The organism is Streptomyces sp. NPDC016562 (assembly GCF_043076955.1).
GTDB lineage: Bacteria > Actinomycetota > Actinomycetes > Streptomycetales > Streptomycetaceae > Streptomyces.
Window position 1 is genome coordinate 56,693 of record NZ_JBIBRZ010000002.1, and the last position, 115,343, is coordinate 172,035.

Annotated in this window: 85 protein-coding genes and 1 riboswitch (2 of these 86 running past the window's edge); of the genes, 64 read left to right on the plus strand and 21 right to left on the minus strand. The window is 72.3% G+C overall.

Annotated features, from left to right (window positions below; translation table 11 throughout):
• The 6 genes from miaA to hflX form a co-directional block, all read left to right on the plus strand.
• Window positions 1-500, plus strand: partial view of a tRNA (adenosine(37)-N6)-dimethylallyltransferase MiaA gene (miaA, locus tag ACF059_RS08330; protein ID WP_366867871.1) — the 3' portion only. It extends 439 nt beyond the left edge of the window; the window shows 500 of its 939 coding nt (coding positions 440-939); its start codon lies off the left edge, out of view; its stop codon occupies window positions 498-500.
• Between the two features lie 132 nt (window positions 501-632).
• Entirely contained in the window at window positions 633-1,145 is a 513-nt protein-coding gene (locus ACF059_RS08335) for a hypothetical protein (RefSeq protein WP_392056520.1), read from the plus strand.
• A gap of 53 nt (window positions 1,146-1,198) precedes the next feature.
• Window positions 1,199-2,074, plus strand: a complete 876-nt coding sequence (dapF, locus tag ACF059_RS08340) for a diaminopimelate epimerase (protein WP_392053258.1) — start codon at window positions 1,199-1,201, stop codon at window positions 2,072-2,074.
• Window positions 2,075-2,214: 140 nt separating this feature from the next.
• The gene (locus ACF059_RS08345) at window positions 2,215-4,296 is read left to right on the plus strand and encodes a RelA/SpoT family protein (protein WP_392053261.1); all 2,082 of its coding nucleotides are present in this window, start codon (window positions 2,215-2,217) and stop codon (window positions 4,294-4,296) included.
• A 116-nt stretch (window positions 4,297-4,412) separates the two neighbouring features.
• Entirely contained in the window at window positions 4,413-5,858 is a 1,446-nt protein-coding gene (locus ACF059_RS08350) for a M1 family metallopeptidase (protein ID WP_392053264.1), read from the plus strand.
• Window positions 5,859-5,984: 126 nt separating this feature from the next.
• Window positions 5,985-7,499 (plus strand): GTPase HflX, encoded by a 1,515-nt coding sequence (gene hflX, locus ACF059_RS08355; RefSeq protein ID WP_392053267.1) that lies wholly within the window; start codon window positions 5,985-5,987, stop codon window positions 7,497-7,499.
• Window positions 7,500-7,584: 85 nt separating this feature from the next.
• On the opposite strand, the gene ACF059_RS08360 is transcribed toward hflX, so the two are convergent.
• A complete protein-coding gene (locus ACF059_RS08360) occupies window positions 7,585-8,754 on the minus strand; it encodes a trypsin-like serine peptidase (RefSeq protein ID WP_392053270.1) in 1,170 nt (389 codons plus the stop codon).
• Window positions 8,755-8,993: 239 nt separating this feature from the next.
• Here ACF059_RS08360 and ACF059_RS08365 point away from each other — a divergent pair, with 239 nt between their 5' ends.
• The 5 genes from ACF059_RS08365 (at window position 8,994) to ACF059_RS08385 (ending at window position 17,922) form a co-directional block, all read left to right on the plus strand.
• Window positions 8,994-10,379, plus strand: coding sequence for a diaminobutyrate--2-oxoglutarate transaminase family protein (locus tag ACF059_RS08365; RefSeq protein WP_392053273.1), 1,386 nt, complete (start codon window positions 8,994-8,996; stop codon window positions 10,377-10,379).
• A gap of 766 nt (window positions 10,380-11,145) precedes the next feature.
• The gene (locus tag ACF059_RS08370) at window positions 11,146-13,206 is read left to right on the plus strand and encodes an IucA/IucC family protein (protein ID WP_392053275.1); all 2,061 of its coding nucleotides are present in this window, start codon (window positions 11,146-11,148) and stop codon (window positions 13,204-13,206) included.
• Between the two features lie 31 nt (window positions 13,207-13,237).
• Window positions 13,238-13,867: a GNAT family N-acetyltransferase gene (locus tag ACF059_RS08375; RefSeq protein ID WP_392053277.1), complete on the plus strand. Its 630-nt coding sequence runs from the start codon at window positions 13,238-13,240 to the stop codon at window positions 13,865-13,867.
• A gap of 97 nt (window positions 13,868-13,964) precedes the next feature.
• On the plus strand, window positions 13,965-15,899 hold the full coding sequence (locus tag ACF059_RS08380) for an IucA/IucC family protein (protein WP_392053280.1): 1,935 nt from the start codon (window positions 13,965-13,967) through the stop codon (window positions 15,897-15,899).
• A gap of 52 nt (window positions 15,900-15,951) precedes the next feature.
• The gene (locus ACF059_RS08385; protein WP_361946566.1) at window positions 15,952-17,922 is read left to right on the plus strand and encodes an ATP-dependent DNA helicase; all 1,971 of its coding nucleotides are present in this window, start codon (window positions 15,952-15,954) and stop codon (window positions 17,920-17,922) included.
• A 126-nt stretch (window positions 17,923-18,048) separates the two neighbouring features.
• Here ACF059_RS08385 and lexA read toward each other — a convergent pair whose 3' ends face one another.
• Window positions 18,049-18,843 carry a transcriptional repressor LexA gene (gene lexA / locus ACF059_RS08390; RefSeq protein ID WP_360892508.1) on the minus strand — a complete coding sequence of 265 codons (795 nt, stop codon included), beginning with the start codon at window positions 18,841-18,843 and terminating at the stop codon, window positions 18,049-18,051.
• 469 nt (window positions 18,844-19,312) lie between these two features.
• Between lexA and nrdR the strand changes: the two genes are divergently transcribed.
• From nrdR to ACF059_RS08420, 6 genes are all read left to right on the plus strand, one after another.
• Complete coding sequence (nrdR, locus tag ACF059_RS08395; RefSeq protein ID WP_361946572.1) at window positions 19,313-19,825, plus strand: transcriptional regulator NrdR; 513 nt, start codon at window positions 19,313-19,315, stop codon at window positions 19,823-19,825.
• Between the two features lie 144 nt (window positions 19,826-19,969).
• Window positions 19,970-22,867, plus strand: a complete 2,898-nt coding sequence (locus ACF059_RS08400; protein WP_392053283.1) for a vitamin B12-dependent ribonucleotide reductase — start codon at window positions 19,970-19,972, stop codon at window positions 22,865-22,867.
• A gap of 283 nt (window positions 22,868-23,150) precedes the next feature.
• The gene (locus ACF059_RS08405) at window positions 23,151-23,756 is read left to right on the plus strand and encodes a YdbC family protein (RefSeq protein WP_030709623.1); all 606 of its coding nucleotides are present in this window, start codon (window positions 23,151-23,153) and stop codon (window positions 23,754-23,756) included.
• Between the two features lie 72 nt (window positions 23,757-23,828).
• Complete coding sequence (locus ACF059_RS08410) at window positions 23,829-24,488, plus strand: histidine phosphatase family protein (RefSeq protein WP_392053286.1); 660 nt, start codon at window positions 23,829-23,831, stop codon at window positions 24,486-24,488.
• An 11-nt stretch (window positions 24,489-24,499) separates the two neighbouring features.
• A complete protein-coding gene (locus tag ACF059_RS08415; RefSeq protein ID WP_392053289.1) occupies window positions 24,500-25,417 on the plus strand; it encodes an ADP-ribosylglycohydrolase family protein in 918 nt (305 codons plus the stop codon).
• 175 nt (window positions 25,418-25,592) lie between these two features.
• Window positions 25,593-27,302, plus strand: coding sequence for a DUF4173 domain-containing protein (locus ACF059_RS08420; RefSeq protein WP_392053292.1), 1,710 nt, complete (start codon window positions 25,593-25,595; stop codon window positions 27,300-27,302).
• A 76-nt stretch (window positions 27,303-27,378) separates the two neighbouring features.
• Here the strand turns inward: ACF059_RS08420 and ACF059_RS08425 are convergent, their stop codons facing one another.
• Window positions 27,379-28,932: an MFS transporter gene (locus ACF059_RS08425; RefSeq protein WP_392053295.1), complete on the minus strand. Its 1,554-nt coding sequence runs from the start codon at window positions 28,930-28,932 to the stop codon at window positions 27,379-27,381.
• Between the two features lie 142 nt (window positions 28,933-29,074).
• On the opposite strand from ACF059_RS08425, the gene ACF059_RS08430 reads away from it, so the two are divergent.
• The 3 genes from ACF059_RS08430 (at window position 29,075) to ACF059_RS08440 (ending at window position 31,203) form a co-directional block, all read left to right on the plus strand.
• On the plus strand, window positions 29,075-29,677 hold the full coding sequence (locus ACF059_RS08430) for a TetR/AcrR family transcriptional regulator (RefSeq protein ID WP_392056523.1): 603 nt from the start codon (window positions 29,075-29,077) through the stop codon (window positions 29,675-29,677).
• A 115-nt stretch (window positions 29,678-29,792) separates the two neighbouring features.
• Window positions 29,793-30,503, plus strand: coding sequence for a ribonuclease HII (locus tag ACF059_RS08435; RefSeq protein ID WP_392053298.1), 711 nt, complete (start codon window positions 29,793-29,795; stop codon window positions 30,501-30,503).
• A 37-nt stretch (window positions 30,504-30,540) separates the two neighbouring features.
• Window positions 30,541-31,203 (plus strand): hypothetical protein, encoded by a 663-nt coding sequence (locus ACF059_RS08440; protein WP_392053301.1) that lies wholly within the window; start codon window positions 30,541-30,543, stop codon window positions 31,201-31,203.
• A gap of 137 nt (window positions 31,204-31,340) precedes the next feature.
• Here the strand turns inward: ACF059_RS08440 and ACF059_RS08445 are convergent, their stop codons facing one another.
• Window positions 31,341-31,970: a hypothetical protein gene (locus ACF059_RS08445; RefSeq protein WP_392053303.1), complete on the minus strand. Its 630-nt coding sequence runs from the start codon at window positions 31,968-31,970 to the stop codon at window positions 31,341-31,343.
• A gap of 381 nt (window positions 31,971-32,351) precedes the next feature.
• Here ACF059_RS08445 and ACF059_RS08450 point away from each other — a divergent pair, with 381 nt between their 5' ends.
• The 8 genes from ACF059_RS08450 (at window position 32,352) to ACF059_RS08485 (ending at window position 45,004) form a co-directional block, all read left to right on the plus strand.
• Entirely contained in the window at window positions 32,352-34,511 is a 2,160-nt protein-coding gene (locus ACF059_RS08450) for a DEAD/DEAH box helicase (protein ID WP_392053306.1), read from the plus strand.
• A gap of 125 nt (window positions 34,512-34,636) precedes the next feature.
• Window positions 34,637-35,902 carry a DUF4192 domain-containing protein gene (locus ACF059_RS08455; RefSeq protein ID WP_392053309.1) on the plus strand — a complete coding sequence of 422 codons (1,266 nt, stop codon included), beginning with the start codon at window positions 34,637-34,639 and terminating at the stop codon, window positions 35,900-35,902.
• 155 nt (window positions 35,903-36,057) lie between these two features.
• Complete coding sequence (locus tag ACF059_RS08460) at window positions 36,058-38,046, plus strand: glycogen debranching N-terminal domain-containing protein (RefSeq protein ID WP_392053312.1); 1,989 nt, start codon at window positions 36,058-36,060, stop codon at window positions 38,044-38,046.
• Window positions 38,047-38,235: 189 nt separating this feature from the next.
• The gene (locus tag ACF059_RS08465) at window positions 38,236-38,982 is read left to right on the plus strand and encodes an NUDIX domain-containing protein (RefSeq protein ID WP_392053315.1); all 747 of its coding nucleotides are present in this window, start codon (window positions 38,236-38,238) and stop codon (window positions 38,980-38,982) included.
• Between the two features lie 170 nt (window positions 38,983-39,152).
• Window positions 39,153-40,931 (plus strand): ATP-binding cassette domain-containing protein, encoded by a 1,779-nt coding sequence (locus ACF059_RS08470; protein WP_392053318.1) that lies wholly within the window; start codon window positions 39,153-39,155, stop codon window positions 40,929-40,931.
• A gap of 191 nt (window positions 40,932-41,122) precedes the next feature.
• Window positions 41,123-42,010 carry a FadR/GntR family transcriptional regulator gene (locus ACF059_RS08475; protein ID WP_361943090.1) on the plus strand — a complete coding sequence of 296 codons (888 nt, stop codon included), beginning with the start codon at window positions 41,123-41,125 and terminating at the stop codon, window positions 42,008-42,010.
• 365 nt (window positions 42,011-42,375) lie between these two features.
• Window positions 42,376-43,971, plus strand: a complete 1,596-nt coding sequence (locus tag ACF059_RS08480) for an RNA polymerase sigma factor (protein WP_392053321.1) — start codon at window positions 42,376-42,378, stop codon at window positions 43,969-43,971.
• A 106-nt stretch (window positions 43,972-44,077) separates the two neighbouring features.
• A complete protein-coding gene (locus ACF059_RS08485; protein ID WP_392053324.1) occupies window positions 44,078-45,004 on the plus strand; it encodes a serine protease in 927 nt (308 codons plus the stop codon).
• A 110-nt stretch (window positions 45,005-45,114) separates the two neighbouring features.
• Here ACF059_RS08485 and ACF059_RS08490 read toward each other — a convergent pair whose 3' ends face one another.
• The gene (locus ACF059_RS08490; RefSeq protein ID WP_030028922.1) at window positions 45,115-45,348 is read right to left on the minus strand and encodes a hypothetical protein; all 234 of its coding nucleotides are present in this window, start codon (window positions 45,346-45,348) and stop codon (window positions 45,115-45,117) included.
• Window positions 45,349-45,796: 448 nt separating this feature from the next.
• On the opposite strand from ACF059_RS08490, the gene ACF059_RS08495 reads away from it, so the two are divergent.
• The 3 genes from ACF059_RS08495 to ACF059_RS08505 all read left to right on the plus strand — a co-directional run bounded on the left by ACF059_RS08495 (window position 45,797) and on the right by ACF059_RS08505 (window position 50,179).
• The gene (locus ACF059_RS08495; protein WP_360892456.1) at window positions 45,797-47,917 is read left to right on the plus strand and encodes a DNA topoisomerase IV subunit B; all 2,121 of its coding nucleotides are present in this window, start codon (window positions 45,797-45,799) and stop codon (window positions 47,915-47,917) included.
• Between the two features lie 187 nt (window positions 47,918-48,104).
• The gene (locus tag ACF059_RS08500) at window positions 48,105-48,590 is read left to right on the plus strand and encodes a DUF485 domain-containing protein (protein ID WP_392053327.1); all 486 of its coding nucleotides are present in this window, start codon (window positions 48,105-48,107) and stop codon (window positions 48,588-48,590) included.
• A complete protein-coding gene (locus tag ACF059_RS08505; protein WP_392053329.1) occupies window positions 48,587-50,179 on the plus strand; it encodes a cation acetate symporter in 1,593 nt (530 codons plus the stop codon). Before ACF059_RS08500 ends, ACF059_RS08505 begins: the two co-directional genes overlap by 4 nt.
• A 21-nt stretch (window positions 50,180-50,200) precedes the next feature.
• On the opposite strand, the gene ACF059_RS08510 is transcribed toward ACF059_RS08505, so the two are convergent.
• The 3 genes from ACF059_RS08510 to ACF059_RS08520 form a co-directional block, all read right to left on the minus strand.
• Window positions 50,201-50,911, minus strand: coding sequence for a response regulator (locus ACF059_RS08510; RefSeq protein ID WP_392053331.1), 711 nt, complete (start codon window positions 50,909-50,911; stop codon window positions 50,201-50,203).
• Window positions 50,908-52,509, minus strand: coding sequence for an ATP-binding protein (locus ACF059_RS08515; protein ID WP_392053334.1), 1,602 nt, complete (start codon window positions 52,507-52,509; stop codon window positions 50,908-50,910). Before ACF059_RS08515 ends, ACF059_RS08510 begins: the two co-directional genes overlap by 4 nt.
• Window positions 52,510-52,663: 154 nt before the next feature.
• The gene (locus ACF059_RS08520; RefSeq protein ID WP_392053336.1) at window positions 52,664-53,902 is read right to left on the minus strand and encodes a citrate synthase; all 1,239 of its coding nucleotides are present in this window, start codon (window positions 53,900-53,902) and stop codon (window positions 52,664-52,666) included.
• Window positions 53,903-53,967: 65 nt separating this feature from the next.
• Between ACF059_RS08520 and ACF059_RS08525 the strand changes: the two genes are divergently transcribed.
• Both ACF059_RS08525 and ACF059_RS08530 read left to right on the plus strand, forming a co-directional pair.
• Window positions 53,968-55,134: a citrate synthase gene (locus ACF059_RS08525; protein WP_392053339.1), complete on the plus strand. Its 1,167-nt coding sequence runs from the start codon at window positions 53,968-53,970 to the stop codon at window positions 55,132-55,134.
• Window positions 55,135-55,160: 26 nt separating this feature from the next.
• Window positions 55,161-56,252 (plus strand): CobW family GTP-binding protein, encoded by a 1,092-nt coding sequence (locus ACF059_RS08530; RefSeq protein WP_392053342.1) that lies wholly within the window; start codon window positions 55,161-55,163, stop codon window positions 56,250-56,252.
• On the opposite strand, the gene ACF059_RS08535 is transcribed toward ACF059_RS08530, so the two are convergent.
• Window positions 56,249-58,342 (minus strand): restriction endonuclease, encoded by a 2,094-nt coding sequence (locus ACF059_RS08535; protein WP_392053345.1) that lies wholly within the window; start codon window positions 58,340-58,342, stop codon window positions 56,249-56,251. The two genes, ACF059_RS08530 and ACF059_RS08535, sit on opposite strands and share 4 nt — an antisense overlap.
• A 108-nt stretch (window positions 58,343-58,450) precedes the next feature.
• Window positions 58,451-60,907, minus strand: a complete 2,457-nt coding sequence (locus ACF059_RS08540; RefSeq protein WP_366868022.1) for a DNA topoisomerase IV subunit A — start codon at window positions 60,905-60,907, stop codon at window positions 58,451-58,453.
• 269 nt (window positions 60,908-61,176) lie between these two features.
• On the opposite strand from ACF059_RS08540, the gene ACF059_RS08545 reads away from it, so the two are divergent.
• The 4 genes from ACF059_RS08545 (at window position 61,177) to ACF059_RS08560 (ending at window position 66,051) form a co-directional block, all read left to right on the plus strand.
• Window positions 61,177-62,556, plus strand: coding sequence for a M16 family metallopeptidase (locus ACF059_RS08545; RefSeq protein WP_392056526.1), 1,380 nt, complete (start codon window positions 61,177-61,179; stop codon window positions 62,554-62,556).
• Window positions 62,557-62,576: 20 nt separating this feature from the next.
• Window positions 62,577-63,944, plus strand: coding sequence for a M16 family metallopeptidase (locus ACF059_RS08550; protein WP_392056529.1), 1,368 nt, complete (start codon window positions 62,577-62,579; stop codon window positions 63,942-63,944).
• A 261-nt stretch (window positions 63,945-64,205) separates the two neighbouring features.
• Window positions 64,206-64,365: riboswitch (cyclic di-AMP (ydaO/yuaA leader) on the plus strand.
• Window positions 64,366-64,377: 12 nt separating this feature from the next.
• On the plus strand, window positions 64,378-65,178 hold the full coding sequence (locus ACF059_RS08555; RefSeq protein ID WP_392053348.1) for a M23 family metallopeptidase: 801 nt from the start codon (window positions 64,378-64,380) through the stop codon (window positions 65,176-65,178).
• A gap of 195 nt (window positions 65,179-65,373) precedes the next feature.
• Complete coding sequence (locus ACF059_RS08560; RefSeq protein WP_361943042.1) at window positions 65,374-66,051, plus strand: GntR family transcriptional regulator; 678 nt, start codon at window positions 65,374-65,376, stop codon at window positions 66,049-66,051.
• Window positions 66,052-66,323: 272 nt separating this feature from the next.
• Here the strand turns inward: ACF059_RS08560 and ACF059_RS08565 are convergent, their stop codons facing one another.
• Entirely contained in the window at window positions 66,324-66,605 is a 282-nt protein-coding gene (locus ACF059_RS08565) for an HPr family phosphocarrier protein (RefSeq protein ID WP_360892417.1), read from the minus strand.
• Window positions 66,606-66,788: 183 nt separating this feature from the next.
• Here ACF059_RS08565 and ACF059_RS08570 point away from each other — a divergent pair, with 183 nt between their 5' ends.
• From ACF059_RS08570 to ACF059_RS08600, 7 genes are all read left to right on the plus strand, one after another.
• A complete protein-coding gene (locus tag ACF059_RS08570; RefSeq protein WP_392053351.1) occupies window positions 66,789-69,548 on the plus strand; it encodes a GNAT family N-acetyltransferase in 2,760 nt (919 codons plus the stop codon).
• Between the two features lie 65 nt (window positions 69,549-69,613).
• The gene (locus ACF059_RS08575) at window positions 69,614-70,210 is read left to right on the plus strand and encodes a DUF5998 family protein (RefSeq protein WP_361943035.1); all 597 of its coding nucleotides are present in this window, start codon (window positions 69,614-69,616) and stop codon (window positions 70,208-70,210) included.
• Window positions 70,210-71,412, plus strand: coding sequence for an alkaline phosphatase family protein (locus tag ACF059_RS08580; RefSeq protein WP_392053354.1), 1,203 nt, complete (start codon window positions 70,210-70,212; stop codon window positions 71,410-71,412). Before ACF059_RS08575 ends, ACF059_RS08580 begins: the two co-directional genes overlap by 1 nt.
• 63 nt (window positions 71,413-71,475) lie before the next feature.
• Window positions 71,476-72,126, plus strand: coding sequence for a thymidine kinase (locus ACF059_RS08585; protein ID WP_361943029.1), 651 nt, complete (start codon window positions 71,476-71,478; stop codon window positions 72,124-72,126).
• A 67-nt stretch (window positions 72,127-72,193) separates the two neighbouring features.
• Window positions 72,194-72,706 carry a hypothetical protein gene (locus ACF059_RS08590; RefSeq protein WP_392053357.1) on the plus strand — a complete coding sequence of 171 codons (513 nt, stop codon included), beginning with the start codon at window positions 72,194-72,196 and terminating at the stop codon, window positions 72,704-72,706.
• A gap of 201 nt (window positions 72,707-72,907) precedes the next feature.
• On the plus strand, window positions 72,908-73,456 hold the full coding sequence (locus ACF059_RS08595; RefSeq protein ID WP_366868029.1) for a DM13 domain-containing protein: 549 nt from the start codon (window positions 72,908-72,910) through the stop codon (window positions 73,454-73,456).
• 315 nt (window positions 73,457-73,771) lie between these two features.
• Window positions 73,772-74,359: a hypothetical protein gene (locus tag ACF059_RS08600; RefSeq protein ID WP_392053360.1), complete on the plus strand. Its 588-nt coding sequence runs from the start codon at window positions 73,772-73,774 to the stop codon at window positions 74,357-74,359.
• Between the two features lie 37 nt (window positions 74,360-74,396).
• Here ACF059_RS08600 and ACF059_RS08605 read toward each other — a convergent pair whose 3' ends face one another.
• Complete coding sequence (locus ACF059_RS08605; protein WP_366868031.1) at window positions 74,397-75,182, minus strand: VOC family protein; 786 nt, start codon at window positions 75,180-75,182, stop codon at window positions 74,397-74,399.
• 176 nt (window positions 75,183-75,358) lie between these two features.
• On the opposite strand from ACF059_RS08605, the gene ACF059_RS08610 reads away from it, so the two are divergent.
• A complete protein-coding gene (locus tag ACF059_RS08610; protein ID WP_392053363.1) occupies window positions 75,359-76,204 on the plus strand; it encodes a sulfurtransferase in 846 nt (281 codons plus the stop codon).
• 117 nt (window positions 76,205-76,321) lie between these two features.
• Here ACF059_RS08610 and sepH read toward each other — a convergent pair whose 3' ends face one another.
• The 3 genes from sepH to ACF059_RS08625 form a co-directional block, all read right to left on the minus strand.
• Entirely contained in the window at window positions 76,322-77,398 is a 1,077-nt protein-coding gene (gene sepH / locus ACF059_RS08615; protein ID WP_392053366.1) for a septation protein SepH, read from the minus strand.
• A 452-nt stretch (window positions 77,399-77,850) separates the two neighbouring features.
• Window positions 77,851-79,182: a D-arabinono-1,4-lactone oxidase gene (locus ACF059_RS08620; protein WP_392053369.1), complete on the minus strand. Its 1,332-nt coding sequence runs from the start codon at window positions 79,180-79,182 to the stop codon at window positions 77,851-77,853.
• Complete coding sequence (locus ACF059_RS08625; protein WP_392053372.1) at window positions 79,130-80,389, minus strand: MFS transporter; 1,260 nt, start codon at window positions 80,387-80,389, stop codon at window positions 79,130-79,132. The genes ACF059_RS08620 and ACF059_RS08625 overlap by 53 nt, the downstream gene beginning before the upstream one ends.
• 179 nt (window positions 80,390-80,568) lie before the next feature.
• Here ACF059_RS08625 and ACF059_RS08630 point away from each other — a divergent pair, with 179 nt between their 5' ends.
• Window positions 80,569-81,723 carry a ferrochelatase gene (locus ACF059_RS08630; RefSeq protein WP_392053375.1) on the plus strand — a complete coding sequence of 385 codons (1,155 nt, stop codon included), beginning with the start codon at window positions 80,569-80,571 and terminating at the stop codon, window positions 81,721-81,723.
• Window positions 81,724-81,734: 11 nt separating this feature from the next.
• Window positions 81,735-82,538, plus strand: coding sequence for an inositol monophosphatase family protein (locus tag ACF059_RS08635; protein ID WP_392053377.1), 804 nt, complete (start codon window positions 81,735-81,737; stop codon window positions 82,536-82,538).
• A gap of 94 nt (window positions 82,539-82,632) precedes the next feature.
• Here ACF059_RS08635 and ACF059_RS08640 read toward each other — a convergent pair whose 3' ends face one another.
• Window positions 82,633-82,812, minus strand: a complete 180-nt coding sequence (locus ACF059_RS08640) for a hypothetical protein (protein WP_392053380.1) — start codon at window positions 82,810-82,812, stop codon at window positions 82,633-82,635.
• A gap of 248 nt (window positions 82,813-83,060) precedes the next feature.
• Here ACF059_RS08640 and ACF059_RS08645 point away from each other — a divergent pair, with 248 nt between their 5' ends.
• The 4 genes from ACF059_RS08645 (at window position 83,061) to ACF059_RS08660 (ending at window position 86,508) form a co-directional block, all read left to right on the plus strand.
• The gene (locus ACF059_RS08645; protein WP_360892379.1) at window positions 83,061-83,714 is read left to right on the plus strand and encodes a response regulator transcription factor; all 654 of its coding nucleotides are present in this window, start codon (window positions 83,061-83,063) and stop codon (window positions 83,712-83,714) included.
• Between the two features lie 5 nt (window positions 83,715-83,719).
• On the plus strand, window positions 83,720-84,967 hold the full coding sequence (locus tag ACF059_RS08650) for a sensor histidine kinase (RefSeq protein ID WP_392053383.1): 1,248 nt from the start codon (window positions 83,720-83,722) through the stop codon (window positions 84,965-84,967).
• Between the two features lie 382 nt (window positions 84,968-85,349).
• Window positions 85,350-85,646 (plus strand): DUF4193 domain-containing protein, encoded by a 297-nt coding sequence (locus ACF059_RS08655; protein ID WP_030036261.1) that lies wholly within the window; start codon window positions 85,350-85,352, stop codon window positions 85,644-85,646.
• 10 nt (window positions 85,647-85,656) lie between these two features.
• Window positions 85,657-86,508, plus strand: a complete 852-nt coding sequence (locus tag ACF059_RS08660; protein WP_392053386.1) for a hypothetical protein — start codon at window positions 85,657-85,659, stop codon at window positions 86,506-86,508.
• 54 nt (window positions 86,509-86,562) lie between these two features.
• On the opposite strand, the gene ACF059_RS08665 is transcribed toward ACF059_RS08660, so the two are convergent.
• Window positions 86,563-87,042, minus strand: a complete 480-nt coding sequence (locus ACF059_RS08665) for a DUF3093 domain-containing protein (protein ID WP_392053388.1) — start codon at window positions 87,040-87,042, stop codon at window positions 86,563-86,565.
• A gap of 58 nt (window positions 87,043-87,100) precedes the next feature.
• Between ACF059_RS08665 and ACF059_RS08670 the strand changes: the two genes are divergently transcribed.
• The 7 genes from ACF059_RS08670 (at window position 87,101) to ACF059_RS08700 (ending at window position 93,764) form a co-directional block, all read left to right on the plus strand.
• Window positions 87,101-87,685: a PaaI family thioesterase gene (locus ACF059_RS08670; protein ID WP_366868039.1), complete on the plus strand. Its 585-nt coding sequence runs from the start codon at window positions 87,101-87,103 to the stop codon at window positions 87,683-87,685.
• A complete protein-coding gene (gene dut, locus ACF059_RS08675) occupies window positions 87,685-88,221 on the plus strand; it encodes a dUTP diphosphatase (protein ID WP_392053391.1) in 537 nt (178 codons plus the stop codon). Before ACF059_RS08670 ends, dut begins: the two co-directional genes overlap by 1 nt.
• Before the next feature lies 1 nt (window position 88,222).
• On the plus strand, window positions 88,223-89,008 hold the full coding sequence (locus ACF059_RS08680; protein ID WP_392053394.1) for a DUF3710 domain-containing protein: 786 nt from the start codon (window positions 88,223-88,225) through the stop codon (window positions 89,006-89,008).
• A gap of 206 nt (window positions 89,009-89,214) precedes the next feature.
• Window positions 89,215-91,836: a DUF4118 domain-containing protein gene (locus tag ACF059_RS08685; RefSeq protein WP_392053396.1), complete on the plus strand. Its 2,622-nt coding sequence runs from the start codon at window positions 89,215-89,217 to the stop codon at window positions 91,834-91,836.
• The gene (locus tag ACF059_RS08690; protein WP_392053399.1) at window positions 91,833-92,519 is read left to right on the plus strand and encodes a response regulator; all 687 of its coding nucleotides are present in this window, start codon (window positions 91,833-91,835) and stop codon (window positions 92,517-92,519) included. The genes ACF059_RS08685 and ACF059_RS08690 overlap by 4 nt, the downstream gene beginning before the upstream one ends.
• A gap of 25 nt (window positions 92,520-92,544) precedes the next feature.
• Complete coding sequence (locus ACF059_RS08695; RefSeq protein ID WP_361943110.1) at window positions 92,545-92,964, plus strand: OB-fold nucleic acid binding domain-containing protein; 420 nt, start codon at window positions 92,545-92,547, stop codon at window positions 92,962-92,964.
• Between the two features lie 2 nt (window positions 92,965-92,966).
• Entirely contained in the window at window positions 92,967-93,764 is a 798-nt protein-coding gene (locus tag ACF059_RS08700) for a DUF3159 domain-containing protein (protein ID WP_392053402.1), read from the plus strand.
• A 96-nt stretch (window positions 93,765-93,860) separates the two neighbouring features.
• On the opposite strand, the gene ACF059_RS08705 is transcribed toward ACF059_RS08700, so the two are convergent.
• Both ACF059_RS08705 and ACF059_RS08710 read right to left on the minus strand, forming a co-directional pair.
• Window positions 93,861-94,523, minus strand: coding sequence for a TrkA family potassium uptake protein (locus ACF059_RS08705; RefSeq protein WP_360892350.1), 663 nt, complete (start codon window positions 94,521-94,523; stop codon window positions 93,861-93,863).
• Complete coding sequence (locus ACF059_RS08710; protein WP_360892347.1) at window positions 94,520-95,188, minus strand: TrkA family potassium uptake protein; 669 nt, start codon at window positions 95,186-95,188, stop codon at window positions 94,520-94,522. Before ACF059_RS08710 ends, ACF059_RS08705 begins: the two co-directional genes overlap by 4 nt.
• A gap of 222 nt (window positions 95,189-95,410) precedes the next feature.
• On the opposite strand from ACF059_RS08710, the gene ACF059_RS08715 reads away from it, so the two are divergent.
• Window positions 95,411-97,465 carry an APC family permease gene (locus ACF059_RS08715; protein WP_360892344.1) on the plus strand — a complete coding sequence of 685 codons (2,055 nt, stop codon included), beginning with the start codon at window positions 95,411-95,413 and terminating at the stop codon, window positions 97,463-97,465.
• 92 nt (window positions 97,466-97,557) lie between these two features.
• Complete coding sequence (locus tag ACF059_RS08720; protein ID WP_392053406.1) at window positions 97,558-98,895, plus strand: class I SAM-dependent RNA methyltransferase; 1,338 nt, start codon at window positions 97,558-97,560, stop codon at window positions 98,893-98,895.
• A gap of 283 nt (window positions 98,896-99,178) precedes the next feature.
• On the opposite strand, the gene ACF059_RS08725 is transcribed toward ACF059_RS08720, so the two are convergent.
• Both ACF059_RS08725 and ACF059_RS08730 read right to left on the minus strand, forming a co-directional pair.
• Window positions 99,179-100,261 (minus strand): hypothetical protein, encoded by a 1,083-nt coding sequence (locus ACF059_RS08725; RefSeq protein WP_392053409.1) that lies wholly within the window; start codon window positions 100,259-100,261, stop codon window positions 99,179-99,181.
• Between the two features lie 819 nt (window positions 100,262-101,080).
• Window positions 101,081-101,752: a hypothetical protein gene (locus ACF059_RS08730; RefSeq protein WP_056557577.1), complete on the minus strand. Its 672-nt coding sequence runs from the start codon at window positions 101,750-101,752 to the stop codon at window positions 101,081-101,083.
• Window positions 101,753-102,033: 281 nt separating this feature from the next.
• Between ACF059_RS08730 and ACF059_RS08735 the strand changes: the two genes are divergently transcribed.
• The 4 genes from ACF059_RS08735 to ACF059_RS08750 all read left to right on the plus strand — a co-directional run.
• Window positions 102,034-103,707 (plus strand): SWIM zinc finger domain-containing protein, encoded by a 1,674-nt coding sequence (locus ACF059_RS08735; protein ID WP_392053412.1) that lies wholly within the window; start codon window positions 102,034-102,036, stop codon window positions 103,705-103,707.
• Window positions 103,708-103,887: 180 nt separating this feature from the next.
• Window positions 103,888-110,187, plus strand: a complete 6,300-nt coding sequence (locus ACF059_RS08740; protein ID WP_392056532.1) for a protein kinase — start codon at window positions 103,888-103,890, stop codon at window positions 110,185-110,187.
• A 44-nt stretch (window positions 110,188-110,231) separates the two neighbouring features.
• Complete coding sequence (locus ACF059_RS08745; protein ID WP_392053415.1) at window positions 110,232-113,141, plus strand: DEAD/DEAH box helicase; 2,910 nt, start codon at window positions 110,232-110,234, stop codon at window positions 113,139-113,141.
• Window positions 113,141-115,343, plus strand: partial view of an Eco57I restriction-modification methylase domain-containing protein gene (locus ACF059_RS08750; RefSeq protein WP_392053418.1) — the 5' portion only. 1,856 nt of this gene lie beyond the right edge of the window; only the first 2,203 of its 4,059 coding nucleotides appear in the window; it begins with the start codon at window positions 113,141-113,143; the stop codon falls past the right edge of the window. Before ACF059_RS08745 ends, ACF059_RS08750 begins: the two co-directional genes overlap by 1 nt.

Sequence of the window (115,343 nt, forward strand, 5' to 3'; positions counted from 1 at the left end):
CCGCCGCCGACCCGGCCGCCGCCCGGGCGATCCTGCCCAGCAACGGCCGCCGCATCGTCCGCGCGCTGGAGGTCATCGAGATCACCGGCCGCCCCTTCACCGCCAACCTCCCCGGCCACGAGTCCGTCTACGACACCGTCCAGATCGGCGTCGACGTCGCCCGGCCGGAGCTCGACGAGCGGATCGCGCTGCGGGTGGACCGGATGTGGGAGGACGGGCTGGTGGACGAGGTCCGCGCGCTGGAGGCCCGGGGGCTGCGGGACGGAATCACCGCCTCCAGGGCGCTCGGCTACCAGCAGGTGCTGGCCGCCCTCGCCGGGGAGTGCACCGAGGACGAGGCCCGGGCGGAGACGGTCCGCGCGACCAAGAGGTTCGCCCGCCGCCAGGACTCCTGGTTCCGCCGCGATCCGCGCGTGCACTGGCTCAGCGGGGGCGTCGCCGACCGGGGGGAACTCCCCGGACTCGCGCAGTCGTTGGTCGAACGAGCGGTCACAGCCTGATCACGTGATGGCATCGGGACGCCCCGGGCGCCCGTAGTGGGGCCGGGGGCGTGCCATCATCAAACTCAGGCAGGTGCGGTCACCTGCGGTGAACGGCGGCGTACTGAGTCCGAGTGGGGAGGGCGCGTGGCGATGGAGGCCGGCCCTCGCGACACCGGGCGGGACGAGACCCGGCGGGAAGCGGACCCGACGCTGCTCGACGGGACCGACGGACCCGCAGGTCTCGGGCTGCCCGCCGACCCCGCGCGCCTGACCACCGACGGCCCGGACACGCCGGACTCGGCCGAGGCCGAGGCCGCCGCGGGTCCCGAGTTCGAGGTCGAGCTGCGCCCGCAGCGCCGCCTGCGGCTGTGGCAGATCGCCCCCATCGTGATGCTCGCGGCCGCCGGTTCGCTGATGTTCGCCTTCCCCCTCGCCTTCGAGTTCGGCGACGGCGGAGCCGTGGTCGCCATGCTCGGCTTCCTCATCAGCAGCTGCGCCGGGGGCTGGGGCATGATGGCCGCCCGCCGCGTGGGCTACACGTGGCCGGGGCTCCCGGCCCGGGGGAGCGGCCGCCGCCCCGACTGGCGCCTGGCCGCGCTGTACGCCGTGGTGGTGCTGACCGTCGTCGCGCTCGCCGTGTACCGGGTCGCCCGGCTCCGCTGACCGCCCACCGGACGGTTCCGCGCCCGTGAGCAGGGGCTCGGTACCATGAACCGGTGACGCAGACCAGCCTCTCCTTCCTCAAGGGCCACGGCACCGAGAACGACTTCGTGATCGTCCCGGACCCCGACAACGCCATCGAGCTGCCCCCGACGGCCGTCGCGAAGCTCTGCGACCGCCGTGCGGGGATCGGCGCGGACGGCGTCCTGCACGTCGTCCGGTCCGCCGCGCACCCGGAGGCGGCGCACCTGGCCGAGGAAGCCGAGTGGTTCATGGACTACCGCAACAGCGACGGCTCCGTCGCCGAGATGTGCGGCAACGGCGTGCGCGTCTTCGCCCGCTACCTCCAGTACGCCGGCCACGTCGAGCCCGGAGACCTCGCGGTCGCGACCCGCGGCGGCGTCAAGCGGGTCCACCTCGACAAGAGCGGCGACGTCACCGTCTCCATGGGCCGGGCCGAGTTCCCCGAGGGCGAGGTCACGGTCGGCGTCGGCTCCCGCACCTGGCCCGCGCGCAACGTGAACATGGGGAACCCGCACGCGGTGGCGTTCGTTGAAAGCCTCGACGACGCCGGGACTCTGTACACCGCCCCCGAGTTCAGCCCGGCGTCCGCCTACCCGACCGGGGTCAATGTCGAGTTCGTCGTCGACCGCGGCCCGCGTCACGTCGCCATGCGCGTCCACGAGCGCGGCTCCGGCGAGACCCGCTCCTGCGGCACCGGCGCGTGCGCCGTCGCCGTGGCCGCCATCCGCCGCGACGGCGCGGACCCGGCCACCACCGGCGAACCGGTGACCTACACCGTCGACCTGCCCGGCGGCACCCTGGTCATCACCGAACACCCCGACGGGCGGATCGACATGACCGGACCGGCCGTGATCGTGGCCACGGGGGAGTTCGACGAAGCCTGGCTCACCGAAACGGCTTTCGGCTGAAGCTTCCCTCTAATGGGTGATCCGTTTCACGCTGAGCGAGAGGTGGACTGCGCCACGTGGTGGGGTCGGTAACATCAGGCACCGGCCCTGAGGGCTCACCCCATGCCCGCCACCGCCGGTCGAAGCCGCCGGAGGTGCCCATGAGTGCAGAGGCCACGAACCCCGAAGCACACCCCGAAGCGCCCCCTGAGCTCCGCAGACGTGGCCGGACCAGGCTCGATCTGCGCCGGCTCGGGCGCGCGGCCCTGCTCGGGCCCACGTCCCGCGACCGGCTCCCGGACGCGATCGGCCATGTCGCGGAAGCGCATCGCGCCCACTATCCGGACGCCGATATGTCCGTTCTGCGGCGCGCCTATCTGCTCGCGGAGACCTCGCACCGCGGTCAGATGCGAAAAAGTGGTGAGCCGTACATCACACATCCCCTCGCCGTCACCCTGATCCTTGCCGAACTCGGCGCCGAGACCACGACGTTGACGGCGTCTCTGCTCCACGACACCGTCGAGGACACCGATGTGACCCTCGATCAGGTCCGTGCGGAGTTCGGTGACGAGGTCTGCTTCATCGTCGACGGCGTCACCAAGGTGGAGAAGATCGACTACGGCGCCGGCGCCGAGCCGGAGACCTTCCGCAAGATGCTCGTCGCCACCGGCAACGACGTCCGCGTGATGTCCATCAAACTCGCCGACCGGCTGCACAACATGCGCACCCTGGGCGTGATGCGCCCCGAGAAACAGGCCCGCATCGCCAAGGTCACCCGGGACGTCCTCATCCCGCTCGCCGAACGGCTCGGCGTCCAGGCGCTCAAGACCGAACTGGAAGACCTCGTCTTCGCGATCCTGCACCCCGAGGAGTACGAGAGCACCCGCGCGCTCATCGCAGCGCACACCGGCGAACGCGACCCGCTGCCCGCCATCGCCGACTCCGTACGGGCCGTCCTGCGCGAGGCCGGCATCGCCGCCGAAGTACGGGTCCGGCCCCGGCACTTCGTCTCCGTGCACCGGATCGCCCGGACGCGCGGCGAACTGCGCGGCTCCGACTTCGGCCGCATCCTCGTCCTCGTCGGCGAGAACGCCGACTGCTACGGGGTCCTGGGCGAGCTGCACACCTGCTTCACCCCGGTGGTCTCCGAGTTCAAGGACTTCATCGCCACCCCGAAGTTCAACCTCTACCAGTCCCTGCACACCGCCGTCGCCACGCCCGAGGGCCACGTCGCCGAGGTCATCGTGCGGACCCGGCAGATGCACCGCGTCGCGGAGGCCGGGGTGGTCGCCCTCGGCAACCCGTACGCCACGGGAATGCCCGACCCCGCCGCCGACCCGGACGAGGAGCGGGTGGACCCCACCCGGCCCGGCTGGCTGAACCGGCTGCTCGACTGGCAGCAGTCCGCGCCCGACCCCGACACCTTCTGGAGCGTGCTGCGCGCGGAGCTGGCACAGGACCGGGAGATCACCGTCTTCCGGGCGGACGGGGGCACCCTGGGCCTGCCCGCCGGAGCCAGCTGCATCGACGCCGCCTACGCGCAGCACGGCGAGGCGGCCCACGGCTGTATCGGCGCCCGGGTCAACGGGCGCCTGACCTCCCTGTCCTGCGTACTGTCCGACGGGGACACCGTGCAACTGCTCCTCGCGCACGACGCCACCTCGGGACCGGCCGCCGAATGGCTGGACCACGCGCGGACCCCCGCCGCCCGGCTCGCCATCAGCACCTGGCTCGAAGCCCACCCCGGCCGGGCGATGTCCACCACCACCGCCGCACGGGCGCCGCTCTCGGTGATCGGGGCCCGCGGCGGCGGGGCCAACGCCGTCGCCGACCTGCCCGGCGCGCCCGTGCGGCTGGCCGGCTGCTGCACGCCGGTGCCGCCGGACGCCGTCGCCGGATTCGTGGTCCGGGGCGGCGCCGTCACCGTGCACCGCATCCACTGCGCGGCGGTGGCGCAGATGCGCGCGGTGGGCCGCACCTCCGTCGCCGTCCACTGGCGGGCCACGGCGGACTGCCGGGTCACCCTGCTCGCTGAATCGTTCGGCCGCCCGCACCTGCTGGCCGACCTGACCGAGGCCATCGCCCGGGAGGGGGTCGAGGTCGTCTCCGCGACCGTGGAACCCCCCGTCGAGCAGCGGGTCCGGCACAGCTACACCCTCCAGCTGCCCGACGCGGCCGGGCTGCCCGCGCTGATGCGGGCGATGCGGGACGTGCCGGGCGTGTACGACGTCAGCCGGGTCTAGTGCTGTGACCGAAAAGGGCCTCCGCGTGTCACCGGGCGGCGCCGGAAGGTCCCGTTCGGGTGGACCCGTCGCGCGCCGTGCGCGGCCGTGCGGCGGGCGCTGGTAAGCGGTGGGGGATGCAGCTCTCCTCCGCGCGCCTGCGCGCCGCCCTGCTCGCCGCGGCCTCCCTGACCCTCGTAGCCGCCGTACTGCCCCCGCCGAAGCCGCTGGGCATCGGCGACCGGCTCTTCCCCGAGCTCGGGAACCCGGGCTACGACGTCCTCTCGTACGACCTGTCCTTCACCTACAAGGACAACCGGACCCCGCTCGACGCGGTCACCGTGATCGACGCCCGGGCGCTGGAGCCGCTGGAGCGCATCAATCTGGACTTCACCCACGGCGCCGTCGCGTCCGCCGAGGTCAACGGGAAGCCGGCACGGTTCGAGAGCGCGGGGGAGGACCTCGTACTGACCCCCGCGCAGCCGGTCCTGCACGGCATGCCGCTGCACATCACCGTCCGGCACACCAGCGACCCGCGCGGGCGCGGGGACGGCGGCTGGGTGCCCACCGAGGACGGCCTGGCCATGGCCAACCAGGCGGACGCCGCCCACCGGGTCTTCCCCTGTAACGACCACCCCGCCGACAAGGCGTTCTTCACCTTCCGCATCACCGCCCCGGCCGGGCTCACGGCCGTCGCCAACGGGACGCCCGCGCTCCCCGCCCTGCGCTTCGGTCCCTCGACGACCTGGACGTACAAGACCCGGCACCCCATGGCCACCGAGCTGGCCCAGGTCTCCGTCGGCCGCTCCGCCGTGGTCCACAGCACCGGACCGCACGGGCTGCCCCTGCGGGACGTGGTGCCCGCCGTCGACCGCGAGAAGCTGGAGCCGTGGCTGAAGAAGACCGCGGGCCACGTGGCGTGGATGGAGGAGCGCGTCGGCCGCTACCCCTTCGAGAACTACGGCGTACTGATCGCCCGCGCGTCCACCGGCTTCGAGCTGGAGACGCAGACCCTCTCCCTCTTCGAGCGGAGCCTGTTCGCGGGCGAGGGCTACCCCGAGTGGTACGTCGAAGCCGTGATGGTCCACGAGCTCGCCCACCAGTGGTTCGGCGACAGCGTCACCCCGCGGACCTGGTCCGACCTGTGGCTCAACGAAGGACACGCCACCTGGTACGAGGCCCTGTACGCGGACGGGCTCGGCAAGTACTCCCTGGAGCGGCGCATGCGCGAGGCGTACCAGCGCTCCGACCAGTGGCGCGCGGCGGGCGGGCCCCCGGCCGCCCCCAAGGCCGCCGCACCCGGCGAGAAGATCGGGCTGTTCCGGCCGGTCGTCTACGACGGAGCCGCACTGATCCTCTACGCGCTGCGCCAGGAGATCGGCGTCCAGGCCTTCGACCGCGTCGAGCGGCGCTGGGTCACCGAACACCGGGACGGCGTCGCCGGCACCGACGACTTCGTACGTCTGGCCTCGCAGGAGGCGGGCCGCGACCTGACGGCCTTCCTCACGCCCTGGCTGTACGGGAAGACGACCCCCGCGATGCCGGGGCACCCGGAGTGGAGCGGGACCGGACCCGCCCGATAAAGCGTGTGACCGGCGGGCAGCGGGCATGTCACCATCGACGGGCCGTTCGGGGAATCCCCGGACGATGTGACACGTTGGACAGGACAGTCAATGTGACACTGCTATTCGAATCGACGTAAGGATCCAATGACCTCCTCTTCTTCCCCTTCCCAGGACGCGCGGGACGCACAGGACACCCAGGACGTGCGCGACGCGCAGAGCTTCACCGAGAGCCTTCGGGCCGATGCCCTGATGGAAGAGGACGTCGCCTGGAGCCACGAGATCGACGGAGACCGGGACGGCGAGCAGTTCGAACGCTCGGAGCGCGCGGCCCTGCGCCGCGTGGCCGGCCTCTCCACCGAGCTCGAAGACGTCACCGAGGTCGAGTACCGCCAGCTGCGCCTGGAGCGGGTCGTGCTCGTCGGTGTCTGGACCTCGGGCACGGTGACCGACGCGGAGAACTCCCTCGCGGAGCTCGCCGCACTCGCCGAGACGGCGGGCGCCCTCGTGCTCGACGGTGTGATCCAGCGCCGCGACAAGCCCGACCCGGCCACCTTCATCGGCTCCGGCAAGGCGCGCGAGCTGCGTGACATCGTCATGGAGAGCGGCGCCGACACCGTCGTGTGCGACGGCGAGCTCAGCCCCGGCCAGCTCATCGCCCTCGAAGACGTCGTCAAGGTCAAGGTGGTCGACCGCACCGCCCTGATCCTCGACATCTTCGCCCAGCACGCCAAGTCCCGAGAGGGCAAGGCGCAGGTCGCGCTGGCGCAGATGCAGTACATGCTGCCGCGCCTGCGAGGCTGGGGTGCCTCGCTGTCCCGTCAGATGGGTGGCGGCGGCGGTGGCGGCATGGCCACCCGAGGCCCCGGTGAGACCAAGATCGAGACGGACCGGCGACGGATCCGCGAGAAGATGGCGAAGATGCGCCGGGAGATCGCGGAGATGAAGACCGGCCGCGACATCAAGCGGCAGGAACGGCGCCGCAACAAGGTGCCCTCGGTCGCCATCGCCGGCTACACCAACGCGGGCAAGTCCTCGCTGCTCAACCGCCTCACGGGCGCGGGCGTGCTGGTGGAGAACGCGCTGTTCGCCACCCTCGACCCGACCGTGCGCCGGGCCGAGACGCCGAGCGGCCGGGTCTACACCCTGGCCGACACGGTCGGCTTCGTCCGGCACCTGCCGCACCACCTGGTCGAGGCGTTCCGCTCCACCATGGAGGAGGTCGGCGACTCCGACCTCATCCTGCACATCGTGGACGGCTCGCACCCCGCGCCGGAGGAGCAGCTGGCAGCGGTGCGCGAGGTGATCCGCGAGGTCGGTGCGGTGAACGTGCCGGAGATCGTGGTGATCAACAAGGCGGACGCGGCTGATCCGCTCGTCCTGCAGCGGCTGCTGCGGATCGAGCGGCACTCCATCGCCGTCTCGGCGCGGACGGGCCAGGGCATCGAGGAACTCCTCGCGCTCATCGACTCCGAGCTGCCGCGGCCCGAGGTCGAGGTGGAGGCCATGGTCCCGTACACGCGGGGCTCGCTGGTGGCCAAGGCGCACGCCGAGGGCGAGGTGATCTCCGAGGAGCACACCCCGGACGGCACCCTGCTCAAGGCCCGGGTCCACCAGGAGCTGGCGGCGGACCTGGCTCCGTACGCGCTCGCCAAGCGGTGAGTCCGACCCAGCGGTGACGACGGAGGCCCCCTGCGCTGCGCAGGGGGCCTCCGTCGTCGTCAGTACTGCCTGCCGTGAGAGTCAGCTACTTGAACTTGCGGCTGACGGCGTCGAAGACGCCCTTCGCCTCCGGACCCAGCCGGGGTCCAGCCAGCCACCCCGCCTTGGCCGGGCCGATCGAGGTGTTCGACACCAGCGCCGGCTTGCCGTCGGCGCCCGCCGCGACCCAGCCGCCACCGGAGGAACCGCCGGTCATGGTGCAGCCGATGCGGTACATCGCCGGGTCGGTCGCGTTCAGGGACAGACGGCCCGGCTTGTCCGTGCACTGGAAGGCCTTCTGGCCGTCGAACGGAGCCGCGGCCGGGTAGCCCGTCGCCGTAATGCTCGCGATCTTCGCCGCGGCCGGAGCGGCGAACTCCACCGGAAGCGCCGAACCGACCGTCTCCTCCAGGGACTTCCCACTGCCCTTCTCGGGCGTCACGTGCAGCACGGCGAAGTCGTACGGGGCGCCCGCGCCGCCGGTCGGACCGCCCGTCGCGATCCACTGGTCGGAGGTCTGCGCCCAGTCGCTCCACCAGACGCCGTACGGAGCCACCTGCTCGCGGGGCGCGCCCTTGAGCTGCGCCGACGGCTTGCCCGCGTTGTTGTAGGACGGGACGAAGGCGATGTTGCGGTACCAGCCGCCGGACTTGCCCGCGTGCACGCAGTGGCCGGCCGTCCAGACCATGTTGGACTTGCCGGGGTGCGCCGGGTCCTTGACCACGGTCGCCGAACAGACCATCGACCCCTCGGGACCGTCGAAGAACACCTTGCCGGACTCGGGCACGCTCTGGTGGTAGGGCGGGTTCGCCGCCTTGGCCGTCACCGGCGCCGGGGTCGGGTCGGAGGCGCCCTGGTCCTTGCCCGCGTCCGGGTCGACGGCCGGGCGCTGCGGCTGCTCGGCGTCACGCATGCGGTCCGGGTCCCACAGGTCCTCGATGATCGGGTTGATGTAGTCGCCCGCCTCGCGCAGCCAGTCCTCCTTCTTCCAGTTCTTCCACGCACCCCCCTTCCACTTCTCCAGGTCGATGCCGTGGGCCTTGAGCTTGTCCCTGAGCTGGTCCGGGATCTTGATCCCGTCCGTGCCCGGACTGGTCGCCGCCACGGTCGGCTTGGCGTCGCCGCCGGCCTCCCCGTCGCCGGGGCCGCAGGCCGCTGCGGTCAGCGCGAGCGCGGCCGCGCACAGGATCGCGGTGACCGGTCGGATCGGTCGCATGTCGTTCGTCCCCCTGGTGGTGTCAAGGCGTGGAGTGCAGCCCCCCACTATGCCGCTGCCGCCCAGGACGACACAGGCCGGGGGCGCGGTTCCTCGCTCCCCGCCCTTACGGGGCAAGGATCTTGGCCCCACCCGTGATCCGTCGCCGTCACCGTCGTTGGTACGTACGGGGGACGGGGGCAGCGTTCGTGTTCGAGGCGCAATCCGGAAGAGCAATCAGTGCGGGAGGACCGACACTCGTGGCGTTGACCGAGCCGGCCGCGGCGGTGGCCGCGACACAGACCCCGCCGCACGTACCGCCGCAGGCAGGCCGGGTGGCAGCTCCCGGCGGTGGTGGCGCCGACGGGATCCTGCGCAGGCAGTCCCAACGGGAGTCCGCCGCGCGGACGTACGCGCGGTCCCTGCCCATCGTCCCGGTCCGGGCCCGCGGGTTGACCATCGAGGGAGCCGACGGGCGCCGCTACCTCGACTGCCTCAGCGGCGCCGGCACCCTCGCCCTGGGGCACAACCACCCCGTGGTGCTCGAAGCCATCCGCGGCGTACTGGACTCGGGGGCGCCGCTGCACGTGCTGGACCTGGCGACCCCGGTCAAGGACGCCTTCACCACCGAGCTGTTCGCCAACCTGCCGCCCGCGCTGGCCGACGACGCGCGCATCCAGTTCTGCGGGCCGGCCGGCACGGACGCCGTGGAGGCCGCGCTCACCCTGGTCCGCGCCGCGACCGGGCGCCGCGGGCTGCTCGCCTTCACCGGGGCCTACCACGGGATGACCGCCGGGGCCCTGGGCGCCTCGGGGGGCGCCCCGGACGTACGGGTGACCCGGCTGCCGTACCCGCAGGACCTGCGCTGCCCGTTCGGCGTCGGCGGACCCGAGGGCGCCGAACTGGCCGCGCGCTGGACGCAGAACCTGCTGGACGACCCGAAGGGCGGGGTGCCCGCTCCCGCCGCCATGATCGTCGAACCCGTGCAGGGCGAGGGCGGGGTCATCCCCGCCCCGGACGCCTGGCTGCGCCGAATGCGGGAGATCACCGAGGCGCGGGGGATCCCGCTGATCGCCGACGAGGTGCAGACCGGGGTGGGCCGGACCGGCGCCTTCTGGGGGGTCGACCACGCGGGGGTGGTGCCGGACGTCATGGTCCTGTCCAAGGCGATCGGCGGCAGCCTGCCGCTCGCGGTGATCGTGTACCGGTCGGGCCTGGACGTCTGGGGCCCCGGGGCGCATGCGGGCACCTTCCGCGGCAACCAGCTGGCCATGGCCGCCGGTACCGCGACGCTGGCCTTCGTGCGCGAGAACCGGCTCGCCGAGCGGGCCGCCGCCCTGGGCGAGCGGATGCTGACGGCCCTGCGGGACCTGGCCTCCCACCACCCCTGCATGGGCGAGGTCCGGGGGCGGGGCCTGATGCTCGGCGTCGAACTCGTCGATCCCGACACCGGGGCCGCCGCCCCGGCCCTCGCCACGGCCGTCCGCCAGGAGTGCCTGGACCGCGGCCTGATCGTCGAACTCGGCGGCCGCCACGGCGCCGTCGTCCGCCTGCTCCCCCCGCTGACCCTGACCGACGAGCAGGCCGCGGCGGTCCTCGACCGCCTGGCCGACGCCATCCCGGCCGCCGCCGCCCGGACCCACTGACCCGCCACCCCGAGGACCCGCGATGTCAGACCCCCACCAGCCCACCCCCCTCCCAACCCCCCCGACCCCACCCCAGCCCGCGGCGCCCCCCGAGTCCGCGCCGCCCCCCGCCGGGCCGCAGCCCCCGGCGCCCCCGCACCTCGCGCCGAACCCCGCCGGGCCGCCGCCCGCGGCGCGCCCCGAGTCCGCGCCGCCCCCCGCCGGGCCGCAGCCCCCGGCGCCCCCGCACCTCGCGCCGCCCCCCGCCGGGCCGCAGCCCCCGGCGCCCCCGCACCTCGCGCCGCCCCCCGCCGGGCCGCAGCCCCCGGCGCCCCCGCAGGCCGCGCCGGCCCCCGCCCGACCGCAGGCACCGGACCACCCGGAGGCCCTCCCTGAGGCCGCCGGGCAGCCGACGCCCCCGCCCGCCGCCACACCACCCCCCGCCCCGCCCCAGCCCCCGCACCTCGCGCCTGAGTTCGCCGAGCCGCAGGCAGCGCCGGAGTCCGCCGAGCCGCAGGCAGCCGCGTACCCGCAGCCCGCGCCGGCCTCCGTCCGGCCGCGTACAGCGGCGCACCCGGAGGCCCTCCCCGACCCCGCCGGGCAGCCGACGCCCCCGCCCGCCGCCGCACCAGCCCCCGCCCCCGGGCAGCCCTCAGCACCGCCGGCCGCGGCGCCCGCGTCCGCTCTTGCGTGGCAGGCCCCGAGCCCGGCCACGTCGTCACCGGCCGCGCCCCCGAGTACGCCTCGGGCCGACACCCCTCCCGCTGGGGGAGCCGGGCGGGCGCCCGTGTCGGCGGCCGGTGCCCGGGATGCGCGCGGCGCCGCTGCGGACGCGGTTTCCGGGCGGGCGGAGGCTTCGGCGGCCGGTGCCTGCGATGCGCGCGGCGCCGCTGCGGAGTCGGTTACCGAGCCGCGCTCCGTCGCGCCGGCCCCGCACGCCGCGGCCACGCCGGAGCCGACACCGGCCGCGGCGAGCGCGCTCGGCGCACCGCTCCAGCAGGGCCCGGCCGTCGGCGCCGAAGCGGCGGCCACCGTGCCGCGGCAGAAGGACGGCACCCCCAGACCCCAGACCGGCTGGAAGAGCCCCGCCCGGCCGGCTCCGGCCGCGCTGCCCGACCCCCTGAACCACCCCGACCCGGCCATCGCCGCCGAGGCGGCGGCGGTGGAGAACCTCCTGCGGTGCTGGGTCCGCGAAGCCGGACTGGGCCGCCCCGACGGCCCGGCCGAAACCCCGCTGCGCATCCCCCTCCCCGCCTCCGGCACCGCCCTGCGCGTCGCCGTCCGCCACTGGTCCCACACCGGCTGGCACCGCTTCGGCCCGGCCCGGCTCGAAGACGCACCCGCCACCGCACCCGACCTGGACGCCGTCACCCTCGCCGCGCTCATCTCCCGCGAGGGCGCCGGCGGTGGCCGAGGCAACGCCGACCTCGTTGGCCGGGTCGCCGACTCGGTGCGCCGTACCACCGAGTTCATCGCCCACCGCCGAGAACGCCCCACCGCCCCGGCCCCCGTGGACGGGGACCTCTTCCTCACCGCCGAACAGTCACTCCTTCTCGGTCACCCCTTCCAACCGGACCCGAAGAGCCGCGAAGGACTCTCCGAGACCGAAGTCCGCCACTACTCACCCGAACTCCACGGCTCCTTCCCCCTGCACTGGGTCGCGGTCGAACCCGCCGCGCTCGCCACCGAATCGGCCTGGACCGAGCGCGGCCGCCCCGTCCGCGCCGCACAGCTCCTCGGCCGCCTCGCCCCCGGACTGCCGGTACCCGACGGCGCCACCCCCCTTCCTCTGCACCCCTGGCAGGCCCGCGACCTGCTCCAGCGCCCTGCCGTCACCGCCCTGCGCGACGCCGGACTCCTGCACGACCTGGGCCCGTACGGCGCGCCCTGGTACCCCACCTCCTCCGTTCGCACCGTCCACCGACCCGGTGCACCCGCGATGCTCAAGCTCTCCCTGGGCCTGCGCATCACCAACTCCCGCCGGGAGAACCTCCGCAAGGAACTCCACCGCGGTGTGGAGGTCCACCGGCTGCTCCGCACCGGTCTCGCCGAGCAGTGGCAGACGGCCCACCCCGGCTTCGACATCGTCCGCGACCCCGCCTGGGTCGCCGTGGACGCCCCGGACGGCACCCCGGTCCCCGGCCTCGACGTCCTCTTGCGCCACAACCCCTTCCGCTCGGGCGACGACACCGTCTGCATCGCCGCGCTGACCTCTCCCCGCCCGTGGCCCGGCCGGGCCACCATGAGCTCCCGCCTCGCCGAGATCGTCTCCGGCCTCGCCGCCGCCACCGGACACACCACGTCCGCCGTCGCCGCCGAGTGGTTCCTGCGCTACCTGGACCACGTGGTCCTGCCGGTCCTCGCCTTCGACGCGCTCGCCGGCATCGCCCTGGAAGCGCACCAGCAGAACACCCTGGTCCTCCTCGACCCGGCCGGCTGGCCGATCGGCGGCCGCTACCGCGACAACCAGGGGTACTACTTCCGCGCGTCCCGCCGCGCGGAGCTGGAGCGCCGGCTTCCCGGCATCGGCCGACGCAGCGACACCTTCGTCTCCGACGACGTCACCGACGAACGCTTCGCCTACTACCTCGGCATCAACAACGTGCTCGGGCTCATCGGTGCCTTCGGATCCCAGCGCCTCGCCGACGAACGCGTCCTGCTCGCCGCCACCCGCCGCTTCCTCGCCAAGGCCGCGAACCTCGGCCCGCTGCCCACGCGGCTGCTCGACTCGCCGACCCTGCGCTGCAAGGCGAACCTGCTCACCCGCCTGGGCGGTCTCGACGAGCTGGTCGGCCCCGTCGACACCCAGTCCGTCTACGTCACCCTCACCAACCCCCTTCACCATTGACGCGTCGGAGCCGACGCGGAGAAGAGCCCCGATGCGCTCCACCGACGAAACACGCCTCAACGCCGGCCTGTTGCCCCTGCTCGCCGAGGCGGACCTGCTCGACTCCCCGGCCACCTGGGGCGGCGTCCCCACGCACGCCGGAGCCTTCCGCCTCGAACCGGTGCGACCGGAATACGACCTGGAGCTCCTCACCCGCTGGATGAACGACCCACAGGTGGCCGCCTATTGGGAGCTCGCCGGCCCCGCCGCCGTCACCGCCGCCCACCTGCGGGCCCAGCTCGACGGAGACGGCCGCAGCATCCCCTGCCTCGGCCTCCTCGACGGCACGCCGATGAGCTACTGGGAGATCTACCGGGCCGACCTCGACCCGCTCTCCCGGCACTACCCGGCGCGCCCCCACGACACCGGTATCCACCTGCTCATCGGAGACGGCACGAACCGCGGGCGCGGTCTGGGCACGACCCTGCTGCGAGCCGTCGCCGACCTGATCCTCGGCAACCGCCCCCGCTGCACACGCGTCATCGCGGAACCGGACATCCGCAACACCCCCTCCGTATCAGCCTTCCTGAGCTCCGGCTTCCGCTGTTACGCGGAAATCGACCTACCCGAGAAGCGCGCCGCCCTGATGGTCCGGGAGCGGGCGCTGCGCAATCTCCTCTGAGTGCCGCCCCGCATGCCCTGCCGTCGTCGCCGCTTCGCACCTCTCCCTTCGAAAACTCTGCGTCGCGCAGCAAAGTTCCCGATCTTCGAGGAGTCCCGTGCCGAACGTCCCCTCCGCCCCTCATTCGGCGGAACCCGCCGTGCCGCAGTCGCCCCAGGACCCCCGCACCCCGCCCGAGCTCACCCGTGCGACCTGGGACCGCGCCGCGCGCCGCCTGCTCGCCAAGATGCTGGCCGAGTTCGCCTACGAGGAGATCATCCGCCCCGTCCCCGCGCGGGCCGCCGCCGGTGACGCCTGGACCCTGACCCTCGACGACGGCAGCAGTCTCGGCTTCCGGGCGCGCCGCCGCTCGTACGGCAGCTGGGACGTCGCCCCGGACACCATCACCCTCACGCCCCTACGGTCCCCGGCCCCGCCGCCCTCCCCAGCCACATCCGCCAGCCCGACCGTCCCCGCCAGCCCGACCGTCCCCGCCAGCCCGACCGCCCTCGCCGGCCCCACCGCCTTCGGCGACCCGTACGCCTTCCTCATTCGCGCCCGCACCCTCCTCGGCGTCGACGGACCCACGCTCGGCCACCTCGTCCGCGAGCTCAGCGCCACCCTCGCCGCCGACGCCCGGATCGAGCACACCGCCCTCACCGCCGACGTCCTCGCCGACCTCGACTACGCGGCGCTGGAAGGCCACCAGAGCGGCCATCCCTGGCTCGTCCTGAACAAGGGCCGTATCGGACTCTCCGCCTCCGATACCGCCGCCTGGGCCCCCGAGGCCCGCGCCCGCCAACGCCTGCCCTGGCTCGCCGCCCACACCTCCCTCGCCGCCTACCGCGGCACCGGCGGCCTGGAAGATCCGGCCCGCCTCTACTCCGCCGAGCTCGACCCCCTCACCCGCACAGCCTTCGACCAGGCCCTGCGCGACCGCGGTCTCGATCCGCTGCGGTACCTCTACTTCCCGGTGCACCCCTGGCAGTGGGACGAGGTGGTCCTGCCCCTCTTCGCGCCCGCCCTCGCCTCCGGAGCCCTCGTACCGCTCCCCGCGGACCCCGACCAACGGCTGCCCCAGCAGTCCATCCGCACCTTCCTCAACCTCAGCCGCCCGGACCGGCACAGCGTCAAGCTGCCGCTCTCCGTCTTCAACACCATGGTCTGGCGCGGTCTGCCCTCCGACCTCGCGCTCGCCGCGCCCGCCGTCACCGCCTGGATCCACTCGCTCCGCGACGCCGACCCCTTCCTCCGCGACGAATGCCGCGTCGTCCTGCTCGGCGAGGTCGCCTCCGTCACCGTCCGCCACCCCGTCTACGACGAGCTCCCCGAGGTCCCGTACCAGTACAAGGAGCTCCTCGGCGCGATCTGGCGCGAGCCCCTCACCGGCCTCCTCGCACCGGGCGAGCGCGCCCGCACGCTCGCGTCCCTCCTCCACACCGATCCGCGCGGCCGGTCCTTCACCGCCGAGCTCGTCGCGCGATCCGGGCTGGCGCCCGCCGTCTGGCTGCAGCGGCTCTTCGCCGCCCTGCTGCCCCCGCTCCTGCACTTCCTCTACCGCTACGGCACCGTCTTCTCCCCGCACGGCGAGAACGCCATCGTGATCTTCGACGAGCACGACGTCCCGGTGCGGCTCGCGGTCAAGGACTTCGTGGACGACATCAACATCAGCGACGAGCCGCTGCCCGAGCTGGACTCCCTGCCCGACGAGGTCCGGGCCGTGCTGCTCACCGAGCCGGCCGACTTCCTGCCCCAGTTCATCCACTCCGGGCTGTTCGTCGGCGTATTCCGCTACCTCGCGGCCCTGTGCGAAGACCGCCTCGGCGTCCCGGAGGACGACTTCTGGTCCCTGGTGCGAGCGGAGATCCTGCGCCACCAGGCGCGCTTCCCCGAGCTCAAGGACCGCTACGAGCTCTTCGACCTGCTCGCAGAACGCATCGGCCGGCTCTGCCTCAACCGGAACCGGCTCTACGAGGACGGCTACCGCGACCGCCCCGACCGCCCCCATGCGGTGCAGTACGGCACCGTGCCCAACCCCTTGTACCGGCCATGAGCCCTCGGGAGTGTGCTCACTGTCGGTGGCGCCCCGTAGGGTTGGCAGTGCTATGACGAAGCCCTCCCTCCCCGACCTGCTGCACGCCGCCGTCTCCGCCGTCGGCGGCACGGAGCGTCCCGGCCAGGTGGCCATGGCCGAAGCCGTCGCCGAAGCGATCGACGACAGCTCCCACCGGCTCATCCAGGCCGGCACCGGCACCGGCAAGTCCCTCGGCTACCTGGTGCCGGCCCTCGCCCACGGCGAGCGCGTGGTCGTGGCCACCGCGACCCTCGCCCTCCAGCGCCAGCTCGTCGAGCGCGACCTGCCCCGGACGGTGGACGCACTGCATCCGCAGCTGCGCCGCCGCCCGCAGTTCGCCATGCTCAAGGGCCGGTCGAACTACCTGTGCCTGCACCGCCTGCACGAGGGCGCTCCGCAGGACGAGGAGGAGGGCCTCTTCGACCAGTTCGAAGCGGCCACCCCCACCAGCAAGCTCGGCAAGGACCTGCTGCGCCTGCGCGACTGGGCCGACGAGACGGAGACCGGCGACCGCGACGATCTGACCCCGGGCGTCTCGGACAAGGCCTGGTCGCAGATCTCCGTCTCCTCCCGTGAGTGCCTGGGCGCGACGAAGTGCGCGTACGGGGCCGAGTGCTTCGCGGAGGCCGCCCGCGAGCGCGCCAAGCTCGCGGACGTGGTCGTCACCAACCACGCGCTCCTGGCCATCGATGCCATCGAGGGCGCCCCGGTGCTGCCCCAGCACGAGGTGCTGATCGTGGACGAGGCCCACGAGCTGGTCTCCCGCGTGACCGGGGTCGCCACCGGCGAGCTCACCCCCGGGCAGGTCAACCGGGCCGTGAAGCGTGCGGCCAAGCTGGTGGACGAGAAGACCGCCGACGCCCTGCAGACCGCCTCGGAGTCCTTCGAGCGGGTCATGGAGCTGGCGCTCCCGGGCCGTCTGGAGGAAATCCCCGAGGACCTCGGCTACGCGCTGATGGCGCTGCGCGACGCCGCGCGCAACGTCATCTCGGCGATCGGTTCGACCCGCGACAAGTCCGTCCAGGACGAGGACGCGGTCCGCAAGCAGGCCCTGGCCGCGGTGGAAGGCGTCCACGGGGTGGCGGAGCGGATCACGAACGGATCCGAGTTCGACGTCGTCTGGTACGAGCGCCACGACCGCTTCGGCGCCACCCTGCGGGTCGCCCCCCTGTCCGTCTCCGGCCTGCTGCGGGAGAAGCTGTTCGCGGACCGCTCGGTGGTCCTGACCTCGGCCACCCTCAAGCTCGGCGGCGACTTCAACGGGGTCGCGGCCTCCCTCGGCCTGTCGCCCGAGGGGGTCGAGGGGGACGACGTACCGGTCTGGAGGGGCCTGGACGTCGGCTCGCCCTTCGACTACCCGAAGCAGGGCATCCTCTACGTCGCCAAGCACCTGGCCACACCGGGCCGCGAGGGGACCCGCGGCGACATGATGGACGAGCTCGCCGAGCTGATCGAGGCGGCCGGCGGGCGCACCCTCGGGCTCTTCTCCTCCATGCGCGGCGCCAAGGCGGCCGCCGAGGAGCTGCGCGGGCGGCTCGACCACCCGATCCTGCTCCAGGGCGAGGAGACGCTGGGCGAGCTGATCAAGGCGTTCGCGGCCGATCCGAAGACCTGCCTGTTCGGGACGCTCTCGCTCTGGCAGGGCGTGGACGTGCCCGGGCCCAGCTGTCAGCTCGTGGTCATGGACAGGATCCCGTTCCCGCGCCCCGACGACCCGCTGATGAGCGCGCGGCAGAAGTCGGTGGAGGAGCACGGCGGCAACGGCTTCATGGCCGTCGCGGCAACGCACGCCGCTCTGCTGATGGCCCAGGGCGCGGGCCGTCTCGTACGGGCCACCGGCGACAAGGGCGTCGTCGCGGTCCTGGACCCGCGGCTGGCGACGGCCCGGTACGGGAGCTTCCTGCGGGCCACGCTGCCGGACTTCTGGTACACCACGGACCGCAACCAGGTCCGTCGCTCCCTCGCCGCGATCGACGCGAAGGCCCAGGCCGACGGGAAGTAGCCGACGGGGTAGCCGACGCGAAGAAGCCTCCGGGAGAGACCCGGCGGTGGCCCGAACGGTCCCGGGCACACAACAACCCCCGGGACCGGCGCAGTGGATCCCGGGGGCTGACTGGAGGCGGCGGGGTCAGACCCGACGCAGTACCGCGACGACCTTGCCGAGGATGGTCGCCTCGTCACCGGGGATCGGCTGGTAGGCGGCGTTGTGCGGGAGGAGCCAGACGTGGCCGTCCTCGCGCTTGAAGCGCTTGACGGTGGCCTCGCCGTCCAGCATCGCGGCGACGATGTCCCCGTTCTCCGCGACCGGCTGGCGACGGACGGTGACCCAGTCGCCGTCACAGATGGCGGCCTCGATCATCGAGTCCCCGACGACCTTGAGGACGAAGAGCTCGCCGTCGCCGACGAGCTGGCGGGGGAGCGGGAACACGTCCTCGACCGACTCCTCGGCGAGGATCGGGCCGCCGGCCGCGATCCGGCCGACCAGGGGAACGTAGGAGGCGGCGGGCTTGCCGGTGGTGTCCGTGGGCTGCGAGCTCGGCTGGTCCGAACCGCGCACCTCGTAGGCGCGGGGGCGGTGCGGGTCGCGGCGCAGGAAGCCCTTGCGCTCCAGGGCCATCAGCTGGTGCGCGACCGACGACGTGCTGGACAGGCCGACCGCCTGACCGATCTCCCGCATCGACGGCGGGTAACCCCGGCGCTGCACGGAGTCCCGGATGACCTCGATGACCCTCCGCTGCCGGTCCGTGAGCCCGGAGCTGTCGGCGCGGATGCCTGGAGGTCGACCTGGCAGCGAGCGTGCGGGGCGTACTACGGGCTCCGCATCCGGATTCAGGTGTGCGTCGTTCATGGCATGCACCGGCTCAAGTCGGCTCTGGGAGCGGTTCTGGGCAGTGATGGCGGCACTGTCTGCGGTCGTGGTCACGGCGGCCCCTCTCGAAATGTTCTCCCTAGCTGGACAACGGTAGTAGCTTTCGAAAGGTTGCGCCAAACACACGTTCGAGTGAAAAATCGCAGATCGCCCTGCGTGGGCATATCGCGGAGTGTATGGACGATCGGTTCGTCGAACGCCGGTTCGGCTCGGCTCCTGCCGCTTACGGTACCCTTCCCGGTCGGATCGCGACCGGCCGGGGCCGCGTCCAGTGTGACACCGCAGGGGCTCGTATCCGGCTATCGGACGCCGCGACACGCGCAGCCGCGCAAATGCACCACAACCCAAGATCTAGTGGTTGGATGAGCGCGGCCGCCCAGAACTTGTGGTCCCCGGGTCTGCTGAGGCTCCTGGGATCGCATATGCTGGTGGCTGCTTCACGAGCCCCAGGCAGGGCGTTTCCCTGTCGTTCAGGGGCCCCGTGAGGTGATTCAGTCGTGCCAAGAGGGAGGGTGAGGGAACCATGCACTGCCCCTTCTGCAGGCACCCCGACAGCCGCGTCGTCGACAGCCGCACCACGGACGACGGCACGTCGATCCGCCGGCGCCGTCAGTGCCCCGACTGCTCCCGTCGCTTCACGACGGTGGAGACGGCCTCGCTGATGGTGATCAAGCGCAGCGGGGTGACCGAACCCTTCAGCCGTACCAAGGTCATCTCCGGCGTGCGCAAGGCGTGCCAGGGGCGGCCGGTCACCGAGGACGCCCTCGCCAAGCTCGGCCAGCGGGTCGAGGAGGCGGTGCGCGCCACCGGGAGCGCCGAGCTGACCACCCACGACGTGGGTCTGGCCATACTCGGCCCGTTGCAGGAGCTCGACCTGGTCGCGTACCTGCGCTTCGCGTCCGTCTACAAAGCGTTCGACACCCTTGAAGACTTCGAGACCGCCATCGTGGAACTGCGCGAGCGGCGGCCTCACCCTGATGAGCGCGAGCTCGGCGGGACCGCTCCGGTCCCCGTGCCCGCCTCCGCCGCCGACTGACCGGACGGCCCGTGTCGCACCGCATGCGCGGTGCGACACGGCCGGTCAGTCAGGCGAAGAAGCGTAGAAACAGAATCACAGCACCGTGCCGCGGAATAGCGCTGGCACTTTAGGGCGTTTTTGCCCGCATATGGGAGGCCTGGCATGACAGAGACGGCGAGCAGCTCGGCACGTGGTTCCCGCGCCAAGGGAACCAAGGCTGCCAAGGGCGGCCTGCGTATCGAGCGCATCCACACCACCCCCGGCGTGCACCCCTACGACGAGGTGAGCTGGGAGCGCCGTGACGTCGTCATGACCAACTGGCGCGACGGTTCGGTCAACTTCGAGCAGCGCGGCGTCGAGTTCCCCGACTTCTGGTCGGTGAACGCGGTCAACATCGTCACCAGCAAGTACTTCCGCGGCGCGGTCGGCACCCCGCAGCGCGAGACCGGTCTGAAGCAGCTCATCGACCGGATCGTGAAGACGTACACGAAGGCCGGCGAGGACTACGACTACTTCGCGTCGCCCGCCGACGCGGAGATCTTCGAGCACGAGCTGACCTACGCCCTCCTGCACCAGATCTTCAGCTTCAACTCCCCGGTGTGGTTCAACGTCGGCACCCCCCAGCCGCAGCAGGTCTCCGCCTGCTTCATCCTGGCCGTCGACGACTCCATGGAGTCGATCCTCGACTGGTACAAGGAAGAGGGAATGATCTTCAAGGGCGGCTCCGGCGCCGGCCTGAACCTCTCCCGCATCCGCTCCTCCAAGGAGCTCCTCTCCTCCGGCGGCAACGCCTCCGGCCCCGTCTCCTTCATGCGCGGCGCCGACGCGTCCGCCGGAACGATCAAGTCGGGCGGCGCCACCCGCCGCGCGGCCAAGATGGTCGTCCTGGACGTGGACCACCCGGACGTCGAGGCCTTCATCGAGACCAAGGTGAAGGAGGAGGAGAAGATCCGCGCCCTGCGCGACGCGGGCTTCGACATGGACCTGGGCGGCGACGACATCACGTCCGTCCAGTACCAGAACGCCAACAACTCCGTCCGCGTGAACGACGAGTTCATGACGGCCGTCGAGAACGGCACCAAGTTCGGCCTGCGCGCCCGCATGACCGGTGAGGTCATCGAGGAGGTCGACGCCAAGGCGCTCTTCCGCAAGCTCGCCGAGGCCGCGTGGGCCTGCGCCGACCCGGGCATCCAGTACGACGGTGTGATCAACAACTGGCACACCTGCCCCGAGTCCGGCCGCATCACCGCGTCCAACCCGTGCAGCGAGTACATGCACCTGGACAACACGTCCTGCAACCTCGCCTCGCTCAACCTGATGAAGTTCCTCAACGACGACGGCAAGGGCAACCAGTCCTTCGACGCCGAGCGCTTCTCCAAGGTCGTCGAGCTCGTCATCACCGCGATGGACATCTCCATCTGCTTCGCGGACTTCCCGACGCAGAAGATCGGCGAGAACACCCGCGCCTTCCGCCAGCTGGGCATCGGCTACGCCAACCTCGGCGCCCTGCTGATGGCCACCGGCCACGCGTACGACTCGGACGGCGGCCGCACCCTCGCCGCGTCGATCACCTCGCTGATGACCGGTACCGCCTACAAGCGCTCCGCCGAGCTGGCCGCGATCGTCGGCCCGTACGACGGCTACGCCCGCAACGCCGAGTCGCACAAGCGCGTCATGAAGCAGCACGCCGACGCCAACGCCGTCGCGCCGCGCACCGAGGACCTGGACAAGACGATCTGGGCCGCGGCTACCGAGGCCTGGCAGGACGTCCTGCGCCTCGGCGAGAAGAACGGCTTCCGCAACTCCCAGGCCTCCGTCCTCGCGCCGACCGGCACCATCGGTCTCGCCATGTCCTGCGACACCACCGGTGTCGAGCCGGACCTGGCCCTGGTCAAGTTCAAGAAGCTCGTCGGCGGCGGTTCGATGCAGATCGTCAACGGCACGGTCCCGCAGGCCCTGCGCCGCATGGGATACCAGGAAGAGCAGATCGAGGCGATCGTCTCCCACATCGCCGAGCACGGCGTGGTCGTCGACGCCCCGGGCCTCAAGCCCGAGCACTACTCGGTGTTCGACTGCGCCATGGGTGAGCGTTCCATCTCCGCGATGGGTCACGTCCGCATGATGGCCGCGATCCAGCCCTGGATCTCCGGCGCGATCTCCAAGACGGTCAACATGCCGGAGACGGCGACCGTCGAGGAGATCGAGGAGATCTACTTCGAGGCCTGGAAGCTGGGCGTCAAGGCGCTCGCGATCTACCGCGACAACTGCAAGGTCGGCCAGCCCCTCTCCGCCAAGAAGAAGGAGGAGGAGAAGGAGGAGGTTACCGCCAAGACGGAGGAGACCATCCGCGCCGCCGTCGAGAAGGTCATCGAGTACCGCCCCGTCCGCAAGCGCCTCCCCAAGGGCCGCCCGGGCATCACCACCTCCTTCACGGTGGGTGGCGCCGAGGGCTACATGACCGCCAACTCCTACCCGGACGACGGTCTGGGCGAGGTCTTCCTGAAGATGTCCAAGCAGGGCTCGACCCTCGCGGGCATGATGGACGCCTTCTCGATCGCCGTCTCGGTCGGCCTGCAGTACGGCGTGCCGCTGGAGACCTACGTCTCGAAGTTCACCAACATGCGCTTCGAGCCGGCCGGCATGACGGACGACCCGGACGTGCGGATGGCGCAGTCGATCGTCGACTACATCTTCCGCCGCCTGGCGCTGGACTTCCTGCCCTTCGAGACCCGCTCCGCCCTCGGCATCCACACCGCCGAGGAGCGCCAGCGCCACCTGGAGACCGGCTCCTACGAGCCCCTCGAGGACGAGCTGGACACCGAGTCGCTGGCGCAGTCGGCCCCGCTCGCCGCGGTGCCCTCGGCCCCGCAGCCGGTCGCGGCCGCCCCGGCGACCCCGGTCCCGGCCCCGAAGACGGCGCACAGCAACGCCGAACTGGCCGAGATGCAGCTCGGCGTCTCCGCCGACGCCCCGCTCTGCTTCTCCTGCGGTACGAAGATGCAGCGCGCCGGCTCCTGCTACATCTGCGAGGGCTGCGGCTCCACCAGCGGATGCAGCTGACACGGGCCCAGGCGCTCGCCCCGGTCGCAGTGTCCGGCGTAGCCGACTGACCAGCAGCGCACGGAGGGGGCCGGCCGAGAGGCCGGCCCCCTTTGCCGTGCCGCGCCACCGCCGTGGCGGCCCGCGGTTTCGACGAATCCGGTCCGGGCGAAGGGCTCGGCCCGGTCGCCTCGCTCGCCCGGGCGTTCGGGCTTCGGTCGCCCGAGCGGGATGCGGCGGAACTGGTGCGGATCCACAGCGCCGGGGACTGACCGGGGCCGCGCCGGGCCCGTACGATGGCGCAGTGCTGGTCAAGTGGATTCGCTGCACGGTGACGGACCGACGCGGGTTCGAGCGCGGACAGCGAAAATGGGCGGGGCTGCCGGGCGAGCCGGGCTTCCGGGGGCAGGGCGGCGGCTGGAGCCGGGGCCGGCAGGGGGTCGCGCACGTCTTCGCGTTCTGGGAGAGCCGCTCCTTCTACGACTCCTTCATGGCGCGCTCGCACGACCGGCTGGCCGCCGCTCAGAACGGCACCTACACCGACCTGCGGGTGACGCTCTTCGATCACCGCTTCGACGTGAAGACCGGCTTCGAGCCGCGCTTCACGGATGCCGACGTCGTGCGGGTCGCGCACACCCGGGTCCGCGAGGGCCGGGTCGACCACTTCGCGCTCATGCAGGAGAAGGTGTGGAATCCGGCCATGGCGGGCTCGCCCGGCATGGTCCGCGGGCTCTTCGGGGAGGCGCCCGGCCGGGAGTTCCTGGTGCTGTCGATGTGGCACGCGGCGGCCGAGCACGGCAAGTACCGGCAGGAGCGGGTCGAGCGGCTCTCCCTGCGGGCGCAGATCCAGGCCGACGTGGAGGCGCTCACGGGGGACGTCGTCGACCTCGAACCCTCCTGGACGGTATGACCGTACGACGACCGCCAGGCGGACCGGCGTGCCCGGTCGGCCGTCCGGCCGATGGCCGAATAGGGTCGTGAGATGGTTCGACCACGGCGCATCGTCCTTGTCCGGCACGGGGAATCGGAGGGAAACGCCGATGACTCGGTGTACGAGCGGGAGCCCGACCACGCCCTGCGGCTGACCCCGAAGGGGCGCGAGCAGGCCGCGGCGGTCGGTGAGCGGCTGCGCGAGCTCTTCGGCGACGAGACCATCAGCGCCTACGTCTCCCCCTACCGCCGGACCCTGCAGACCTTCCGGGAGCTGCGCCTGGACCCCAGGCGCGTCCGGATGCGCGAGGAGCCCCGGCTGCGCGAGCAGGATTGGGGGAACTGGCAGGACCGGGAGGACGTACGGCTGCAGAAGGCCTACCGGGACGCCTACGGGCACTTCTTCTACCGGTTCGCGCAGGGCGAGTCGGGGGCCGACGTGTACGACCGGGTCGGCTCCTTCCTGGAGAGCCTCTACCGCAGTTTCGAGGCCCCGGACCACCCCGAGAACGTGCTCCTGGTGACGCACGGGCTGACGATGCGGCTGTTCTGCATGCGCTGGTTCCACTGGTCGGTGGCCGAGTTCGAGTCCCTGTCCAATCCCGGGAACGGAGAATTCCGGGTGCTCATGCTGGGGCCGGACGGCCGGTACCGGCTGGACCGCCCATTCGAACGCTGGACCACACCCGAGCCCTACGACCTGGACGGCTAGAGTGGCCCGCGATGACCCCTCATTCCACTCCCGAACGGCGCTACGCACGCGCCATGTCCAGCCTCCGCGGGCTGGCGCTGGGTGACGCCCTGGGCTCCCAGTACTTCGTCCCCGCCAACTACCCGCTCCTCAAGCGACGCGAACTGCCCTCCGGCACCCAGACCTGGCAGTGGACCGACGACACCGAGATGGCCTGCTCGGTGGTGGCCGTGCTGGCCGAGCACGGCCGCATCGACCAGGACGCGCTCGCGCTCTCCTTCGCCCACCACCACGACTTCGACCGGGGCTACGGGCCCGCGGTGAACCGGATGCTGCGGCTGGTGCGCAACGGGGAGGACTGGCGGACCCTGGCCGCCGAGCTGTTCAACGGGCAGGGTTCCTGGGGCAACGGCGCCGCCATGCGCATCGCGCCGCTGGGCGCCTGGTACGCCGACGACCCCGAGCAGGCCACGCACCAGGCGGAGATCTCCGCCTACACCACCCACCAGCACCGCGAGGCCGTGTGCGGGGCGATGGCCGTCGCCGCGGCCGCCGCGCTGGCGGCGTCCGGGGACCGTCCGCCCCAGGCGGCCGACCTGCTGGACGGCGTGATCGCGCTGGTGCCGCGCAGCGCGGTGGGGGCCGGGCTGCGGCGGGCGCGCGACATGCTGGACTACGACGACGCGACCACGGTCGCGGCGGTCCTGGGCTGCGGGCGCCGCACGAGCGCCCACGACACGGTGCCCTTCGCGCTGTGGTCGGCGGCGCGTTCGCTGGAGGACTACGAGCGGGCGTTCTGGACGACCGCACAGGTGGGCGGCGACGTCGACACGACCTGCGCGATCGTCGGAGGGGTGCTGGGCGCGCGCGGGGACGCGGTGCTTCCGGCAGCGTGGCTGGCGCGCACGGAGGCCCTGCCGGCCTGGCTGCCGGAGGCGGCGGCCGCGTAAGGCCCGTCAAGGCGCCCGATGAGTGGGGCGCCGTGGGGGAAATGGTCCGTTCCGATTGTCACGGTCCTGCCACAGACGGATTTTGAGCCTGTTCAAAACTGCATCGCACCCGCCTACTCTGTCGCTGCGCCGCCCCCACCCGAACGACGGGGCGGCCGACAGGGGAGGGGAACCGATGTCAGACAACACAGGTGGGCCGGACGAGGCGCAGCAGCCCGAGTCCGCCGCCAAGCCCGAAGCCACGGCCAAGCCCGAGGCGGCTGCCAAGCCCGAGGCGCAGCAGCCCGGGGCCGCCGCCCAGGCTCCCATGGACGCCGCCGCGTGGCAGGCCTGGCAGGCGCAGCAGCAGTGGCAGCGCACCGCCGCCGGGGCGAGGGCCGGCGCACGCCCCGCCGGCTCGCCCGGGTGGGCCACGCTGGTGCGCCCCGCCGAGGCCGCGCCCGTGCCGACCGCGACCCTGGTCGCCGCCCTCGTGGCCGGACTTGCCGCCGCACTGCTCCTCGGTGACGGGCTGGGAATCGGCCTCCTGCTCGCGGTGGTGCCCGCGGTCGCCGCGGCCTACGCCGCCGCCCGCGCGGCCCGCCGTACGGCCCGCCCGTGGACGGTGGTCTGGGCGATCGGCTGCCTGGCGCTGCTCGCCGTGCCCGCGCTGCGCGACTCCGCGTGGCCCTCGACGCTCGCGATCCTGTCGGCCGTCCTGCTGGGCGCGCTGGCCCTGCACGGCAGCCGCACCTGGCCCGGCGTCCTGCTCAGCCCGCTCGGATTCTTCGACTCCGCCGTGTCCGGGCTGGCCTGGGCCCTGGTCGGACTGCGGTCGCGCGGCGGGGTCAGCAAGGAGCGCTGGCTCCCCGTGGCCAAGGCGGGCGTCGTGGCGGTGGTCCTGCTGGTGCTCTTCGGCGCGCTGTTCGCCTCCGCCGACGCCGCCTTCGCCGATCTCCTCGGCGGCCTGATGCCCGACGTGTCGGTCGAGGACGGGCCCATCCGGTTCCTGCTGTTCGCCCTCGGCGCCCTCCTCGCGCTCGCCGCCGCCCGCACCGCCGCGGCCCCGGTGCGCTGGGACCGGATCAAGGTGGCCCCGGGCAAGCCGCGCTCCCGCGTCGAATGGGCGCTTCCGCTCGTCGTGCTCAACCTGCTCTTCGCCGGTTTCAACGCCGTCCAGCTGGCCGTCCTGTTCGGCGGCTACGACAAGGTCCTGGAGAGCACGGGCCAGACCTACGCCGAATACGCCCGCCAGGGCTTCTGGCAGCTGCTCTGGGCCACCCTGCTCACCCTCGCCGTGATCGCGCTCGCCCTGCGCTGGGCTCCGCGCGAGGGAGCCGGCGACCGCCGGTTCGTCCGCGTCGTGCTGGGCGTGCTGTGCGCGCTGACCCTGGTCGTGGTCGCCGCCGCGCTGCGCCGCATGGACCTCTACGTGGACGCGTACGGGCTGACCAGGCTGCGCGTGTCGGTGGCGGCGATGGAGCTGTGGCTCGGGCTGGTCATCGTACTGATCATGGCGGCCGGGGTGTTCGGCGCGCGCTGGCTGCCGCGCGCGTTCGCGGGCAGCGCGGCGGTCGCGGTCCTGGTCTTCGGCCTGCTGTCCCCGGACGGGATGGTGGCCGAGCGCAACGTGGCCCGCTTCGAGAAGGACGCGAAGATCGACCTGGCCTACTTCCAGTCCCTGTCGGCGGACGCCGTGCCCGCCCTGGACCGGCTGCCCGAGCCCCAGCGGTCCTGCGCCCTGCGCGGGATCAACGACGAGATGTCCCGGGCCGGGGACGTCCCCTGGTACGCGATGAGCCTGGGCGAGTACCGCGCCCGGCAGATCCTGCGCGAGCGCCCGGTCACGGCCTCGTACGACACCTGTTCGCGCCTGGGCGCCTTCGGCAGCCGCACCGAGTACTAGGCGCGTACGAGGGCCCGGGCGCGGGGAAGGTTCTCCCGCGCCCGGGCCTGCGTACGCGCGCTGCTGCGGGCCGTCCTCAGGCGGCCGGACCGGCCTTCGCGGCGGCTCCGGCCAGGGACTCCAGGTCGCTCTTGCGCACCCGGATCACCAGCACGGCGGTGGCCAGGGCGAGTCCGGCCATGGCGACGGCGGCGAGGAACGCGGTGGAGATGCCCTGCGCGAGCACCAGATCCCCCCACGGGTCGGGCAGCTGCCTGGTCTGCTGGAAGGCGGCCAGCTGGTCCGGATCCGCCTGCGCCATGAAGGCCGGGACCTGCTTTTCGGCCTCGGTGCGGCTGGCGGTGCCGAAGACGGTGACCAGGATGGACAGGCCGAGCGAGCCGCCGACCTGCTGGCTGGCGTTGAGCAGGCCGGAGGCCGCGCCGGCCTCGTGCGGCGCCACTCCGGAGACGGCCGTGAGGGTGAGGGTGACGAAGTTGAGGCCCATGCCGAAGCCGAACAGCAGCATCGGCCCGAGCACCCCGGAGAGGTAGGAGCTGTCGGTCTGGAGGAAGGTCAGCCAGATGAGCCCGGTTCCGGTGAGCGAGGAGCCGAGGATCATGAAGGGCTTGGGGCCGAAGCGCGGCAGGAAGCGCTGCGAGAGACCGGCGGCGGTGACGATGGCGACCGTCACGGGCAGGAAGCCCAGTCCGGCCTGGATGGGGGAGAAGCCCAGGACGTTCTCCACGAACTGCACGATGAAGAAGAACATGCCGAACATCGCGGCGGCGAGGCCGAGCATGATCACGTAGGTGCCGGTGCGGTTGCGTTCGGCGAACATGCGCAAGGGGACGATCGGCTCGGGGGCCCGCGACTCGATGAGGACGAAGAGCCCGAGCAGGACCAGCGCCGCGGCGAACGAGCCGAGCGTGACCGCGTCGCGCCAGCCCTCCTCCGACGCACTGATGAACCCGTAGACGAGCGAGGCCATGCCGCCGGTGGACGTGACGGCTCCGGCGATGTCGAAGCGGCCGGGGTGGCGCTCGGACTCGCTGATGTAGAGCGGGGTCAGGACCGCGATCAGCACGCCGATCGGCACGTTGACGAAGAGGACCCAGCGCCAGTCCAGCCACTCGGTGAGCATCCCGCCGGCCAGGAGGCCGATCGCGCCGCCGCCCGCGGAGACGGCGGCGAAGACCCCGAAGGCGCGGTTACGCTCGGGTCCTTCGGCGAAGGTCGTGGTGATCAGGGCGAGCGAGGTCGGGGACGCGATGGCGCCGCCGACCCCTTGCAGGGCGCGGGCGGCGAGCAGCTGCCAGGGCTCCTGGGCGAAGCCGCCGAGGAGGGAGGCGAGGGTGAAGATCAGGATGCCGGTCAGGAACACCCGGCGTCGGCCGAGGATGTCACCGGCGCGCGCGCCCAGCAGCAGCAGCCCGCCGAAGGTCAGTGTGTAGGCGCTGAGCACCCAGGAGAGGTCCGTGGTGCTGAAGCTGAGGGCGCTCTGGATGTGCGGAAGGGCGATGTTCACGATCGTCGCGTCGAGGACGACCATGAGCTGGCATGCGGCGATGACGGTGAGCGCCACTCCGGGGCGCCCCTCCCGGCGTGCCGCCCCCGGTATCCGGGGTGTGGAGAGTTGAGAAGTCGTCACTGAGGATCCCCCCCCAAAGTGAAATAGTGAACGTGTTCGTTCACTACGGGCTACCGTAGGAGCCGGACGTTAGGGAACGCAAGCGTTCTCTAACGTCGACATCATGAGTTTTCGGCGCGGGGGCCGGGCGGGAGAGGGGGAGATGGTGGATTCACGCTGGTCGGCGGGGTCGTCGGTGCGCAGGCGGGGTCCCGAGCTCGAACGGGCGATCCTGGACGCCGCGTTGGAACAGTTGAGCACCGTCGGCTGGAACGCGCTGACGATGGAGGGCGTGGCGGCCGGCGCGCAGACCGGCAAGGCCTCGCTCTACCGCCGGTGGGCGTCGAAGGCGGACCTGGTGGACGAGGCGCTGCGGACCGGGCTGCCGCAGATCGGTGAGATCGGCGACCGGGGATCGATCCGCGAGGACCTGCGGCTGCTGTGCGTGCGGATGCGGGACGTCATGCACTCGCGAGCCGGGCAGGCCCTGCGGTCAGTGCTTCACGAATGCGATCCCGTGCACGCGGAGCGGTTCCACGGGGTCATCCTGTCCGGGGTGCACGAGCCGGCCCAGGTGTTGATCAGAGAGCTTCTCTTGCGCGGAATCGAGCGGGGTGACGTGCGGCCGGACGCGACGGGTCCGTTCGTCGTGGACGTGATTCCGGCGATGCTGATGTACCGCGCGAAGGTGTGCGGTAGCGAATGGGTGGACGCCGAGATCGCCGAGCTGATCGACGGGGTGATGGTGCCGCTGCTCAGGGTGTGAGCCGCGCCGGTCCCGCCGCGGGGTGCTTGGAGCGCGCCGCGCCCCCGGGCGGACGCGGGCGCGGCCCGGGCCGGGGTGTGCAGTCGGCCCGGGGCGGCGTAACCTTGCTCGCGCCATGCCGTACGAAGCACCCACCCACACCGTCGAACGCTCCCTCCGTGCAACCACCGGCGCCAAGGTCATCGCCGGGGTCGACGAAGTCGGACGAGGGGCCTGGGCCGGTCCCGTCACCGTGTGCGCGGCGATCACCGGCCTGCGTCGGCCGCCCGAGGGACTCACCGACTCCAAACTGCTCACCCCCAAGCGCCGTGACGCCCTGCTCGACGTCCTGGAGGGCTGGGTCACCGCGTACGCCCTCGGGCACGCCTCGCCCGAGGAGATCGACGAACTGGGGATGACGGCCGCCCTGCGGCTCGCGGCGGAGCGGGCGCTGCATGCCCTTCCGGTGCGGCCCGACGCGGTGATCCTCGACGGCAAGCACGACTACCTCGGCCCGCCCTGGCAGGTCCGTACGGTGATCAAGGGCGACCAGTCCTGCATCGCCGTCGCGGCGGCCTCGGTCATCGCCAAGGTCCGGCGCGACCGCATGATGGCCGAACTCGCCGAACAGGGCGCCGGGCTCGCCGACTTCGCCTTCGCCGCCAACGCCGGGTATCCCTCGCCCGTGCACCGGGCGGCGCTGGAGGAACTGGGGCCCACCCCCTACCACCGGCTCTCGTGGGCGTACCTCGACGCGCTGCCCCGCTGGCGCCACCTCAAGAAGGTGCGCCGCAGCGAGGAGTTGACGGAGCTGGAAAACGGAGGCCAACTCGGCTTCGATTTCTGATCGCACCCCTGTGCCACCGCCGGTACGTTTCGTACCGTTGTTTGATAGATATCACGTCACGCCTCTCACACCCGCCATCGAGGAGCCTCAGATTCACGAGAGTGCCCAGGGTCCCCGCGTCACGCCGGCCGCGAGCCGCACCGCGCAGACCCCCCGCCCCGTACCTGGTCCGCGTCCCGCAGCCGTCCCGCGGCCCGGACGCCCCGGACCGGCCCGGCCCGCACCGCCCGCACCGCGTGTGCAGCAGGCCGCCGCCGGATCCGTTCCCGCAGCCCCGGCTGCCCCCACCGCGCCGTCCGTCTCCGCGGCGGTGCCGCAGATCCAGCTGATCCCGGCCTCCGCCGAGGGTGCGCTGGACGCGGCCGAAGAGGCCGTCGACCTGCTGCTCGACACCGGGCGCGCGCCCGGCGACATCCTGGTGCTCACCACCGGCGACCCGCACCCGTGGGCCGCGCACGAGCTGTCCTTCGGCGAGGCCGCGTACTGGGGCCTGCACGACGCCGGGGACGACGTCTTCTACGCGGACGCGGCGCAGGTCCAGCGTGCCGCCGGCCGTCCCGTCGTGGTCTTCGCGGCCAACGGCGGAGCGGCCGACACGGTCGCGGGCAGCCTGCCGGTCGCGCTCACCCGGGCGGGTGCGCTGCTGATCGTGTGCGGCGACCCGCAGCAGATCAACTCCGTGCTGGGTGCGGGCGTCTGACGCCCTGTACGCCAGTACGGGGGAGGGGCGGGGCGGGCCTTGAGCCGGCCCCGCTGAAGCCCCGTATCTGATCCGCCGGACGCGCGTCCGTGCCCGTCTGCTCCCTTACGCATGCCGCTCGGGCGGCGGTACGAGGGTCAGCGCGCGGCGGTCCGGCGCAGGGCCTCGACCGAGCCGCCGCCGGTGTGCAGGGCGAGCGGGGAGAACTCGGCCACGGTGTCGCCGAGGCGCTGCGGACGGGAGTCCGAGCCCGGCCGCCGGCCGCCGCGGCCCTCGCCCAGCACCTGCCAGCCGCCGCGGGTCAGCGTGATGTACGCGCCGCAGCGCAGCCCGTGCAGGGTGCAGGCGTCCCGCAGCCCCCACATCCACGCCCCGTCCTCCTCGGTCCACCGCTCGTCGCCCTCGCGGCAGTAGAGCAGCACCGCCGTCCGTACCGGGGTGCGGCGCCGCAGGTCGTGCGGCAGGACGCGGCGCAGCCGGGACAGCAGGGCGTTGCGGTAGTCCCAGCCGTCGGCCGAGACCGACCGCTGCACGAAGGAGGCGCTCGCCACGAGCTGCTCCTCCGGGCCGAGCACGGCGATCACCGCGGTCGAGGGCACCGGGCTGTGCCGGGAATGCAGGCCGCTGACGATCTCGCGGGGATTGCGGAGCAGCGGAATGCCCGCGGCCGTCCACTCGGCCGGTTCCAGCAGCCGGCCGTGCCGGCTGCTGGAACCGGTGGTCGTCGCCAGGGACGTGGTCGAGGGCGGCGCATATCCGAAGGTCACGGTCCTCCCTTCGGGTACACGCCCGTCGACGGGCACGGCTGGAGTTGGGCGCGCCGCAGCGCGGCCCAGGAGAGTGCCGAGGAGCCGAGCGGGAGCACTCCAATTCTCGCGTGGCAGGCGAGCGTGCGGCAACGAGCAATTGATGGCGCCGACCGGAATTCGCCGGTATGCCGTTCATATCCTTGCCCCGCCACGCCGGTGACGACGCGCACGCGGCCGGTCCCGGGTGGAAGCCGTCCTCCGCCGTGCCCTGCTTCTCCCGCCGTCCCCTCCCGTCCCCGCCGTCCCCCGGGCCCGCCGGGCCGCTGGGGCACCGTAGGGCAGCGGTCGTCACGCAGGGTGAATTGGCCGATTGTCCGTGCCATCGGGTTGCATGGGGGCATGGACAACCTGGAGCTCCGCGCCGAAGCCGATGCCATCCTCGCTGAGCTGGTCGGTGCCCCGCGGGGCTCGGCGCGGTTGCGGGAGGACCAGTGGCAGGCGGTGGCCGCCCTGGTGGAGGACCACCGGCGCGCGCTGGTGGTGCAGCGCACCGGCTGGGGAAAGTCGGCGGTGTACTTCGTCGCGACCGCGCTGCTGCGCCGGCGGGGCGCGGGCCCGACGGTGATCGTCTCCCCGCTGCTGGCGCTGATGCGCAACCAGGTCGACGCGGCGGCGCGTGCCGGTATCCAGGCGCGCACGATCAACTCCGCCAACCCCGAGGAGTGGGACACCATCTACGGGGAGGTCGAGCGCGGCGAGACCGATGTCCTCCTCGTGAGCCCCGAGCGCCTCAACTCGGTGGACTTCCGCGAGCAGGTGCTGCCCAAGCTCGCGGCCACGACCGGCCTGCTGGTGGTCGACGAGGCGCACTGCATCTCCGACTGGGGCCACGACTTCCGCCCGGACTACCGCCGGCTGCGCTCGATGCTCGCCGATCTCGCCCCCGGAGTGCCGGTCCTGGCCACGACCGCGACGGCCAACGCGCGGGTCACGGCGGACGTGGCCGAGCAGCTGGGGACCGGGAGCGGGGGCGCGCTGGTGCTGCGCGGCCCGCTGGACCGGGAGAGCCTGCGGCTGGGCGTGCTCGTCCTGCCGGACGCCGCGCACCGGCTGGCCTGGCTGGGCGAACGGCTCGGGGACCTGCCCGGCTCGGGGATCATCTACACGCTGACGGTGGCGGCGGCCGAGGAGGTCGCGGCGTTCCTGCGCCAGCGCGGCTATCCGGTGGCGTCGTACACCGGGAAGACCGAGAACGCCGACCGGTTGCGGGCGGAGGAGGACCTGCTGGCGAACCGGGTGAAGGCGCTGGTGGCGACCTCCGCGCTGGGCATGGGCTTCGACAAGCCCGACCTCGGCTTCGTGGTGCACCTGGGGTCGCCCTCCTCCCCGATCGCCTACTACCAGCAGGTGGGGCGAGCCGGGCGCGGCGTGGACCACGCCGATGTGCTGCTGCTGCCGGGGCGGGAGGACGAGGCGATCTGGGCGTACTTCGCGTCGGTGGGCTTCCCGCCCGAGGAGCAGGTGCGGCGCACGCTGGCGGTGCTGGAACAGGCGGGGCGTCCGCTGTCGCTGCCCGCGCTGGAGCCGTTGGTGGACCTGCGGCGCTCGCGCCTGGAGACGATGCTGAAGGTCCTGGACGTGGACGGGGCGGTCAAACGCGTCAAGGGCGGCTGGACCGCCACCGGTCAGCCGTGGGAGTACGACGCCGAGCGGTACGCGTGGGTGGCCCGGCAGCGGGCGGCGGAGCAGCAGGCGATGCGGGACTACGTGGCGACCACGGGGTGCCGGATGGAGTTCCTGCAGCGGCAGCTCGACGACGAGAAGGCGGCCCCGTGCGGCCGCTGCGACTCCTGCGCCGGGCCCTGGCTGGATCCCGCCGTCTCGCCCGGCGCCCTCGCGGGCGCGGCGGGCGAGCTGGACCGGCCGGGCGTCGAGGTCGAGCCGCGCCGGATGTGGCCGACGGGGATGTCCGCGGTGGGGATCGACCTCAAGGGCCGCATCCCCGAGGGCCAGCAGGCGGCCGCCGGGCGCGCGCTGGGAAGGCTGTCGGACATCGGCTGGGGCAACCGGCTGCGCCCGCTGCTGTCGGAGCAGGCCGCGGACGGCCCGGTTCCGGAGGACGTCCTGGCCGCGGTGGTGACGGTCGTGGCCGACTGGGCACGCTCGCCGGGCGGCTGGTCCGCGGGCGGCCCCGACGCGATGGCCCGCCCGGTGGGAGTCGTCGCCATGCCCTCGCGCAGCCGCCCGCAGCTGGTGGCCTCCCTGGCCGGGGGGCTGGCCCGGATCGGCAGGCTGCCGCTGCTGGGCAGCCTGGCCTACACCGAGCAGGCCGGCGACCACGCGCCGCACCGCAGCAACTCCGCGCAGCGGCTGCGGGCCCTGGCCGCTTCCTTCACGGTGCCCGAGGAGCTCGCCGTCGCCCTGGCCGCCACCCCCGGTCCCGTCCTGCTCGTCGACGACTACACCGACTCGGGATGGACCCTGGCCGTGGGCGCACGCCTCCTCCGCGCGGCCGGAGCCGACCGGGTGCTGCCCCTGGTCCTCGCCCAGGCCGGCTAGGCCGTCTCTCATATAACCCAGTTCTCCTGACAGCGCGTTGCTGCCCTCTCGGCCTGTGGATGTTGAAGCGTCAATGGTTATCCACAGGGCTTTCGGGATGTGAACCTCCGCGGGACCGTCGTCTCATGACGAACGATCACACCTCACGCACCCCGTCCGACCGGCCTTCCCTCAGCCCGGCCGGGGCCGCCACCGACCCACAGATCACCCTGCGCAGCCCGGCCGAACTGGCCGACGCGCTGCCCTACATGCTCGGCTTCCACCCGACCGACTCCCTCGTCATGGTCGCGGTGCACGGCGAGGGCGGGCGCTTCGGCGGCCGCCTGCGCGTCGGCATTCCCGCCACCCCCGCCGAGTGGGAGGACACCGCCCGGCAGGTCGCCGACTGCCTCATCCGAGGCAGCGAACGACGCGAGGGCAAGCCCGACGGCATCGTCGTCTTCCTCTGCCAGGAGCCGCGCGGCGAGGAGAGCGGTCAGCGGGTGATGACCCGCCTGCGGCCGCTCGCCCAGCGGATCCGGCTGGCCTGCGGCGCACTGGACGTCCCCGTACTGGAGGCCCTGTGCCTGTCGGCGGGACGGTTCTGGTCCTACGTCTGCCCCGACGAGCGGTGCTGTCCGGCCGAGGGCAGCCGGCTGGCCGCCGTCGGCACCTCGGTGATGGCCGCGGCGGCCACCTTCGCCGGGCTCCAGGTCCGGGGCTCCCTCAAGGAGATCGAGAACAGGCTGGCGCCGCTGCGCGGGCCCGTGGCCGAGGAGGCGGAACGGGCCCTGGACCGGGCCGCCAACGCCCTGATGCCGAGGATCCTCGACGGGGCCACCCGCGAGGAGGTCGGCGCCGAGACCATCGCCCTGGCGCAGGCGCTGCTGAGGCGCCTGACCCTGGCCCCGCCCGTGGAAGGCGGTCCCCTCGCCGACGACTGGGACGACGCCCTCCTCGGCCACGACGAGGCGGCCTCGCTGATCCTCGGCCTCCAGGACCGCGAGATCCGGGACATCGCGGCCGAGTGGATGGAGGACGAGGAGGCGGCCCCCGCCCTGCGGCTCTGGCGGGCCCTCGCCCGGCGCTGTGTCGGGGCCTACGGCGAGCACGCCGCGGCCCCCCTCACCCTCGCCGGCTGGGTCTCCTGGTCCACCGGGGACGAGCCGACCGCCCGGATCGCCCTGGGCCTGGCCCTGCGGGCGGACGCCGACTACCGCTTCGCGCAGCTGCTCCACCACGCGTGCAACGAGGGGATCGACCCCGAGGGGCTGCGGCAGTGCCTGCGCGAGGAGCGGGCGCGCCGCCGGCCCCGGCGCGCGCGCTCCTCGGACGGCACCCGCCCGCCCGGCCGACGGGCCCGGACGGCGCCCCGCCGCGGGCCCCGCCGCACCGCGGGGAGCGAGCAGTGAACGCCCGCCGGCTCACGCACCGCACCCCGCGGCGGCCGCACTGCGGCGTCCCGGGCGTGACCCGGGCGGGGGTGGAGGCGTTCAGCTGGGGGGCGGTGGGTGCCCGGCCACGCCGCCGCCCCGCTGAACCGACCGGAGCGCAGACAAGGCGACGCATGTCTCACCCCGCACCTCCCCGCCCACCCGGCGTGCCCCACGCCCGCAGGACCGAACTGCCGCCCGTGCACGGAGCCGTCATCTGCGTCGCCGCGCCCTGCCTGGTCATCTCGCCGGAGCACGGCCAGTTGACGGGGCGGGGGATCGACGGGATCTACCGCTCCGGGCGCCGGCTGCTGTCGCGCTGCGTGCTGCGCGTCGGCGGCCGGGACCCGGTCTCCGTCCAGGGACGCAGCCTCGGCGCGGACCGGGCCGCCTTCACCGCGACGGTACGCACCGGTGCGGACCCCGGCCCCGACCCCGACATCGGTGTGGAACGCGTCCGCCACGCAGACGGCACCGAGCGGATCACCCTGCGCAGTTTCACGTCCCGGCCGGTACGCCTCCCGGTCGAGGTCCTCCTCGGCACCGACCTGGCCGAACTGGCCGCCGTGGCCGCCGGCCGGGCCGGGCCGGAGCTGCCCGCCGGGGTGCACGCCGCCGGACTGCGCTGGAGCACCGGCGAGGCCCAGGCCGTCACCGCCGCCGATCCGCCGCCGGACGACGCGCTCGCCTCGGCCGGGCTGCTGCGCTGGCAGCTCGAACTGGGCCCCGGCGAATCCCGCACCATCGAGCTGCGCACCACCCACGACCGCCCGGTGCGTGCCTTCGCCGGGCAGGCGGCGAACCCGCTGGCCGGCGCCCGGGCCGAGGGGGACGACCCGAGGGCCGAGGCGTGGTTCCGGACCAGTGTCGAGGACCTGGGCGCGCTGCTCCTGCGAGATCCGGAGCAGCCGGGCGACTCCTTCGCGGCGGCGGGGGCGCCCTGGCGCCTGGGCCTGGCCCCGGCCGAGTCGCTGTGGGCGGCCAGGATGGCGCTGCCGCTCGGCACCGCTCTCGCCGCGGCCACCCTGCGCGTCCTGGCCCGGACCCAGACCGGCGGGGGCGGGCCCGACACCGGGAAGATCCCCGGCCCGCTGCGCGGAGCGGGCCCGCAGCTCCCGCCGGGATGCACCGGCACCGAGGCGACCCTGGCCTTCCCGGCGGTGCTCGCCGAAGCCCGGCTCTGGGGGATGCCGGAAGAGGAGGTGGCCCTTCTGCTCCCGGCCGCCGAGCGGTGCCTCGACTGGCTGCGGGGCGCTTGGGGCGAGGACGGCTTCCTGGCCGACCCCGTCCCGGGTCCGCGGCGCTGCGAGACCCAGGCCCACGCCCACCGGGCCGCCGTCCTCGGCGCGGACCTCCTCGCCGCCTGCGGGCGGCCCGGCGCCGCCGAGTGGCGGGAGCGGGCGGCCGCGCTGCGGGAGCGGTTCCGGGCCCGCTTCTGGATCGACGGCCCGGACGGCGGCCGTCCCGCCGCGGCCCTGCACCCCGACGGACGGCCGCTGCCGCGGTTGACCGGCGCCGCCGCCCACCTGCTCGACACGGGACTGCTCGGAGGCGGCCGGCTCGCGCCGGGACTCCTGGACCGGGCCCGCACCGAGCAGCTGGCGAGGCTGCTCGGAGCCCCCGCCATGGATTGCGGATGGGGGCTGCGGAGCATGGCCGTCAAGGAGCCGGGACACAACCCGTACGGCCACCGCTCGGGCGCGGTGCGGGCGTACGAGAGCGCGGTGGCCGTGGCGGGCCTCGCGCAGGCGGGATTCGAGAAGGAGGCCGCGGGTCTGCTGCGGGGCCTGCTGGACGCGGCGGAGGCCTTCGGGTACCGGCTGCCGGAGATGTTCGCGGCCGAGCAGCGCACCGCCGGCAGCGCCCCGATCCCGCACCCGGCGGCCTGCCGCCCGGCCGCGGTGGCAGCGGTGGCCGGGGTCCACGCCCTGACCGCCCTCGCCGGGATCCGCCCCGACGCCCCCGCCGGCACGGTGGCCCTCGCCCCCCTCCCCGGCGCCCCCCTCGGCGCGCTGCGGCTCTCGGGGCTGCGCGTCTCGGGAGAGTCCTTCGCCGTCCGGATCAGCCGGCTCGGCCTCGGCATGGTGGAGGAGGCCGCGGATGCGCTCCAACTGGGCGGCTGACGGGTGCCTTGTGGATCAGGCCGGGCCGAGGCGCGGTGTCGGGCGCCGCGAGCCCGGCGCGATCACCGGGGCGACCCCTGGCGCCGTGACCGGACATGCTGGTCGGCGAGGGGGTGCCAGGCCGTGGAACGGTGTCTTCAAGGTCACCAAAGCGCTGTTTATCGTCAGGCAGACGACTATGATCGCGGCATGTCGCCCTACGACCCGTCGGCCTTCCCGCCCTTTGCCGTCACCGTCGACCTGGTCGCGCTCACCGTACGGCGCCACGCGCTCTGCGCGCTGGTCGTCAGACGGGGTGAGCAGCCGTTCCAGGGCCGCTGGGCGCTGCCCGGTGGATTCGTCCGCGGGGACGAGGACCTGGCGGCGGCCGCCGCCAGGGAGCTCGCCGAGGAGACCGGGCTGTGCGCCCACGACCCCGCCCTGCCGGGCGCGGGCACCGGGGCCCACCTCGAACAGCTGGCGACCTACGGCGATCCCCAGCGCGATCCGCGGATGCGTGTCGTCAGCGTGGCGCATCTGGTGCTGGCTCCGGACCTGCCGGCGCCGCGGGCCGGGGGAGACGCCAACAGTGCGCGCTGGGCCCCCGTCGACGAGCTGCTGGCCGCCGCCGACGAGGGCGCCGCGGGACTCGCCTTCGACCACGCGCAGATCCTCGCCGATGGCGTCGAGCGGGCCCGCTCGAAGATCGAGTACTCCTCACTGGCCACGGCCTTCTGCCCGCCCGAGTTCACCGTCGGCGAGCTGCGCCGGGTCTACGAGGCCGTCTGGGGAGTGGCCCTGGACCCGCGGAACTTCCACCGCAAGGTCACCGGCACCCCCGGGTTCCTGGTGCCGGCCGGGGGGACGACGACCCGTCAGGGCGGGCGTCCGGCCCAGCTGTTCCGCGCGGGCGGGGCGACCCTGCTCAATCCGCCGATGCTGCGTCCGGAAGTCTGACACCGCGCCACGCGCGCCCGCGCCGCACCCGGACCCGCCCCCGCCGCCGGACGTGACGGCGCGGTCGGTCTCCTGTCGGACCGGTTGCGCCGAAAATCGGACATATCGCGTTATCTTGCTTGCGGTACTCACCCTGCCGCAGAGCGGTCTCACCCCCCGCGAGAGAAGCGATGCTCCAGGCCATCGGAATCACCAGCAACCCCCGTCCCGACGCCCCGCCCGTGGTGGACGACCTCACCTTCGAGGCCCGCCCGGGCACCGTGACCGCCCTGCTCGGCGAGCCGGGATCGGGCAAGACCACCGCACTGCGGCTCATGCTCGAACTCGAACCGGGCCGAGGCGTCACCTACTTCCGCGGCCGCCCGCTGCACCGGATCCCGCACCCCGGCCGTGAGGTCGGCGTGGTCCTCGGCGACGTCCCCGGCAATCCGTCGCGAACCGTCCGCAACCAGCTGCGGATGCTCTGCGCCGCCGCCGGAGTGCCGGCCTCCCGGGCCGACACGATGATGGACGTCGTCGGCATCGGCGGCCTGCGGGACCAGCGGCTCGGCTCGCTGTCGCTCGGCATGGAACGCCGGGTCGCGCTCGCCTCCGCGCTGCTCGCCGATCCGTGCACCCTGCTCCTGGACGAGCCCGGCGCCGGACTGTCCCCGCGCGAACGGGCCTGGCTGCACGGGCTCCTGCGCGGCCACGCCTCCCTCGGCGGAGCGGTGCTGTTCACCACCGACGACGCCAAGGAGGCCGCCCGCAGCGCCGACCGCGTCATCAGCATCGAGGCGGGCCGGCTCGTCGCCGACCAGGACGCCGCGGAGTTCGCCCGGACCAGACTGCGGCCGCGGGTCGCGGTGCGCACCCCGCACGCGGCCCGGCTGGCCGACGTACTGGGCCGCGAGGCCCGCGCGGCGCAGCGCTCGGTGGAGATCGTCGAGGAGAGCGGCAGCCGCCTGTCGGTGTACGGCAGCAACTGCGCCGAGGTCGGCGAGGCGGCGTTCCGCCACGGCGTGCTGGTCCACCAGCTCGCCGACGAGACGGGTGACGCGGGCGCCCCGTCCGCGCCCGTCCCGCAGGCACGCGCTGCCGGGGGCCCGCCGGAGCGCGGCGAGGCCTCCGCCGGGGCCTCCGGCAGCCGCGCCCGCCGCGCCCGCTCCCGGCAGCCGGCCTCCGCCGTGCGCCGGGTGGGCGGGCCGCTCAGGCCGCTGCGCTACGAGCTGCTGCGGGTCTTCGGCACGGCCACCCCCGTCCTCACCGCCGCCCTCGTCGTCGCCGTCTCGGTCCTCACCGCCCTGGTGCTGGCCCGGGTGGGGCAGACCCCGCAGAACCGGCTGCTCGCCGCCTGGCCGCAGCTGCTGCCGCTGCCGCCCGCAGCCCTCGGCGCGGGACTGCTCGGCGCCCTGGCCTTCGGCGAGGAGTACCGCTACCCCGCGCTCGCCGCCGACCGCGGCACCGTGCCCCGCCGGATGGGGCTGCTCACCGCCAAGCTCGTCGTCTGCGCCGCCCTCGCCCTGCTGATGGGGGCCCTGGTCGTGGCGTCCGACGCCGCCGCGCTCGCCCTCGTCTTCGACAGCGGTCCGCTGCGCACCCCGGCGCAGTGGCTGGCGCCCGCCGTGAGCTGGGCCGGGCTGCTGATCGGCTGCGCCTGGGCCGGAGTCCTGGCCTCCGGGGTCTTCCGGTCCGCCACCGCGGGACTGGCCGCCGTGCTCGCCGTACCGGTGGCGGTGGTTCCGCTGGTGCGGCGGGTGCTGGAGGGCTCGTCCGCGTACCCGGTGACCGGTCTCGCGGCCCGGCTGCGCGGCCTGACCTGGGGGCAGTGGCCGCCGGAGGCGGACCGTCTGCTCGTGGGGGCGCTGCGGGTGATGGCCCAACCCGTCGGCACCGCACTGGTGTTGTCGCTGATGGTCCTGTTGTGCGCCTATGGGTTCACCGGACTGCGCAGCAGGGTCCGTTGGTGATCGTTCCGGTGCGGGAGTGGTCCCGGACGGGACCGTTGCGGTCCGTGTCGCGTGAAGCGGACCGCAACTCCCCGCAATAGGCCCGGTTCTTTACGATAAGTCGTCAATTGCGTAGGTGGCACCGATCACCCTTTCGTGTGCTTTTCACCAAAGACCTCAAGGGTCATCGAGGCACGGCCGACAAAGGATTCGTGAGTACCCTTGCGCACACCATGATGACCGCCGCCCGCCACGCCGACTCCGGCCTCGCCGGCCCGGGCGAACTCGACCGCTACCCCTACGCGGAGACCCCGGGGTCCGACCGCGTCGGAGCGCCCCGCTGGGACGGCGCCGACGTCGAGTTGAGCCGCGTCGGCCGCCGCGCGGCTGGCAGCCGCGGACGCGGACTGCACGGCCAACTCGTCCAGCAGCTCGGCCAGATGATCGTCTCCGGCGACCTCGGAGCGGACCGCCCGCTGGTCCCCGAGGAGATCGGCCAGCGCTTCGAGGTCTCCCGTACGGTCGTCCGCGAATCGCTGCGGGTCCTGGAGGCCAAGGGCCTCGTCAGCGCCCGCCCCAACGTCGGCACCCGCGTCCGCCCGGTCGCCGACTGGAACCTGCTCGATCCCGACATCATCGAGTGGCGCGCCTTCGGCCCCCAGCGCGACGACCAGCGCCGCGAGCTCGGCGAGCTCCGCTGGACCATCGAACCCCTCGCCGCCCGCCTCGCCGCCGGCCACGGCCGGCCGGACATCCAGCAGCGCCTCGCCGACATGGTCGAGATCATGGGCCACGCCCTCGGTCAGGGCGACTCGATCACCTTCGCCCGCGCCGACAACGAGTTCCACGCGCTCCTCATCCAGGTCGCCGGCAACCGCATGCTGGAGCACCTCTCCGGCATCGTCTCCGCCGCCCTCCAGGTCTCCGGCAGCCCGATCACGGCCTGCGACCGCCCGAGCGAGACCTGCGTCGCGCACCACGCGCGGATGGTCGAGGCCATCGCCGCGGGTGACGCGGTGGGCGCCGAGAACGCGATGCGTCAGCTCCTGACCGTTCATCCGGAGGTCGAGCGCGTGGTTCCCGCCCCGCGCGAGCACTGACGGTCGGATGCGCGGGGGAGTGGGGGTGTACGACGTGTCGCCGGGCCCGGTCGGGTCCGGCGACACCCGTATGGAGGCCCCAGCAGACCCTGGGGAGGGCTCGGACGCCCGCATATGACCCTATGAGCGGCGTTCGTGCATACGGGGTGTGACTCGGGACACCAAGATTGGGCGTAACGCTACGCGAGGTCACGCGATGACCTAAGAGGTGATGGCCGACGGAGGGAAGACAGCAGCCCTTGGGGATGCTGTGCAGCTCCCCGGCCCCTGCCCGCGCCGCCGGCCCATCCCCGGTCGGAGGTCGTCGGCTCCGGTCCAGCACCACCAGGCCCGGGGTCGGAAGCCGTTTCCATCGTTCCGAGAGGTTGTTCGTGTCGGCCAGCACATCCCGTACGCTCCCGCCGGAGATCGCCGATTCCGAGTCTGTGATGGCGCTCATCGAGCGGGGCAAGGCCGAGGGGCAGATCGCCGGCGATGACGTGCGTCGGGCCTTCGAGGCTGACCAGATTCCTGCGACCCAGTGGAAGAATGTTCTGCGCAGCCTCAACCAGATCCTCGAGGAAGAGGGTGTGACGCTGATGGTCAGTGCCGCGGAGTCGCCCAAGCGCACCCCCCGCAAGAGCGTCGCAGCGAAGAGCCCGGCCAAGCGGACGGCCACCGAGCCCGTCGCCAAGAAGACGGCGGCGAAGACGACGGCAGCGAGCACCCCGGCCGCCCCCGCGGCCCCGGCGGCCGAGACGGCGGACGCGCAGACCCCGGACGCCCTGGCGCAGGATCCCGGAACCGAGCCCCCGGCCAAGAAGGCGGCGGCGAAGAAGACCGCTGCCAAGAAGGCCGCGCCCGCCAAGAAGGCGGCTGCCAAGAAGACCGCCGCCAAGAAGACCGCCGCCAAGAAGGACGCCGACGAGGCAGGGGACGACGAGACCCGCGACGAGGGTCCCGACGCCGTCAAGGCCGAGGCCGACGAAGAGGAGGAGGGCGGCGAGAACAAGGGCTTCGTCATCTCCGACGACGAGGACGACGCCCCCGCCCAGCAGGTCGTGGTGGCCGGAGCCACGGCCGACCCGGTCAAGGACTACCTCAAGCAGATCGGCAAGGTCCCCCTCCTCAACGCGGAGCAGGAGGTCGAGCTCGCCAAGCGCATCGAGGCGGGTCTGTTCGGCGAGGACAAGCTGGCGAACTCCGACAAGCTGGCGCCCAAGCTCAAGCGCGAGCTGGAGATCATTGCCGAGGACGGCCGCCGCGCGAAGAACCACCTGCTGGAGGCCAACCTCCGCCTCGTGGTCTCCCTCGCCAAGCGCTACACCGGCCGCGGCATGCTCTTCCTGGACCTGATCCAGGAGGGCAACCTGGGCCTGATCCGCGCGGTCGAGAAGTTCGACTACACCAAGGGCTACAAGTTCTCCACGTACGCGACGTGGTGGATCCGCCAGGCGATCACCCGCGCGATGGCCGACCAGGCCCGCACGATCCGCATCCCGGTGCACATGGTCGAGGTCATCAACAAGCTCGCCCGCGTGCAGCGCCAGATGCTCCAGGACCTGGGCCGCGAGCCCACCCCGGAGGAGCTGGCCAAGGAACTGGACATGACCCCCGAGAAGGTCATCGAGGTCCAGAAGTACGGCCGCGAGCCGATCTCCCTGCACACGCCGCTCGGCGAGGACGGCGACAGCGAGTTCGGCGACCTCATCGAGGACTCCGAGGCCGTCGTCCCGGCCGACGCCGTGAGCTTCACGCTCCTGCAGGAGCAGCTCCACTCGGTGCTCGACACTCTGAGCGAGCGCGAGGCCGGCGTGGTCTCCATGCGCTTCGGCCTCACGGACGGCCAGCCCAAGACCCTCGACGAGATCGGCAAGGTCTACGGGGTCACGCGCGAGCGGATCCGCCAGATCGAGTCGAAGACGATGTCGAAGCTGCGCCACCCCTCCCGCTCCCAGGTGCTGCGCGACTACCTGGACTGACCGGGAGGGCGGCCGGGGGCCGCACGCCGGTGGCCGCGCGGGTGCGCTCGGCCACCGGGCATCCCACTCTGGGTGGAGTCATGCACACTCGGAGTCAGGAGGCCTCATGCGTCGTCCCTTTGCCCGTGCCCTGGCGGGCGCGCTGACCGTGGCGGCGGGAGCGGCCGCGGCCCCGCTCGCCCAGGTGCCGCAGGCGGCCGCGGACAGCGTGGTGATCGGCGGGAAGCCGGTCCAGGTGGCCGACAGTCCCTGGGTCGTGGCACTGGCCAGCCGTGACCGGTTCGGGGGTACGCGGGCCGGGCAGTTCTGCGGGGGCGTGATCGTCGCCCCGACCAAGGTCCTGACCGCGGCGCACTGCCTGGGCCGCGAGGTGCTGGGCGGCCCGGTCGAGTCCGTGAGCGACTTCCGGGTGATCGCAGGCCGTACGGAGCTGCATACGACCGAGGGCCAGGAGATCGCGGTGCGCGGGGCCCGGGTGAACCCGGCGTACGACCCGCAGAGCAACGCCGGGGACCTCGCCGTACTGGAGCTGGCCGAGCCCGTGCCCGCCCACTACGTGCTGCCCCTCGCGCAAACGGGGCACCCCGCCTACGAGGTGGGGACCGAGGGGGCCGTATACGGCTGGGGCGACACCAGCGGCTTCGGCGACTACGCGTACGGCCTGCGCGCCGCGCGGGTGACGCTCCTGGCGGACGAGGTCTGCGCGCGCGCCTACCCGGGGGACTCCGACGGACAGTACCGGGCCGATTCCATGGTGTGCGCGGGGGACGCCGCAGGCGGCAGGGACGCCTGCCAGGGCGACAGCGGAGGGCCGCTGGTGGCCCAGGGGCGGCTCATCGGGCTGGTCTCGTGGGGGCGGGGCTGCGGGCGCGCCGACAGCCCCGGTGTGTACACGCGCATCGCCCCGCTGACCGACTTCGTGACGGCCCCGGAGAGGGACGCGCGCTCGGGCGGGGTTCAGGAGGCCGCATCGGAGGCCCCGAGGGCCTCCGGGTCCGGTACAGGGCCCTTGGAGGGGCATCTCTCGGAATAGATCGGGATGCAGCGGATGTGAGGACGGGCGGCACCCCTGGGTCTCAGGGGTGCCGCCCGTCGACCGGCCTGGCCGGTCCTGGCTCGTCGGATGCGAGGTGCAGGCCTGTGTCAGCGGTCCTCGGGTTCGGCATGGGCAGCCGGAGCGGACGTGAGCCGCTCGGTCTCATCCTGTATTTCCGCGGCGATCTTCTTGAGTTCCGGCTCGAACTTGCGTCCGTGGTGGGCGCAGAAGAGCAGTTCACCGCCGCTCAGCAGGACGACGCGCAGATATGCCTGGGCGCCGCAACGGTCGCATCGGTCAGCGGCCGTCAGCGGGGTCGCGGGTGTCAGAACAGTAGTCACGTCGCCTCTTCTCTAGCTCGACGAGCTGTCGTACCAGGGTCAACATCCAACCAGGCCGAAAACGTTCCCGCTCGCGGCTTTTCCTCGAAACTTCCTTCCGAAGCTGGCCGGCTGTTGCCGGTTGGCGGCGAAGGAGCCGTATTGCGTTGCTTTACGGTTTCGCGTTGTCAGTCCGTGTGCTTGTTGCAGTTCCATCCTCCCCGGCGAGAGTGCCAGGTTGTTCATGAGGACGTGCCCGAACCCTAAATGGTTCATGCGCGGAAGGGAACGTGATGTTTCCTTCACTCCTCCGGGGGATCGAACACCCGTACGGATCTGGTCTAGGCTGAGGATCACGCGAGGGTGGCGTTGCATGGGCTCTACCTGGCCTCGGTACCCTTCGAGCGGCAGCCGAGCCACCCCTGCGCCCCAGCGGGCCAGAAAAGAAATTCAGCGAGGAGCGAACTGCGTGACCGCCGACACGTCCGTGCCTTCCAGCGCGCTGCTGTCCGGAGCAGACCGGGACGGTTCCAACTACACCGCGCGGCACCTGCTCGTCCTCGAAGGGCTGGAGGCCGTCCGCAAGCGCCCCGGCATGTATATCGGCTCCACCGACAGCCGGGGCCTGATGCACTGCCTCTGGGAGATCATCGACAATTCCGTCGACGAGGCCCTGGGCGGCTACTGCGACCACATCGAGGTGATCCTCCACGAGGACGCCTCGGTCGAGGTCCGGGACAACGGCCGCGGCATCCCCGTGGACGTCGAGCCCAAGACCGGCCTGTCCGGCGTCGAGGTCGTCATGACCAAGCTCCACGCCGGCGGAAAGTTCGGCGGTGGCTCCTACGCGGCCTCCGGCGGCCTGCACGGCGTCGGCGCCTCCGTGGTCAATGCCCTCTCCGCCCGTCTCGATGTCGAGGTCGACCGGGGCAGCTCCACCCACGCGATCAGCTTCCGCCGCGGCACCCCCGGCATGTTCACCGAACAGGGCCCCGACAGCCCCTTCGACCCCGCCAACGGCCTGCGCAAGATCAAGCGGGTCCCCAAGGGCCGCACCGGCACCCGCATCCGCTACTGGGCGGACCGCCAGATCTTCCTCAAGGACGCCCGGCTCAATCTGGAGACGCTCTACCAGCGCGCCCGCCAGACCGCCTTCCTCGTCCCCGGGCTGACCCTGGTCGTCCGCGACGAGCGGGGCATCGACGGGGCCGGCAAGACGGAGGAGCTCTTCCGCTTCGACGGCGGCATCAGCGAGTTCTGCGAGTACCTCGCCCAGGACAAGGCCGTCTGCGACGTGCTGCGCCTGACCGGCACGGGCACCTTCAAGGAGACCGTCCCGGTCCTCGACGACCGCGGCCACATGACCCCCACCGAGGTCACCCGTGAGCTCGGCGTGGACATCGCCCTGCGCTGGGGCACGGGCTACGAGACCAACGTCAAGTCCTTCGTGAACATCATCGCCACCCCCAAGGGCGGCACCCACGTCTCCGGCTTCGAGCGCTCGATCACCAAGACCGTGAACGAGGCGCTGCGCTCGGCGAAGCTGCTGCGCGTCGCCGAGGACGACGTGGTCAAGGACGACGCGATGGAGGGCCTGACCGCCGTCGTCACGGTCCGCCTCGCGGAGCCGCAGTTCGAGGGTCAGACCAAGGAGGTCCTCGGCACCTCCGCGGCCAACCGGATCGTCGCCGCCGTGGTCGCCAAGGAGCTCAAGGCCTTCCTGACCTCTACCAAGCGCGACGACAAGCAGCAGGCCCGCGCCGTGATGGAGAAGGTCGTCGCGGCCGCCCGGACCAGGATCGCCGCCCGTCAGCACAAGGAGGCGCAGCGCCGCAAGACTGCGCTGGAGACCTCCTCGCTCCCCGCCAAGCTGGCCGACTGCCGCAGCGACGACGTGGACCGCAGCGAGCTCTTCATCGTCGAGGGTGACTCCGCCCTCGGCACCGCGAAGCTCGCCCGCAATTCGGAGTTCCAGGCGCTCCTGCCCATCCGCGGCAAGATCCTCAACGTCCAGAAGTCCTCCATCTCGGACATGCTCAAGAACGCCGAGTGCGGGGCGATCATCCAGGTCATAGGAGCCGGCTCGGGCCGGACCTTCGACATCGACGCCGCCCGGTACGGCAAGATCGTGCTCCTCGTCGACGCCGACGTCGACGGCGCGCACATCCGCTGCCTGCTGCTCACCCTCTTCCAGCGGTACATGCGGCCGATGGTCGAGGCCGGCCGGGTCTTCGCGGCCGTACCGCCGCTGCACCGGATCGAGCTGGTCCAGCCCAAGAAGGGCCAGGACAAGTACGTGTACACGTATTCGGACAACGAGCTGCGCCAGACCCTGTTGGAGTACCAGCGCAAGAACATCCGGTACAAGGACGCGATCCAGCGCTACAAGGGCCTCGGCGAGATGGACGCGGACCAGCTGGCGGAGACCACCATGGACCCCCGCTTCCGTACGCTGCGCCGGATCAACATCGGCGACCTGGAGTCGGCCGAGCAGGTCTTCGACCTGCTCATGGGCAATGAGGTGGCCCCGCGCAAGGAGTTCATCACGAGCTCCGCGGCGACCTTGGACCGCTCGCGCATCGACGCCTGACACCGGGCGGTGCCGGCGGGCACGGCCGGCGGCCCTCGGCGGCCGCCCGGCCGCCGCCAGGGCACACCGGTGCGCTCCGCTCCCTCACCTGTTGGAGTGAAGCGCACCGGTCCACCAGTCCGGAAACAGTCATTCCGCACATCCTTGTGGGCACGCGGCCAATGCGGCAGCGGACAAGGAGAGTTCGGTGGACAAGCACGAAGGTCGTGATGCCGGAACGATCCGGCTGGACGATCCCTGGTACGACGCGCTGGCCGTCGGCTGGGGGGAGGGCGAGGAGCAGTCCCCGCCGCCCCCGGCCCCCGGCGGCCGCCCCGCGTCCGGCGCATCCGACATCTACCTCGAAGTGCAGCGCAGCGCCGCCTTCCAGGAGGTCCGTAGCCGCTACCGCAGGTTCGTGGTCCCGGCGACCGCCGGATTCTTCCTCTGGTACGTCGCCTACGTGCTCGCCGCGACCACCGCGCCCGGCCTGATGGCCCGGCCCGTCGCCGGGGCGGTCAACGTGGCCATGCTGGCGGGGCTCGGCCAGTTCCTCAGTACCTTCCTGCTGACCTGGGCCTATGCCCGGCACGCGCGGCTGCGCCGGGACCGGGCCGCGCTCGACCTGCGCTGGACCGTCTTCGAGCAGGAGCGCGACCAGGAGCGTACCCGGGCGAGGGGAGCCGGCCGGTGACCACCGAACACCAGACCCTCGCGCTGATCCTGTTCAGCGCCTTCATCGCGGTGACGCTGGGCATCACCACCTGGGTCAGCCGCAACCGGCACGGGTCGGCGGAGGAGTTCTACGCGGGCGGCAGACTGTTCTCGCCCATGGAGAACGGCTTCGCCATCGCGGGCGACTACATGTCCGCCGCCTCCTTCCTCGGCATCTCCGGTCTGATCGCCCTCTTCGGCTACGACGGCATGCTCTACTCGGTCGGCTTCCTCGTCGCCTGGCTGGTCGTGCTGTTCCTGGTCGCCGAACTGGTCCGCAACTGCGGCCGGTTCACCCTCGCCGACGTGGTCGCCGCCCGGATGAGCGAGCGGCCGGTGCGGATCGCGGCCGGCACCTCCTCGGTCGTCGTCTCCGTCCTCTACCTCGTCGCGCAGATGGTCGGCGCGGGCAGCCTGGTCGGCCTGCTGCTGGGCAATTCCAACGCCCTGGCGCGGACCCTCGCCGTGGTCGGCGTCGGCGCCCTGATGGTCGTCTACGTGTCCTTCGGCGGGATGCGGGCCACCACCTGGATCCAGATCGTCAAGGCCGTCCTGCTGATGGGCGGGGCGATCACCCTGACCGGGCTCGTGCTCCTGCGCTTCCACGGCGACGCCGGCGAGCTGCTCGCCGGCGCCGCCGAGCGCAGCGGGCACGGGAACCGGTTCCTGGCCCCCGGCCTCAAGTACGGCGGGGACTGGACCGCCCGCGTCGACTTCATGAGCCTGGGCCTCGCGCTGGTCCTCGGGACCGCCGGACTCCCGCACATCCTGTCGCGCTTCTACACCGTGCCCACCGCGCGGGCGGCGCGCCGCTCGGTGGTGTGGGCGATCGGCCTCATCGGCGGCTTCTACCTGATGACCATCGTGCTGGGCTTCGGGGCGGCCGCGCTGGTGGGCCCGGACGAGGTGCGGGCGTCCAACGCCTCCGGGAACACGGCCGTTCCGCTGCTCGCGGCCTTCCTCGGCGGGGGCGCCGGAACCACCGGCGGGGCGGTGCTGTTTGCCTTCGTCGCCGCCATCGCCTTCGCGACCATCCTGGCCGTCGTGGCCGGCATCACCCTGGCCTCGTCGGCCTCCGTGGCCCACGACCTGTACGCCTCCCTCAAGCGCCGCCACGCCAGGCAGCGCAGCGAGGTCGCGGTGGCCCGGGCCGCGGCCGTCGGGATCGGCGCGGTGGCGATCGCCCTCGGACTGCTCGCCCAGAACCTCAACGTGGCGTTCCTGGTGGGGCTGGCGTTCGCCGTGGCGGCCTCGGCCAACCTGCCCGTGCTGCTGTACTCGCTCTTCTGGCGCGGCTTCACCACGCGGGGAGCCGTCTGGTCGGTGTACGGCGGCCTGGTACCGGCGGTGCTGCTGGTGCTGGTCTCGCCGGTGGTGTCGGGCAGCGCGGAATCCCTCTTCCCCGGCGTGGACTTCCAGCTCTTCCCCCTCCAGAACCCGGGGATCGTCTCCATCCCGCTGGGCTTCCTGGCCGGCTGGCTGGGCACGGTCACCTCGGGCGAGGAACCGGACGAGGCCAAGCACGCCGAGACGGAGGTCCGCTCCCTGACCGGCGCCGGAGCGGTCTGAGCCGCTCGGGGCGCCGGTGGATCAGACCGGCCCCTCGGAGGGGAGCCAGGTGTAGCGGTGCTCCGGGCGGCCGGTCTCGCCGTAGCGCAGGGCCAGGGTGACGCGGCCGGTGCGCTCCAGGAGCTTCAGGTAGCGCTGGGCGGTCTGACGGCTGATGCCGGCGCGGTCGGCGATCTGCTGGGTGGACAGGGGGCCGTCGGCGCAGCGCAGGACCTGACGGACCAGCTCCGCCGTGGTGGGGGAGTGGCCCTTGGGCAGCTCGTTCGCGGACCCCGCGGCGGAGAGGGTGCCGAAGATCCGGTCGACCTCGGCCTGTTCGGCCTCGCCGCCCGTGTCCAGGGTGCGGCGCAGGGCTCCGTACGCCTCCAGCCGGGTGCGCAGTCCCGCGAACGTGAAGGGCTTGACCAGGTACTGGAGGGCGCCCAGGCGCATGGCGACCTGCACGGTGGCGAGGTCGCGGGCGGCGGTCACCATGATCACGTCGGTGCGGTGGCCCAGCTGGCGCAGGCGCCGGACGAGGTCCAGGCCGTTCTCGTCGGGCAGGTAGTGGTCCAGGAGGACCAGCTCCACCGGATGCGTGCTGAGGAACTCCAGGGCCTCGGCCGCCGAATGCGCCTGCCCCGTCACCCGGAAACCGGGAACCTTCGCCACGTACGCTGCGTTGATCCGGGCAACACGCATGTCGTCGTCGACGACGAGGACGGCGTGAACTCTGCTCGGGGTCTCGTTCATCGCAGGGCCTCCGGGAGTACGACGGAGAATTCCGCCCCTCCGTCCGCTGCTTCACAGGCCCGGGCGCTGCCGCCCTGCCGCTCCGCGAGGCGGCGTACGAGGGCGAGGCCGAGCCCGCGCTCGCGGTGGGCCCGGGGCTGCTTGGTCGACCAGCCCTCCGTGAAGATCTCCTCGCGCCGCGCGGCCGGGACCCCGGGGCCGCTGTCGCGCACGTGCAGCACGGCGGTACGGCCTTCGGCGCGCAGTTCCACCTCGACCAGGGGCGCCGTCGAACCGGCGGCGGCGTCCAGGGCGTTGTCCACCAGGTTGCCGAGGATCGTGACGAGGCCGCCGGGGTCCACCAGGCGGTCGGGGAGGAGGGAGGTCGCGGCCAGCCGCAGGGGGACGCCCCGTTCGGCCGCCACGGTCGCCTTGCCCACCAGAAGGGCGGCGAGCAGGGGGTCGTGGACCTTCTCCGTCACCTGCTCGGCGGTCGTGCGGTGCACCCCGGCGACCTCCGTCACGAACTCCACCGCCTCCTCGTGCAGGCCCAGTTCCAGCAGGCCGAGGAGGGTGTGGAGGCGGTTGGCGTGCTCGTGGTCCTGGGCGCGCAGGGCCTCGATCAGCCCCCGGGTGGAGTCGAGCTCGCGGCCCAGGCGTTCCAGTTCGGTGCGGTCGCGCAGGGTGGCGACGGCGCCGCCGTCCTCGGTGGGCATGCGGTTGGCCACCAGGACCCGGGGGCCCTGCACGGTGAGCAGGTCCCGGCCGGTGACGCGGCCCGAGAGGACGTCGGCGGTGCGGCCGGCAGGGAGCACCTCGTCCAGCGGGCGGCCGGCGAAGGTGGCGGTGGAGTCCGGGGTGAGGCCCAGGAGCCGGGCGGCTTCGTCGTTGACCAGCCGGACCCGGCCGTCCGGGGCGAGGGCGATGACGCCTTCGCGGATCGAGTGGAGCATCGCCTCGCGCTCGGCGAGGAGGCCGGCGATGTCGGAGAAGGCCAGGTCCCGGGTCTGGCGCTGGATCCTGCGCGAGAGCAGCCACGCGGCGAGGGCGCCCGCCGCGAGGGCGCCGCCCGCGTAGGCGAGCAGGCCGGGGATGGCGCCGAGCAGCCGGTCGCGGACGCTGTCGTAGGCGATGCCGACGGAGACGGCCCCGATGATCTCGCCGTCGGCCGACAGGAGCGGAACCTTGCCGCGCGCGGACCGGCCCAGGGTCCCCTCGTCGATCTCCATGACCTCGCGGCCCGCCAGGACCTCGCTCGGGTCGGTCGAGACGGGCAGCCCGATCCGGTCGGAGCTGGGGTGCGAGCGGCGGATGCCGTCGAGGTCGAGGACGACCACGTACTCGGCGCCGGTGGCGCGGCGGATCCGCTCGGCCGAGGCCTGTACCGGGTTGTCCGGCGAGGTCCCGGAGTCCAGCAGGTCCGCGGCCAGGGAGGGGTCGGCCGCGGCGCTCTGCGCGATGGCCAGGGCGCGGCGCATGGCCTGGTCGTCGAGCTGGGCGCTGAGCGGCGCCAGGAACAGGCCGGTCGCCAGGAGGAGGACCCCGGCGGCGATGGCCAGCTGGGTCAGCAGGATCTGGGAGACGGCCCGTCTGGGCAGCCCGAGGCGCCGAGCGCTCATGAGGGGGAACCGCATGGGGAGCTACGTTAGGCCGGTCGGCGCGGGAGCGGAATCTCCAGACCGCAGCGCTCGCTGCTCCGGTGCCCGTGGAAGTGCTGGTGAAGGTGCTGGCCCGCACGGCCACCGGGCCGCCCTGTGGGGCGCCCGGACCCCGTCAGGGCATTGGCTGGGGCGGGCGAGGCCCGTGGTACTGCCCGCTCGGCCGCATCCGCAGCGGCCGCTCCTGGTACTCCTCCAGGGCGTGGGCGATCCAGCCCGCCGTCCGGGCCACCGCGAAGACCGTCTCCCCGGCCTCGGCCGCCATCCCGCACGACACCGTCAGCACGGCCAGCGCCAGGTCCACGTTCGGGTGCAGCCCGCGGCCCTGCCGCGCCATCACCGCGGCCACACCGCGCGCCGCGTCCAGCGCCGGACCGGCCTGCTCCAGCCCCTCCAGCCGGGCGAAGAGCGCCGCCGCGCGCGGGTCCTCGCCCTGGTACAGCCGGTGGCCGAGGCCGGGGACCCGGCGCCCCGCCCGCAGGTACTCCGCCACCACGGGCGCGGCCCCGCCCTGGTCCAGCACCTCCACCAGCATCCGGTGCGCGAGCCGCCCGGCCGCGCCGTGCAGCGGCCCTTCGAGCGCGCCGAGCCCGGCCGACACCGCCGCGTACGGATGGGCCCGCGCGGAGGCCGCCACCCGTACGGCCAGGGTCGAGGCCGCCAGGTCGTGGTCGACGAGCAGCGCCAGCGCGAGGTCCAGCACGGCCAGTGCGTCCGGGTCCGGCTCCCGTGCCGTCAGTCGCGGCCACAGCTCCCGGGCGATCCGGCCGTCGCCCGCCCACTGGGCGCTGCCCCGCACCGGCAGCGCGCCGACCAGAGTCGGGATCAGCGAGCGCGCGGACCCGAGCACGGCCTCCTCGGACAGGTCGAAGCGCAGCGGGTCGGCGACCGCGGCGGCGGCGACCGCCACGCGCAGCCGGTCGAGGGGGCCGCCGTGCTCCGGCAGTGCGGCCACCGCCCGGCGGGCCGCCGCCAGGGGCTCCGGGGGAGCGGTGAACCGCGCACCGCGGGTGAGCGCCCCCGTCCAGAGCCACTCGGCGATCTCCTCGAAGCGGTAGCGCGAGGCCAGGGCCACGGCGTCGACGCCCCGGAAGTAGTACCGGTCGGATTCGATGAGCGTGAGGCCGGTGCGCACGGAGAGGTCCCCGGCGGGGGCGGCCGCCTCGCGGCGGCTGCGCCGGGCCAGCTCCTCCACCTCGGCCGCGTCGAAGCTGCTGCCCCGCCCGGCCGGATCACGGCGGCTGGTGAGCTGGCCGCGGCTGACGTAGGCGTACACCGTCGCCGGTTTCACCCCGAGCAGCCGGGCCGCCTCCTGCGTGCTGAGCCTGCGCCCGCCGTCCCTCTCGTCGCTCATGACGCCCACCCTACAGATGGAGAGTCGTATTGATTCAATCAACATTGACAAGGATTCAATCCATCATGGATGGTCGATGCATGAACACCGCCGTAGAAGTACCCCGCGGTCTCGCGGGAGTCGTGGTCACCGAAACCGAGCTGGGCGACGTCCGAGGCCGCCAGGGCTTCTACCACTACCGCCAGTACTCGGCCGTCGAACTCGCCGCCGGCCGCAGCTTCGAGGACGTCTGGCACCTGATGTTCCGCGGCGCCCTGCCCGCGGACCGTGCCGAGCGGGCCGCGTTCGCCGCCGAGACCGCCCCGCTGCGCCGGCTGCCCGAGGAGGTGCGCGCCGCCCTGCCGGGACTGGCCCGGGCCGGCTCGCCCTCCGGCCCGCTCGCCGGGCTGCGCACCGCGCTGTCGCTCCTCGGGGCCGCGGCCGGCTTCCGGCCCGTGTACGACCTCGACCCCGGCCGCCGGGCCGCCGACGCGCTGGCCGCCTGCGCCGCCGTACCGACCCTGCTGACCGCCCTGTACCGGCTGGGCCGGGGCCTGGAGCCGGTGGATCCGCGCGACGACCTCCCGTACGCCGCCAACTACCTCTACATGCTGACCGGTCAGGAGCCCGACCCGGTCAAGGCCCGCGCGGTCGAGCGGTACCTGATCTCCACGATCGACCACGGTTTCAACGCCTCGACCTTCACCGCCCGCGTGATCGCCTCCACCGGCGCCGACATCGCGGCCTGTCTGACCGGGGCCATCGGCGCGCTCTCCGGCCCGCTGCACGGCGGCGCCCCGAGCCGGGCCCTGGACACCCTCGACGCCATCGGCACCGCCGACCGGATCGGGCCCTGGATCCGCGAGCGGGTCCTGGCGGGCGACCGGATCATGGGCTTCGGCCACCCCGTCTACCGCACCGAGGACCCCCGCTCCCGCATGCTGCGTGACATCGCCCGCCAGTTCGGCGGCCCCCTCGTGGGCTTCGCCGTCGAGGTCGAGAGCCAGGTCGAGGAGATACTCGCCGAGCTCAAGCCGGGTCGCGAACTGCACACCAACGTGGAGTTCTACGCGGGCGTGGTCATGGAGCTGTGCGGGCTGCCGCGCGAGATGTTCACCCCGACCTTCTGCGCGGCCCGCGTGGTCGGCTGGAGCGCGAACATCCTCGAACAGGCCGCCGACCCGAAGATCATCCGTCCGGCCGCCCGGTACACCGGTCCCACCCCGCCCCAGCCGGTGCCGCCGCTCGGCTGACACGCCGCCTGACTACCATCGGCCGGGTGAACAGCAGGCAGCCCATCCCCGTCGTCGTCCTCGCCGGTTTCCTCGGATCCGGCAAGACCACCGTGCTGAACCACCTCCTCGCAGGCCGCGGGGGCACCCGGATCGGGGTCGTCGTCAACGACTTCGGATCGATCGAGGTCGACGCCATGTCGGTGGCCGGCCAGCTGGGGGACTCCATGGTCTCCCTCGGCGGCGGCTGCCTGTGCTGCGCCGTCGACGGCAGCGAGCTGGACGCGTACCTGGAGAAGCTGTCCGCTCCCGTCCACCGCATCGACGTGATCGTCATCGAGGCGAGCGGGCTGGCCGAGCCGCAGGAGATGATCCGGATGCTCATGGCCAGTGAGAACCCCGCCGTCCGGTACGGCGGGATGGTGGAGGTCGTGGACGCGGCCGAATTCGACACGACCAGGGCCAAGCACCCGGAGACCGACCGCCACCTCGCGGTCGCGGACCTGGTCGTGCTCAACAAGATCGACCGGGTGGACGCCCGCGAACGGGCCCGGATCGAGAGGGAACTCGCCGCGCTCTGCGCCCCGGGCACCCCGGTCGTGGCCGCCGACCACGGACGCATCGACCCGGAACTGCTCTTCGACCGCAGGCCCTGGACCGAGACCCGGGGCCAGCTCTCCTTCGAGGACCTGCTGGCGCAGGCCGACGGCCACGACCACTGCACCCACGCGCACGCCGCCTACGAGAGCACGGAGTTCACCGCCGAACAGGCCCTGTCCCCGCGCCGGTTCATCGACTTCCTCGACCGGCGCCCGGCCGGGCTCTACCGGGTCAAGGGCTTCGTGTGGTTCGGGGTCCCCGGCCACGAGGAGAAGTACGAGGTCCACGCGGTCGGCCGCTTCCTGCGCTTCGCCCCGCAGCCGTGGGGCCGGGGAGAGGTGCGCCGGACCCAACTGGTCATGATCGGCGCGGGCACCGACGGCGCGGGGCTGCTGTGCGAGCTGGAGGCCTGCCGCGAGGAAGCGCCGCAGGAGGCGCGCCCCGAGAGCATGTGGGGAGTCCTGCGGTACGTCGCGCAGCCGGCGGAGCCGGGGGCTGACACCTCCGAGGCCGACTCCCACGCGGCCGACGGCTTCTAGGCGACGTCGACGCCGTACTCGCGCAGCAGGTCCTCCAGGCCGCCCCGGTAGCCCTTGCCGCCGATCACGAAGTCCCAGTCGCCGTTGGCCCGGCGCCTGAACGAGCCCAGCACCAGCGCGGTCTCCCCGGCCCGCCCGTCGGAGACCTCCAGCTGCCCGGCCTCCGCGCCCTCCGGATCGAGGAGCCGGATCCGGGCGTCGGTGAAGCCGGCCAGGTCGGCGTGCGGATTGACCTCCGGGTCGATCGCGGCCGCGAGGACCAGCCGGTCGGCCTGCGCGGGCAGCGCGTCGAAGGAGACTTCGAGCGCTGCCTTGTCGGGCGCCGCGTGCGCGCGGGCCCGTACCGAACCGTCCGGTGTGCGCGGGTTGTTGAAGAAGACGAAGTGGTCCTCGCTCAGCACCCGGCTGCCCGCGCAGACCAGGGCGCACACGTCCAGGGCGACCGAGCCCGACCAGGACATGCCGAGGACGTTGTGGTCGGCGGAAGGGGCGGCCGGCTCGGAGTCCCGCTGCGCCGGGAGGCTCGCGACGGCGCCGCCCAGGCGGCCCCGCAGCCCGTACTGGTGCAGGAGCTCCACGAGCCTGTCCCCGGGAACCAACTCCAGCGGCTTGCCGTTGGAGAAGGTGTACGACCCCGGGCCGAAGGACGCGGTGGTGACCAGCACCCCCTTGTTCGCCCCCTTGTCCTGGACCGTGCCGTACAAGTCCCGTACCGCCGTGGGCGACACGGTGTTGCGGTAGCGCTTGACCTGTACCACGATCCGCCCGCCCGTGATCGGGGACGGGTCGTTCGCCTCGATGTCCACCCCGCCGTCGCCCGACCGCTGGGTGGTCACCGCCTCCATGCCCATCGCCCGGAAGAGCTCCGCCACCAGGTTCTCGAAGGCGATGGGGTCCATGGCGAAGAGGTCCGGCTCCTCCTCGCCGTCGCCCGCGTGCCCGCCGTGGCGGACGACCTCGCCGCCGACCTCGTGCGGCCTGCGCCCGGGGCGTACGGCGGCGAGCTGGTCGGGCCGTGCCGAGAGCTGCCCGCCCAGCCCCTCCACCAGGCAGTCCACCGCGCTCACCTGCTCCAGCCGCAGCCCCACGAACGCGGACCGGTCCGCCGACACCGAGGCGAGCACGAGCTGCGCCTCCTGCCCGGTCACCGGATCGTGGGCGTCCACGAAGCCGTTGACCACGACCGACTCCAGCGCGCCGAACTCGTCCGCCGCGTACAGGTCGCGCACCACCAGCAGCACGCACTGCGCCAACAGGTCGCGGTAGACCGCACGCCGCTGCGTGGCCGGGCGGGCCGTCTCCTTGTCCTGGTCCGTACTCGGCACGTAGCGCACGGACTTGGCCTGCGGGACCACCTCGTAGCGGGGCAGTTCCCAGTCCAGCACCAGCTGGCGCCGCGCCGGGTCGTAGGCGGCCGACACCTGCCTGGGCAGCTCCTCCGGCCACGCCGCCGAGGCGTACAGGGCCGCCGAGAAGTACTCCACCGCGGCCTCCGCGTCACCGGCGCGCAGCGCCCCCGCCAGCTCGGTGAGCCCGCTGTTGTGCCCGCGGATCTGGGCGAGCTGCTCCGCCGCCCACCGGTCGTACTGCTGCCGGTACGCCGCCAGCTGCTGCTGGCGCTGGGTCTCCGCGGCGTGCGCCGCCTGCCAGGCCTGGGTGTACCGGGCGTGGGCCTCGCGCTCGGCCTGCGCCCGCCGGTTCGAGCCGAGCGTCCAGCCCGCGCTCTGCTGCTGGAACTGGTGCAGCTGCGGCATCGGAACCGGGTGCGCCAGGGTGCCCGGGTTGAAGGGCTCCAGCTGCTCGGGCCGGACCAGGGCGGCCATCCGGAACGCTGGCGCCCGGCAGCCCGCGGCCAACAGGCCCTGCAGGGCGGCCACCTCGGCTTCGAGCCGCTCGGTCGCCCGCCGCGCCTGCGCATCGCGGTGCTGTCTGTAGGCCGCCTGCTGCTCGCGCTGCCCCCGGGCCACGTCCCGTTCGTACGCCCGCTGCCTGCGCTCGGCCTCGCGCTGCTGGATCAGCTGCGTGCGCTGCTGCCGGCGCTGTGCCTCCGCCCAGGTCCCGATCAGTCCGCTGCTCGATCGACGGCTCATCAGCTCTGTTCTCCCCGCCCCACCCACCAGTGCCAAGGGGGAAAACACTAGTCGCCGTTCGGGTGGTACGTCCCCCCTTGGGCGTACCACCCGAACGGTGAGGTCGTCCTACAGGGCGGGCCCCGCCAGCGCCGCCACGCTCGACGGGAGCGCCGTGCCCGAGCCGTCGCGGCGCGGGTCGACCGCCGGCAGCTCGGCCGGAGCGCCGTTGGCCGTGGCCGCGCGGACGGGGGAGCCGCCCGCCCAGGCCAGGACCAGCACGTCCTCGCCCTTCAGGAACCGCTGGCAGCGCACACCGCCGGTGGCCCGGCCCTTGCGCGGGTACTGGTCGAAGGGGGTCAGCTTCCCGGACAGCACCGAGTCGTCCAGGGTCCCGTGCGAGCCCGCCACCGTGAACACCATGGCGTCCCGGCCCGGGTCCACGGCCGAGAAGTGGATCACCTTCGCGTTGTCGGCGAGCTTGATGCCCGCCATACCGCCCGCCGGGCGGCCCTGCGGACGGACCTGGCTCGCCGGGTAGCGCAGGAGCTGGGCGTCGTCGGTGATGAAGACCAGGTCCTCCTCGCCCGTGCGCAGCTCGACCGCGCCCACGATCCGGTCACCGTCCTTGAGGGTGATGACCTCCAGCTCGTCCTTGTTGGCCGGGTAGTCGGGCACGACGCGCTTGACCACGCCCTGCTCGGTGCCCAGCGCCAGTCCCTGCGAGGACTCGTCCAGCGAGAGCAGGCAGATCACCTTCTCGTCCGCCTCCAGCCCCGAGAGGAACTCCGAGACCGGGGCGCCGCCGGCCAGGTTCGGGGCGGCGTGGGTGTCCGGCAGCTGCGGCAGGTCGATCACCGACAGCCGCAGCAGCCGCCCGTACGAGGTGACCGCGCCGACCTCGGCCCGGGCCGTCGCGGCGACCTGCGAGACGATCAGGTCGTGCTTGGCGCGGGCGCCGCCCTCCGCCTCCGGCAGCGGTTCGCCCGTGACGGTGCGGGCCAGGAGGCCCGTCGAGGACAGCAGCACCCGGCACGGGTCGTCGGCGACCTCCAGCGGAACCGCGCCGACCGCCGTGCCCGCCGACTCCAGCAGGACCGTGCGCCGCTCGGTGCCGAACTTCTTCGCGACCGCCGCCAGCTCCGTGGAGACCAGCTTGCGCAGCTCGGTGTCGGAGTCCAGGATCCCGGTCAGCTCGTCGATCTCGCCGGTCAGCCGGTCGCGCTCGGACTCCAGCTCCAGGCGGTCGAACTTGGTGAGCCGGCGCAGCGGGGTGTCCAGGATGTACTGGGTCTGGATCTCGCTGAGCGAGAACCGCTCCATGAGCCGCGCCTTGGCCTGCGCGGAGTTCTCGCTGTCGCGGATGAGCCGGATGACCTCGTCGATGTCGATGAGCGCCACCAGCAGGCCCTCGACGAGATGGAGGCGGTCGCGGCGCTTGGTGCGGCGGAATTCGCTGCGCCGCCGGACGACCTCGAAGCGGTGGTCGAGGTAGACCTCCAGGAGCTCCTTGAGGCCCAGCGTCAGCGGCTGCCCGTCCACCAGCGCCACGTTGTTGATGCCGAAGGACTCCTCCATCGGCGTCAGCTTGTAGAGCTGCTCCAGCACGGCCTCGGGGTGGAAGCCGTTCTTGATCTCGATGACCAGGCGCAGACCGTGCGAGCGGTCGGTGAGGTCCTTGACGTCGGCGATGCCCTGGAGCTTCTTCGAGCCGACCAGGTCCTTGATCTTCGCGATGACCTTCTCGGGGCCGACCGTGAAGGGCAGTTCGGTGACGACCAGGCCCTTGCGGCGCGCCGTCACGTTCTCCACGGCCACGGTCGCGCGGATCTTGAAGGTGCCGCGGCCGTTCTCGTAGGCGTCCTTGATGCCCGCGAGCCCGACGATCCGGCCGCCCGTGGGCAGGTCGGGACCCGGGACGAAGCGCATCAGCGCCTCCAGGTCCGCCTGGGGGTGGCGGATCAGGTGGCGGGCGGCCGCGATGACCTCGCCGAGGTTGTGCGGGGGCATGTTGGTGGCCATGCCGACCGCGATCCCCGAAGCGCCGTTGACCAGCAGGTTCGGGTAGGCGGCGGGCAGCGCGACCGGCTCGCGCTCCTGGCCGTCGTAGTTGGCGGTGAAGTCGACGGTGTCCTCGTCGATCGACTCCGTCATCAGTGACGTGGCGTCGGCCATCTTGCACTCGGTGTAACGCATCGCGGCCGGAGGGTCGTCGTTGCCGAGCGAACCGAAGTTGCCGTGGCCGTCGACCAGCGGCAGCCGCATCGAGAAGGGCTGGGCCATGCGCACGAGGGCGTCGTAGATCGACGCGTCGCCGTGCGGGTGGAGCTTGCCCATGACCTCGCCCACGACGCGGGCGCACTTCACGTAGCCGCGGTCGGGGCGCAGACCCATCTCGTTCATCTGGTACACGATCCGGCGGTGCACCGGCTTCATGCCGTCCCGGGCGTCGGGCAGGGCACGGGAGTAGATCACCGAGTACGCGTACTCGAGGAAGGAGCCCTGCATTTCGTCGACGACGTCGATGTCGAGGATCTTCTCCTCGAAATCCTCCGGCGGCGGGGTCTTCGTGCTGCGGCGGGCCATCGCTGCGCGGCTCCTTAACCAATGATGGGGTGTGCTGGGTGTCTGGCTGAGTCTGGTCGTGCGGACGTACGGGTCGTGAGGGGCGTGCGGGTCGTGCGGTCGTGCGGGTGCGGCGGGGGTACGACGCGGACCATTGTGGCCCGAGGCACCGACAACGCCGACTCCGACCCAGGGTGTGACCCGGGAACTTATCCGGCGGCCGACGCGCTTGCATACAGTGGCAGGTCTGACAGAAATCTCTGCATCGCGATCGAAGGGACCACATGCCCATGGGTCACACGGCCACCGCCCAGGCCGGCTCCGGCGGCCTGACAGCGACCGAGCACCGGCTGGCCAACGGCCTGCGCGTGGTGCTCTCCGAGGACCACCTGACCCCGGTCGCCGCGGTCTGCCTCTGGTACGACGTCGGCTCGCGCCACGAAGTCAAGGGCCGTACCGGCCTGGCTCACCTCTTCGAGCACCTTATGTTCCAGGGGTCGGCGAACGTACCCGGCACCGGGCACTTCGAGCTGGTCCAGGGAGCCGGCGGTTCCCTCAACGGCACCACCAGCTTCGAGCGCACCAACTACTTCGAGACGATGCCGACCCACCAGCTGGAGCTCGCCCTCTGGCTGGAGGCGGACCGGATGGGCTCGCTGCTGACCGCCCTGGACGAAGAGTCCATGGAGAACCAGCGCAACGTGGTCAAGAACGAGCGCCGCCAGCGGTACGACAACGTTCCGTACGGCACGGCCTTCGAGAAGCTGACCGCCCTGGTGTACCCCGAGGGCCACCCGTACCACCACACGCCGATCGGCTCCATGGAGGACCTGGACGCCGCGTCCCTGGAGGACGCGCGCCAATTCTTCCGTACGTACTACGCGCCCAACAACGCGGTGCTGTCGGTCGTCGGCGACATCGACCCCGAGCAGACGCTCGCGTGGGTCGAGAAGTACTTCGGCACGATCCCCGCGCACGACGGCAAGCAGCCGCCGCGCGACGGCACCCTGCCCGAGATCATCGGGGAGCAGCTGCGCGAGGAGGTCGTCGAGAACGTCCCCTCCCGCGCGCTGATGGCCGCCTACCGGCTCCCGCACGACGGGACCCGCGAGTGCGACGCCGCCGACGTGGCGCTGACGATCCTGGGGGGCGGCGAGTCCTCGCTGCTGCACAACCGCCTCGTACGCCGCGACCAGACGGCCGTCGCGGCCGGGTTCGGCATGATGCGCCTGGCCGGCGCGCCCTCGCTGGGCTGGCTCGACGTGAAGACCTCCAGCGGGGTCGACGTCGCCGCCATCGAGGCGGCCGTCGACGAGGAGCTCGCGCGCTTCGCCGCCGAGGGCCCGACGGCCGAGGAGATGGAGCGCGCCCAGGCGCAGCTGGAGCGGGAGTGGCTGGACCGGCTCAGCACGGTGGCCAGCCGCGCCGACCAACTGTGCCGCTTCGCGGTGCTGTTCGGTGATCCGCGGCTGGCGCTGACCGCCGTGGAGCGCGTCCTGGACATCACCGCCGAAGAGGTCCAGGCCGTGGCCGCGGCCCGGCTGCGCCCCGACAACCGCGCGGTGCTCGTCTACGAGCCGATCGCGGCCGAGGAGACCGACGGGGACGACGAGTCCGGCCAGGGCGCGCAGTCCGGCGAGAGCGACGAGAACGAGGGGGCGGAGCAGTGAGCGAGACCGCAGCCGTCACGATGACCTTCCACCCGCGCCCGCAGGCCGGCGAACCGCAGCCGTGGGCCTTCCCGGCCCCGGACCGCACGGTGCTGTCCAACGGGCTGACCCTGCTGACCTGCCACCGGCCGGGCCAGCAGGTGATCGCGGTCGAGATCAACCTCGCCGCCCCGCTGGACGCCGAACCCGAGGGCCTGGACGGCGTGTCGACCATCATGGCGCGCGCGTTCTCCGAGGGCACCGACAAGCACTCCGCCGAGGAGTTCGCGGCCGAGCTGGAGCGCTGCGGCGCCACCCTCGACGCGCACGCCGACCACCCGGGCATCCGGGTCTCCCTGGAGGTCCCGGCGTCCCGGCTGCCCAAGGCGCTGGGCCTGCTCTCCGAGGCACTCGCCGCCCCCGCCTTCGCCGACGCCGAGATCGACCGGCTGGTGCGCAACCGGCTCGACGAGATCCCGCACGAGCTGGCCAACCCCCAGCGGCGCGCCGCCAAGCAGCTCTCCAAGGAGCTCTTCCCGGCGTCCCTGCGGATGTCCCGCCCGCGGCAGGGCACCGAGGAGACGGTCGCCCGCATCGACTCCGCGGCCGTGCGCGCCTTCTACGAGGCCCACGTACGCCCCGCCACCGCCACGGCCGTGGTCGTCGGCGACCTGACCGGCATCGACCTCGACGCCGTCCTGGCGGACACCCTCGGCAGCTGGACGGGCGGCACCGCCGAACCGCTCCCGGCGCCGTCCGTGACCGCCGACGACACCGGCAGGGTGGTCATCGTGGACCGGCCCGGCTCGGTCCAGACCCAGCTGCTGATCGGCCGCATCGGCCCGGACCGGCACGACCGCGTCTGGGCGGCGCAGGTGCTCGGTACGTACTGCCTGGGCGGCACCCTCACCTCCCGCCTGGACGCGGTGCTGCGCGAGGAGAAGGGGTACACCTACGGCGTGCGCGCCTTCGCCCAGGTGCTGCGCTCCACGGCCGACGGCAAGGGCGCCTCGATGCTCGCCATCAGCGGCTCGGTGGACACCCCGAACACCGGACCGGCGCTGGAGGACCTCTGGACGGTGCTGCGCACCCTCGCGGAGGGCGGTCTGACCGACGCCGAACGGGACGTCGCCGTGCAGAACTTGGTGGGCGTGGCCCCGCTGAAGTTCGAGACGGCCGCCTCGGTGGCCGGCACGCTCGCCGACCAGGTGGAGCAGGAGCTGCCGGACGACTACCAGGCCCAGTTGTACGCACAGCTGGCCGAAACCGGCACGGTGGAGGCGACTTCGGCGGTCGTGAAGGCCTTCCCGGCGGACCGGCTGGTCACCATCCTGGTGGGCGACGCGGCGCAGATCGAGGAGCCGGTACGGGCACTCGGGATCGGCGAGGTCACCGTCGTCACCGACTGACGACCTGACGACGGCGGCTGACGACCTGACGACGGCCACCTGACCGTCGGCTGACGCCTCATCGGGCGATCGGTGTCTCAGGTGCGAGGGGCTCTGGCGGGACTTATCCCGCCAGAGCCCTTTTGTCCGTTTGGTGGTGAGGTTGCTTTTATGTGGTGTGGCGTACGCAACAAAAAGCCGCGTCTGTTTGGCGATTGACTGATGATCCGCCTAGCGTCGTCCGTGCTGTCCGTCAGTTGTGCCCGCCGCACCCGCGGCACCGGACAGCGATCGCCGAGTCCCCGTCAGGCGCGAGCCTGGGGAGCCGGGGACCCACATGTGTCCCTGGGGTGAATCGGGCCGCCTCGCCAGAGGAGGCCCGTAGGAGACCTTCCTGCTCCGAACCCGTCAGCTAACCCGGTAGGCGAGAAGGAAGGAAAGGATCCAACCCTCCATGGCGTTTGGCAGTCGTCCCGCTGGTTCCGGCAAGCACCGCGGATCCAGCCGCCTGAGCCGTAAGACCGCCGGTTACGCCGGCATCGCCGCGATCGCCACCACGGGCGTCGTCGGCTCCCTCGCCGCCCCGGCCTTCGCCGCGGACAACCACAGCAGCTCCGCCCCGGAGAACGGGCTGGGCGCCGTCGTCGTCGCCGAGGACCTCGCGGGTGACATCGCGGACCAGGCCGCGTCCCAGCAGCGCGCCGCCGACCACGCCGCCGCCAAGGCGCAGGCCGAGGCCGACGCCAAGCAGCGGGCCGCCGAGGCCAAGCGCCTCGCCGAGGCCAAGGCGAAGGCCGAGCGCGAGGCCGCCGAGCGCGCGGCCCGCGAGGAGGAGCGCAAGCGCCTCAACACCTTCGTCGCCCCGATCGAGGGCTCGTACGTGAGCACGCAGTACCACGCGGGCGGCGGCATGTGGTCCTCCGGCAGCCACACCGGCATCGACCTGCACGCCTCCTCCGGCACCTCGGTCCACGCGGTGGGCGTCGGTGTCGTGGTCGAGGCGGGCTGGGGCGGCGCGTACGGCAACAACGTCGTGATCAAGCACAACGACGGCACCTACACGCAGTACGGGCACATGAACTCGCTGAGCGTCTCCGTCGGCCAGCAGGTCACCGCCGGCCAGGTGATCGGCCTGTCGGGCTCCACCGGCAACTCCAGCGGCCCGCACCTGCACTTCGAGGCCCGCACCGGCTCGCAGTACGGCTCGGACATCGACCCGATCGCCTACATGCGTTCGCACGGCGTCGATCTCTGATCCGTCGTCCCGCACCTTTCACCGAAGACCCCGGCTCCCCGAGCCGGGGTCTTCGTGTGTCCGCCCGGATCCGCCCCCTGTGAATGTTTCGTATTTCCGGCCGCTCTCGGAAATGATCGTGTGTTGCAATAGAGTCGCAGCACGCGCACGTGCGCGCATTGAGGCTGGCAGTCGGAAATAGGCGGAGGTTCGGTCTTGCGTATTCCTGCGCACGCAGTATGCACAGCAATCCGCGATGACATCGTCTCCGGTGTCTTCGAACCGGGGAGTCGGCTGACCGAGGAGGTGCTGGCCCGCCGGTACGGAGTCTCGCGCGTCCCGGTCCGCGAGGCGCTGCGGACCCTGGAGTCCGAGGGGTTCGTGACGACGCGGCGCCACGCGGGGGCCTGCGTCGCCGAGCCGACCGAGCAGGAGGCGGCCGACCTGCTGGAGCTGCGGATGCTCCTGGAGCCCCTGGCGGCGGCCCGGGCGGCCCGGCGGCGCACCGAGGCGCACCTCAAGGTGCTGCGTGGGCTGGTCAGACTGGGTCAGGAACGGGCCAGGCGGGGCCAGGGAGAGGACCTGAGGTCCCTGGGCGGCTGGTTCCACGAGACGCTCGCCCAGTCCTCGGGCAGCCCCGGGCTGATCGCGCTGCTCACCCAGATGCGGCACAAGATCGCGTGGATGTACGTGGTGGAGGCGCCCCTGCGGCCCGTGGAGTCCTGGGCGGAGCACGGTGCGATCGTGGACGCGGTGGCCCGCGGGGACGCGGAGCGGGCGCGGGCGCTGACCGCGCTCCACGCCGACCGGGCGGCGGGTGCGCACCGGCGGCGGGTCCGGCCGGCTGTGAGCACTTCGCAACCTGCCGTAAACATGTCGAGCGGGCGGCATTAACAGGGGCCGTATACAAAGGACGACATCGTGGCATCGCGCCCGTTTATCGCGCGGTGCGCACGGGGTGAATTCGGCGCGCCGCATTTCTGCGGAGGGGCCTGAGATGTCCGCCGGGCTCTTTTTCTTCGGCGCTGAATTACGTGGTTGGATTTCCGAGGGTTTCCAGGGCTCCGCGCGCCCCCCGGCCGGGCGCCACAACGGCGAAGCCGCGGGCCCCCGGCCGTCCGGGGCCCGCGGCTTCGCGGCGTACTGCTCGGGTGGAACCCGAAGGGTCAGACGGTCTCGGGAAGCTCTTCGAGACCCTCGGCGACCAGCTTCGCGAGGCGGTCGAGCGCGACGTCCGCACCCTCGGCCTCCGAGGCGAGGACGATCTCCTCGCCGCCCTGGGCGCCCAGGCCCAGAACCGCCAGCATGGAAGCGGCGTTGACGGGGTCGCCGCCCTTCTTCGCGATGGTCACCGGGACGCCGGAAGCGGTCGTCGCACGGACGAAGATCGAGGCGGGACGAGCGTGCAGGCCCTCGGCCCAGCCGACGTTGACGCGGCGCTCTGCCATGGTGATGCCCTTCAGGTTCTTACGGTTGTCTAGACCAGTCTCTCACGACGCCCTGAATGCTCCGACCGGCCCTCGGCCCGAATCCGCCGTCGCTCGACCTCCCCAGCTTGCACCGGTTTGCCCCGTATCGCCTCATGCGCCGCGCACGCACCGCCCAGCCCGTCCCGGCCGTAAAGTAGCCCCATGACCATCGAGTCGGACCCCTCGTACCCGGCCCACTGGGAAGCCGACGTCGTCCTGCGCGACGGCGGCACCGCCCGGATCAGGCCCATCACCACCGAGGACGCGGGCCGGCTGGTCAGCTTCTACGAGCAGGTCTCGGACGAGTCGAAGTACTACCGCTTCTTCGCCCCCTACCCCCGCCTCTCCGACCGCGACGTCCGCCGCTTCACGCACCACGACTACGTGGACCGGGTCGGCCTGGCCGCGACCATCGGCGGGCAGTTCATCGGCACCGTCCGCTACGACCGCATCGGCCCCGACGGCCGGCCCGCCTCCGCGCCCGCCGACGAGGCCGAGGTCGCCTTCCTCGTCCAGGACGCCCACCAGGGCCGCGGGGTCGCCTCCGCGCTCCTCGAACACATCGGCGCGGTGGCCCGGGAGCGCGGCATCCGCCGCTTCGCCGCCGAGGTGCTGCCCGCCAACACCAAGATGATCAAGGTGTTCACGGACGTCGGCTACGAGCAGAAGCGCAGCTTCGAGGACGGCTCCGTCCACCTCACCCTCGACCTCGAACCCACCGCCGAGTCCCTCGCGGTGCAGCGCGCCCGCGAACAGCGCGCCGAGGCCCGCTCGGTGCAACGGCTGCTGACCCCCGGCTCGGTGGCCGTCGTCGGAGTCAGCCGCTCCGGCGCGGGCGTGGGCGCGGCCGCCCTGCGCAACCTGCGCGACAGCGGCTTCCACGGCCACCTCTACGCCGTCAACGAGGCCGTCACGCGCGACCTGCTGGACGGCGTTCGGGCCTACCGCTCCATCGAGGCCATCGGCGCCCCCGTCGACCTCGCGGTGATCGCGGTTCCGGCCGACCGGGTCCCCGGCGTGGTCGCCTCCTGCGGGGAGCACGGCGTGCAGGGGCTCGTCGTCCTGTCCGACGGGTACGGGGAGAGCGGCCCCGCCGGCCTCGCCCGCCAGCGCGAACTGGTCCGCCAGGTGCGCTCGTACGGCATGCGCCTGATCGGGCCGAACGCCTACGGGGTGATCAACACCGCGCCGGAGGTCGAGCTCAACGCCTCGCTGACTCCCGCCCCGATGCCGATGCGCGGCCGGATCGGGCTGTTCACGCAGTCCGGTGCGATCGGGATCGCCCTGCTCTCCGCGCTGCTCCGGCGCGGCGAGGGACTGTCCTCCTTCATCTCCGCCGGGAACCGCGCCGACGTCTCCGGCAACGACATCCTCCAGTACTGGTACGACGACCAGTCGACCGACGTCGCCCTGATGTACCTCGAAACCCTGGGCAATCCGCGGAAGTTCACCCGCCTCGCCCGCCGGACCGCGGCCGAGAAGCCGGTGGTCGTCGCCCGCGGCGGCCGCCACACCCCGGCCGGGCACGTCGTCCCCGGCACCAGACTGCCCGAGGCCACCGTCTCCGACCTGCTGCGGCAGGCCGGCGTCATCCGGGTCGACACGGTGACGGAGCTGGTCGACGTCGGTCTGCTGCTGGCCTCGCAGCCGCTGCCCGCCGGGCCGAGGATCGCGATCCTCGGCAACTCCGAGTCCCTCGGGGTCCTCACCTACGACGCCTGCCTGACCCAGGGCCTGCGCCCGCTGGCGCCGCTGGACCTGACGACGGCGGCCTCGCCGCAGGACTTCCGGGCGGCGCTGGTCTCGGCGCTGGCCTCCGAGGACTGCGACGCGGTCGTCGTCACGGCGATCCCCTGGGTGAGCGAGCAGGCACTGGCCGACGAGCTGGCCGACGCGCTGCGCGAGGCCGTGGCCGAGGTGCCGGGCAAGCCGGTCGCCGTCGTCCATGTGGAACTCGGCGAGCTGGTCGACGCGCTGTCCGCGGAGCGCGGCCCCTGGGCCCCCGGTCCCCGCACACCGGACGGCCCGGGCACGGCGGACGGCCCGACGGCCGGCCGGATCCCCAGCTACCCCGCCGCCGAGCGGGCCGTACGGGCCCTCGCCGAGGCCGTGCGGTACGGGCAGTGGCGGCGGTCCCTCGCCGAGGTCGGGCGCGTCCCGGAGTACGAGGACATAGACGAGGCCGGGGCGGCCGCCCAGCTGGCCGGGCTGCTGGCCGACGTCGACGGCGGGGCCGTGCTGACCCTGGCGGAGTGGGACGCGCGCGAGCTGCTCGGGCGCTACGGGATCCGCGTCCTGCCCGCCCTGCCCGCGCCGAGCCCCGACGCGGCGGTCCGCGCCGCCGGGATCCTGGGCTATCCGGTGGCGCTGAAGACCACCGCTCCGCACCTGCGCCACCGCGCGGACCTGGGCGGCGTACGGCTCGACCTCAGGGACGAGGCCGAGCTGAGGCGCTCGTACGAGGACCTCACCGCGCTGCTCGGCAAGCCCTCGGAGCTCCAGCCGGTGGTGCAGGCGATGGTGCCGCGCGGCGTCGACACCGTCGTGCGCTCCGTCATCGACCCGGCGGCCGGCGCCGTCCTGTCCTTCGGGCTCGCCGGCGTCGCCTCCGAGCTGCTGGGCGACACCGCGCACCGCCTCGTCCCGGCGACCGACCGGGACGCCGCGGGCCTGATCCGATCCATCCGGACCGCACCCCTCCTCTTCGGCTGGCGGGGCAGCGCCCCCGTGGACACCGCCGCCCTGGAGGAGCTGCTCCTGCGGGTGTCCCGGCTCGTGGACGACCACCCCGAGGTGATCGGCGTCTCCCTGGAGCCCGTCGTGGTCGCCACCGAGGGGCTGTCCGTGCTCAGCGCCACCGTCCGCGTCGCTCACCCGCCCGCCCGGGGCGACCTCGGCCCGCGCACCCTGCCCAGTTACTGAGGCCGCTCACGCGGTGCCGTCGCGAGGAGGCCGGGGCGCCCCGTACGGGCCTTAGGATGGACCTCATGGCGAAATCCGGTACGACGACCCAGGGGCTGCGCACGGCGATCGAGCGCAGCGGCTACTACCCGGCCCTCGTGGCCGAGGCCGTGGAGGCCGCGGTGGGCGGCGAGCCGATCTCGTCGTACCTGGTCCACCAGGAGACCACCTTCGACTCCAACGAGGTGCGCCGCCACGTCACGGTGCTGGTCCTGACCGGCAACCGCTTCATCGTCAGCCACACCGACGAGCAGGCCGCCGACGCCGGTTCCCCCTCCCCGTACGCGACCACCTCCACCGAGTCGGTCAAGCTGTCCAGCATCTCCTCCGTGGTGCTGAGCCGCGTCGTCGCCAACCCGGAGTCCTACACCCCCGGCACCCTGCCCCGCGAGGTCGTCCTGACCATCGGCTGGGGCGCGGTCTCCCGGATCGACCTGGAGCCCGCCGCCTGCGGCGACCCGAACTGCGACTCCGACCACGGCTACACCGGCAACTCCACCGCCGACGACCTCAGCCTGCGCGTCAGCGAGGCTGGTGACGGCCCCGAGGCGGTGCGCCAGACCCTGCTCTTCGCCCAGGCGCTCTCCGAGGCCACCGCGGCCACGTCCACCCCCTCGCGCTGATGGCGTACTCCGCGCCGCAGAGCTGGGACGAGCCGGAACTGCTGGACCTGGCAGGCGCCCCCGTCCCCGAGTACGGCGCCGGCTCCCTCGCCGACCTGCTGCCCACGCTCGTGGCGGGCCAGGGCGTGCCCGGCTTCACCGCCTCCCTCGCGGAGCTCACCCCGGCCGACCGGAACTGCGTGTTCCTGGTCGACGGCATGGGCTGGGAGCAGATCAAGGCCCACCCGGACGAGGCCCCGTACCTCACCTCGCTCCTCGCCGGCTCGCGCGGCGGCACCGGCCGCCCGATCACCGCGGGCTTCCCGGCGACCACCGCCACCTCCCTGGCCTCCGTCGGCACCGGCCTGCCGCCCGCCCGGCACGGCCTGCCCGGCTACGCCGTGCGCAACCCGGCCACCGGCGAGCTGATGAACCAGCTCCGCTGGCACCCGTGGACCCAGCCGAAGGCGTGGCAGCCGTACCCGACCGTCTTCCAGCAGGCCGACAAGGCGGGCGTGGCGACGGCGCAGGTGTCCTCGCCCGCCTTCCAGACCACCCCGCTCACCAAGGTCGCGCTCAGCGGCGGCACCTTCCTCGGCCGGATGACCGGCGAGGAGCGGATGGACCTCGCGGCCGAGCGCCTCGCGGCCGGTGACCGCTCGCTGGTCTACACCTACTACAGCGAGCTCGACGGGGCCGGCCACCGCCACGGCGTGGACTCCGACGCCTGGCGCGGCCAGCTGATGTACGTCGACCGGCTCGTCCAGCGGCTCGCCGAGCAGCTGCCGCCGCGCACCGCGCTGTACGTGACCGCGGACCACGGCATGGTCGACGTCCCCTTCGACGAGGACTCCCGGACCGACTTCGACGAGGACTGGGAGCTGGGCGCCGGAGTGGCCCTGCTGGGCGGCGAGGGCCGCGCCCGGCACGTGTACGCGGTCCCGGGCGCGCAGGCCGACGTACTGACCGTGTGGCGCGAGGTGCTCGGCGACCGGTTCTGGGTGGCCAGCCGCGAAGAGGCCCTGGAACTGGGCTGGTTCGGCGTGCCGGGGGAGTGCGACGAGCGCGTGCTCGGACGCATCGGGGACGTGGTCGCCGCCGCCCAGGCGGACGTCGCGATCACCGCCTCGCGGCGCGAGCCCAACGAGTCCGCGCTCGTCGGCATGCACGGCTCCATGACGGCCGCGGAGCAGCTCGTACCGCTGCTCGAAGTCCGCACCTGAGCCCGATCAGACACACGACGTCCGCCGCCCTGAACCCCCGACCCGAAAGGTCCTGTACTTCCCATGCCCGAGCTGGTGTTCTTCTCCGGAACGATGGACTGCGGAAAGAGCACTCTGGCGCTCCAGATCGCCCACAACCGCGACGCGCGGGGACTGCAAGGCGTCATCTTCACCCGTGACGACCGGGCGGGCGAGGGCAAGCTGTCCTCCCGCCTGGGCCTGGTGACGGAGGCGGTCGAGGCGCCGGAGGACATGGACCTGTACGCGTACCTGGTCGCGCAGCTGTCCAAGGGCGGCAAGGCGGACTACGTGATCGTGGACGAGGCGCAGTTCCTGACCCCCGCCCAGATCGACCAGCTGGCGCGGATCGTGGACGACCTGGACATGGACGTCTTCGCCTTCGGCATCACGACCGACTTCCGCACGAAGCTCTTCCCGGGCTCGCAGCGCCTGATCGAGCTGGCGGACCGTCTGGAGCAGCTCCAGGTGGAGGCCCTGTGCTGGTGCGGCGCCCGCGCCACGCACAACGCCCGTACGGTGGGCGGGGAGATGGTGGTCGAGGGCGCGCAGGTGGTCGTCGGCGACGTGAACCGCCCGGCGGGGGAGGTCGGCTACGAGGTCCTGTGCCGCCGCCACCACCGCAAGCGCATGACCTCGGCGGCAGCCCACGCGGGCGCCCTCTCCCCGGACGTCCTCCCGGTCAACCACGCCTGAACCCTTTTCCCGACGCCTGTGCCTGTCCCTTGTCGTGTCGTACAGATCCGGTGAGGCGGCGTTCACCATGAGACTCACGCTCGACAACGACTGGACCGCGACGGTCACGGACGAGCCCCTGCGCATCACACCGCGCTTCGACTTCCGGGACTTCCGCCTGGAAGTGGCCATGGAGCTGTGCCGCGACCCCGGGGACACCGTGCTGACCTGCCTGCGCGACCTCGAGGTCCTCGACGAGCCGCTGGAGGCTCGCATCGGCATCGCACCCGACGTGGCACTCCTGGTCCAGCACGGCACCGTCGTCGGCTGGAGCCTCACGGACCCTGCGCGCTACCTGACCACCGGCTTTGCCGCTCCCGATTCGGCTCCCCCCGCCCCGGCCACCCGGCTCCTGCTCACCGCATGCCTCGACCTCGTCACCACGCCGCTGTTCGACGGGGTGAGGCGCCGGGATCCTGCCGCCCTGGTTCGGCTCCGTGCCCTCGACGAGGCCCTGCGCGACCAGCGCGAGGACCGGCACCGAGTCGACGCCTTGACCGCGCTGGTTGCGGACTTGGTGGAGGACTACGGGAACTGGTGACGGTCCGCTGGGGACGTCGTTGACGTTGGCCGGGGTGAATACACCTTGGCTGGGGGGCCGCGTCCGTCACAGATGGCGCTCCAGATCGCCCACGGCCGCGACGCGCGGGGACGTAAGGGTTTCGTCATGGCTGCTGGGGTGGTGTGCGGGCGGGGCGGCGCATTGAATGCGGGGGACGGATTCGCGAGAGGTGGGGCATCGGTGAGTGCAGGGGTGAGGCGGCGGCGCGGCGGGATCGTGATCGGTGCGGCGATCGCGGCGCTGGTGGTGCTGGGCGCAGGGCTGTACTGGTTCCAGCCGTGGAAGATCTGGCAGGACGACACGGTGCGCGAGGCGCTGCCGTCCGTTTCTGCGGCCCCGTCCGCCGCCCCGTCCGCCGCCGCCGCGCCGGCCTCGCCGCGGACCGTCGCGCAGGGCGTTCTCATCAGCCACGAGCACACCACCACGGGCACCGTGAAGCTCGTCCGCCTGCCGGACGGTTCTCACCTCCTGCGGCTGGAGAACCTGGACACCAGCAACGGTCCCGACCTGCGGGTCTGGCTCACCGACGCCCCCGTCAAGGAGGGCGTGGCCGGCTGGCGCGTCTTCGACGACGGCAAGTACGTCAGCCTCGGCAAGCTCAAGGGCAACAAGGGCGACCAGAACTACGAGATCCCGGCCGGGGTGGACCCCGCCGCCTACAGCAGCGTCACCATCTGGTGCGACCGCTTCGACGTCTCCTTCGGTGCGGCGGGCCTCACGCAGGTGTGACGCCGTCCGCGGCCCGGTGTCCGGATGCCGGCCCTTGTGGTCAACCGCACACGGGGGTGGGTCCGGTGTGACGGTCATTCAACTTGCTTGCGGGGACGGGCTGGTCGTCTTCGGCGCCCGTTTTGTGGCGATGTTCGGATGGCGAGACGACTTGACGCACGGCCCGATGGTCGCTTAGGTACGCCTTACCTAAGCTTCCATCGAAGGTTTTCAGCCATGCCAAGACCCGTCCTGCGCCCGCTCCCGAAGACCGAGGGCTGAGCCGTGGCCCTCGTCACCGACCTGTCGTCGGCCGCCATGTCCGGGCCTGTGCCCGTGACCGTGACTGTGCCCGCGTCCGGGCCTGCGTCCGCGTCCGGGCCCGCGTCCGCCGACGGGCCGGAGCGGCTCACCCCCGTGTGGATGCTCGTCTTCCTCGGCCTCCTCGGGTCGGCCGTGCTCGCGGGTGCCTGCTGGCTGTCCGGCCACGTCCACGCCGACACCACCCTGCAGACGGTGGCCCGTTTCTTCCACGTGGCGGCCCTCGTGGTCGGGCTGGGCGCCGTGCTCGCCGTCGACTGGTTCGCCGTCCTGTGGCTGCTGGGCCGGCGCGGCCTGTCCGACATCACCAGCACCGCCTGCGCCCTGCAGATACCCATCTGGTTCGGACTGGCCGGCCTGACCGTCACCGGCCTGTTCCTGCGCCCGGACCTGAACTCGCCCCTGACGCTGGTCAAGCTCGGCCTCGTCCTGGCCGTCACCGTCAACGGCCTGTACGCACACTGGCTCGGCCAGCGCCTCGACCGCTACCGGGACACGCCGGTCCCGCGCGCGCTGCTCGTCCAGTCGGGCGTCGCCGCCGCCGTCAGCCAGTGCGGCTGGTGGGGCGCCACCTTCATCGGCTTCCTCAACAGCCAGTCCTGACCCGCCCCGGGCGCGGCGCGCTCCCGTGCCCCCCGGACTACCGCCGGGACCGCACGAGGGCGAACACCGCGCCCTCCGGGTCCGCGACCGTGGCCACCCTGCCGGTCGGCCCCTCCCGCGGCGGGTCCACCACGCGCCCGCCGAGCTCGGTCACCCGCTGCGCGGCCGCGTCGGTGTCCGCCACCTCGAAGTACGCCATCCAGTGCGGGCCCCGGTCGTGCGGCAGCGCCCGTCCGACGCCGTGTACGGCGGCCACCGGGCGGCCCTCCAGACGCAGGGTCAGGTAGTCGAAGTCGCCGGAGGCCGCCTCGTGGGCCAGTGCCTCGTGGCCGAAGACGTGCTCGTAGAACTTGCCGACCGTCGAGGTGTCCTGGGTGACCAGCTCGTTCCAGACCGGGGTGCCGGGCGCCCCGTGCAGCCGGGTGCCCATGCGCGTCTGCGCCTGCCAGAGCCCGAAGATCGCCCCCAGCGGGTCGGAGCAGATCGCCACCCGCCCCGCGGCGCCCGCGTCCAGGGGGCCCACCGCCACCGTGCCGCCGCACGAGCGGACCGCCTCGGCGGTCGCGTCGGCGTCGTCCGTGGCGAGGTACGTCGTCCAGGCCACCGGGAGATGCCGGTCGGGGGGCATCTCGCCGATCCCGGCCACCTCCTCGCCGTCCAGCACGGCGCGGACGTACGGGCCGAGCTGCTCGGGACCCGGGACGTACTCCCAGCCGAACAGGTCGGCGTAGAAGTCCTCGGTGGTCCCGAGGCCGTGCACCATCAGACTCACCCAGCACGGGGTGCCGGGCGTGCGCCGGGTTGCTTCCGCTGCCTCGGTCATGTCAGCCGTCTCCTCCGTCGTGCCGCTTACCGGTGCTGATGCTTCCACTCCGCGGCACCCCGCGCGTCCCGACCGGGCCGCAAAGCCGCGCCCCTGGACGGAGATGTCCGGATCCCTGTGCCGCCCCGTTGACGGCCCTGTGACGCGGGTGCCGGACGGGGAGGAAGATGGCCGGCATGACAGCGAAATCTGCGATCCTCTCCGCCGCCGAACTCCAGCGCGAACTGGCCGGTCCGCGGCCGCCGGTGCTGCTGGACGTCCGCTGGCAGCTCGGTGGCCCTGACCAGCGGCCCGCCTACGAGGCCGGACACCTGCCCGGCGCCGTGTACGTCGACCTCGACCGCGAACTGGCAGGTCCGCCGGGGCCGGGCGGACGGCACCCGCTGCCCGACCCGGAGGCCTTCGGCGCGGTCATGCGGAGGGCCGGCGTCCGCGCCGACGTGCCGGTGGTCGTGTACGACGGCGGGCAGGGCTGGGCGGCCGCCCGGGCATGGTGGATGCTCCGCTGGACGGGTCACCCGGACGTGCGAGTGCTGGACGGGGGACTGACCGCGTGGACGGCTGACGGGGGCGAGGTCACGGCCGACGAAGCGACCCCTGTAGAGGGCGATTTCAAGCCAAATCCGGGTGCGGTCGGACTCCTGGACGCGGACGGGGCGGCCGCGCGGGCGCGTGCGGGGCTGCTCCTGGACGCCCGGGCGGGGGAGCGGTACCGCGGTGAGGTCGAGCCGATCGACCCCGTCGGGGGCCACATCCCGGGCGCGGTGTCCGCCCCGACGGCGGAGAACGTGGCACCGGACGGCCGTTTCCTGCCGGCCGGGGCGCTGCGGGCGCGGTTCGAGGCCCTGGGCGCGACCGAGGGGACCCCGGTGGGCGTGTACTGCGGCTCGGGGGTGTCCGGAGCCCATGAGGTCCTCGCCCTGGCGGTGGCGGGGATCGAGTCCGACCTCTACGCGGGCAGTTGGTCGCAGTGGTCCAGCGACCCGGCCCGCCCCGTGGCGACCGGCCCGGACCCGCAGTAGCCCCGTACCCGCGGCGCGGACCCTCAGCACGGGCCCGCGGCGCGGATCCGCAGCACGGGGCCCACAGCACGGACCCGGCGCGTGGAAGGCCGCCGCCGGGTCACCCCGGCGGCGGCGCTACTCCTGCTTCTTGCGGCGGGTGCCGAAGACGATCTCGTCCCAGCTGGGCACGGCCGCCCGGCGTCCGGGGCGCACCCCGTCCGCCTCGGCCTGCCGGTCGGTGGTGCCCGTCAGGCGGTCGCGGTGGCCCGCCACCGTGCGGGGCATCAGGACGTCGGCGTACGCGGACCCGGCGCCCGCCGAGGCGGCCGGGGCCGGCGGCTCCTCCGCCTCCGGTTCCGTCTCCGGGGCTTCGGCGGGGGAGCGGTCCGGGACCACCATGTCGCCGCGGAAGCTCGGAACGGCCTCCAGCAGGCTCGTCAGCGTGTCCCGCTCCTCCTCCGGATCGGGCGCGGGCGGCGCGTGCCCGGCGGAGCGCTCCTGCTGGCGCTCCAGCTGCCGGTCCAGGGCGCGGTCCAGCGGCCTGTCGCGCGGCAGCCGCGCGATCCTCGGTACGAAGGGGAAGCTCGGCTCCGGCGTCGCCGGCAGGTCCTCGGACTCGCCGATCAGCGAGCGCGCCTCGTCGTCCACGGCCACGACCAGCCGGCGCGGCGGGTCGTAGGTCCAGCTGGCCGAGTGCGGCTCACCGGCCACCAGGTAGACGAGGAGGACCTCCCAGGTCCCGTCGTCGCGGCGCCACGAGTCCCACTGGACGGATTCCTTCTCGGCCCCGCGCAGGGTCAGGCGCTCCTGCACGGCCTCGCCGAGCTGGGGTCCGGCGTTCTCGCCGGGACGGCGCACGGGGGTCTTGCGGGCCCGCTCGGCCATGAACGCGCGCTCGGCGAGCACCGGGCCCTCGAAGCGGCGTACGCGGTCGACGGGGATGCCGGCGAGTTGGGCGACCTCCTCCGCGGAGGCACCGGCTCGTATGCGGGCCTGGATGTCGCGGGGGCGGAGGTGGCTCTCCACCTCGATCTCGATCTGGTTCAGGCGCGCGCGGTCGTTGCGCACGGCAGCCCGCAGCCGCTCGTCGATCGGAAGCGTGTACTCCGTGCTGTCCCCAGCCTTGAGCACCAGTCGTGTGCCGTCATTTGAGACGGCCACGACACGCAGTTCGGGCATGGGGACCTCCCGGGTGGTGCCTGCCGACGTCACGTGCGTCGCTGCTTCCGCTAGTCGAGTGTGGCCTGCCCGGGTGCAGCCTGCCACAACCTTGCCGAGTTAAACCGGCGTGTCGGGCATGCGCCCTTGATCGCCGTTATGGCACGGTTACCTGTTGGGCACGCACAGTGACCGACTGATTACTGTGCGCAGCAGGAACCCGTGCAATACCGCGGCATCACCGGTCTTTGAGCGCCGTTTTCCATCTACCGGCCCCCTCTCCCGAGTCCGGACATCCGTAAGGAAGGACAGCCCCAGGGCTCGCCACAGTACTCCATTCGGGCCACCTGGGTGGACCGCCGCGCCGCCGAAGTTATCCCGGACGGCGGGAGTTGCGCTGCCCTGCGTCCGGCCCGCGGCGCACCCGTGTCCGTTTCGGGGTGACTTGGCGCGAGGTATCCGCAGAAACGCTACTCCTCGCGCCGCGGGCCGGACCCGACGGGTGCTCAGTCCCCCAGCACCCGCCGCAGGTAGTCGTTGCCGAAGAGCCGGTCCGGGTCGAGACGGTCGCGCAGCGCGGTGAACTCCCCGAACCGCGGGTAGACCTCGGCGAAGTACGCCGCGTCGCGCGTGTGCACCTTGCCCCAGTGCGGACGGCCGCCGTGCGCCGTGAAGATGCGCTCGGCCGCCGTGAAGTAGGCCTGGTACGGGGTGCCCTTGTACAGGTGCACCGCGATGTACGCCGTCTCGCGCCCCGAGGCCGTGGACAGCGTGATGTCGTCCGCCGGCGCCGTCCGCACCTCCACCGGGAAGCTGATCCGCAGGCCGGAGCGGTCGACCATCGCGCGCAGCTCCCGCAGCGCCTCGATGACCCGCTCGCGGGGGAGCGCGTACTCCATCTCCACGAACCGCACCCGGCGCGGACTGGTGAACACCTTGTACGGGATGTCCGTGTAGGTGCGCGCCGACAGGGCGCGGCTGGCCACGCGGGCGATGGCGGGAATGGTGGCCGGCAGGGCGCGGCCCAGCGAGTTGGCCGCCTGGAAGACTCCGTTGGAGAGCAGCTCGTCCTCGATCCAGGCGCTCACCGGGCCGGGCGGGGCCGCGGGGCCCTGGCTGCGGTTGTTCCGCTTGGTGTTGCAGTTGCCGGTGTGGGGGAACCAGTAGAACTCGAAGTGCTCGTTCTCCGTGACGTGCTCGTCGAACTCGGCGGCCACCCGGTCGAAGCCCATCGGTTCCTCACGGGCGGTCAGGAAGAAGAGCGGTTCCACGGCGAAGGTGATCGCGGTGACGATGCCGAGCGCGCCGAGCCCGATCCGGGCCGCGGCGAAGACCTCCGGGTTCTCCTTCTCGGAGCAGGTCATGAGCCGGCCGTCCGCCGTGACCAGCTCCAGGCCGCGTATCTGGGCGGCGATGGAGGCCGAGTCGCGGCCGGTGCCGTGGGTTCCGGTACTGGTGGCGCCGGAGACCGTCTGCTCCATGATGTCGCCCATGTTGGTGAGGGAGAGGCCCTCCCTGGCGAGCGCCCGGTTCAGGTCCTTGAGGACCGTGCCCGCCTCCACCGTGACCGTGCCGGCGGCCCGGTCGATCCCGCGGATCCCGGCCAGCGTCTGGGGCCGCACGAGCACGCCGTCGGTGGCGGCGGCCGCGGTGAAGGAGTGGCCGGAGCCGACCGCCTTCACCCGCAGTCCCTCCTCGGCGGCCCGGCGGACCGCCTCCTGGAGCTCCCCGACCGAGGCCGGGGTCACCACGCGGGTGGGCGTGGCGGTGACGGTCCCCGCCCAGTTACGCCACGTGGCCGGCCCGTTCTTCCCTGCCGTCTGTGCTGTGTCCGCCATCGCTAGAGGGCCCCTCCCCTTGCGCCGGCCTCGTCAGCCGGCGGTATCCCGCGAACGCCACCGCCGCCGCGGCCGCTCCCGCCGAGATGGAGACGACGTACCCGCTGCGCGCCCCGGCGGCGTCGATGACCAGACCGGTCACGGACGAACCGACGGCGACGCCGACCGCGAGGCCGGTGCTGATCCAGGTCATGCCCTCGGTCAGCTTCGCGCGGGGTACGTGCGCCTCGATCAGGGCCATCGTGGTGATCATCGTGGGAGCGATGGCGAGGCCCGAGACGAAGAGCGCCACGGCCAGAAACGGAAGGTTCCCGGCCAGTAGGAGGGGGATCATACTCACGGCCATCGCACAGATGCCCAGTACCCAACGAGGTTCCGTCCGGCCCTTGAGATGCAGCAGGCCGAAGACGATTCCGGCGATACAGGACCCGAGCGCCCAGATGGCCAGGATGAGACTGGCCGCGGACTTGTGGCCCTGCTCCTCCGCGAAGGCCAGAGTGGACACGTCGATGGAGCCGAAGATCGCGCCGGTCGCCACGAAGGTGGCGGTGAGCACCTGGAGGCCGGGGGAGCGCAGGGCCGAGGTGCGCCGGGCGTCCGCGTCGCGCGGGTGCGGCGCGGGCTCGGTGGAGCGCTGCGCGGTGAGCAGCCAGACCCCGACCAGCAGGCAGACGGCGGCGATCAGCGGGCCGGCCTCCGGGAACCAGGTCGTCGAGAGTCCGATGGCGATGATCGGGCCGAAGATGAAGCAGACCTCGTCCACCACGGACTCGAAGGAGTACGCGGTGTGCAGCTCGCGGGGGGAGTCCCGGTAGATCACGGTCCAGCGGGCGCGGACCATGGAGCCGACGCTCGGTACGCAGCCCGCGACCGCGGCGAAGACGAACAGCGTCCAGTCGGGCCAGCCGTTCGCCGCGGCCACCAGCAGTCCGGTGACCGCCGCGACGGAGATCAGGGTCGCGGGGCGCAGGACCCGCCGCTGGCCGTACTGGTCCACCAGGCGCGACACCTGCGGGCCCACGACCGCCGCGGCGAGCGCGAGCGTGCCGGTGAGGGCGCTGGCCATCGCGTAGCGGCCGGTGATCTCGGAGATCATCGTCAGGATGCCGACGCCGACCATGGAGATCGGCAGGCGGCCTATCAGGCCGGCGGCGCTGAATCCCTTGGTGCCGTGGGACGCGAAGATCGCGCGGTAGGGACTGGGCAAGGGCCCTCCGTAAGGGACGTGACGGGCCCATACAGGTTACGACCGCCTACGGGCACCCGCACGGGGAAATTCGGGACCGGGAAAGACCGGGAAAGTTAGGTTTACCTTACCCGGGCGGGAGGGCCGGTCCCCGCCGGGCCGCTTCTCTCCCGAGGATCGCGGGTGGCAGGATTCGAGGCATGTCAGACCAGCTCCTCCCGCCCGCCGGCGGGACCGCCGCCCCCTACGACGCCCTCCTGCTGCTCTCCTTCGGCGGCCCCGAGGGACCCGACGACGTCGTGCCGTTCCTGGAGAACGTCACGCGCGGGCGCGGCATCCCGCGCGAGCGGCTCAAGGAGGTCGGACAGCACTACTTCGGCTTCGGCGGCGTCAGCCCCATCAACGCGCAGAACCGCGCGCTGCTGGAGGCGCTGCGCAAGGACTTCGCCGACCACGGCCTGGACCTCCCGGTCTACTGGGGCAACCGGAACTGGGCCCCGTACCTGACCGACGTCCTGCGCGAGATGGCCACCGACGGCCGCCGCCGGATCGCCGTGCTCACCACCAGCGCGTACGCCTCGTACTCGGGCTGCCGGCAGTACCGCGAGAACCTCGCCGACGCGCTGGCCGCCCTCCAGGCCGAGGGCCTGGAACCGCCGCGCGTGGACAAGCTGCGGCACTACTTCAACCACCCCGGCTTCGTCGAACCGATGATCGAGGGCGTGATCGCCGCCCTGGACGCGCTGCCCGAGGAGACCCGGGCGGGCGCCCACCTGGCCTTCACCACCCACTCCATCCCGACGGCCGCCGCCGACACCTCCGGGCCCGTCGAGGACCACACCGAGGGCGGCGAGGGCGGCGCGTACGTCAAGCAGCACCTGGACGTCGCCACGGTGATCGCGGACGAGGTGGCCGTACGCACCGGCGGGGACCACCCCTGGCAGCTCGTCTACCAGTCCCGCAGCGGCGCCCCGCACGTCCCGTGGCTCGAACCGGACATCTGCGACCACCTTGAGGCCCTGCACGGGGCAGGGGCGCCGGCCGTGGTCATGGTGCCGATCGGCTTCGTCTCCGACCACATGGAGGTCCTCTACGACCTCGACACCGAGGCCACCGCCAAGGCTGCGGAACTGGGCCTTCCGGTCGCCCGGTCCGCGACCGTCGGCGCCGACCCGCAGTTCGCCGGGGCCGTACGGGAGCTCGTACTGGAGCGGGCCGCCAGGGAGCGCGGCGAATCCGCCGAGGAGTGCTGGGTCGGCATGCTGGGCCAGAGCCATGACCTGTGCGCCGTGGGCTGCTGCCCGGGGCGGGCGCCCCGGCCGGCGGCCGCGGGCGAGGACAGTCCGTACGCTTAGGAAGGGCAACCGTGATCTCCGAAGAGCTGAAGGCCGAACTGCTGGACGTGGGGCTGGAGGCCGCCCGGCAGGCCGGAGCGCTGCTGCGCGACGGCCGGCCGGCCGATCTGGCGGTGGCCGCGACGAAGAGCAGCCCCATCGACGTGGTGACCGAGATGGACATCGCGGCCGAGAAGCTGATCACCGGCATCCTCGCGGAGCGGCGCCCCGAGGACGGGCTGCTGGGCGAGGAGGGCGCGGACACCCCCGGGACCAGCGGGGTGCGCTGGGTCGTCGACCCGCTGGACGGCACCGTGAACTACCTCTACGGCCTGCCCAGCTGGGGCGTGTCCATCGCGGCCGAGTACGAGGGCGAGACCGTGGTGGGCGTCGTCGCGGCGCCGATGCGCGGGGAGACCTACCACGCGGTGCTCGGCGGCGGGGCGTGGCTGGGCACGACGCGGCTCGCGTGCCGGTCGGCGGCGCCGCTGGACCAGGCGCTGCTGGGGACCGGCTTCGCGTACGTGCAGACCCGGCGGGTCCGGCAGGCCGAGGTGGTGGCGCGGATCATTCCGCTGGTACGGGACATCCGGCGCGGCGGCTCGGCGGCGCTCGACCTGTGCGACGTGGCGGCCGGACGGCTGGACGGGTACTACGAGCGCGGGCTCAACCCGTGGGACCTGGCGGCGGGCGACCTGATCGCCCGGGAGGCGGGGGCCGTGACGGGGGGCCGGACCGGCGAGCCGGCCTCGGGGGAGCTGGTACTGGCCGCGACCCCGTCGGTGTTCGCCTCGCTGCAGCCGCTGCTGGACGAGGCGGGGGCCTGGCACGACTGAGGCGTCGGGAGGGCGGCGGAGGCCACTGGCGAGGCCGCACGCACGCGAACCCCGGCCGCCCTCTCGGGCCGCCGGGGTTCGCGCGGGTGCGGGATCAGCAGGCGGGCACGGCGGCCGAGACCGGGACACCGTGCTCGGCGGCAAGGCGCTGGAGGTCCTCCAGCTCCGCCAGTTCCACTTCCGCGAGGAAGTCGTCGCCGGCCTCGCGGGCTTGCCTGAGGTCCGTCTGCGTGGCCCTGATGCGCTGCAGGAGACCCGCGGTGAATGCGTCCATGGTGGGTTCGCCCCCTCTTCGTGGGTCGGCGGCGGCACGTGGCTGTCCGCCGTCAGGGAGTGGATGGGGTGTTCTGTCGTCCTCCCCGGCACCCTGGGCCCAGAAACCTCGCAGGACGAGGGAATCCTCACTTCCGCCCCGCCGACCCCGTCCACCAGCCGCCTTACAGCCGGTTTACGGCTGAAAAGGGCAGGATGGGCGACGCCCTACACACGTGTGCCCTTCTGGGCTCGAAGGAAGGAAACGACGTGCGCGTACTCGTCGTCGAGGACGAGCAGCTGCTCGCCGATGCGGTGGCCACCGGACTGCGCCGGGAGGCCATGGCCGTGGACGTCGTGTACGACGGCGCCGCCGCCCTGGAGCGGGTCGGCGTGAACGACTACGACGTGGTCGTGCTCGACCGGGACCTCCCGCTCGTGCACGGTGACGACGTGTGCAGGAGGATCGTCGAGCTCGGCATGCCCACCCGCGTGCTGATGCTCACCGCCTCCGGCGACGTCAGCGACCGGGTGGAGGGCCTGGAGCTCGGGGCGGACGACTACCTGCCCAAGCCCTTCGCCTTCACCGAGCTGACCGCCCGCGTGCGCGCCCTCGGGCGGCGCACCACGGTGGCGCTGCCGCCCGTGCTGGAGCGCGCCGGGATCAAGCTGGACCCGAACCGGCGCGAGGTGTTCCGCGAGGGCCGCGAGGTGCAGCTGGCACCGAAGGAGTTCGCGGTGCTGGAGGTCCTCATGCGCAGCGAGGGGACCGTCGTCTCCGCCGAACAGCTGCTGGAGAAGGCCTGGGACGAGAACACCGACCCCTTCACCAACGTCGTGCGGGTGACCGTCATGACCCTGCGGCGCAAGCTCGGCGAGCCGCCGGTCATCGTGACCGTGCCCGGTTCCGGATACCGGATCTGACGCGCGTGGCCTCCGCTCCCGCGCCACCGGCGGCGCCACCGAAACCGACCTGGGACCCCGGTCAGCCGGAGGGCCCCTTCCCGTGGCTGCGGCCGACGATCCGCATACGCCTCACCTTGCTGTACGGCGGGATGTTCCTGATCGTGGGCATCCTGCTGCTGTCGATCATCTACCTGCTGGCGGCCCAGGCCCTGCGTGAGGGCAACGCCCTGCCGTTCGAGATCGTCGGCGGCCAGCAGGTGAAGGTGTCCAGCACGACCTGCCCCGGGGTGGTGGGCGTCGAGCAGCCGTACAGCCAGTTCAACGCCGCGATCAGCCAGTGCGTCCTGGACCAGCGCAGGCACGCCCTGGACGACCTGCTGAGCCGCTCGCTGATGGCCCTGCTGGGGCTGAGCATCATCGCGTTCGCCTTCGGCTACGCGATGGCCGGCCGGGTGCTCTCGCCGCTGGGCAAGATCACCCGGACCGCCCGCCGGGTGGTCGGCTCCGACCTGACCCGGCGGATCGAGCTGGACGGGCCGGACGACGAGCTCAAGGAGCTCGCCGACACCTTCGACGAGATGCTCGACCGGCTGGAGCGGGCCTTCACGGCCCAGCAGAGGTTCGTGGCGAACGCCTCGCACGAGCTGCGCACGCCGCTCGCGATCAACCGGACGCTGCTGGAGGTCCACCTCTCCGACCCCGGCGCCCCGGTGGAGCTCCAGCAGCTCGGCAAGACCCTGCTGGCCACCAACGAGCGCAGCGAACAGCTGGTCGAGGGCCTACTGCTGCTGGCCCGCAGCGAGAACCAGATCGTCGAGCGCAAGCCGGTGGACCTGGCGGAGGTCGCCTCGCGGGCGGTGGACCAGGTGCGCTGTGAGGCCGAGGCGAAGGGCGTGGAGATCCGCGGCGAGCGCACGCCGGCCGTGGTCCAGGGCAACGGGGTCCTGCTGGAGCGGATCGCGCTCAATCTGGTGCAGAACGCCGTGCGCTACAACGTTCCGGAGGGCGGCTGGGTGGAGGTCACCGCCGAGGCCCAGCACGGTCAGGCGGTCCTCCTGGTATCGAACACGGGTCCCGTGGTTCCCGCGTACGAGGTGGAGAACCTCTTCGAGCCCTTCAGACGGCTGCGTACGGAGCGAACGGGCAGCGACAAGGGTGTGGGGCTCGGCCTGTCGATCGCGCGCTCCGTGGCGCGCGCACACGGCGGACGGATCCAGGCGATGCCCCGGGAAGGCGGTGGCCTCGTGATGCGTGTCACTCTTCCCTTGTAAGACGCGCCCCCCGTGTTCGCTATTGGCTGAATACTTGTCCCATGAAGACAGCCTCGTCTGTGTGATCGATCACAGGGGCGAGTGTCGGGCCATGTGCAATCAGTGACCCCGGGGCGGCCGGTACGCCCGGGAAGTCCGGGTTTCCGGCCCCCTGAATGGCGGGAAATACACGGGGTGGCGTTTGTGCAAGACCGCCCCCGGACCGTGTACGGTCCCGGTCGTCATCCCAGCCAATCGCCCCTCCCGGTGGGCGGCTGGGTGTCGATTGAGTAACAGACCTTGATGTGAGGCAAAATCTCCGCCTCAGGTCGGGCACAAGTCCGGCCTCTCGTGCGTTACGTGCGCTGAGACACCGCTAACACCCAGAGGGGGAGAGCGAACAATGGCAACGGACTACGACACCCCGCGCAAGACCGACGATGACGTCGACAACGACAGCATTGAAGAGCTGAAGGCCCGACGCAACGAGAAGTCCTCTTCGTCCGTCGACATGGACGAATTCGACTCGGCCGAGAGCCTTGAGCTTCCCGGTGCGGACCTCTCCAATGAGGAGCTGGCCGTCCGGGTCCTGCCCAAGCAGGCCGATGAGTTCACCTGCATGAGCTGCTTCCTGGTGCATCACCGCAGCCAGCTGGCCCGCGAGAAGAACGGTCAGCCGATCTGCCGCGACTGCGACTGAGGCGTCGGTCATGACCGGCTCGGCACCCTTTCGGAAGCGCCGCTTCCGGAAATCTGGTGATCCGGCGGAGACGCAGGTGGCCACCACGGACCCGGAAACGGGTCCTGTAGCCCCCGGCGGCTCCGCCCGTGGGACCAGTCGGCTGCACGCCGTCAGGAACGGCGTCCGCAGGGGCGGTGAAGGCGTCAGGGACGCCGCCCTGTTCGTCGCCGACAGGATCATCGAGAACGCCCCGCGCGTTCCGGTTCGGGACCTCGCGACCCTGCGCGCGCAGTTCCCGGGCCTCGGCCCCGATCAGCTTGCCGACAAGCTGATCTCGGGCGCCGCCAACGCCTCGTCGACCGTCGGAGCGGGTATCGGCGCGGCGGCCATGCTGCCCGTTCCGCCCGCGATGCCGGCGGAACTGGCGGCCGAGATCACCGGGATCGCGGCGATCGAGCTCAAGCTCGTCGCCGAGCTCCACGAAATCTACGGCCAGCGGCCGCCGGGCACGCTCAAGGACCGCAGCCTCGCCTACCTCTCCGCCTGGACGCAGGAGCGCGGGGTCGACCTGACCAAGCCGACCACGCTGAACGCGGCGCTCGGCGGTCAGATGAAGCGCGAACTGCGCCAGCAGATCATGAAGCGGATGTTCCGCAGTCTTCCGAACCTCATGCCGTTCATGGTGGGCGCTGCGGTCGGGGCGGTCATGAACCGCCGGGACACGCGCAAACTCGCCGAGAAGGTCCGTGGTGACCTGCGGGGCCGTGCCGTGGCCTGGGAGGCGCTGACGCAGCTGCCACCCCTGGAACAGCCCGCCCAGCCCCTTCCCGGGGCCACCAGGGGTGAACTGGAGGGTTCGCCACCGGACCGGCGCGGCTGAGCGCCGCCCGCGGGACTCAGCCGCGGACCCCTCGGATCGCGCAGCCCCCGCGCCTCACGCGCCGGCGGATGCGGCGGGGCCGGACCTGGCCGCCAGGATGGCCGCCTTCAGGGCCTGCGGCTCGCGGGTGGAGACGTAGACGTACGGGGTCGGGTCCGCCGGGTCGGTGATCTCGACGCGGACCGCCGTCGGCACGTAGCTGCGCATCAGCATGAAGGCGCGGGTGTCCGCCTTGTGCGTCCGCCAGGCCCGCGCCTCCCCGGCGTCCAGGATCTCGGGCTCGCCGAGCGCCGTCACCGGGATCCGCGCCTCCCCGGCCGCCAGCGCGCCGTTCACCACGCGCACGCGCGCGGAGCCGTACGAGCTCACCAGCATCCCGGCCAGCGCGGTGCCGCCGACCAGCCCGGCCAGCAGGGGCAGCGTGCCCAGCGGCAGCAGCATCAGCGCGCACGCGAGGCCGATCAGGGCGGCGATGCCCCACCAGGAGCGGGGGGCGGTCAGGCGTTCGTCGTACTGCGCGGTGGAGAGCTGCATGCCGTCAAGCCTGCCACGGGGCGACCGGTGCCCGGCCGCGCGGGTAAGGTTCGCGGCTGTGAGTGGACGAAACACAGCCTTGACGCCGCCGGCCGATGCCACGGCGCCGGTCCGGCACCCCGATGCGCCGGCCCCCGGAGAGCTCCTCGGTGCGCACTACGAGCACTGTTTCGGCTGCGGCGGCGGTCAGCCCCACGGACTCCACCTGGAGGCCCGTGCGGGTGAGGGCGTGCGCATCAGCGCCGAGTTCACCGTCAAGGCCGCCCACCAGGGCGCCCCCGGTCTCGCCCACGGCGGGGTGCTCGCCACCGCGCTCGACGAGACGCTCGGCTCCCTGAACTGGCTGCTGCGCGTCATCGCCGTGACCGGGCGGCTGGAGACCGACTTCGTGCGGCCGGTGCCCGTGGGTACCGTGCTGCATCTGGAGGCCGAGGTCACCGCCGTGGCCGGACGCAAGATCTACTGCAGTGCGGTCGGCCGGATAGGCGGGCCCGAGGGTCCGGTCGCCGTGCGGGCGGACGCGCTCTTCATAGAGGTGAAGGTCGACCACTTCATCGACAACGGTCGGCCCGAGGAGATCCAGGCGGCGATGGCCGACCCGGACCAGGTCAGGCGCGCACGCGCTTTCGAGGTGAACCCCTGATGTTTCTGAACCACCACGCCCCCGTGGACGTGCTGATCCGCCGCGTCGACCCGGAGGTGCCCATTCCGGCCTACGGGCACCCGGGCGACGCCGGCTGCGACCTGGTGACCACCCAGGCCGCCGAGCTGGCGCCCGGCGAGCGGGCCGTGCTGCCCACCGGGGTGTCCATCGCCCTGCCCGACGGGTACGCCGCCTTCGTGCACCCGCGCTCCGGCCTGGCCGCACGCTGCGGGCTCGCGCTCGTGAATGCCCCGGGGACGGTGGATGCCGGGTACCGTGGGGAGATCAAGGTGATCGTGGTCAATCTCGACCCTCGCGAGAGCGTCCGGTTCGAGCGTTTCGACCGCATTGCCCAGCTGGTTGTCCAGCGGGTCGAGAAGGTGCGCTTCCACGAGGTGGCGGAACTTCCCGGCTCGGCCCGGGCCGAGGGGGGCTTCGGCTCCACCGGCGGTCATGCGGCCGTGGCCGGATCGGGGGCTGGTCAGCAGGGTGGGAATGGCTACGCTTCGGTCGTAACCGACCGGGAAGGACAGTGACGTGTTCGGACGTCGCAAGAAGAACGACTCCGCCAAGGACGGCGGCGCGGCCGAGCAGGTCGTAGACGGCGTCGGCTCCGCTGAGCAGGACGATGCGGCGGAGCAGGAGGACACCGCCCGGCCCCGCCGGGTGAACCTGCCGCCGGCCCCGCGGCCCGACGGCCCCTGGGACGTCTCCGAGGTGCTCGGCAACCCGGCCGACGGCCGGGTCGACCTGGGCGGCATCCTCGTACCCGGTGTCGAGGGCATGGAACTGCGGGTCGAGGTCGCCGGTGACGCGATCGTGGCCGCGACCGTGGTCCTGGGCGACAGCGCCGTGCAGCTGCAGGCCTTCGCCGCGCCCAAGAAGGAGGGCATCTGGGGCGAGGTCCGCGAGGAGATCGCCGCGGGCATCACCCAGCAGGGCGGCATGATCGACGAGGTCCAGGGCTCGCTGGGCTGGGAGCTGCGCGCACAGGTGCCCGTACCGCTCCCGGACGGGCAGACCGGCGCTCAGCTGGTCCGCTTCGTCGGCGTCGACGGTCCGCGCTGGTTCCTGCGCGGCGTCATCTCCGGCCAGGGCGCGGTGCGCCCCGAGTCGGCGGGCGTGCTGGAGCAGATCTTCCGGGACACCGTCGTCGTCCGCGGCGACGGCCCGATGGCCCCCCGCGACCCGATCGTCCTGAAGCTGCCGAACGACGCGCAGATGGTGCCGGACGGCGTGCAGACGGAGGAGCAGGAAGGCTCCCGCTTCGGCGGCGGCATGGGCCAGCTGGAGCGCGGCCCGGAGATCACCGAGGTCCGCTGACGGACCCGCGGTCCCTCGGCCGACCCCGCGCACAGGGGGTCGCGTCGTGTTTCCGGCCGGTGGGCCCTACTCCCTCGGGGTGGGGCCCACCGGCCGTTTCCGTCGCGGGCCGGGCTCCGCCGGAGGCGCGTCAGGGAACCGTCAGGGATGCGCGCTCGGGCCCCGATCCGTGCGTGAACAGCGCGGACGTCCTTGAGAATGGGCGCATGGGACGCGGCAGGCTCAGGATCTATCTCGGCGCGGCGCCCGGTGTGGGCAAGACCTACGCGATGCTCTCCGAGGGCCATCGCCGAGTGGAGCGGGGCGCGGACTGCGCCGTCGGTTTCGTCGAGCACCACGGGCGACCGCGCACCGAGGTGATGCTCCACGGGCTCGAACAGATCGAGCGCAGGGCCCTGACGTACCGGGGGGCCTCCTTCACCGAGATGGACGTCGACGCGCTGCTCGCCCGCAGACCCGCCGTGGCGCTGGTGGACGAGCTCGCCCACACCAATGTGCCGGGCTCGCGCAACGCCAAGCGCTGGCAGGACGTCGAGGAGCTGCTGCGGGCCGGAATCGACGTCGTGACCACGGTCAACATCCAGCACCTGGAGTCGCTCGGCGACGTGGTCGAGTCCATCACCGGGGTGCGGCAGCGCGAGACCGTGCCGGACGAGGTGGTCCGCCGGGCCGACCAGATCGAGCTGGTCGACATGTCCCCGCAGGCGCTGCGCCGGCGGATGGCGCACGGGAACATATACAGGCCCGAGAAGGTCGACGCGGCCCTGTCGAACTACTTCCGGCCCGGCAACCTCACCGCGCTGCGCGAGCTGGCGCTGCTGTGGGTGGCCGACCGCGCCGACGAGTACCTCCAGCAGTACCGGGGCGAACACGACATCCGCTCCCCCTGGCAGGCGCGCGAGCGGATCGTGGTCGGGCTCACCGGCGGGCCGGAGGGGCGCACGCTCATCCGACGCGCCGCGCGGATGGCCGCCAAGGGCTCGGGCAGCGAGATCATGGCCGTCTACATCGCCCGCAGCGACGGCCTGACCGCTGCCTCCCCCAAGGAGCTCGCGGTCCAGCGGACCCTGGTCGAGGACCTGGGCGGATCGTTTCACCATGTGATCGGCGACAACGTCCCCGACGCGCTGCTCGCCTTCGCGCGCGGGGTCAACGCCACGCAGATCGTGCTCGGCTCCAGCCGCCGCAAGGCCTGGCAGTACGTCTTGGGGCCCGGCGTGGGCGCCACCGTGGCCCGCGACTCCGGCCCCGACCTCGACGTGCACATCGTCACGCACGGCGAGGTGGCCAAGGGCCGCGGCCTGCCCGTGGCCCGCTCGGCGGCCCGCCTGGGACGGACCCGGATCCTCGCCGGCTGGTTGGTGGGAGCGGGCCTGCCGCTGCTGCTGTGCCTGCTGCTCACGCACGTCGAGTCCGATCCCGGCCTCGCCAACGACATGCTGCTCTTCCTGGCGCTGACGGTGGCGGCCGCGCTGCTCGGCGGGCTGTGGCCGGCCCTGGCCTCGGCCGCCGTCGGCTCCCTGCTGCTGAACTACTACTTCGCGCCGCCGCTGCACCGCTTCACCGTGTCCGACCCCCGCAACATCATGGCCATCTCCGTCTTCTTCGGGATCGCCGTCTCGGTCGCCTCGGTGGTGGACCTCGCCGCCCGGCGCACCCATCAGGCCGCGCGGCTGCGCGCCGAGTCCGAGATCCTCTCCTTCCTCGCCGGCAGCGTGCTGCGCGGGGAGACCGCGCTCGACGCACTGCTGGAGCGGCTGCGCGAGACCTTCGCCATGGAGTCCGTGGCGCTGCTGGAGCGCGCGGGCGACGTCGAGCCCTGGACGCGGGCCGCCAGCGTCGGCCCCCGCCCCGTGGAGCGGCCCGAGGACGCCGATGTGGACATGCCGATCGGGGACCACATGGCGCTGGCCCTGTCGGGACGGGTGCTGCCCGCGGAGGACCGGCGCGTGCTCGGCGCCTTCGCGGCCCAGGCCGCCGTGGTCCTGGACCGCCAGCGCCTGGTCGGACAGGCCGAGGAGGCCCGCCGGCTGGCCGAGGGCAACCGGATCCGGACCGCGTTGCTGGCCGCCGTCAGCCATGACCTCCGTACGCCGCTGGCCTCCATCAAGGCCTCCGTCAGCTCCCTGCGCTCCGCAGACGTGGAATGGTCCGAGGAGGACCGGGCCGAGCTCCTCGAAGGCATCGAGGACGGCGCCGACCGCCTCGACCACCTGGTGGGCAACCTGCTGGACATGTCCCGGCTGCAGACCGGCACCGTCACCCCGCTGATCCGGGAGATCGACCTCGACGAGGTGGTCCCGATGGCGCTGGGCGGCGTACCCGAGGACAGCGTGGCGCTGGACGTGCCCGAGACGCTGCCCATGGTGGCGGTGGACCCGGGGCTGCTGGAGCGGACCGTGGCCAACGTGGTGGAGAACGCCGTCAAGTACAGCCCGCCGGGGCTGCCGGTGCTGGTGGCGGCCAGCTTCCTCGGCGACCGGGTCGAGGTGCGGGTCGTCGACCGCGGGCGCGGCGTGCCCGACGAGGCCAAGGACCGGATCTTCGCGCCCTTCCAGCGGTACGGAGACGCCCCGCGCGGGGCCGGCGTGGGCCTCGGGCTCGCCGTCGCCCGCGGCTTCGCCGAGGCCATGGGCGGCACCCTGACGGCCGAGGACACCCCCGGCGGCGGGCTGACCATGGTGCTCACGCTGCGCGCGGCGGCCCGCAGCCGGGCGCCGGCGGGGGGCGGCGCGGACACGGACGGTGGCGCGGACGGTTCCGCGGACATGATGGAACGTGATCACGACCGTGATCGCACGGCGCGACAGAAGGCAGGACCTCAATGACCCGGGTGCTCGTGGTGGAAGACGAGCCGCAGATCGTCCGAGCCCTCGTGATCAATCTCAAGGCACGCAAGTACGAGGTCGACGCCGCCGCCGACGGAGCGAGCGCCCTGGAGCTCGCGGCGGCCCGCCACCCCGACGTGGTCCTCCTGGACCTCGGTCTGCCCGATATGGACGGCATCGAGGTGATCAAGGGCCTGCGCGGCTGGACCCGGGTGCCGATCCTCGTCCTCTCGGCCCGCCACACCTCCGACGAGAAGGTCGAGGCCCTGGACGCGGGCGCGGACGACTACGTCACCAAGCCCTTCGGCATGGACGAGCTGCTGGCCCGGCTGCGCGCCGCCGTCCGCCGGGCCGAGCCCCCGGCCGGCTCCGGCGACGGCGAGGTGATCGTGGAGACCGAGGCCTTCACGGTGGACCTGGCCGCCAAGAAGGCCGTGCGCGAGGGGCGCGACGTACGGCTGACGCCCACCGAGTGGCACCTGCTGGAGGTCCTGGTCCGCAACGGCGGCAAGCTGGTCAGCCAGAAGCAGCTCCTCCAGGAGGTGTGGGGGCCCTCGTACGGCACCGAGACGAACTACCTGCGGGTCTACATGGCCCAGCTGCGGCGCAAGCTGGAGGCGGACCCCTCCCACCCGCGGCACTTCATCACCGAACCGGGCATGGGATACCGCTTCGAGAGGTAGTGGGCACGCCGGTACGCTTCCCTGTATGAGTGCTGAACCGCGTCCCGAGAAGTCCGCCAAGCCGACCAGGCCGGCGGGCCGGTTCCGCCGGATGATCGAGCGGCTGTCCACCTCGCAGGAGGACCTGCATTCGGCTGAGCTGCAGGAGGACGCAGAAGCCGCAGGGTGCACGCGGATCTGCGACTGCGACGACCGTCAGATAGTCAAGGTGACCGGGACCCTGCGTACGGTCACCCTGCGGCCGCGGGCGGGCGTCCCCGCCCTGGAGGCCGAGCTGTTCGACGGCTCGGCGGCGCTGGACGTGGTCTGGCTCGGGCGTCGCTCGATCGTGGGAATCGAGCCCGGTCGCCGCATGATCGCCTCCGGGCGGATCTCCATGACCCACGGCCGTCGGGTGCTCTTCAACCCGAAGTACGAACTCCGACCGCTCGGACAGGAGCACTGACGGTGACGTCACTCGACAAACGGAACACCCCGGAACCGGACGCCGTGCCCTCCCCGGGCGCCGCACCCCAGGCCGCTGCCGCCGCGTACCCGGCTGCGGCCACTGCCCCGGCCCCCGCCTCGCAGGCTCCTTCCGAGGACCAGAGCGCGGTGACGCAGGCGGCGCTCTTCGACGCCTTCGGCGGCATCCGCGGCACCGTGGAGACGATGCTCCCCGGGCTGCTCTTCGTCACGATCTACACGATCACCAAGGACGTGAAGATGTCCGCCATCGCCGCGGGCGCGTTCGCCGTCCTGCTGGTGATCGCGCGGCTGCTGCGCAAGGACACGGTGAAGCACGCCTTCAGCGGGGTCTTCGGCGTGGGCGTGGGCGTGGCCTTCGCCCTGTTCACGGGCGACCCGAAGGGCTTCTACCTGCCGGGCATGATCTACGGCACCTGCCTGGGGGTGGCCTTCACGGTCTCGGCCCTGGTGGGCTTCCCGCTCCTGGGCGTGATCCTCGGCCCGGTGTTCAAGGAGAACCTCTCCTGGCGCACCCGCAACCCGGGCCGCAAGAAGGCCTACACCAAGGCCAGTCTGGCCTGGGGGCTCATCTTCCTCGCCAAGCACGCGATCCTGTTCCCGCTGTACTGGTGGGGCGACGCGACGCAGCTGGGCTGGGTACAGATCGGGCTGAAGCTGCCGCCGATCGTGCTCGCGGTGTACTTCACCTGGGTGTTCCTGGCGAAGGCGCCGCCGCCGATCGATGTGATCGCGGAGTGGGAGGCCAAGGAAGCCGCCGCCGGGAAGCAGGGGGCCTGAGCCCCTCCGCCGCGTACGGGCGTGGCGGCGGGCCCTAAGCCGGATACGAAGGGGGCGGGGCGACCGACCGGTCGCCCCGCCCCCTTCGGCATGCCGTCAGCTACGGGCCTGGAGGAGGTCCTCCAGCTGCTCCTCGCGGGCCTGGGCGGCCACGAAGAGGAGCTCGTCGCCGGGCTCCAGGGTCTCCTCCGCGTGCGGGGTGAGGACGCGGTTGCCCCGGATGATCGTGACCAGCGAGGTGTCCTCGGGCCAGGTGATGTCGCCGATCTGGGTCCCCGCGACCGAGGAGTCGGACGGCAGGGTCAGCTCGACGAGGTTGGCGTCACCGTGGCTGAAGCGCAGCAGCCGCACCAGGTCGCCGACGCTGACGGCCTCCTCGACCAGGGCCGACATCAGGCGCGGCGTCGAGACGGCGACGTCGACGCCCCAGGACTCGTTGAAGAGCCACTCGTTCTTCGGGTTGTTGACGCGGGCCACCACGCGCGGCACCCCGTACTCGGTCTTGGCGAGCAGCGAGACGACGAGGTTGACCTTGTCGTCACCGGTCGCGGCGATGACCACGTTGCAGCGCTGCAGCGCCGCCTCGTCCAGCGAGGTGATCTCGCAGGCGTCGGCCAGCAGCCACTCCGCCTGCGGCACCCGCTCCACCGAGATGGCGGTCGGTGCCTTGTCGACCAGCAGCACCTCGTGGCCGTTCTCCAGCAGTTCGCCCGCGATGGAGCGGCCCACCGCGCCTGCCCCGGCGATCGCGACCCTCATGCTTGTGCCTCCTCAGGGCCTTCGGCGAACGCCGCCTCGACCTTGTCGATCTCGTCCGTACGCATCATCACGTGGACGAGGTCGCCCTCCTGCAGGACCGTCGCCGACGTGGGCAGCATGGCCTCGCCCAGGCGGGTGAGGAAGGCGACGCGCACGCCGGTCTCCTCCTGGAGCCGGCTGACCTTGTGACCGATCCAGGCGGGGGAGGTGTGCACCTCGGCGAGCTGCACGCCGCCGCTCGGGTCGCGCCACAGGGGCTCGGCGCCCGACGGCAGCAGCCGGCGCAGCATCTGGTCGGCGGTCCACCGGACGGTGGCGACGGTGGGGATGCCCAGGCGCTGGTAGACCTCGGCGCGCTTGGGGTCGTAGATGCGGGCGGCGACGTTCTCGACGCCGAACATCTCCCGGGCGACGCGCGCGGCGATGATGTTGGAATTGTCACCACTGCTGACGGCGGCGAAGGCGCCCGCGTCCTCGATGCCGGCCTCGCGCAGGGTGTCCTGGTCGAAGCCGACCCCGGTGACGCGGCGGCCGCCGAATCCGGCTCCGAGCCGGCGGAATGCGGTGGGGTCCTGGTCGACGACTGCGACCGTGTGCCCCTGCTGTTCCAGGGTTTGCGCGAGGGCGGAGCCCACTCTTCCGCAGCCCATAATGACGATGTGCACGGCCGTCCTTCCGGCTGTCAGCGACTCGCTGGTTCCCAGCCTCATTGCATGCTCTGGATGAACAGGGTCTCAGACCGTGGCCCAAGCTACACACGGGCGGTCACCGGTGTGGCCACTTGGGACGCAGTCGTGTGGTGCGCCCGGGGAGGAAATGCGGCGGGATTGCAGTGTGTGGGGGTGGAGGGTTCGTCAGGCTGATTTCGAACGCTTACGATCCTGTGCGTGTCCAAACTGACCGACGTGCCCAAACGGATCCTGATCGGCCGGGCGCTGCGCAGCGACCGCCTCGGAGAAACCCTCCTCCCCAAGCGGATCGCACTTCCCGTCTTCGCGTCCGACCCGCTCTCGTCGGTGGCATATGCCCCCGGCGAGGTCCTGCTGGTCCTGTCGATCGCGGGCGTGTCGGCGTACCACTTCAGCCCCTGGATCGCCGCCGCGGTCGTCGTGCTGATGTTCACCGTCGTGGCCTCCTACCGGCAGAACGTCCACGCCTACCCGAGCGGCGGCGGTGACTACGAGGTCGCCAACACCAACCTCGGGCCCAAGGCCGGGCTCACCGTCGCGAGCGCCCTGCTCGTCGACTACGTCCTGACCGTGGCCGTCTCGATCTCCTCCGGAGTCGAGAACCTCGGCTCCGCCGTCGATTTCGTCATCGAGCACAAGGTGCTCTCGGCGATGATCATGATTCTGCTGCTCACGCTGATGAATCTGCGCGGGGTCAAGGAGTCCGGGAACCTCTTCGCCATCCCGACCTACGTCTTCGTCGGCGCCGTCTTCGTGATGATCGCCTGGGGCGCCTGGCGGGGCATCGTCGTCGGCGACACCATGAAGGCCCCCACCGCGGACCTGGTGATCAAGGCCGAGCACCAGGGGCTGGCCGGTTTCGCCCTGGTCTTCCTGCTGCTGAGGGCCTTCTCCTCCGGCTGCGCCGCGCTGACCGGCGTCGAGGCCATCAGCAACGGCGTACCCGCCTTCCGCAAGCCCAAGAGCAAGAACGCGGCCACCACCCTCGCCCTCATGGGCGCCCTGGCCGTCACCATGTTCTGCGGGATCATCGCCCTGGCCATGGCCACCCACGTACGGATGGCCGAGAAGCCGGCCACCGACCTCCTGGCGGACGGCGTCGCCGTCGGCGAGGGGTACGTCCAGAACCCGGTGATCTCCCAGGTGGCCGAAGCCGTCTTCGGCAAGGGCAGCTTCCTGTTCATCGTGCTCGCCGCGGCCACCGCGCTCGTGCTGTTCCTGGCCGCCAACACCGCGTACAACGGCTTCCCGCTGCTCGGCTCGATCCTCGCCCAGGACCGGTACCTGCCGCGTCAGCTCCACACCCGGGGCGACCGGCTGGCCTTCTCCAACGGCATCGTGCTGCTCGCGGGCGCCGCGATGCTGCTCGTGTGGATCTACGACGCCGACTCGACCAAGCTGATCCAGCTGTACATCGTCGGCGTCTTCGTGTCCTTCACGCTGAGCCAGATCGGCATGGTCCGGCACTGGAACCGCCACCTGAAGGCGGAGCGCGACCAGGCCGCCCGGCGCCGGATGCACCGCTCCCGGGCCATCAACACCTTCGGCGCCTTCTTCACCGGCATGGTGCTGGTCGTCGTCCTCGCCACCAAGTTCACGCACGGCGCCTGGGTCGCGCTGCTCGGCATGGTGATCTTCTACGCCACGATGAGCGCGATCCGCAAGCACTACGACCGGGTCTCCGCCGAGATCGCCGCGGCCGAGGGCCCGAGCGACGACAGCGTGCGGCCCTCCCGGGTCCACTCGATCGTCCTGGTCTCCAAGGTCCACAAGCCCACGCTGCGCGCCCTGGCCTTCGCCAAGCTGACCCGCTCGGACACCCTGGAGGCGCTCAGCATCAGCGTCGACCCGGTCGAGACCAAGGCGCTGCGCGAGGAGTGGGAGCGCCGCGGGATCAACGTCCCGCTGAAGATCCTCGACTCCCCGTACCGGGAGATCACCCGCCCGGTGGTGGAGTACGTCAAGGGCCTGCGCAGCGAGAACCCGCGCGACGCGGTCAGCGTCTACATCCCGGAGTACGTCGTCGGCCGCTGGTACGAGCACCTGCTGCACAACCAGAGCGCGCTGCGCCTCAAGGGCCGGCTGCTGTTCACCCCCGGTGTGATGGTCACCTCGGTGCCCTACCAGCTGGAGTCCTCGGAGCTCGCCAAGAGGCGGGCGAAGAAGCGCCAGGAATGGAACGCCCCGGGCTCGGTGCGCCGCGGTCCCGTGGACACGCCGCGGCCTCCGCGGGAGCCCAGCGCGAAGGGCTGAGCCGGTTGGTGAACGGCCGGACGAGATCCACGTAAACTGGTGGGTCGGTCGTCCGGCCGTTTCCCGTTTCAGTTTTTTGGAGTCTCCCCACCATGACGAGCGTCGAGCAGAACGAGAAGCAGTCACTGGTCGGGGAGGAGTACGAGGTCGAGGTCGGCCCCGTCGCGCACGGCGGGCACTGCATCGCCCGCACCGAGGACGGGCGGGTCCTGTTCGTCCGGCACACCCTGCCCGGCGAGAAGGTCGTGGCGAAGGTGACCGAGGGCGACGCGGACTCCCGCTACCTGCGCGCCGACGCGATCACCGTGCTGGAGGCCTCCAAGGACCGCGTGCCGGCCCCCTGCCCGTACGCCGGGCCCGGCAAGTGCGGCGGCTGCGACTGGCAGCACGCCAAGCCGGGCGCGCAGCGCCGGCTCAAGGGCGAGGTCGTCGCCGAGCAGCTGAAGCGGCTCGCCGGGCTCACCCCGGAGGAGGCCGGCTGGGACGGCACGGTCATGCCGGCCGAGGGCGACAAGCTGCCCGCCGGCGAGGTCCCCCAGTGGCGCACGCGCGTGCAGTTCGCCATCGACGAGGACGGCATCGCGGGCCTGCGCAAGCACCGCTCGCACGAGATCGAGCCGATCGACCACTGCATGATCGCGGCGCCGGGCGTCAGCGAACTGGGCATCGAGAAGCAGGACTGGCCCCAGATGGCCACCGTCGAGGCCATCGCCGCCTCCGGCTCGAGCGACCGCCAGGTCGTCCTCACCCCGCGCCCCGGCGGCCGCCTCCCGCTCGTGGAGCTGGACAAGCCGGTCTCGGTCCTGCGGGTCGAGGAGAAGGACGGCGGGGTCCACCGCGTCCACGGCCGCCCCTTCGTCCGCGAGCGCGCGGACGGCCGTACCTACCGCGTGGGCATGGGCGGCTTCTGGCAGGTCCACCCGCAGGCCGCGGACACCCTGATCAAGGCCGTCATGCAGGGCCTGATGCCGCGCAAGGGCGAGATGGCCCTCGACCTCTACTGCGGCGTCGGCATCTTCGCGGGCGCGCTGGCCGAGCGGCTCGGCGACACGGGCGCGGTGCTCGGCATCGAGTCGACGAAGCGCGCGGTGGAGGACGCCCGCCACAACCTGGAGGACTTCCCCCGCGTCCGGATCGAGCAGGGCAAGGTCGAGCAGATCCTGCCGAAGACCGGCATCACCGAGTGCGACCTGGTCGTCCTGGACCCGCCCCGCGCGGGCGCCGGCAAGCAGACGGTCCGCCACATCGCGGGCCTGTCCGCCCGCCGCATCGCCTACGTGGCGTGCGACCCGGCGGCCCTGGCGCGCGACCTGGGCTACTTCAAGGAGAACGGCTACAAGGTCCGCACGCTGCGCGTCTTCGACCTGTTCCCGATGACGCATCATGTCGAGTGCGTCGCGATCCTTGAGCCCGCCTCAAAGGGCTCCTGAACTGCGGTTTCTCCGGGTGGGTGTTATGGGCGTTACGTGCGCTAGGTGCGATATCTTGACGCATATTCGACGCACGTGACGCACGTTTGACGCACGAACGGCACGTTTTCTGATGGGTCGTCATGCAGCCTTGGTGGCCACCGAGTGGAGCCCCCAGCTGCCTGGTCTTAGGCACCTTGAGGCGGCTGGGGCACTGGCTGCTGAGCTTTTGGCTGCCCCAGCCCCACCCGCTTCTCGGTAGTGACATTCCGTGAGGCTAGGCGGGGGTCCGGCCCATGCTGAGTCAGGGGCCGTACGGGCTCCAGTGCCCGAGAAAGGGCCTAAGATCGTCGGCTCGCGGTTCGGGGATGTCGGGCAGTCGCGGCGGTGATTTCAGCGGGTCGAGGCGCTCCACGCGTGCTGCCGCCCAGTCGATCCATGTTTCGGCTTCGCTCCGGGCCTGACCTGGGGGCATGGTCTCGATCCGGGTGCGTACGGCGCTCACGTACTCCGTCAGTCGGGTGGCGTGGCGCCATGCGGCTTCCTGCGCCTCGAAGTGCCTGACGCGGTACGCCTCGGCGTACTGGACGCGCGCTTCATCCATGGCGGCTTCCCAGTGGATGCGCTTCTGACGGGCTGCTTCGATCTCGTCAAGACGTTTGCGTTCGGCGGCTTCGCCGCGAAGCGTGACCTCCTGCGCGATCTCGGCGAGCTGGGCTTCGAGAGAGTGTGCGGGGGTGTCGGACCATTCGCTCGCCCGGTGCGGCTGGCCGCCGCTGAGGACGAAGCGGAGACGTTCGGACGGGGTGTAGTCGAAGCGGGGGATCCTGATCCAGGACTTCTTCTTGGCCTCGGCGAGTTCCTTCTCGGTGGCGACGTGCTCAGTCCGGTCCTGTTCCTGGAGGACGAGGAACTCCACGGTCTGGCCCTGCGCGGTGATGGTGAAGTGGGGAGACGCCCTGTGGCGGCGATGGGGCGGGGGCGCGAAGCCGGTCTGCCCTGCCGCACTGGAGTGTCCTGCGTTCTCGGTGGCGATGATCAGCGCCTGGATAAGCCTGAGGGCGCGTCCTTGGACGGACTTGGTGAGGCCCAGCGGCTGGGGTTCGTTCTGCATGGCCCGGACCACACTGTGCGGCCGCGCGAGCCGCGAGGGCACAGGGACGGGTTCGAGGGGCGCGAGGCGCCAGGCTGGCATGTTGACGAGCTTGATCTCGTACCCGTCACGGCACCAACCTCCATAGAGCTCCTTCGTCTCCGGGATCCTTCCGGATCTGCGCGCCGCAGCTACACGCGACGGCCACTTCTCCAACTCCGGACCGCTGCCGCATTTGACGAGTCGGCCGCCCGCCCCCGCGAGCTCCTGTAACAACTGCTCCGTGAAGGTCACGCGAGGCCGTGGAGGAGGGCTGGGCTTTCGCCCAGCTGCCGGAATTTCCTGCGCTCGGGTGGGCGGCGGTTGCGGAGTGGCGGCCTGGGCCTTCCGTGGGCGAGGCCTGCGGGGAGGGTACGTGCCGTGTGCCAGGTAGTGCCGACCGGCGCTCGTCAGAGCGACGCTCCACTGCCCACCCTTGCGGCAGACCGTGACCAGGCCCCGGTTCTGCAGTGCCTGACAGGTGGTTTTGTAGGAGCTGGTCTCCCATACGCTGGCAGGACACCCGGCTTCCACCCACTCAAGAACCGCAAGCTGACGTTCATTGACCGGCCGTTCCAATGGTCTGCCCTCGGATTATGGCTGCGTGACGGGCGGATGCTGTCAGTGATCGTGGTGCAGGGTGGGTGCTGCGTGGAGGGTTCGCCTGAAGAGGTAGCCAGTGTCGCCTTCCGCCGGCGGGATTCGAAACCGCGCACATGACTCCGGAGGCCGTCGTTTTCCGATGTTTTACCAGGTCATCGGAGCATCTGATTCTATGTTAGTGGCCCAGCCTCACGCATTCCGCGAAAACGAAACGTTCTGCTTGGTTGCCATTGCATGCTTTCCGGCTTGTTTTGAAAGTCTGGTGCAACGTGGCGGATGCCGTGGGGCGTTGGTGGGTGTAGGGGTGCGTGCACCGGGCCTCGATTCGAACGAGTGGGTGGTCGCGTGCATGGATGGCCGAGTGTGCCTGACCGCGGGGAATGCGGCGGCTCCCGGTAACCGCAAGGTCGTATGCCGGTCGAGTGTTGAGTGCGCCTGAGGGCGTACGCGGTCTGTCCGTGGCAGGGGGCGTCACTTCCGACCGGGGGTCCATTTCATGCCGAGCCGGTAGGCGCGGGAGATCACGTCCTGGACGCCGGGGCCGTCCTGCGGAGTGAACCAGCGCACCTCGCGGCCGATGACGAGTTCGCCCTTCTGCCGCTTGATGAGGGCGATGGCGCAGGCGTGTGCCTGCGGCGGGCACTCGTCCAGAACCACCCGGAAGCGGTCACCGCGGTCGGAGGTCAGCGTCACCACGGCGTCGAGGCCGCGGAAGTCACCGGACCCTTCGTAGATGTAGACGAAGAGCAGGAGCTTCTGGAACTCGGCCTGGTGGTCCAAGTTGATGACGAGGTTCTCTCCCGTCTCCCGGGCGCCGGTCCGGTCGTCCGCGTCGAGGGCGACGTACGGGAAGCGGTCCACCGTGCCGAACGCGTTGCCCAGTGCCTGCACCACGGTCTTGGAGCCGTCGGTGCAGCGGATCATGCAGCCGAGGTCGAGATCCACATGCCTGGCCGCGGCCGACCGCAGCGATGCCCGTATCCGGCCGAACAGGCCATGCGCCTCGCCGGCCGCCCGCTGGGCGGCGGCCTGCGGTGAGGTCCAGTTGAGGTTGACCTTGATCAGTCCCGAGGTCACGCCGTGCTTGTCCAGGGAGACCGTGGGCGAGGCCTTCGTCAGGTTCACAGTGGCGGGCTGGGTCATGCGGCGCCTTTCGGGGAAGGCCCGGGGAGCCGGGGTGGTCGACGACCATACAGGCGGGGCGTGAGGCGCCGCAGGGAATCAGTCGTTGACGGTCTGGTGCGAGGAGGATCCGTCGGCCGGGCGGCGGAGCCGGCGGGACTTGGAGGGCGTGCGAGTTGCTGAAAGCAGCAGCGACGCGCGGAGGTGGCGCCGTACTGATCCCTGGGGTTGTTCGATCCGGCGGCCGTTAGTGTGAGCGCAGTTGGTGGGGGAGTCCGAGCCGGAGCGGAGCGCGGAGAGTTTTGGGCAGTCTTACGGAGGCGAAGCTGAGGGTGCTGGCCGGCGAGCGTTCGTTCGGGCGCGGGCTCGGTTACGTCGACGAGGTGTCCGGTGTGGAGTTCGGTGACGGCTGGATCAGGGCGTCGGTGCACGGAACGGAACGGTACGAGACGGAGCTCGTCCTGGGTGGGCGCAAGGGGAAGGGGCCGGCGGGCACGTGTGACTGCCCGTACGGCCAGGAGGGCAACTTCTGCAAGCACCTGGTCGCTCTCGGCCTGACCGTGATCGCCCAGGAGGCGGACCTCCCGCGTCTGCGGGAGTCGGCCCGGGACCGGGCGCGCGGCCTCGATACCTGGCTGTCCGCCCTGTCGCGGGAGGAACTGCTCACTCTCGTACGAGATGAGATCGCCGAGGACCAGCAGCTTGAGCGCCGCCTGGAGCTGCGGGCGGCGAGTGCTCGCGGAGACCTGGCCGGGATCCGGTTCCGCATCCGTGAGCTGCTCGACATCGGCCCGTTCGCCCAGTACGGCTACGTCGAGTACGCCGACGCCCGCGCCTACGCCGACCAGGCCGGGCAGGCGGTGTCCGCGATCCGCTCGCTGACCGACTCCGGCCGGGCCTCCGACGCGATAGCACTGTCGCGGGAGGCGATCGGGCTGCTGGCCGGGGTGGCCGAGAGCGTCGACGACTCCGACGGCTGGCTCGGCCAGATCGGCGCCGGCCTCGCCGACGCCCACCGCGACGCCTGCTATGAAGCCACGCCCGAGCCCGAGGAACTCGCGCACTGGCTGGTGACCCACGCGCTCGACGAAGCGGCCGACCTGACGGACATCGACCCGCTCGACTACGAAGACCTGCTCGGCGAGCAGGGACTGATCGCCCTGCGCCGGTACGCGACGGAAGCATGGACGGCCAACCGCACCGGCTGGGCCGAGAGGCACCTGCTGCAGCGCCTGGCGAAGTCGGGCCGGGACGTCGACACGGTGATCGCCGTGCACGCCGCCGACCTCGCGCCGAATGGTCACACCCACCTGCTCATCGCCCGCGAACTGGACACCGCCGGTCGCCCCGCCGAAGCCCTGGAGTGGGCCGAGCGCGGCATCCGCGACGCTGAGGACCTCGCCACTGTCGACACCGCCCTGGTCGACCACCTCACCGACCGCTACACCCGAACCGGCCGGCTCGCCGACGCCGTCACCCTGCGCCGTGACCACTTCGCCGCCCGCCGCAGCCTGCTTGCCTACCAGCAGCTGCGCGCCGCAGCCAGGGCCGCCGCATGTTGGCCGCCCGAGCGCGAGAAGGCTCTGGCCTTGTTGCGCACCGACGCGGAACGGGCGAAAGGCTGCGGTGGGCGCGTCCTCGTCGACGTCTTCCTGGACGACAAGGACACGGATGCCGCCTGGCGCGCGGCCACGGAGCACGGCGCCCACGACGGCCAGTGGCTCACCCTCGCCGACCGATCTCGCACCACCCGCCCCGCCGGTGCCCTCGCCGTCTACCACCGCCTGGCCGCCCCGCTCACCTGCCAGACCGGCAACCACGCCTACGAACAGCTCGTCAGCCTGCTCCTGAGCATCCGCGACTGCCACCGTCACCTCGGCACGCCGGACGACTTCACCACGTACGTCACCGACCTGCGCGCCACCCAGAAGCGCAAACGGAACCTGATGCGCCTGATGGACGAACACGACCTGTGACCCAGTAAGGCGTGTTGACGCCGTCAACGCATTGAAGTGTTGTTTATGATAGAAGTATCGTGTACGCTGCCTGTGGGGCTGGGAGTCTGCCCGTGTCGCATTCCACGGCATTCTCCCGTGGGGAGTCGTGTGCTCGCAGGGCCACGCGAAGATGCAAGGGAATGGGCTGTGGCGACGGAGATGATCGCAGGGCGGTTCCGGCTTCTGGGGGCTGTGGACTCGGGCAACATGGGTGAGGTCCACAGAGCCGAGGATCTTGATGCCGCCCCGGGCGACGCCGACCGCGTCGTGGCGGTCAAGCTGATCCTTCGGCGCCGGTCCGGCCTCCAGATCGACACGCACGGCGACACCAAGACCGTGGAACGGTTCGCCCGCGAGGTGCGGATTATGCAGACCTTCGGCCAGCACCCCAACCTCCCGCGCACGATCGCCGGGGGTGTGGACGAGACGAACGGCGGCCTGCCCTACCTCGCGATGGAGTTCCTCGACGGCCACCCCCTCGCAGACCTGGTCGCCGACGAGCCGCAGCTGCCGATCTCCTGGGCCGCCGCCATCGCCGCGCAGATGGCGGAGGGGCTCAAGGCCGCACACGTCGAGGGCGTCGTGCACCGCGACCTCAAGCCCCGCAACGTCATGCTCACCCGCGGCGGTCTCGTGAAGGTTCTCGACTTCGGCATGGGCCGGATCGTCGACGACCCGGACGGCACCAAGCTCACCAGCACGGGCGTCACCGTCGGCACCGCCCGCTACATGGCACCCGAACAGTTCCAGGGCGGAGCCGTAACCCCGGCGGCGGACCTCTACGCCCTCGGCTGCGTCCTGTACGAGATGCTCCTCGGCGTACCGCCGTTCGTCGGCACCTCCGCGTACGAACTCGGCGAGAAGCACGTCCATCAGGCACCGAACCCGGTCCGGCTGGTCCGGCACGACATCCCCGAGGCGCTCGCCCGCCTCGTCGACCGCCTCCTCGCCAAGGACCCGGCGGACCGCCCCGAGAGCGCCGCCGCCGTACGGGACGCCCTGCTGCCGTTCGTCGCGCCCGCCGAACCGCTGCCCGCCTGGGGCGAGTTCGAGCCGGTGGGCCGCCTCCTCCAGGACCGGTCCGCGCTCTCCACGCCCACGGCGCGGCAGGCTCCGGACGACCAGCCGCCCGCCCAGACCCGCCCACACACGTCCGGTATGGACGTCTTCGGCGTCCACCGGGACCTGATCGACGAGTACCGCGCCTTCACCCAGGGCGGCACGATCATCCGTGACGAACGCGTCGCCGACTTCGTCCGGCGCGACCTCGACGCCAAGTCCCAGTGGCCCAACCCGTGGATCTCCCTCAACCCCTTCTTCGACTCCGCCGGCACCGTTGCCGAGCTCGCTTCGCAGGGCGTCCTCCACCCCGAGTGCGCGCGGATCTTCCAGGCGAAGAAGGCTAGGGGCGGCACCGTCTGCGACGGCCGCCCGCTCACCCTCCACCAGCACCAGCGCGAAGCCGTCGACGCCGCCCGGTCCGGGGCGTCCTACGTCCTCACCACCGGCACCGGCTCGGGCAAGTCCCTCTCCTACATCGTGCCCATCGTCGACAAGGTCCTCAGGGACCGGGAGACGGAGCCGAGAGGGACGGCCAAGAGAGTCCGCGCGATCATCGTCTACCCCATGAACGCCCTGGCCAACAGCCAGCTCAAGGAGCTGGAGAAGTACCTGAGGGACGGCTACGGCGCAGGACGCGAGCCCGTCACCTTCGCCCGCTACACCGGCCAGGAGGACGACGCCGCCCGCAGGGAGATCCGTGACAACCCGCCGGACATCCTGCTCACCAACTACGTGATGCTGGAGCTGATGCTCACCCGCCCCGACGACCGCGACAGCCTCGTCCGGATGGCCAAGGGCCTCGAATTCCTCGTCTTCGACGAACTCCACACCTACCGAGGCCGCCAGGGCGCCGACGTCGCCCTGCTCATCCGCCGTGTCCGCGAGGCGTGCCAGGCCGACCGTCTCCAGTGCGTCGGAACCTCCGCCACCATGTCCACCGAGGGCACGATCGACGAGCAGAAGAGCGTGGTCGCGGGCGTCGCCTCCAAGCTCTTCGGCACGAGGATCCGCACCGAGCACGTCATCGGCGAGACCCTGGTCCGCGCCACCGACCCGGCCCCCGACACCGTCCCTGCCGAGCGGCTGCGCACCACCGACGCGCCCCGTGCGTACGCGGACCTGGTCCGCGACCCGCTCGCCCGCTGGATCGAGACCCGCTTCGGCCTGGCCACCGACACCCTCACCGACCGCCTCGTCCGCCAGAAGCCCGCCAAGATCGAGGACGCGGCCGAGGACCTCGCCCGGGAGAGCGGCGTGTCCGTCGAGGACTGCGCCGCGGCTCTGCGCGCCACCCTGGAGGCCGGCTCGCAGGCCCGTCACCCCGTCACGGAACGCCCCCTCTTCGCCTTCCGCCTCCACCAGTTCCTCTCCAAGGGCGACACCGTCTACGTCACCCTGGAGGACCCGGAAAGCCGCCACCTCACCCGTGACTACCAGCAGGTGCAGCCCGGCACCGACGGCAAGCTCCTCATCCCGCTCGCCTTCTGCCGGGAGTGCGGCCAGGAGTACCTGACGGTGTGGCGCACCGAGAAGGACGGAGAGGTCCGCTACGAGTCCCGCCGCGACACCTCCGCCACGGGCGGCAGGGCCGGCGACGGCTACCTCTACGTCGGCCGCCCGTGGCCCCGCTCGCTCGACGAGGCCGTCGCCGAGCGCAAGCTGCCGGAGTCGTGGCTGGAGCTCGACGACCGTGGTCAGGAAGTCGTCAGGAAGTCGTACCGCGAGCGCGCGCCCCGCGCCGTGACCGTCGACCCCTATGGGTACGAGGGACGGGGCGACCTGGACGCCGCCTTCATCCCGGCCCCGTTCCGCTTCTGCATCCAGTGCTCGGTGTCCTACGAGCAGCCGCGTGGCAAGGACTTCGCGAAGCTCGCGACCCTCGACCAGGAAGGCCGGTCCTCCGCCACCTCCCTGGTGTCGGCGGCCGTCGTCCGCTCCCTCAAGGCCGTGCCCGAGGAAGCCCTCGACAAGGAGGCGCGCAAGCTCCTCACCTTCGTCGACAACCGCCAGGACGCCTCCCTCCAGGCCGGCCACTTCAACGACTTCGTCCAGATCACCCAACTGCGCGGCGCGCTCTACCGGGCTGCCCTGGACGCCGGGGAAGAGGGCATCCACCACGAGGAGCTGGCCACCCGCGTGGCGAACGCCCTCGCCCTGGACCCCGTCGAGTACACCGGCCAGTCGGACCTGCCGCCCGCCCTCGCCCGCAACGCGGCCAAGACCCTGCGTGACGTCATCGCCTTCCGTCTCTACCTCGACCTGGAGAGCGGCTGGCGCATCACCATGCCGAACCTGGAGCGGACCGGTCTGCTGACGATCGACTACGCGGACCTCCAGTGGGTCGCCGAGCGCGACGAGCGCTGGCAGGACACGCATGCGGCGCTCCGCGACGCCGACCCCGCCCTGCGCGCAGAGATCACGCGGACGCTCCTGGACGACTTGCGCCGCGAACTCGCCATCGACGTCCAGTACTTCCGCGACGACTTCGACGCCCTCCAGCGTGCCAGCGAGGAGCGCCTCATCGACCCGTGGGTCCTCGGAAAGTCCGACGCGCCCCGAGTCAAAGCCGCCTACCCGCAGTCGGCCAGCCGCGGCATGGACCGGTCCGCGCACTTCCTCTCGGCCCGCGGCAAGTTCGGCAAGTACCTGCGCCGCACCGCACCCACGGTCTTCGACGTGCGCGACGGCGTGAAGCTGGACAACACCGACCTCCAGAAGATCATCGAGGACCTGCTGAAGGTGCTCGCGAAGGCCGGCCTGGTCACCGAGGTCAGTGCCGCCCCCCAGCGCGCCGGCCGCTTCCGCGCGCCGACCGGTCCCGCCGCCACCGGCTACCGGATCTCCGCCGCCTCCCTCATCTGGCGGGCCGGCCCCGGCGAGTCCGGCGCCCACGACCCCCTCACCCGCACCTACGCCAGCGGCGACGGGCCGCGCGTCAACACCTTCTTCCGCGACCTCTACCGCAACGCCGCCGCCGAACTGTCCGGCCTGTTCGCCCGTGAGCACACCGCCCAGGTCGACCCCGCCGAGCGTGAGCGCCGCGAAGAAGCCTTCAGCAAGGCCGAACTGAAGCTTCTCTACTGCTCCCCGACCATGGAGCTGGGCGTCGACATCTCGTCCCTCAATGCGGTCATGATGCGCAACGTGCCGCCCACCCCGGCCAACTACGCACAGCGCAGCGGACGCGCCGGCCGGAGCGGCCAGCCCGCCCTCGTCACCACGTACTGCGCCACCGGCAACAGCCACGACCAGTACTACTTCCGTCGCTCCGAGCGCATGGTGGCGGGTGCCGTCGCCCCGCCGCGCCTCGACCTCGCCAACGAAGACCTCGTCCTCTCCCACCTCCAGGGCATCTGGCTCGCCGAGGCCGGGCTGAAGCTCGGCCGGGCCATTCCGCAGATCATCGACATCGCGTACGACGAGAGCCTGGGCCGCCCGAACCCGGCGCTCCACCTCCACGACGACCTGTACGCGGCCTCCCGCGACGCCGACGCGCAGGCCCGTACGGTGGCGGCGGCCCACCGGGTCCTCGGCCCGTTGCTTGCCGACTTCGCCACGACCGTCTGGTGGGACGAGCGCTGGATCGAGGACCGCGTCCGCACCGCCCCCGACCGCTTCGACCGCGCCTTCGACCGCTGGCGAGACCTCTTCCGGGCCGCCCTCGTCGACCAGTACGTCCAGAACAAGCGGGTCCTCGACCACACCCTCACGGAAGGCGACCGGCGGCGCGCCGTCGCCCGCCGCAAGGAGGCCGAGACCCAGCTCAACCTCTTGAAGAACGAGACCCCGGACAGCCGGTCCGTCCTCTCCGACTTCAACCCCTACCGTTACCTCGCCTCCGAGGGCTTCCTGCCCGGCTACTCCTTCCCCCGCCTGCCGCTGGCCGCCTACATCCCGACCACCGGCCGCCGCCACGGCGACGGCGACTACCTCCAGCGCCCCCGTTTCCTCGCCATCCGCGAGTTCGGCCCCGGCGCGCTGATCTACCACGAGGGCGCTCGCTACCAGGTGACCCGCGTCCAGCTGCCCCCGGACTCCTCCGGTGACATCGCCACCACCGCGGCCACCCGCTGCAAGCACTGCGGCTACCACCACGATCCCGAGCAGCGCGCCGACGTCTGCGACATGTGCAAGGAGCCGCTCGGCGCCGCCGCCTACAACCTGCTGCACCTGCACACCGTCTACACCCAGCGCCGGGAGCGGATCTCCTCCGACGAGGAGGAGCGCCGCAGGGCCGGATTCCGGCTGGAGATCTCGTACCGCTTCCAGGACCACGGCATCCGCAAGGGCCGCCAGGACGCCCACGTCTCGGACCCGGCGGGCAGTCTCGCCACGATCTCGTACGGCGACTCGGCCACCGTCCGCATCACCAACAAGGGACGGCTGCGCGCCAAGGAGAACGAGCAGGACGGCTACTGGCTCGACCCCGCAAGCGGCCACTGGATGAACGAACGCGATGCCGCCGAGGCGTCCGGCGACTCCAGCGAGATGCCGGTCATCGACCCGGACGGCAACGAGAAGCGTCGCAAGAAGCGAGTCGTCCCCTTCGTCGAGGACCGCCGCAACATCCTCGTCGTCACCCTCGACGAGCCGCTGCCCGAACCCATCGCCCTCACTCTCATGTACGCCCTGGAGCGGGGCGTCGAGGCGGCGTTCGAGCTGGAGGACTCCGAGCTCACCAGCGAACTGCTCCCGCCCGACGACGGTCCCCGCAACCGCTTCCTGCTCACCGAGGCCGCGGAGGGCGGCGCCGGAGTCCTGCGCCGCCTCCAGGCCGAGCCCGGAGCGCTCGCCGTCGCCGCCCTCCGCGCCCTGGAGATCTGCCACTTCGACGAGCACGGAGTGGACCAGGCCAAGCAGCACTGCGCCCGCGGCTGCTACGACTGCCTGCTCACCTACGGCAACCAGCTCGACCACGCGGCGATCGACCGCCACACCGTCGTCCACCTGCTGCGCCGCCTCGCCTCCGCCGTGTCCGAGCCCGAAGGGCGGGGCGAGTCCCCGACGGAGCAGCACTGGCGGCTCGTCGAGGAGCTGGGGCGAACGGCCCCGAAGCTCGCCGACACGCCGGCCGACGACGCCGACGACATGGCGAACACTCCCCTGGAGCAGACCCTCGTCAACTGGCTCAGGGACCACGGCCTGCGCCTGCCCGACGAGGGCCAGACCCTCGTCGGCACCGCCCTCCCCGACTTCGTCTACCACCTGCCCGGAGTCAACCTCGCCGTCTTCGTCGACGGGCCGGACAGGGAGGAGGACGCCACCCGGGACGAGGACGCCGAGGAGCGCCTCTACGACGCCGGCTGGGGCGTCGTCCGCTTCCCGGCCGACCCCGCCGACTGGGACGCCGTCGTCGCCCGCCACGCCCGCTACTTCGGCGGCCCCGCCGCCTCCTGACCACGGAACCGACCGACCACTCGAGGACCCCGAGGACTCACCCGATGACGCTCACCTACTCCGCCGGTTCCCTGGTCACCGCCCGAGGCCGCGAATGGGTTGTGCTCCCCGAGAGCGCCCCCGACATGCTCGTCCTGCGCCCGCTCGGCGGTTCCGACGACGACATCGCCGCCGTCTTCCCCGCCTTCGAGGACGTCAGAGGCGCCGAGTTCGCCCCGCCGTCCGCCGCCGACCTCGGCGACCACCGAGCCGCCGGGCTGCTGCGCTCCGCCCTCCGCATCGGCTTCCGCTCCGGCGCCGGCCCCTTCCGTTCCCTCGCCGGCATCGCCGTCGAACCCCGCGCCTACCAGCTCGTCCCGCTCCTCATGGCGCTGCGGCAGAGCACCGTACGGCTCCTCATCTCCGACGACGTCGGTATCGGCAAGACCGTCGAGGCCGGCCTCATCGCGAGCGAACTCCTCGCCCAGGGCGAGGCACGCGGCCTTGCCGTCCTCTGCTCACCGGCCCTCGCCGAGCAGTGGCAGAAGGAGCTGCGCACCAAGTTCGGCCTCGACGCCGAACTCGTCCTCGCCTCCACCGTCTCCCGCCTGGAGCGCGGCCTGGACCTGGGGCAGTCGCTCTTCGACAAGTACCCCCACGTCATCGTCTCCACCGACTTCATCAAGTCCACCCGCCACCGCGACGACTTCGTCAAGCACTGCCCCGACCTGGTGATCGTCGACGAGGCTCACACCTGCGTCGTCGCCGACGACACCACCTCCACGCAGAACCAGCTCCGCTACGAGCTGCTGCGCCGCGTAGCCGAGGACGCCGAGCGTCACCTGCTCCTCGTGACCGCCACCCCGCACAGCGGCAAGGAGTCCGCCTTCCGCAACCTTCTCGGCCTGGTCAGGCCCGAACTGGCAGGCACGGACCTGGACTCCGACCGGGGCCGACGACTCCTCGCCCAGCACTTCGTCCAGCGCAAGCGCGCCGACGTACGCCAGTACCTGACGACCGAGGACGGCCTCGGCGACGACAGCCTGGCCGAGCGGACCGCGTTCCCGTCCGACCGCTTCTTCAAGGACGAGACCTACAAGCTGTCACCGGCCTACCGCGCCCTCCTCGACGACGCCATCGCCTATGCGAGCGAGCGCGTCGAGGCCGCCGGCAGCCAGGGCAAGCGCGAGGCCCGTATCGCCTGGTGGTCCGCGATCGCCCTGCTCCGCTCCCTCGTCTCCTCCCCGCGCGCCGCCGCCCAGACCCTCCGTACGCGCTCCGCCGCCGCGGCCGCCGCCAGCGCCGAGGAAGCCGACCGCTTCGGCGCGCCCCTCACCCGTGACGCGGCTGACAGCGACAGCCTGGAGGGCATGGACGTGGCCCCCGGCGCCGAGACCGACGACGCCGGCGCCCGCCTCGCCGAACTCGCCGACCGGGCCGCCGCCCTGGAGGGCCCGGAAGGCGACCTCAAGCTGAAGGCCCTGGTCAAGCACCTCAAGGCGCTGCTCGCCGACGGCTACCACCCGATCGTCTTCTGCCGCTACATCCCCACCGCCGAGTACGTCGCCGAGCACCTGGGCGGCAAGCTCGGCAAGAAGACCGTCGTCCGCGCCGTCACCGGCACCCTCTCGCCCCAGCAGCGCATCGAGCGGATCGAGGAGCTGGCGGAGGAGGCCGGGCAGGACCCCGCCGCCCGCCGCGTCCTCGTCGCCACCGACTGCCTCTCCGAGGGCGTCAACCTCCAGCACCACTTCGACGCCGTCGTCCACTACGACCTCGCCTGGAACCCCACCCGCCACGACCAGCGCGAGGGCCGCGTCGACCGCTACGGGCAGCACCGCGACGAGGTCCGGGTCATCACCCTGTACGGCAGCGACAACGGCATCGACGGCAAGGTCCTCGACGTCCTCATCAAGAAGCACCGCCAGATCAAGAAGGACCTCGGCATCTCCGTCTCCGTCCCCGACGAGACCTCCTCCGGCGTCACCGACGCCATCGTGGAGTGGCTGCTGCTGCGCGGCCGGGAGGGCGAGCAGGGCACCCTCTTCGAGGCAGACTCCTTCCAGCAGAGCTTCGCCGACCTGGAGGCCGACTGGAAGTCGGCGGCCGAACGCGAGACCCGCTCCCGCTCCCGGTTCGCCCAGCGCTCCATCCACCCGGAGGAGGTCGCCCGCGAGGTCCTCGCCATCCGCGACACCCTCGGCCGCGCCGACGAGGTGAACGACTTCGTACGGACCTCGCTCGCGGCCCTGGAAGCCCACCTGGTGGAGGCGGGCGACGGCTCCGGCGACTTCACCGCCGAGGTCAGCGGCACCTCCGCCGGCCTGCGCGACGCCCTCGCCCCCGTCGTCGGCTCCGCCGCCGTCGAAGGCGCCCGCCCCATCCCGTTCCGTACGACCTCGGCCGTGGCCCGGGGCGAGGCCGCCCTCGTCCGCACCGACCCCGTCGTCGGTGCCATCGCCGCCCACGTCCTGAACTCCGCCCTCGACAGCCAGACCGACGGCCGCCGCCCCGCCCGCCGCTGCGGTGTCGTCGCCACCCGCGCCGTCGACACCCGCACGACCCTGCTCCTCGTCCGCTACCGCTTCCACCTCACGCTGCCCTCCCGGCAGGGGGAGAAGCAGCTCGTCGCCGAGGACGCCCGCCTCCTCGCCTTCCAGGGCTCCCCGAAGAACGCCGTGTGGCTGCCCGAGGACCAGGCCCATGCCCTCCTCGCCGCCCAGGCCGCCGACAGTGTCGACCCCGACCACGGCGAGGCCATGATGACCCGCGTCCTCGGCCAGCTCCCCGCCGTCACCGACCACCTCGAGCAGTTCGGCGGCACCCTCGCCACCGAACTCCACGAGTCCCACCGGCGGGTCCGCCGCGCCTCCGACGAGATCGTCCGCGGCCTGCGGGTCACCGCCCAGAAGCCGGCCGACGTCCTCGGCGTCTACGTCTACCTGCCCGCCGCGTCCGGAGAGGCCGCCGTCTGATGTCCGCCACCACCCGCAACCAGGTCTTCTCCGCCGTCCACACCGTCGGCGGCCTGCTCCCCGCCGACATGCTGATCCGCATCGCCGACGGCAAGGACGTCAAGGGCTCCGCCCCCGCCGACTACCAGGTCATCGGCGCCCGTTCCGTACGCGACGAGGCCGAACGCCACTGGGACTACCTGAAGTCCGTCTGGCGCGAACTGCGCGAGAAGCTGCCGGTCGCCCCGGACGCCGAGACCCCTGCCGACCCGACCGGCCTGGCCGTCTCCCAGTGGCTGGAACCGCTCTTCGCCGAGCTGGGCTTCGGCCGCCTGACCCCGATCGGTGCCACCGGCATCCCGGCGGACAGCGACCCCGACCGCGTCTTCCCCATCAGCCACCGCTGGAATCACGCCCTCCTCCACATGACGGCCTGGAACGCCGACCTGGACAAGCGCACCGGCGGCGCGGGCACGGTCCCGCCCCAGTCCCTCGTCCAGGAGTGCCTGAACCGCACCGAGGCCCACCTGTGGGGCGTCCTCACCAACGGCCGCCGGCTCCGGATCCTGCGCGACTCCAGCGCGCTCGCCACCGCCTCGTACGTCGAGTTCGACCTCGAAGCCATCTTCGACGGCGAACTCTTCAGCGAGTTCGTGCTCCTGTACCGCCTGCTGCACGTCTCCCGCTTCGCGGTGGCGGAGGGCGCGGCCCCGTCCGCCTGCTGGCTGGAGAAGTGGCGTACGGAGGCGATCGCGTCCGGCACGCGGGCCCTGGACCAGCTCCGCAAGGGCGTTCAGGAGGCGATCACCACCCTGGGCACGGGCTTCCTGCGCCACCCGGCGAACACGGCCCTGCGCGAGGACACGGACGTCAAGGCCCTGCACGGCGCGCTGCTGCGGCTCGTCTACCGCATGCTGTTCGTCTTCGTGGCGGAGGACCGCGACGCCCTGCACGGCCCGGAGGCGACCGACCAGGCCCGGGACCGCTACACGACCTACTTCTCGTCGGCTCGTCTGAGGCAGCACGCCCGCCGCCGTCGGGGCACGGCCCACGGCGACCTCTACCAGGCCCTTCGGATCGTCCTGGACGCCCTCGGCGACGAGAACGGCCGCCCGGAACTGGGCCTGCCGGGCCTCGGCGGCATCTTCGACGAGACGGAGACGGACGCCCCACTGAAGGGCCTGTCCCTCTCGAACGAGTACCTCCTCACGGCCGTACGCCACCTCTCCCAGGTCCGGGACGCGGGTTCGCGGCGCTGGCGCACCGTCGACTACCGCCACCTGGACGCCGAGGAACTGGGCTCGATCTACGAGTCCCTGCTCGAACTGGTCCCGCAGCACAGCGCGGCTGACCGCACCTTCGAACTGGTGGAGCTGGCCGGCAACACGAGGAAGACGACGGGCTCGTACTACACCCCGTCCTCGCTCATCGAGTGCCTCCTTGACTCCGCCCTGGACCCGGTCCTGGACGACGCGGTCAAGCGCGGCGAGCAGACGGCGAGCGCGGCGGGCGACCCGGACCCGTCGGACGCGATCGTCCGCGAGCTCCTGTCCCTCACGGTCTGCGACCCGGCCTGCGGCTCGGGCCACTTCCTGGTGGCGGCGGCGCGGCGCATCGCGAAGCGAGTCGCGGCGGTACGGGAACGCAACCCGGAGCCCACCCTTGAGGCCGTCCGCCATGCGTTGCACGAGGTCGTGGCGCGGTGCGTCTACGGCGTGGACCTCACCCCGATGGCCGTCGAACTGGCCAAGGTCTCGCTGTGGCTGGAGGCCCTGGAACCGGGCAAGCCGCTCGGCTTCCTGGACGCCCACGTGAAGCACGGCAACGCACTGATTGGGGCGACGCCGAAGCTGCTGCGGGGCGGGATTCCGGACGAGGCGTTCATCGCGACGGAGGGTGACGACAAGAAGCACGCCAAGTCTTTGGAGAAGCTGAACGCCGAGGAACGGAAGGGCCAGTTCACCCTCTTCGACATGGAGGACGAGGGTGTGAAGGTCGCGAACACGACCCTCGCGGCCGGCATGCGCCGGATCACCCATGCCCCCTCAGGCAACCTGCGTGAGGTCCGGGGCCAGGCGGCGGCCTACGAACAGTGGGAGAAGTCCGCCGACTACCTCAACGCCCTCCACCTGGCCGACGCCTGGTGTGCCGCCTTCATGTGGCTGAAGACCCCGGAGGCTCCCAGGGCGGTCACGCACGGCCTCTTCCGCTCCCTGGAGGACC

What these genes read in the sequence shown, in the direction of transcription:
- ACF059_RS08430 (WP_392056523.1), top strand. Translation starts at nt 29,075, where the DNA reads ATGGTGGATTCACGCTGGTCGGCGGGGTCGTCGGTGCGCAGGCGGGGT.
- ACF059_RS08465 (WP_392053315.1), top strand. Translation starts at nt 38,236, where the DNA reads ATGTCGCCCTACGACCCGTCGGCCTTCCCGCCCTTTGCCGTCACCGTC.
- ACF059_RS08605 (WP_366868031.1), bottom strand. Translation starts at nt 75,182, where the DNA reads ATGACCGAGGCAGCGGAAGCAACCCGGCGCACGCCCGGCACCCCGTGC.
- nrdR (WP_361946572.1), top strand. Translation starts at nt 19,313, where the DNA reads ATGCACTGCCCCTTCTGCAGGCACCCCGACAGCCGCGTCGTCGACAGC.
- ACF059_RS08415 (WP_392053289.1), top strand. Translation starts at nt 24,500, where the DNA reads ATGACCCCTCATTCCACTCCCGAACGGCGCTACGCACGCGCCATGTCC.
- ACF059_RS08590 (WP_392053357.1), top strand. Translation starts at nt 72,194, where the DNA reads ATGAGACTCACGCTCGACAACGACTGGACCGCGACGGTCACGGACGAG.
- ACF059_RS08345 (WP_392053261.1), top strand. Translation starts at nt 2,215, where the DNA reads ATGAGTGCAGAGGCCACGAACCCCGAAGCACACCCCGAAGCGCCCCCT.
- ACF059_RS08565 (WP_360892417.1), bottom strand. Translation starts at nt 66,605, where the DNA reads ATGGCAGAGCGCCGCGTCAACGTCGGCTGGGCCGAGGGCCTGCACGCT.
- ACF059_RS08695 (WP_361943110.1), top strand. Translation starts at nt 92,545, where the DNA reads ATGAGTGCTGAACCGCGTCCCGAGAAGTCCGCCAAGCCGACCAGGCCG.
- ACF059_RS08665 (WP_392053388.1), bottom strand. Translation starts at nt 87,042, where the DNA reads ATGCAGCTCTCCACCGCGCAGTACGACGAACGCCTGACCGCCCCCCGC.
- ACF059_RS08555 (WP_392053348.1), top strand. Translation starts at nt 64,378, where the DNA reads ATGGCGTTTGGCAGTCGTCCCGCTGGTTCCGGCAAGCACCGCGGATCC.
- ACF059_RS08520 (WP_392053336.1), bottom strand. Translation starts at nt 53,902, where the DNA reads ATGAGCGACGAGAGGGACGGCGGGCGCAGGCTCAGCACGCAGGAGGCG.
- ACF059_RS08705 (WP_360892350.1), bottom strand. Translation starts at nt 94,523, where the DNA reads ATGAGGGTCGCGATCGCCGGGGCAGGCGCGGTGGGCCGCTCCATCGCG.
- ACF059_RS08400 (WP_392053283.1), top strand. Translation starts at nt 19,970, where the DNA reads ATGACAGAGACGGCGAGCAGCTCGGCACGTGGTTCCCGCGCCAAGGGA.
- dut (WP_392053391.1), top strand. Translation starts at nt 87,685, where the DNA reads ATGTTTCTGAACCACCACGCCCCCGTGGACGTGCTGATCCGCCGCGTC.
- hflX (WP_392053267.1), top strand. Translation starts at nt 5,985, where the DNA reads ATGACCTCCTCTTCTTCCCCTTCCCAGGACGCGCGGGACGCACAGGAC.
- ACF059_RS08460 (WP_392053312.1), top strand. Translation starts at nt 36,058, where the DNA reads ATGTCTCACCCCGCACCTCCCCGCCCACCCGGCGTGCCCCACGCCCGC.
- ACF059_RS08350 (WP_392053264.1), top strand. Translation starts at nt 4,413, where the DNA reads ATGCAGCTCTCCTCCGCGCGCCTGCGCGCCGCCCTGCTCGCCGCGGCC.
- ACF059_RS08640 (WP_392053380.1), bottom strand. Translation starts at nt 82,812, where the DNA reads ATGGACGCATTCACCGCGGGTCTCCTGCAGCGCATCAGGGCCACGCAG.
- ACF059_RS08585 (WP_361943029.1), top strand. Translation starts at nt 71,476, where the DNA reads ATGCCCGAGCTGGTGTTCTTCTCCGGAACGATGGACTGCGGAAAGAGC.
- ACF059_RS08525 (WP_392053339.1), top strand. Translation starts at nt 53,968, where the DNA reads ATGGATGGTCGATGCATGAACACCGCCGTAGAAGTACCCCGCGGTCTC.
- ACF059_RS08745 (WP_392053415.1), top strand. Translation starts at nt 110,232, where the DNA reads ATGACGCTCACCTACTCCGCCGGTTCCCTGGTCACCGCCCGAGGCCGC.
- ACF059_RS08730 (WP_056557577.1), bottom strand. Translation starts at nt 101,752, where the DNA reads ATGACCCAGCCCGCCACTGTGAACCTGACGAAGGCCTCGCCCACGGTC.
- ACF059_RS08450 (WP_392053306.1), top strand. Translation starts at nt 32,352, where the DNA reads ATGGACAACCTGGAGCTCCGCGCCGAAGCCGATGCCATCCTCGCTGAG.
- ACF059_RS08580 (WP_392053354.1), top strand. Translation starts at nt 70,210, where the DNA reads ATGGCGTACTCCGCGCCGCAGAGCTGGGACGAGCCGGAACTGCTGGAC.
- ACF059_RS08540 (WP_366868022.1), bottom strand. Translation starts at nt 60,907, where the DNA reads ATGGCCCGCCGCAGCACGAAGACCCCGCCGCCGGAGGATTTCGAGGAG.
- ACF059_RS08515 (WP_392053334.1), bottom strand. Translation starts at nt 52,509, where the DNA reads ATGAGCGCTCGGCGCCTCGGGCTGCCCAGACGGGCCGTCTCCCAGATC.
- ACF059_RS08685 (WP_392053396.1), top strand. Translation starts at nt 89,215, where the DNA reads ATGGGACGCGGCAGGCTCAGGATCTATCTCGGCGCGGCGCCCGGTGTG.
- ACF059_RS08485 (WP_392053324.1), top strand. Translation starts at nt 44,078, where the DNA reads ATGCGTCGTCCCTTTGCCCGTGCCCTGGCGGGCGCGCTGACCGTGGCG.
- ACF059_RS08660 (WP_392053386.1), top strand. Translation starts at nt 85,657, where the DNA reads ATGACCGGCTCGGCACCCTTTCGGAAGCGCCGCTTCCGGAAATCTGGT.
- ACF059_RS08455 (WP_392053309.1), top strand. Translation starts at nt 34,637, where the DNA reads ATGACGAACGATCACACCTCACGCACCCCGTCCGACCGGCCTTCCCTC.
- ACF059_RS08420 (WP_392053292.1), top strand. Translation starts at nt 25,593, where the DNA reads ATGTCAGACAACACAGGTGGGCCGGACGAGGCGCAGCAGCCCGAGTCC.
- ACF059_RS08335 (WP_392056520.1), top strand. Translation starts at nt 633, where the DNA reads ATGGAGGCCGGCCCTCGCGACACCGGGCGGGACGAGACCCGGCGGGAA.
- ACF059_RS08740 (WP_392056532.1), top strand. Translation starts at nt 103,888, where the DNA reads ATGATCGCAGGGCGGTTCCGGCTTCTGGGGGCTGTGGACTCGGGCAAC.
- ACF059_RS08575 (WP_361943035.1), top strand. Translation starts at nt 69,614, where the DNA reads ATGGCGAAATCCGGTACGACGACCCAGGGGCTGCGCACGGCGATCGAG.
- ACF059_RS08410 (WP_392053286.1), top strand. Translation starts at nt 23,829, where the DNA reads ATGGTTCGACCACGGCGCATCGTCCTTGTCCGGCACGGGGAATCGGAG.
- ACF059_RS08570 (WP_392053351.1), top strand. Translation starts at nt 66,789, where the DNA reads ATGACCATCGAGTCGGACCCCTCGTACCCGGCCCACTGGGAAGCCGAC.
- ACF059_RS08610 (WP_392053363.1), top strand. Translation starts at nt 75,359, where the DNA reads ATGACAGCGAAATCTGCGATCCTCTCCGCCGCCGAACTCCAGCGCGAA.
- ACF059_RS08630 (WP_392053375.1), top strand. Translation starts at nt 80,569, where the DNA reads ATGTCAGACCAGCTCCTCCCGCCCGCCGGCGGGACCGCCGCCCCCTAC.
- ACF059_RS08655 (WP_030036261.1), top strand. Translation starts at nt 85,350, where the DNA reads ATGGCAACGGACTACGACACCCCGCGCAAGACCGACGATGACGTCGAC.
- ACF059_RS08375 (WP_392053277.1), top strand. Translation starts at nt 13,238, where the DNA reads ATGCGCTCCACCGACGAAACACGCCTCAACGCCGGCCTGTTGCCCCTG.
- ACF059_RS08620 (WP_392053369.1), bottom strand. Translation starts at nt 79,182, where the DNA reads ATGGCGGACACAGCACAGACGGCAGGGAAGAACGGGCCGGCCACGTGG.
- ACF059_RS08535 (WP_392053345.1), bottom strand. Translation starts at nt 58,342, where the DNA reads ATGAGCCGTCGATCGAGCAGCGGACTGATCGGGACCTGGGCGGAGGCA.
- ACF059_RS08435 (WP_392053298.1), top strand. Translation starts at nt 29,793, where the DNA reads ATGCCGTACGAAGCACCCACCCACACCGTCGAACGCTCCCTCCGTGCA.
- ACF059_RS08385 (WP_361946566.1), top strand. Translation starts at nt 15,952, where the DNA reads ATGACGAAGCCCTCCCTCCCCGACCTGCTGCACGCCGCCGTCTCCGCC.
- ACF059_RS08550 (WP_392056529.1), top strand. Translation starts at nt 62,577, where the DNA reads ATGACCTTCCACCCGCGCCCGCAGGCCGGCGAACCGCAGCCGTGGGCC.
- ACF059_RS08510 (WP_392053331.1), bottom strand. Translation starts at nt 50,911, where the DNA reads ATGAACGAGACCCCGAGCAGAGTTCACGCCGTCCTCGTCGTCGACGAC.
- ACF059_RS08720 (WP_392053406.1), top strand. Translation starts at nt 97,558, where the DNA reads ATGACGAGCGTCGAGCAGAACGAGAAGCAGTCACTGGTCGGGGAGGAG.
- ACF059_RS08545 (WP_392056526.1), top strand. Translation starts at nt 61,177, where the DNA reads ATGGGTCACACGGCCACCGCCCAGGCCGGCTCCGGCGGCCTGACAGCG.
- ACF059_RS08360 (WP_392053270.1), bottom strand. Translation starts at nt 8,754, where the DNA reads ATGCGACCGATCCGACCGGTCACCGCGATCCTGTGCGCGGCCGCGCTC.
- ACF059_RS08690 (WP_392053399.1), top strand. Translation starts at nt 91,833, where the DNA reads ATGACCCGGGTGCTCGTGGTGGAAGACGAGCCGCAGATCGTCCGAGCC.
- ACF059_RS08470 (WP_392053318.1), top strand. Translation starts at nt 39,153, where the DNA reads ATGCTCCAGGCCATCGGAATCACCAGCAACCCCCGTCCCGACGCCCCG.